This is a genomic window from Streptomyces sp. NPDC029164 (genome assembly GCF_055563995.1).
Window position 1 is genome coordinate 30,535 of the sequence record NZ_JBVHWW010000020.1, and the last position, 108,140, is coordinate 138,674.

Consider the following 108,140-nt stretch of genomic DNA (forward strand, 5'->3'; position numbering starts at 1 on the left):
AACCACCACAACCCCCCCCCCCCCCCCCCCCCCCCCCCCCCCCCTTTCGCACGCCCCCCCCCCCCCCCCCCCCCGGGGGGGGCGCCCCCCCCCCCCCCCCCCCCCCCCCTCCGGCGTTCGCCCCGCACCCCCGTGGCGGGGCAGCCGCCTTACAGGGTCGCGAGGAACGTCCCGACGGCGTCGTTGACGCCCCGGGGGTCCGTGAAGGGCACGAAGTGGTCGCCGTTCAGGGGGGTACAGGAGGTCTTGGGGCGGCGCGCGACCATCGCGTCGGCGGTGTCCTGGCGCAGGACCTGGCTGTGGACCGCGTGGATCAGCAGGGCCGGGCAGGTGCTCGCGAGCCAGGCGCCCCAGTGGTCGCCGCGGCAGGCCTCGATGGAGTCGAGCATGTCCTGAGGGTGGAACGGCAGCCGCCAGCCCTCGCCTGAGGGGAGCGGACGCAGGGCTTGCTCGACGAATGGGGATCCCACCGGCCCGGCGGCTGCGAGCAGTTCCTCGCGGGTGGGGGCGGTGTACCGCATGCCGTGCAGGAAGTCGAAGAGGGGGCCCTCGGTGGTGGGCCGGATCTCGACGGTGGCGTCGATGTTGACGAGTGCGGAGATCCGGTCGGGGTGGGCGGCGGCGAGGTGATAGGCGTTGACGCCGCCGAGGGAGTAGCCGAGGAGGGCCACGGGGGCGTCCAGGCCGAGGTGGTCGAGGAGGGCGACCGCGTCGCAGACGTAGCCCTCGCGGCGGTAGTCGGGCGCCCGGTCGGAGCTGCCGTGGCCGCGCTGGTCGGGGGCGATGACCCGCCAGCCGTCGCCGAGGGCGGCGGCGAGTCCCGTGAAGGCGAGGCCCTCGGACATGCCGCCGTGCAGGGCGAGCAGCGGGCGGCCGGGGCCGCCGAAGTCCAGGTAGGAGAGGGTCCGGTCGTCGATCTTCAGCTCGTGGCGCATGGCTCGTGCCTCCCGTGGGCCCGTGGATCTTCCGATGGCTTCACCCTGCCAGGACTTGGGCAGGTGCGCAATACGATTGTGTAGCGCACTTGCCCAAAGCCTTGCGCGGATACGATCCCGGCATGGGAAATCGTGAGGACCTGCTGGCCGGAGCGCGCCGCTGCCTGGAGGAGAAGGGGTATCTGCGCACGACCGTGCGCGACATCGCCTCGGCGGCGCAGGTGAGCATGGCCGCGATCGGCTACCACTTCGGATCCCGGGAGGCGCTGCTCAACCAGGCGCTCTTCGCCGCCATGGACGAATGGGCCGCGGGGTCCGGCCGGCTCGCCGGGCAGGGGGACACCGCCGCGGAGCGGTACGCCGACACCTGGGACCGCAAGATCCAGGACTTCGCCGACATGCGCTGGCTCTGGACCGCCAACGTCGAGGCCTTCGTGCACGCGCAGTCCTCGCCCGAGCTGCTCGCGATCCTGGCCGAGGAGCAGCGCAAGTCCCGGCCCATGGTGGCCGCCCAGCTGCGCGGGGTCCCTCAGGAGACGGTCGCCGAGGGGGACGTACGGGCCCTCGGGTCGGTGCACCTCGCGCTGCTGACCGGGGTGATGGTCCAGTGCCTGACCGATCCGGAGGGCGCGCCGAACGGCCGGGAGATCGTCCAGGGGCTGCGCACGATGGTGGAGTTGCTCGAAGGCTGAGGCCGGGGCGGACGTCGGGTCGGGGCCTGAGACCCGTCCTTACCGACGGGTACCCAATTTGAGGTGTCCACGCCATAATCCGTTGCCATCACCGGGTCGGCAAAGGGGCGGGCATGGGCGTGGACATCGGCGTGGGCAGCGGTGTGGGCAGCGGCGCGGGCGTGGGCAGACGGGCCTTCCTGGCCGGAGCGCTGGCCGCGGGCACGGCGCTGGGACTGGGCGCCGCGGCGACGGCTCCGGCCTCGGCCGCGACCCTCGGCACCCAGGACTGGATGGCCGGACTCGGGGACTCCACCGCCCTCCAGCGCATGACCATCCCCGGCACCCATGACTCCGGCGCCACCAAGGGCGGCCTCTACGTCGCCTGCCAGAACACCTCGATCGCCCAGCAGCTCGACTCCGGCATCCGCTTCCTCGACGTCCGCTGCCGGGTGACGGGCGGGTCCTTCGCGATCCACCACGCGGCCTTCTTCCAGGACCTGATGTTCGGCGACGTCCTCGCGGCCTGCTGGAACTTCCTCGCGGCGCACCCCTCCGAGACCGTCCTGATGCGCCTCAAGCAGGAATACTCCACCGACAGCGACGCCACCTTCCGCGCCGTCTTCGACGACTACCTGGACCACCGCGGCTGGCGGCCCCTGTTCCGGATCGCCGACACCCTGCCCACCCTCGGCCAGGCCCGCGGGAAGGTCGTGCTCCTCGCCGACAACGGCGGTCTGCCCGGCCTGCGCTACGGCGACGGCAACGTCTTCGACATCCAGGACGACTACAACACCGAGCCCTTCGCCAAGCGGGGCCGCATCGAGACCCACTTCCGCAAGGCCGTCCAGCAGCCCGGCAAGCTCTTCGTGAACTACGTCAGCACCGCCGCGTACATGCCGCCGCGCTGGAACTCCGACCGTCTCAACCCGCAGGTGCACGCGTTCGTCGACGGCGGTGAACTCGCCGGCCGGACCGGGCTCGGCATCGTCCCGATGGACTTCCCGAACACCCGCTCCGGCCTGGTCCCCTCACTGATCCGGCACAACTGACGGCTCGGAGGGCGGCGGGGCCGGCGCCCCCGGGATGCGGAGCACCGCCTCCGTGCCCGGGCCGCCGCCGGCCGCCGCCCGCAGCTCGGCGCTGCCGCCCGCGCGTGCCGCCGTACGGGCCACGATCGACAGGCCCAGCCCGCTGCCGGGCAGGGCGCGGGCCGACGGGGACCGCCAGAAGCGCTCGAAGACGTGCGGCAGGTCCTCGGCCGGGATGCCGGGCCCGTGGTCCCGTACGGTCAGCTCGCCGGCCCGCAGCGTCACCTCGACCGCGCCGCCCGGCGGGCTGAACTTCACCGCGTTGTCGAGGACGTTGACCACCGCCCGCTCCAGCGCGGCCGCCTCGCCCCGTACGTACCAGGGCGCCAGGTCCGAGTCGAAGCGGAGCTCCGGACCGCGCAGCCGGGCCCGGGACAGCGCGGCCCCGGTGATCTCGTGCAGGGCGACCACCTGGAGCGGGCCGGGAGAGGCCGCGTCCGGCCGGGACAGCTCCTGGAGGTCGCCGATCAGCGAGGCCAGTTCCGTCATCTGCGCCTTGACCGAGGCCAGCAGCTCCCGCCGGTCGTCGGGCGGGATGGCCCGGCCGGTCTCCTCACTGCGGGCGAGCAGCTCGATGTTGGTGCGCAGCGAGGTCAGCGGGGTGCGCAGCTCGTGCCCGGCGTCGGCGATCAGCTGGGCCTGCCGGTCCTGGGAGGAGGCGAGGGCCGCCGTCATCGAGTTGAAGGACCGCGACAGGCGGGCGATCTCGTCGTCGCCCTCGTCGGGGATCCGTACGGTGAGGTCCTCGGTGCGGGCGATGTGCTCGACGGCATCGGTCAGTTCGTCGACGGGCCGCAGTCCCGTACGGGCCACCCACAGACCGGCCGCGCCGGCGCCGACGACCCCGACGCCGCAGACCAGGAGCAGCACCCAGGCCAGGGTGTAGAGGGGCTTGTCGATGTCGGCGAGCGGCTTGGCGACGGACAGTGCGGCGGCCCGCCCGTCGAGGAGGGCGGGCTGGGTGTAGACGCGGACGGCCACCCCGTCCGAGGTGGTCGCGTCGTAGAGGACGGCCCCGCGCCGGCGCTGGGCGACTTCGAGGTCGGTGGCGCTGACCGGCAGGGTGCCCTTGCCGTCGACCCAGCAGTGGCCGCCGTCGGGCAGCACGATCTGCACCTGGGCGCTGAGGTTGTTCGCGGGCCGCTCCGGCAGGGCGTTGCCGGAGACGCAGTTGAGCGCCCGGAACACCTGGTTGGCCTGCGCCTCCGCGTTGGTGGCGCGCAGCGAGCTGTCCAGCTGGTCGCGCAGCTGGGCCCGTACCATCACCCACGACACGGCGGCCACGGCGGCGACGGCCAGGGCCACCGCGACCGTGACGAGCAGGGCCAGCCGGGAGCGCAGCGGGAGCGCGCGGAACCTGGCGGCCGGGCTCACTCGGGCCCGCTCTCGCCGGCGCGCAGGACGTAGCCCACCCCGCGCACGGTGTGGACGAGGCGGGGCTCGCCGCCCGCCTCGGTCTTGCGGCGCAGGTACATCACGTACACGTCCAGGGAGTTGGAGCTGGGCTCGAAGTCGAAGCCCCAGACGGTCTTGAGGATCTGCTCGCGGGTCAGGACCTGGCGCGGGTGCGCGAGGAACATCTCCAGCAGCGTGAACTCCGTACGGGTGAGTTCCACCGGTCGTCCGCCCCGGGTGACCTCGCGGGTCGCGAGGTCCATGCGCAGGTCGCCGAAGGTCAGGGCGTCCTCGTGGCCCTCGCCGCCGGCCTGCGGGGCCGCGTAGGAGCTGCGGCGCAGCAGGGCGCGGACGCGGGCGAAGAGCTCGTCGAGCTCGAAGGGCTTGACGAGGTAGTCGTCGGCGCCCGCGTCGAGGCCGGTGACGCGGTCGCCGACGGTGTCGCGGGCGGTGAGCATCAGCACCGGCGTGACGCTGCCGGCGGCGCGCAGCCGGCGGGCCGCGGTCAGCCCGTCCATCCGGGGCATCTGAATGTCCAGGACGATCAGGTCGGGGGAGTACGAGGCCGCCCGGTCGAGGGCGTCGAGCCCGTCGACGGCGGTCTGCACGGCGTACCCCTCGAAGGCGAGGCTGCGGCGCAGGGCCTCGCGTACGGCCGGTTCGTCGTCGACGACGAGGATCCGCGCTTCGCCTTCGGCGGGATTCATGGATGGGTCTCCCAGAGGTGGTGGTCGGCCGTGGAGTCCGGCGGGTGAGGGCGCCTCCAGCCTCGCACGGACGGGTCAGGGGGTGTCTCGGGGAGACACCCCTCTAGAACGAGGTGCCGAAGCCGTTGGCGGTGGAGCCGTTGCCGTTGCCGTCGGTGGTGGGGGAGCCCGAGCCGCCGGGGCCGCCCTTGCGGAGTGAGTCCAGGTCGGCCTTGACGGTGTTGACCGGGATGGCGAAGCCGAGGCCGACGCTGCCCGCGGCGGAGCCGCCGGAGGAGGGGGAGTAGATCGCGGAGGGCATCCCCACGATCTCGCCGCTCATGTTGACCAGGGCGCCGCCGGAGTTGCCGGGGTTGAGCGAGGCGTCGGTCTGGAGGGCCTTGTACGAGGTGGTGTCCGAGCCGGTGTCCCCGTTGAACTCGCGGCCGCCGAAGGAGAAGGGCCAGCTGCCGCCGTCCTGCTGCCGGCCCTGCGGGGACTGCTGCTCGGACTTCGGCACCTTCACCTCGCGGTTCAGGGCCGAGACGATGCCGCTGGTGACGGTGCCGGTCAGGCCGTCGGGGGAGCCGATGGCGACGACCTCGTCGCCGACCTTGACGTTGCCGGAGTCGCCGAGCTTGGCGGGCTTGAGGCCGCTCGCACCCTGGAGCTTGATGAGGGCGAGGTCCTTGTCGGGGTCGGTGCCGACGATCTCGGCCTTGTACTTCTTGCCGTCGCTCATCGTCACCTGGATCTCGGCGGCGCCGTCCACGACATGGTTGTTGGTGACGATCTCGCCGTCGGCGGTGATGACGATGCCGGAGCCGGTGCCCTGGCCGGACGCGGTGCGGGTGTCGATGCGGACGACCGAGGGGCTGACCTGTTCGGCGACGCCGGAGACGGTGCCCGTGCCGGTGCCCTGCGAGACGTTGGTGCCGTTGACGCCGCCGGAGCCGCCGCTCTGGTGGACCATCAGCTGCTGGACGGCGGCCGCGGTGCCGCCGCCGACGAGGGCCGCGGCGAGCGCGACGGCCGCCAGCAGGGCCACGGGCCGCTTCGCGCGGGGCGCGGGGGCGGCGGCGTGGGCGGGGCCGTCGTGGCGGGCGTCGGGGACGGTCTCGCCGCGGAGGACCGGGGGCTGGTGCGCCTCGTGCCAGCCGGGTGCGGCGGGCGGGTACGAGGGTGGCGGCGGGTACGCCCCGGCCGAGGTGTCCTGCGCCGGGTACTCGCCTTCGCGGCGGAAGCTGTCGGTCATGGCTCTGACTCTGGTGGCCGATGATGAGAGCTTCCTGAGTCTGACCTGAGAAGCCCGACAGAACCTTGTATGCCCCTTATAGGGACTGCTGTTGGCGGCGCAGGGCGGAGCCCCGGGAAGGCGGGCCGCAGGCGAAGGGCCGGGCCTGGCCCGGCGGGTGACACTGCGGACCGCCGGACGGCTAGCGGCAGCCGCAGGAGCGGCGGATCACCAGGGCCGACGGGAACTGCTTCAGGCGTTCGCGGCGGGAGCCGGCCACGCGGAGGCCGTCGTCCAGGACGAGGTCCACTGCGGCGCGGGCCATCGCCGGGCGGTCCGAGGCGATCGTGGTCAGCGGCGGGTCCGTGAGGGCCGCCTCCTTCACGTCGTCGAAGCCGGCCACGGCCAGTTCCCCGGGCACGTCGATGCGCAGCTCCCGCGCCGCGCGCAGCACACCGATCGCCTGGTCGTCCGTGGCGCAGAAGATGGCCGTCGGCCGGTCGGGTCGGGCCAGGACCTCCAGGGCGACCGTGTACGCGTCGTAGCGGTTGTACGGGGCCTCGATGAGCCGGCCCTCCACCGAGCGGCCGGACTCCTGCATGGCCCGCCGCCAGCCCTCGACGTGGTCGGCGACGGGGTCGCCGACGGACGGGGTGTTCTCGACGCCGCCGATGCAGGCGACGTACTCGTGCCCGTGTTCGAGCAGGTGGCGGGTGGCGAGCTGGGCGCCGCCGATGTCGTCCGTGACGACGGCGACGTCGTCGATCGCCTCCGGGCGCTCGTGCAGCAGCACGACCCGCGCGTCCCAGGCCTCGATCTCGCTGGCGGCCTGCTCGCTCATGCCCTGGCTGACCAGGATCAGGCCGGAGACCCGCATGCCGAGGAAGGCCCGCAGGTAGTGGACCTCGCGCTCGGTGCGGTAGTCGGAGTTGCCGACGAGCACCATCTTCCCGCGCTCGGCGGCGGCCTGCTCGACCGCGTGCGCCATCTCCGCGAAGAACGGCTGACGTGCATCGGGGACGATCATGCCTATGAGGTCGGTGCGCCGCGACGCCATCGCCTGGGCGACCCGGTCCGGGCGGTAGCCCAGATCCTTGATCGCGGCGAGGACACGCTCGCGCGTGGCCGGGGCGACCGGCCGGGGTCCGTTGTTGATGACGTAGCTCACGACGGCGGTAGACGTACCCGCAAGTCGTGCCACGTCATCCCGCGTCACCTTGGCCACGCGCGGCAGTCTACGCGGGGTGACCTACCTCTGGGCAGGCCGTCCTGCCGAGTGGACGATCGACGGCTCCTCCGCCGATCGGGTGACGGCCGCGGCCGGCTGCGCGGACGTCTGTGCGGTGGCCTGTGCGCTGGCCTGTGCGGCGGCCTTCGCCGCCGCCTGGGCCGCGGCCTCCGCCGCCGCCCGCTCGACCTTCTCGGGCGTGACGAAGCGGTAGCCGACGTTGCGGACCGTGCCGATCAGCGACTCGTGCTCGGGGCCGAGCTTGGCGCGCAGCCGCCGTACGTGCACGTCCACGGTCCGGGTGCCGCCGAAGTAGTCGTAGCCCCAGACCTCCTGCAGCAGCTGAGCGCGGGTGAAGACCCGGCCCGGGTGCTGCGCGAGGTACTTGAGCAGCTCGAACTCCTTGAAGGTGAGATCCAGCACCCGCCCCTTGAGCTTGGCGGAGTACGTCGCCTCGTCCACCGACAGGTCGCCGTTGCGGATCTCCATCGGGGAATCGTCGGAGCCCAGCTGCTGACGGCCCGTGGCCAGCCGCAGCCGCGCCTCCACCTCGGCCGGGCCCGCGGTGTCGAGGAGGACGTCGTCGATGCCCCAGTCGGCGGTGACGGCCGCGAGGCCGCCCTCGGTGACGACGAGGATCAGCGGACAGCCGGGTCCGGTGGAGCGGAGCAGCTGGCACAGCGACCGCACCTGCGGCAGGTCGCGGCGGCCGTCCACGAGGATGACGTCGGCACCCGGGGTGTCCACGAGGGCCGGGCCCTCGGCCGGGGCCACCCGGACGTTGTGCAGCAGCAGGCCGAGGGCGGGCAGCACCTCGGTGGAGGGCTGCAGTGCGTTGGTGAGCAGCAGGAGAGAGCTCATGACCGACCACCTGCCCGGGTCGGACGGTGCTCGGTTCGCTGGTCCATCACGTCGGTTCCTCCTCGGTCCCGTCGAGGACGTGCGCGGTACTGCTTCGTACGTCTTGCCTGGCACCCCTGCGGTCCCCGCGCCCTGGGGTCCGCATGGATACCACTGTTCTCGGTTCGTTCAACGCGCTGAAAGCACAAAAGGACCCGGGGGCAACGTTGCCCGGATCCTCTCGCCAAGCAGAATAGCCCACCGCCCCGTGCACGGCCGAGCACTCTTCGACATCCCCTGTTGTGGGTTCTGCCACGCCCACGCCCCGCGTATGCCCCGTTTTCACCGGATCGGCGGCCCGCCGGGCGGTGACGCGGGGCCGCCCCGGCGCACATGTGACGCGTTGGCGTACGCCGGGGCGGACGGCCGGAGGGGCCATCATGGAGGCCGACGGTAGAGAGCCGACGATAGGAGCAGCAGTGGCAACCGGAACCATCCGCTACTGGGCGGCGGCCAAGGCCGCGGCCAAGACGGCGGAGGAGCCGTACTCGGCGCGCACACTGGCCGAGGCGCTCGACGCCGTGCGGGAACGCCACCCCGGGGAGCTGACCCGGGTCCTGCTGCGCTGCTCCTTCCTCGTGAACGACGAACCTGTGGGCAAGCGCCCGCACGATGCCGTCCTGCTGACCGAGGGGGGCACCGTCGAGGTGCTCCCCCCGTTCGCGGGCGGGTGAGCGGGAGCCGATGAGCACGCCTGAGGAACACCAGCAGCAGCGGGAACAGCGCGAGCACCAGGAGCAGGAGGAGCTGCGGCGCCGGCAGTACGCGCAGCAGCAGGACCCGTACGGGACCCAGACCTGGCAGTCCGACACCTGGGACACCAGCCACCAGCCGGTGTACCCGGCGCTGGGCGCGGTGCCGGGGCAGCCGGTGGCGCCCGACGGCTGGTTCCGCGACGAGGCCCCGGCCGCCCAGCCGCAGGCGCAGCCCCCGGCCCCGGCCGGCGGCGCCGACGGGTCCTGGCCGGACGGTTCCGTGGCCGGCTCCGCCGATTCCTACGCGGCGTCGTACGAGTACCCGGCGGCCGGCGGGCCCGCGCAGCAGCCCGTGGCTCCGGAGGGCTGGTTCCGGGACGAGGTGCCGGCGCAGGCCCAGACGCCCGCTGCGGCTCCCGTTCAGGACTGGTCCCAGGGCGGCCAGGGCGCGGGGATGCCCGCCGCGGCCGCCGAGACGGCCTATCTGCCGCCGTACCCCGGTCCCGCGCAGGAGGCCGCCGAGCAGACGGCCTACCTGCCGCCGTACCCCGGCCAGGCGCAGCAGCCCGTGGCTCCGGAGGGCTGGTTCCGGGACGAGGTCCCGGCGCAGGCCCAGACGCCCGCTGCGGCTCCCGTCCAGGACTGGTCCCAGGGCGGCCAGGGCGCGGGCATGCCCGCCGCGGCCGCCGAGCAGACCGCGTATCTCCCGCCGTACCCCGGCCCCGCGGAGCAGTCGGCCCCGGCCGAGGAGACCGCCTACCTGCCGCCGGTGCCCGCCCCCGCCCCCGCGCAGGACGAGGCCGCCGCCGAGCAGACCGCCTACCTGCCGCCCCAGGCGGCCGCGGCCCCGGCCGAGGACGATGCCGAAGCCGTGGAGGTCACCGCCTGGTCCCCGCCCACCCTCGCCGGGAACACCCTGCGCGCCGTCGACCCGGCCCAGGCCCGCGCCGAAGGCCGGTCGCCGATCATCGACCCCGGTCCGCAGCCGGCGATACTGACCGCCGCCTTGGGCCTGCTGCTCGCCGTGGCCGCGGCCCTCGGGCAGTACGCCCTGCTCGTGCCGCTGATCGCCCTGCAGGCGCTCACCGCGGCCGGCTGGTTCCGCCTCAACGGGATGTGGCCGGCCCGCCAGGGCATCGCCCTCGCCTTCGCCGGCGCCGTGGTCGCCGACGTGGCCGTGCTCGCGGTGGACCGTACGTACGGCCCCGGCGCGATCGTCGGCACCCTCGGCGCCTGGGTGCTGCTCACCCTGGTCCTCCAGCTGCGCAGCCACGCGGATCCCGACGAGCGGGTGTACGGGCTGATGGCCTCGGTGGCCTCGGCCGCCCTCGCCATCATCTGCGCCGGCTACCTGGCGGCCGGTTCCGCCGCCGTCAGCGTCGGCGCGGCCGCCGTGGCGGTCGCCGTCTTCGCCCGTGCGCTGCCGCTGCCCACCGCTCCCTCGGTCGGCGTCTCGCTGGCCGCGGCCGCCGGTGCGGGCATCGCGGTCGGCGGACTGACCTCCGTCGGGGTCGGCGGGGCGCTGATCGGCCTGGTCTGCGGGGTGTGCGCGCTGATCGGGCTGCGCGTGGCGGCGTACGACTACCCGTCGAAGTTCGTGCACATGACGGCCGGTGTGGCGCTGCCGCTCGCGGCGGCCGCTCCCGCCGTGTACCTGATCGGCCGGGTGGTGGGCTGACGTTCCGCTGACGGGCGCACATGGTCCACTGGAGCGCTCGTACCGACTAGTAGGGGGAGGGGCACGTGCGTGCTCTGCGGATCGTTGTGATCATCGGAGTGGTGCTGGGGGCGATCTTCGCCGGTGTGGACCGCTGGGCCGCCGGCTACGTCGAGAACCAGCTGGCCGACAAGATCCAGGCCCGCCAGGGCCTGGCCGGCAGCTCGGAAGTGGAGATCCGCGGATTCCCCTTCCTGACCCAGGCGTTCAGTCACGAGCTGGACCAGGTCGACCTGAAGCTCAGAGGCGTCGAGGTGGTCGCCGAGGGCCGCAAGACGCGGCTCTCGGAGCTCGACGCGAGCTTCCGCGGCGTGAAGCTGAACAGTGACTACAGCGGCGGCACCGCCGCGCGGGCCGAGGGCACCGGGCGCATCACGTACGAGGACCTGACCGCGGCCTCGCAGACCGGCGCGACCCTCACCTACGGCGGGGCGCCCGGCAAGGTCAAGGTCACCGCGGCCGTGGACGTGCTCGGCAAGACCGTGACGCACAGCGTGGTGTCGACGATCTCCCTCGTGGACGCGCCGGACGGAAAGGGCGCCAAACTCGTCCGGGTGCGCGCCGACGAGGTGCCCGGCTCGGGCATACCCGGCGTCGAGAAGCTGATCCGCAAGAAGACCGACTTCGAGCGCAACCTGGAGGTCGGCATGCCGGCCGGGCTCCACCTCTCGGCCCTGACCTCGGACGAGGCCGGTGTGCACCTCACGCTGGGCGGCTCGAACGTGGTGATGGCCGGATCGTGAGACAGTGCGGTCCGATCCGCAGAAGGGCGGGCCGCACGGCGGCTCCCGGGGGCGGCGCGGCGGCCGCCCTGGGGGCTCTTATCCCACTATCCGGACGATCCTGTCTCGGAATATGACACACCGGTGACAGGGCGGCTGATTCGTCCCTACGATCCATGGCTATGAAGCATCAGCAGGCGGACCTCACGAAGCGACGGGCAGTAGACCTGTGTCGCGTCGCCGCCATGCTCTGTCGATCCATGTGACCTGTGAGCGCATCCGCTCCATCAGCCGGACGACGGCCCCAAGGCCCTTCCCGCGTGACCGCACCCGCCTCCTGATCACCTGACGCCTCCCCGCGCAGGGTCCGGAGCGCACCCGCAGGCACGCAGCACGCGTCACCCGCACCACCCCGCCGCACACTGCCCCGGAGGAGAACATCATGAGCCGCAGCGACGTCCTCGTAGACGCCGACTGGGTCGAGGCCCACCTGAACGACGCGAACGTCGTCATCGTCGAGGTGGACGAGGACACGTCCGCGTACGACAAGAACCACATCACCAACGCCGTCCGGATCGACTGGAAGCGCGACCTCCAGGACCCGGTCCGCCGTGACTTCGTGGACCAGGAGGGCTTCGAGAAGCTGCTCTCCGCCAAGGGCATCTCCAACGACGACACCGTCGTCCTCTACGGCGGCAACAACAACTGGTTCGCGTCCTACGCCTTCTGGTACTTCAAGCTCTACGGCCACCAGGACGTGAAGCTCCTCGACGGCGGCCGCAAGAAGTGGGAGCTCGACTCCCGCGACCTGGTCGACGGCAAGGACGTCCCCAGCCGCCCGGCCACCGCGTACAAGGCCAAGGCCCAGGACACCTCCATCCGCGCCTTCCGCGACGACGTCATCGCCGCGATCGGCGACCTGAACCTGGTCGACGTCCGCTCGCCCGACGAGTTCTCGGGCAAGCTGCTCGCCCCGGCGCACCTCCCGCAGGAGCAGTCGCAGCGCCCCGGCCACGTGCCGAGCGCCCGCAACATCCCGTGGTCGAAGAACGCCAACGACGACGGCACCTTCAAGTCCGACGAGGAGCTCAAGGCCCTCTACGAGGCCGAGGGCGTCGACCTGTCGAAGGACACCATCGCGTACTGCCGCATCGGTGAGCGCTCCGCGCTCACGTGGCTCGTACTGCACCAGATCCTGGGCCAGACGAACGTCAAGAACTACGACGGCTCCTGGACCGAGTACGGCTCGCTCGTCGGCGTGCCGATCGAGCTCGGCCCCAACAAGTAATCCCGGGCACGCGACGCCCCGTAGTACGACCTCTCTAGGACAGGACAGAGAACATGTGTGGAGCACAGATCGGCGGGCCCGACCTCGCGACGCTCAAGCCCGGTGAGACCGCGATCCAGGGCCAGGTGACCAAGGGCGGTGAGCCCATCAGCGGTTACGTGCGGCTGCTGGACGGCGGTGGCGAGTTCACCGCCGAGGTCCCGACCTCGGCGACCGGCCAGTTCCGCTTCTACGCCGCTCCCGGCACCTGGACGCTGCGGGCGCTCGTCCCGGGTGCCCAGGCGGACCGTGCCGTCGTGGTCGCCGAGGCCGGCGGTGTGACGGACGTGGCGATCGCGGTCTGAGCACCGCACGTGTGATCGCTCGACAGATCGGCCGGAGGGCCGCACCCCAGGGGGTTGGACGCCACTGGAACGGGGTGCGGCCCTTCGTGCCGTCCGCCTTGTGTTCGCGCCCGCCCGCTCTACGCTGGAGTCATGTACGCCCGGCGCCGGCGCGCCTACTTCCTGCTGATGGGCGGATGCCTGGTCCTCTTCGTCTCCGCCTGGACCTTCGTGCGCCTGCTGTCGGTCGAGGCCGCGGTCGCGCTGTGCGTGGTCGCCATGGTCATCCCGCCGGTGGCCGCGGTGATCGCCAACCGGCGCGGCCCGGACGACCGCTGGTGGGACGACCCCTCGGGCGATCCGAAGTCCGACGAGTGGTGGGACGAACTGGACGGAAAGCGGCGTCACGAGGACTGAGGCGGCCGTGAGATAAGAATGTAATAAGCATTCATACAACCGCTTTCCCCTTGCACGGGTCATGGGTGGGCACGGGTAATCCGCCCGCGTCTCCAGCCTTGCGGGGGGACCCCTTTGGAACACGAACAGACCACTCCTGAACAGCCGAAACAGGAGGAGAACGCGCCGGATCCGGGCACTGCGGACCCGCGTCGGCGCAGCCGCACGACCCTCCTGATCGCGGGCGCGGCCGTACTCGGCGTCCTCGCCGGGACGATCACCGGCTACGCGGTGCAGTACCACCGCGAGCCCACCCCGCTGCCGCCGCTCGCCCAGCAGGAGATGGCCGCGCCGAAGCCGGCGGCCGCGAACGACTCGACGAGCCGGCGCTCGATCAACGCCAACCGCTGGCACAAGGCGGACGAGGACCTGGCCAAGAAGCTGGTCGAGGTGCCCGGCGGCACGAAGGACAGCTTCTCGGGTCCGCTGTCCCCGGACGCGTTCTCCGCGAACTACTTCGTCGACCCCGCCGACGGGCTCGGGCCCGTCGGCCGCCATGCCAAGAGCATCGCCAGCGTGCGGTGGTCCAAGGACGACCGGGACTTCGTCGACATCCACCTGCTCCAGTACCGCGAGCGCAACGGCGCCGAGGACTTCTACGCGGGCATGGTGCAGTACATGCCCACCAAGAAGTACGCGGGCAACGACGGCAAGGAGTTCCCGGGCGTTCCGGCGGACTTCGGCCGTGTGTGGATCGACTCCGAGGCGAACGAGAAGCCGGGCTACCTCCCGGTGCGCCAGGGCCGTGCCCTGGTCCGCCGCGGCGACATCGTGATGGTCGTCGAGTGGACGAACAACCGCGGCGACGTCGACGAGAAGGCCCTCGTCGAGCTGGCCAAGCGACAGATGGAGCGGCTGTGAGCGAGCAGCAGAACGTGACCGCCGCCGACGCGGGGGTCCAGGGCGGGCAGGAGCCCGCGGTCACCGCCGCGCCCGTGCGCACGGCGAACCGCAGGACGCTGAAGCTGGTGGCGGCGGCCACGGGCGTCGTCGTACTGGCGGGTGCTGGCCTGTGGGGCGCGTCCGCGCTGTCGGGCGCCGACCGGACCGCGCCGACGCGGTATTGGGTGGCCGAGGACCACACGACGAAGGGCACGCAGCCCCCGGTGCCGTCCGTGCCGCCCAACGAGCTGACGGGCAAGCTGCTGCCGCTGCCCAAGGAGTACTGGCTCGGCCCCGATCTCGACCCCGAGGGCAACGACTACTACGTCCCGAGCGAGAAGGCGCTGCAGAGCTTCAAGGACGGCCGCACCGGGCTCTCCGGCAGCCAGCGCGCCGAGCGGGACAAGGCGCTGGCGGACCTGAAGCTCAAGGGCCTGGCGGGGCGCAGCTACGCCCGGCAGGAGGGCTACGGCTCCGCCGTCGCCGAGATCCGGCTCATGCAGGCCGATCCGCAGCAGCTCGCCACGTTCGGCGAGTTCTCCAAGAAGCTCATCGAGCTCACCGGGGCGGGCGGCGGGGCGCCGCAGGTGGAGGGCCATCCGCAGGCCAAGTGCGGGCTGGACCCGCTCACCGGAGGGGAGGACGACAAGAAGAAGATCGACGTCCTCGACTGCGTGGCCGTGGAGGGGGACGTCCTGGTCAGCTTCCGGATGTACGGGTCCACGGGCTTCGCGGTGAAGGACGCCGCCGGCCTGTTCAAGCAGCAACTCGACCACCTCAAGTCCCCCGGAGAGTCCGCGTGAGCGAGCAGACCGACACCGCCGCCGTGCCCGGGCCCGAGGCCGAGGCCGCTGCCGAGCCCGCGGTCGAGCCCGCGTCCGCGCCCGCCCCGGAGGCCGCCCCGGAGGCCGTGCCGGCCCCGCCCAAGGACCGGCGGGTGCTGTTCGCCGCCCTGCGCTGGACCGCCGCCGTCGCCGTCTTCGCCACCGTCGGCGCGGGGGTCGCGTACGGGATCACCCAGCCCGACCGCACCGACGTCCCCGGCCTGTCCACCGAGGAGGACGGCCGCTGGACGTTCCCGACGCTGTCCCGGCCCGCGCTGCCCGCCGGCGCCCCCGTGCCCCAGGGCCCGGACAACGAGGACGGCACGCACTACGCCCAGCTCACCGGCCTGCTGCTGTCCGCTCCCACGGGCTCCAAGGCCGACGACGCGGTCAAGGCGGACAAGGACGGGGCGGTGTCCCCCGACACCTTCCTGGAGGAGTACGCGCCCGACACCCGCGAGAAGCTGAAGCAGTCCCTCGAATGGGACGGGCTGCGCCAGATCGTCGGCCGGGGCTGGACGACGGCCGACGGCACGCGCACGCACGTGTACCTGCTGCGCTTCCACTCGGCGGGCTTCGTGGACGCCTTCAAGGGCTGCGACACCAACGCGCGGTTCGACGGCGTCTCGGCCCTCGACCTGGACGACGTGTGGAGCAAGGCCAAGAACACCCAGATGAACAGCACCACGCTGGACTTCCCCGGGGCGGCCAACTTCGACGGCAGCGAGCTCAGCGTGTACCAGGAGGTCAAGCCCTTCCTCGGCGAGGAGCAGAGCAAGATCGGGTGCCTCCGGACGGGTGACGTCCTCGGCATGGTCATCCAGACCCGCAAGGGCGAGGTGGCCCCCGTCCCCTTCCACCAGAGCGTGATCCTGCAGAGCCAGCTGCTGAGCTGACGGCCGGGCCGACCGCCGGGGCAGACCCGGTACGGCCCACCTCACAGCGTGCGCCGGTCCCCGGGCCAGTAGGCTTGGGGACCGGCCCCGTACAGCCCCGAAACGATTCCGAGGAGCACCCCGTGCTTGAGGCAGTCTTCACCTCCCTGCTGGTCCTGGTCTGCGTCGGCGTCATGGCCTTCACCGGCCTGGCCGTCAAGAAGCTGTACCAGGGTCAGCGCTGAGCGTCGGCTCGGCAGACCGCCCCGGAACCCCTCCCACAGATCGCCTGAGCAGCCATTCATGATCCAGATCCCGTCCGACCTGAACCCGGGCCTCGTCCCCCTCGCCTTCCTCCTCGGTACCTGGGAGGGCGCGGGTGTCTTCGACTTCCCCGGTGAGGAGAAGTGCAACTTCGGCCAGGAGGTCGTCTTCAGCCACGACGGCCGGGACTTCCTGGAGTACACGTCCCACAGCTGGGTCCTCGACGCCGAGGGCAGCAAGGTGCGGCCGCTGGAGTCCGAGTCCGGTTACTGGCGCATCGACAAGGACCGCAAGGTCGAGATCGTCATGGTCCGCGACCAGGGCGTCGTCGAGGTCTGGTACGGCGAGCTCGCCGACCAGAAGCCCCAGATCGACCTGGTCACGGACGCGGTCGCCCGTACCGCGGCCTCCGGCCCGTACAGCGGCGGCAAGCGGCTCTACGGCTACGTGAAGAGCGACCTCATGTGGGTCGGCGAGAAGGCCACCCCGGACGTGGAGCTGCGTCCGTACATGTCGGCCCAGCTGAAGAAGGTCGTCACGCCCGAGGAGGTCGCCGAGATGGCGCGCAACCTCCCGGACATGCCGGACGACGGCATCGCCTTCTTCCGCTGAGCGCGGCGTCCACAGGCTGTGCGCGAAAGGGGACCGCGGGCTCGACCGCGGTCCCCTTCGCACCCATACACTGGCGGAGTGGTGAGCACCGAGAGCACCGAAGGAACACCCGGCACCGACTGGAAGAGCGACCTGCGCCAGCGCGGATACCGGCTGACGCCGCAGCGCCAGCTCGTGCTGGAAGCGGTCGACGCGCTGGAGCACGCGACTCCCGACGAGATCCTCGTCGAGGTGCGCAAGACGGCCTCCGGAGTCAACATCTCCACGGTCTACCGCACCCTGGAGCTCCTGGAGGAGCTCAAGCTGGTCTCGCACGCCCACCTCGGGCACGGGGCCCCCACCTACCACCTCGCCGACCGGCACCACCACATCCACCTGGTCTGCCGCGACTGCGGCGACGTCATCGAGGCGGACGTGGACATCGCCGGCGAGTTCACGGCGAAGCTCCGCACCACCTTCGGTTTCGAGACCGACATGAAGCACTTCGCGATCTTCGGCCTGTGCAAGAAGTGCGCGGCCGAACAGCGTGCCGCCCAGGCGTAGCAGGGTCGTACGCTTGGTCCCATGACCAGCAGCCCCTTGCTCCATCTCCCCGGCGCCGTGCAGGCCGAAGGCCGCGACGAGGGCGTCGCCGCCCACTACGGCGAGCTGTACGGCGAACAGCGCGCCCTCGCGGACGGACGCGGCTTCGTCGACCTCTCGCACCGCGGGGTCGTCACCGTCACCGGGCCGGAGCGGCTGAGCTGGCTGCACCTGCTGCTCACCCAGCACGTGACCGAGCTGCCCGCCGGACAGGCCACCGAGGCGCTGATCCTCTCCGCGAACGGCCACATCGAGCACGCGCTCTACCTCGTCGACGACGGCGAGACCACGTGGGCGCACGTGGAGCCGGGCACCCAGGGCGACCTGATCGCCTACCTGGAGTCCATGAAGTTCTTCTACCGCGTCGAAGTGGCCGACCGCACCGAGGAGTTCGCGGTCGTGCACCTGCCGGCCGGCTCCATCGCCGAGGTCGCCAAGGAGCACGTCGTACGGGAGACCGCGCACGGCCGTGACGTCTTCCTGCCCCGCGCCGAGCTGGAGTCCTTCGCCGCCTCGCACGGCCCGGCCGCCGGCCTCCTCGCGTACGAGGCCCTGCGCGTCGAGGCGCACCGGCCGCGGCTCGGCCAGGAGACCGACCACCGGACCATCCCGCACGAGCTGGGCTGGATCGGCACCGCCGTGCACCTGCAGAAGGGCTGCTACCGCGGCCAGGAGACGGTGGCCCGCGTCCACAACCTGGGCAAGCCCCCGCGCCGCCTGGTCTTCCTTCACCTCGACGGCTCCGAGGTGGTCCTCCCGGCCCATGGCGCACCGGTCCGGCTCGCCGCCGACGGGGAGGAGGGCCGCCAGCTGGGCTTCGTGACCACCGCGGTCCGCCACCACGAGCTGGGCCCGATCGCCCTCGCGCTGGTCAAGCGGAACGTGCCCGTCGACGCCCCGCTGCTCGTCGGGAAGACCGCCGCCGCGCAGGAGGTCGTCGTGGCCCCCTGAGGGGCCCGGACCTCAGACGTCGATGACGATGGTGAACGGGCCGTGGTTGGTCAGCGAGACCCGCATGTCCGCGCCGAACCGGCCCGTCGCCACCGTCGCGCCCAGCGCGCGCAGCTGCGCCACGACCTCGTCGACCAGCGGCTCGGCCACCGGGCCGGGCGCCGCCGCGTTCCACGTGGGGCGGCGGCCCTTGCGGGCGTCGCCGTAGAGCGTGAACTGGGAGATCACCAGCAGCGGCGCGTTCACGTCGCTGCAGGACTTCTCCGCCTCCAGGATCCGTACCGACCACAGCTTGCGGGCCAGTACGGCCGCCTTCTCCGGCGTGTCGTCGTGGGTCACCCCCACCAGCACGCACAGTCCTTCGCCGACGATCTCGCCGACGGTCTCGCCGCCCACGACGACGCTCGCGCCGTCCACCCTCTGCACCACTGCTCGCATACCACCTGTGTACCAGCAGTGCACCCGTCCGGGGCCGATCGGGTGGAGTGGGACTGCATCGGGGCCACGGAGAGTGGCACGATGCACGCAGGCGGTGCGGGTGCGCCGCACCGGTCGAGGGGACGGACTCGTTCGTATGAATACTTCTGGTACCTCCGTACCTGCATCACCCGCTTCCATCGCAGCTGCCGCGGTACGACCGCCCGCGCAGCGCACGGCCGAGACGCAGGGCACGCCGGCCCAGACCACCGCGCTCGGGCTGCCGGAACTGCGCGCGCTGCGCCGCGAAGCGCAGCGCGACGAGGCCGATCTGAGCTATGTGCGCAGACTGCTCCAGGGCCGCATCGACATCCTGCGCGCCGAGCTCGCCCGCCGCAGCGACCCCGAGCTCGCCCGCCGGACCGACCCCGAGGCGCCGGTGGTGGACCGGCTCTCGGTGATCCTCGCCGACGCCCCCTCCAGCCGCAGCGCCTCGGCCCGGCACGTCACGCTCGGCACCCCGCACAGCGAGGAGTACCGGCTGCTGGCGGCGGAGATGCTGGCCGACGTGGAGCTCTCGGACCTGGGCGCCCGCACCGACGACGAGCTGCACGACGGGCTGGGGAAGCTGGTGCGGTACGAGCAGCAGGTCTCGCGGCGCCGGCAGCAGCTCCAGCGCACGGTGGACGACTGCACTGCGGAGATCACCCGGCGGTACCGGGAGGGAGAGGCGCAGGTGGACGACCTGCTGGCGTAGGAAAATTCGGGCGACTGGCGCCGGTCGGGCGATTAGCGTGGCCCGCTATGAGTGCTGACGTCCGGCCGATCGCCGCATCCGAACTCCCCGACTGGCTGCGAACCGTGAACACCGGGTTCCTGAACACGGCCCGGGTGACCGACTCGGACGTGGCCATGCGGGCCAAGCACAACGATCTCGACCGCACCCAGGGCGCGTTCGACCCCGACACCGGCCGTTGCGTGGCGGCCTTCCGCTCCTTCGCGCAGGAACTGACGGTGCCCGGCGGGGCCGCCGTCCCCTCCACCGCGATCTCCAACGTGGGCGTGCTGCCCACCCACCGCCGCCAGGGCCTGCTGACCCGGATGATGGCCGCCGAGTTCGCCGCGGCCGCGGCGCGCGGCGACGTGCTGTCGACGCTGATCGCCGCCGAGTACCCGATCTACGGGCGGTACGGCTTCGGGCCCGCCACCTCCCTCGCCGAATGGGAGATCGACGTACCGCGCACCGGACTGGACCGGCGGCTCTCGGCGCCCGGGGACGGGGGACGGATCGACCTCGTGGACGGGGCCGAGGTCCGGCAGGTCGGCCCGGAGCTGCACGAGCGGCTGCGGGCGCGCACCCCCGGCGTGACCGGCCGGAGTGAGCTCTGGTGGCGCATGTGCACCGGCCTGGAGCAGGTCTCGTACCGCCCGTACCAGGAGAAGTTCTTCGCGGTGTACCGCACGGCGGCCGGTGAAGTGGCGGGGCTGGTCACGTACCGGGCCGACGACCACTGGACGGACGCGAAGGTCCCGCAGAACACCGTGCAGGTCCACAACCTGCTGGCGCTCACCCCGCAGGCGGAGCGGGCGCTGTGGCGGTTCCTGTGCTCGATCGACTGGGTGCTGAAGGTCCGCACCGGCTACCGGGCCCCCGACGACCTCGTCCCGCAGCTGCTGCCCGACCCGCGGTCGGCCCGGATCGTCACCGCCGCCGACTTCCTGTGGGTGCGGGTGCTGGACGTCGTACGGGCGCTGAGCGCGCGGACGTACGAGGCGCCCGGGGTGCTCGTACTGGAGGTCACCGACGCGTCGGGTCCGGCGGCCGGCCGCTACCGGCTGGACGCGGGCACCGGCGCGTGCGAGCGGACCGAGGCGGCGGCGGACCTGCGGCTGGACGTGTCCGCACTGGGCTCGCTGTACCTCGGCGACGAGTCCGCGGTGGGGCTGGCCGCGCTCGGGCGGATCACGGAGGAGCGGCCGGGGGCGGTCGCGCTGGCGGACGCGGTGTTCCGGACGGCGCGCCGCCCGTGGTGCCCGGACATCTTCTGAGCCGTACCGTTCCCCGTGTCGGAAAACTGAGGACTGAGGTATTTGACGTCACTTGTGGAGTCCCTGCGCGCGGCCGGCTGCGTCTTCGCCGAGGAGGAGGCGGAGCTGCTGACCGGGGCCGCCCGGGACGAGGGGCACCTGGCGGAGCTGCTGGCCCGCCGGGTGGGCGGTGAACCGCTGGAACACGTGGTGGGCTGGGCGGAGTTCTGCGGTCTGCGCGTGGAGGTGGGCGCGGGGGCGTTCGTACCGCGCCGGCGCACCGAGTTCCTGGTCGGGGAGGCGGTGGAGCTGGCCCGGCCCGGTGCGGTGGTGCTCGACCTGTGCTGCGGGGTGGGCGCCCTGGGCGCGGCGGTGGCCTCGCGGCTGCCGGGCGGCGCGGAGCTGCACGCGGCGGACATCGACCCGGCGGCGCTGGCGTACGCGCGGCGCAACGTGGCCCCGTACGGCGGCCGGGTGTGGGAGGGCGACCTGTACGCCGCGCTCCCGGAGTCACTGAAGGGCCGGGTGGACGTGCTGGTGGTCAACGCCCCGTACGTGCCGACGGACGAGATCGGCCTGATGCCGTCGGAGGCGCGGGAGCACGAGCCGCTGGTCTCCCTGGACGGCGGCGCCGACGGGCTGGACGTGCACCGCCGGGTCGCGGCGGGCGCGGCGGCGTGGCTGGCCCCGGGGGGTCACCTGCTGATCGAGACGAGCGCCCGGCAGTCCCCGTCGACGGCTTCGGCCCTGGCGTCCGCGGGGCTCGCGGTCCGCGCGGTCACCTCGGAGGAGCTGTACGCCACGGTGGTGATCGGCACGGCCTGAGGGGTGGCGCGGGCCCCTCGGAAAGAATTCCCGAGGGCCTGTCACATCCGTGCGGGGCGGCGGGTCAGAGGAGTGAAGCAGGCGGGAAACCGACCGGAGCGAGTCCGCACCGGCGCCCGTCTGAGGGGAGTTCGGATGTCCACCACCGCCGTTGTTTTCGCCCTGGTCGGCGCGTTCATGGTCGCCTTCTCGGCCGGCTCGGTCTTCTTCAAGGCCACGTGGGTCGTGGAGCCGATGGTGGAGTACGGCGTCCCGCGCTCGTGGTGGAACCTGCTCGGTGCCGCCAAGGCGGCCGGGGCGGCCGGCCTGGTGGCCGGGGTGTTCGTACCGGCCATCGGCATCGCCGCCGCGATCGGCATCGCCCTGTACTTCACCGGGGCCGTGATCACGGTGCTGCGGGCGAAGTCGTACGCCCACGTCGCCTTCCCGGTGATCTACGCGGCCCCCGCGGTCGTCGCCCTGGCGCTCGGCTTCCACGGCTGAGCGGTCCCGCGACGGCGGCGGGCGGGAGGCGGGTGGGAGATGTTGCAAGCGGTGCGCTTGCAATAGTTAGCATGATGGGGCAGGATCGCAGCATGGCATCGCTCAACGTCGGAAACCTCGGCGAGTACCTCCGTGAGCAGCGTCGGCAGGCCCAGCTTTCGCTGCGGCAGCTGGCCGAGGCGGCGGGGGTGTCGAATCCGTACCTGAGCCAGATCGAGCGCGGGCTGCGCAAGCCGAGCGCGGACATCCTCCAGCAGCTGGCCAAGGCGCTGCGGATCTCCGCGGAGACGCTGTACGTGCAGGCCGGGATCCTGGATGAGCGGGACCCGGACGAGGTGGAGACGCGAGCCGTCATCCTCGCCGACCCGAGCATCAACGAGCGGCAGAAGCAGGTGCTGCTCCAGATCTACGAGTCGTTCCGCAAGGAGAACGCGCTCGACGTGCCTGCCGCACCCGCCGCACCCGCCGAACCCGCCGACGAGATGCCGTCGAAGACGAACTGAAGTTGATCCGGGAGGACCAGCACATGGCCATCGCCGATGACCTGAAGAAGACCCTCACCGACCCCACCCCCCTCTACTTCGCCGCCGGCACGGCCGACCTCGCCGTGCAGCAGGCCAAGAAGGTGCCCGAGCTGATCGAGCAGCTGCGCGCAGAGGCCCCCGCGCGCATCGAGGCCGTGAAGAACACGGACCCGAAGGCCGTGCAGGAGGCGCTCACCGCCAAGGTCGCCGAGGTGTTCGGCGCGATCGACCCGAAGAAGCTCGGGGAGACCGCCCAGGACCTGGCGCTGCGCGGTGTGGGCGTGGCCGCGGAGTACGCGGTGCGCGCCAAGGAGACGTACGACAAGGTCGCCGAGCACGGTGAGCAGGCCGTGCGGACCTGGCGGGGCGAGTTCTCCGAGGAGATCGTCGACATCGCCGTGGCCGTCGAGCCCCAGGCGGTGGCCGAGCCGGCCGCCGCGTCCGAGTCCGGGTCCGAGCCGGTGGCCGGGGCCGCCGACGAGGAGCCGGCCGCGAAGAAGCCCGCCACGCGCAGGGGCTCGGCCAAGAAGGCTGCCGTCACGGCGGACGACGCGAGCTGAACCGGGACCGCATGAGCGACAACGGGCCGGGCACCCTTCAGGGGCCCGGCCCGTTGGAGTTCATGAGGGCGCCCGTGCCGGTAGCGTGGAGTCGGGCGGCATCGGAAGTGCGAAGCGCAGGCATGAGAAGGCGGTCGAAGCGATGTTGATGGACGGGTTCGATCGGGGCGTGCTCCCGCTGTTCGGGTACGCCATGCTGCTGCTCGCCGTCGCGGCCTTCGTGATAGCGCTGCTGGCGCGCGAGGACGCGTACCGGGCGGCCGACAAGCAGACCAAGACCTTCTGGCTGGCCATCCTCGGCATCACCGTCCTGGTGGACGCCTTGCTGGGGATGCTCTTCCTGCAGATCGCCGGCCTGGTCGCGACCATCGTGTTCTTCGTCGACGTACGCCCCGCCCTCAAGCAGGTCTCGGGCGGCGGTCGCGGCGGCCGGCGCGGCGGCAGCAGCAGTGACGGGCCGTACGGGCCCTACAACGGCGGGCGCTAGCTCCTGTCGCCCGGGCAGGCCTGTCGCCGGGCAGGGCCTGCCCCCAGCCGTGCCCCTGGTTCCCGTGCCGTCGGCGGTCAGCCCTCGGCGCGGGAGAGCAGGACGACGGCCACGTCGTCGGTGAGCTCGCCGCCGTTGAGGCGACGGGCCTCGGTGACGGAGGCCTCCAGCAGGCCCTCACCGCTCAGCCCGCGCTCCAGGTGGCGGTTGATCATGTCGACCATGCCGTCCTGGCCCAGCCGCTCCTTGCCCTCGCCGATCCGGCCCTCGATGAGGCCGTCGGTGTAGAGCATCAGGCTCCAGGTGCCACCCAGCTCGACCTGGCGGCGCGGCCAGCGGGCCTTGGGCAGCAGACCGAGGGCCGGGCCGCTGTTCTCGTACGGGAGCAGTCGCGCGCTGCGGCCCGGCCGGGAGATCAGCGGGGCCGGGTGGCCGGCCAGGCACAGGCCCGCGCGGCGGCCGTCCGGGGCGATGTCGACGGTGCAGAGGGTCGCGAAGATCTCCTCGTTCGGGCGTTCCACCTCCAGGACCTCCTGGAGGGTGGCCAGCAGGTCGTCGCCGCACAGGCCGGCCAGCGTCAGGGCGCGCCAGGCGATGCGGAGCTCGACGCCGAGGGCGGCCTCGTCGGGGCCGTGGCCGCAGACGTCTCCGATCATGGCGTGGACGGTGCCGTCGGGGGTGCGGACGGTGTCGTAGAAGTCGCCGCCGAGGAGGGCGCGGCTGCGGCCGGGGCGGTAGCGGGCGGCGAAGCGGAGGTCGGAGCCCTCCAGGAGCGGGGTGGGGAGCAGGCCGCGTTCCAGGCGGGCGTTCTCCTGGGCGCGCAGTTTCGATTCTGCAAGTTTGTACTGGGCGATGTCGGCCCGTTTTCTCTCCACGGCGTAGCGGATGGCGCGGCTCAGCAGCCGGCCGTCCAGCTCGTCCCGGAAGAGGAAGTCCTGGGCGCCGACGCGGACGGCCTCGGCGGCGCGCTCGGCGTCGTCCTCCCCGGTGAGGACGAGGACGGCGTGCCGGGGCGCGATGCGCAGCACCTGGCGGAGCGCGGCCAGCTGGTCCACGGCGGTGGCCGTGCCGGCGCCGGCGCCCGCGGCTCCCGGCACCGCCGGTACTCCCGCCATGCGGGCGCCGGCGTCCGGGAGGGACAGGTCGAGGAGGATGCAGTGCACGTCGGGGGTGAGCAGCCGCTCGGCCTCGGTGAGGTTGCGGGCGGTGCGGAGCCGGATGCGGTGGCCGTCCGCGTCGAGGATCTCGGGGACGGTGAGACCGCCGGCCGGGTCGTCCTCGATGACCAGGAGGGTCAGCGGGATCGTGTGAGGGGCCGCCGGCGGAGTTGCCGGCGGGGTCGCCTGCGGAGTCGCTTGCGCGACGGCGGTGGCGGGGGCGGCGGGCGGTGCGGCGGTGTGCAGAACGGCCTGACCGCCCTCCGTGGCCGGGGTGTCCCTCTGCCGCGGTACGGGTACGGACATCGTCTCCGGTTCCTTCCCTCCCCCCGAGGGTGCGCTCGTCCGCAGACCCTAGCGGTCCCGGCCCGGCGAGCGGAATGCCGTTCTGCGTCGGGGCCTCCGGCATATGCCGTTATCGCGGGGGAAAAACGGCCTCACTGATGACAAAGGTCACGGTGGGGCCGCAGTCCGTCCCGCCTAGCGAGACGTCGAGCACGCCCGGGTGGTTGCCTCGCCGAGGCTGGAAGACGCCAGGGGCTATGCGTCGGGGCGGACCACGGCCTTGATCGGCATGGAGCCGGCGCCCGCCATCGTCACGTTGCGGCCGGGGCGCGGGGCGTGGACCATCGCGCCGTCGCCGACGTACATGCCGACGTGGCTCGCGTCGTCGAAGTAGATGATCAGGTCGCCCGGGCGCATGTCGTTGAGCGCGACCTTCGGCAGCAGCCGCAGCTGCTCCTGCGAGGTGCGCGGGATGCCCCGGCCCGCCGCCAGCCAGGCCTGCGAGGTCAGCCCGGAGCAGTCGAACGAGCCCGGACCCTCGGCGCCCCACTCGTACGGCTTGCCCATCTGCGCGGTGGCGAACTGCACGGCCCGCTTGCCGGCGTCCGTCGCCTTGCCGTTGACGTCCTTCATCGCGCCCGTCGACAGCCACGCCGTCTGCGCCTTGTACTGGGCTTCCTGCTCCAGCTGGATCAGCCGGGCCTTCTCCTCGGCCTCCAGCTTGCTCTCCAGCTCCTCTGCCGCCTTGATCTTCTCCTGGATCTGCTTCTTCGAGTCCTCCTGCTTGATCCGGTTGGCCTCCAGCGTCTTCCAGCGGTCACTCGCCTCCTGGGCGTACCGCTGCAACTCGCTCTGGGTCCGGCTCAGTTCGGAGAGGAGGTCCGAGGTGGCCTTCTCGCCCTGGCGCAGCCGGCCCGCCCCGTCGAGGAACTGGCTCGGGCTGTCGCTCAGCGCCAGCTGCGCGCCCGGCGGCAGGCCGCCCGAGCGGTACTGGGCGCGGGCGGCCGCGCCCGCACGGCTCTTGAGGGTGGTGATCCGCTCCTGGCCGGCGACGACGAGGTTGGCGATCTCGACGATCTTGTCCGACTGGGCCTTGGTCTCGGCCTCGGCGAGGTTGTAGGCGTCCGTGGCGGTGCCCGCCTGCCGGTAGAGCTCCTCGATGTCCTTGCGGACCTGTTCGAGGGACTTGCCGCCCGGTCCGGGCAACGGGGCGGCGGGGTCCCGGGGTGAGGCCGGTGTGGTGGGTGCGGCAGGCGCGGCGGGAGCGCTCGGCGCCGCGTACGCCATGCCCGTCGCGAGACCGGGCGCCGTCAGTATCGCCATCGCGCACAACAGCACGAGCGGGCTTGCGCCTCGTCGTCGCCTTACGGTCCCCATGGTCCCCCCAGGCACCCGTGTCAGACCTCGTATCAGATCTGACTATTCGTCAGTAACTTCCCACTGCCATCGGGATGGTGCCACGAGTCGATGAATTCCGACACCCTTGTGGATGTCTTTCCGATCTTGTCCGCCCCAACGGACGCCGTGCTCCTGCCCCGCACGGATCAACGGCCCGCCCACACCCCCGGTTCCCCGCCCACACCCCCGGTTCCCCGCCCACGCCCCCGGTTGTCCACCGGTGACGCTTTCACCCCACCGGGCGCAACGCCTCCCAGCGCACCGTCAGTTCCCCCTGCCGCCACCGTCCCGGCCCGTCCGCCAGCGGCCAGTCGACGGCCAGCGCCCGCGCCGTGCGGATCCAGCGGTGCCGCGCCCCGTAGGAGGCGTACGGGGCCGCCGCCGCCCACGCCCGGTCGAAGTCGCGCAGGAACGCGTGCACCGGCTCGCCCGGCACGTTCCGGTGGATCAGCGCCTTCGGCAGCCGCTCCGCCAGGTCCGAGGGGCGCTCCAGGGAGCCCAGCCGGGTCGCGAACGTCACCGTGCGCGCCCCCTCCGGACCCAGCGCCACCCACACGTGCCGCCGCCCGATCTCGTCGCAGGTCCCCTCCACCAGCAGCCCGTCCGGCGACAGCCGCGCGCACAGCCGCGCCCATACCTCCGCGACCTGCTCCTCGTCGTACTGGCGCAGCACGTTCGCCGCGCGGATCAGCGCGGGACGCGCCCCGCCGTCCAACGGCACCTCGAAGCCGCCGTGCCGGAAGCTCAGGCCCTCCCGCTCGTACGGCTTCGCCGCCGCCACCCGCGCCGGCTCGATCTCGATGCCGACCACCCGCACCCGCGGAGCCGCCTCCCGCAGCCGCGCCAGCAGCTCCACCGCCGTCCACGGCGCGGCCCCGTAGCCCAGATCCACCGCGACCGGGGCCTCCGCGCGGCGGAGCGCGGCCCCGTGCGTGGCCGCGATCCAGCGGTCCATCCGGCGCAACCGGTTCGGATTCGTCGTCCCGCGCGTCACCGAGCCCACGGGGCGGCCAGGGGCGCGACCGGGCGCGCGGCTGGTGGGCGGGGTGGTGCGGGAGGCCATGAGCCGAGGGTAAGCGGAGCGCCTGCGTCGCATGAAAATCCGGCGGTGCCCCGAGAAAAACGGGGAAACCGCAAGGAAAACCGGAGACCCCGGAATGCGGGGGACGGCCATCCGGGTTGCACTCCTTGCAGGGCGCCTCCCGCGCCCTCGCAGGCATGCCATCCAGTCATGCCGCCCCGCCGGGCCGTCACACCGCCCGTCGTGCCGTCCGAGCGTTTCGCGCACACCGACCGAGCCGTCCGAGCCGAGAGGAACTGCTCCCTTGAGCCAGTACGTGTCCCGCCTCGGCGGCAGCCTCAGCGGCCGCCTCGCCGCAGCCCGTGCCACCCGCCACGAGCCGCCGCGACTGCGCCTGCCCGCCGTGGGCCACCACCGCAAGCCGCGCCGCGTCGCCATGCTCAGCGTGCACACCTCACCGCTGCACCAGCCCGGCACGGGCGACGCCGGCGGGATGAACGTCTACATCGTGGAGCTGGCCAAGCGCCTGGCCGCGATCAACATCGAGGTCGAGATCTTCACCCGGGCCACCACCGGCGGGCTGCCGCCCGTGGTCGAGCTGGCCCCCGGGGTCCTCGTACGGCACGTGGACGCGGGCCCGTACGAAGGCCTTGCCAAGGAGGAGCTCCCGGCCCAGCTGTGCGCCTTCACCCACGGCGTGATGCAGGCCTGGGCAGGCCACCGCCCCGGCTACTACGACCTGGTCCACTCCCACTACTGGCTCTCCGGCCACGTGGGCTGGCTCGCCGCCGAACGCTGGGGCGTGCCCCTCGTCCACGCCATGCACACCATGGCCAAGGTCAAGAACGCGGCGCTGGCCGAGGGCGACACCCCCGAACCCGCCGCCCGCGTCATCGGCGAGACCCAGATCGTGGCCGCCGCCGACCGCCTCATCGCGAACACCGCCGAGGAGGCCGACGAACTCGTCCGGCACTACGAGGCCGACCCCGGCAAGGTGGCCGTCGTCCACCCCGGCGTGAACCTCGACCGCTTCACCGTCGGCGACGGCCGGGCCGCCGCCCGCGCCCGCCTCGGCCTGCCGCAGGACGCCGTCATCCCGCTCTTCGCCGGGCGGATCCAGCCGCTGAAGGCCCCCGACATCCTGCTGCGCGCCGTCGCCGTCCTCGTCGACCAGGACCCCTCGCTGCGCCGCCGCCTCTTCGTCCCCGTCGTCGGCGGCCCCAGCGGCAGCGGCCTCGCCAAGCCGGAGGGTCTGCAGAAGCTCGCCGCGAAGCTCGGCATCGCCGACCTCGTGCACTTCCACCCGCCGGTGGCGCAGGACGGCCTCGCGGACTGGTTCCGGGCGGCGTCCGTGCTGGTCATGCCCTCGTACAGCGAATCGTTCGGGCTCGTCGCGATAGAGGCTCAGGCCGCCGGTACGCCGGTGCTCGCGGCCGAGGTCGGCGGACTGCCCGTCGCCGTCAACGACGGGGTCACCGGCATCCTCGTACCCGGTCACGACCCGGCGGACTACGCGCGGGAGCTGCGGCGCTTCGTGGACGAGCCCGGGCTCGCGGACCGGATGGGCGCCGAGGCGGCGCGGCACGCGCAGTTCTTCGGCTGGGACACCGCGGCGAGCGGCACGGCCGACGTCTACACGGCGGCCATGCATGATCACCGCCGTCGCGTACGCTCCCACCATGGCTGACGCTGACACCGCCGGGATCATCGAAGCGACCCTGACCGGCGCGGAACTGAGCTGGGAGAGCCCCTCCCCGGGCACGTACGTGGTCCAGCTCCCCGGCTCCCGCAAGCTGAGCACCACCTGCTCGCTCCGGGTCGGGAAGCACTCCCTCTCGGTGAACGCCTTCGTGATCCGCCACCCCGACGAGAACGAGGCGGGCGTTCACCGCTGGCTGCTGGAGCGCAACCTCAAGCTGTTCGGGATGGCGTACGCGGTGGACCGCCTCGGCGACGTCTACCTGACGGCCCGGCTTCCGCTGTCGGTCGTCACCGCCGAGGAACTGGACCGCCTCCTCGGCACGGTCCTGGAGGCGGCGGACGGCTCCTTCAACACCCTGCTGGAGCTGGGCTTCGCGAGCGCGATCCGCCGCGAGTACGAGTGGCGCGTCTCCCGCGGCGAACCGACCTTCAACCTCGACGCCTTCAAACACCTGACGCAGCCGTCGTAACCGGGCCCCACCGGCGTTTGGGGTGCGGGGTCCGGGGCGGAGCCCCGGCAGCGGCGCAGCCGCGTCAGGCCTCGGCGGCAGCCGGAGCCGACTTGGACACCGGTGCGGGAGCACCACCGGCCACGGCCGCTCCCGTACCCGCGTCACCCTCGGAGAGGCCCCGCATCAGCAGCCAGTAACCGGCCGCCGCCACCGTCCCCAGCACACCCGTGGCCCCCCACAGCCACTCCGCCCCGTACCGGTCGATCACGAAGCCCGCCATCAGCGGCGCGACCAGCGAGGCCACCGCCCACGACAGGTTGTAGACCCCCTGGTAGCGGCCGCGCCCGTGCACCGGCGAGAGCCGCACGACCAGCCCCATCTGGGTCGGCGAGTTCACGATCTCCGCCAGCGTCCACACGCACACCGTCAGCGCGTACGCCCACAGGGGCCCGGCGAAGGCCGTCAGCGCGAACCCGTACCCGGCCAGCAGTGCCGAGATCACCAGCAGCTTCTGCGGGTCGTGCCGTTCGATGAAGGCCGTGACCGGGATCTGCAGCAGCACGATCAGCGCCCCGTTCACGGCGAGGACCAGCCCGTAGTCGCCGGGGGAGAACCCGGCGCCGCCCATCGCGACGGGCAGGCCGACCGAGCCCTGGGTGAAGATCAGCGAGATCAGGAACGACAGTCCGACCACACCCATGAACCGCCCGTCCCGCAGCACGCTCCCGAGCCCGATCGCCGGCTCCTCCCCGGTGGCCGCCTTGCCCGCGGTGGCGGGTGAGGACCCGCCTTCGGGGCGGGACTCGGGCAGCTTCACGTACACGAGCACCGCGCACGTCAGCGTGAGCGCCGCCTCGCCCAGGAAGCCGGCCAGGTAGCTGTACTCCGCGATCACGCCCGCCGCCGTCGCGCTGATGGCGAAGCCGAGGTTGATGGCCCAGTAGTTGAGCGCGAAGGCCCGTACGCGGTCCTCCGGGCGGACGATGTCCGCCATCATCGCCGCGACCGCCGGCCGGGACGCGTTCGAGGTCATGCCGACGAGCAGCGCCACCGCGCCGATCGCGGCCGGGTGCTCCATGAAGCCGAGCAGCGCCACCGAGAACGCGGTCGAGGTCTGGGCCGCCAGCAGTGTGGGGCGCCGCCCCAGCCGGTCGGTCATCATCCCCGCGACGAGCGAGGAGAGGACACCGCCGAGTCCGTGGAGGGCGACCACCAGTCCCGCGAAGGAGGCCGAATAGCCCCGGTCCAGGGTCAGGTACAAGGTCATGAAGGTGGCGACGAAGGCCCCGAGCCGGTTGATCAGCGTGCTCGTCCAGAGCCACCAGAACGCGCGGGGCAGACCGCGGACGCTCTCCCGGGCGGCCCGTCTCAGACTGGCAGCGGACATAAGGATTCCCCCCGGGACGTAAGTGTCACTTGACCAGAGTGAACATTACGATCGGCGGGCCTCCGGGCGCCACTCGATTGACGCGCGGGGTCAATCGGAGGACCCCGCCTCGCGCGCGAGCGCCCCCGCCCGTCCATTAGGCTCGTACGCATGGCCGACGCACCGTACAAGCTGATCCTCCTCCGCCACGGCGAGAGCGACTGGAACGCGAAGAACCTGTTCACCGGCTGGGTGGACGTCAACCTCACCGAGAAGGGCGAGAAGGAGGCGGTCCGCGGCGGTGAGCTGCTGAAGGACGCCGGCCTGCTGCCCGATGTCCTGCACACCTCCCTCCAGAAGCGCGCCATCCGCACCGCGCAGCTCGCGCTCGAGGCCGCGGACCGCCACTGGATCCCGGTGCACCGCTCCTGGCGCCTGAACGAGCGCCACTACGGTGCGCTCCAGGGCAAGGACAAGGCGCAGACCCTCGCCGAGTTCGGCGAGGAGCAGTTCATGCTGTGGCGCCGCTCGTACGACACCCCGCCGCCGGTCCTCGAGGACGGTACGGAGTTCTCGCAGTCCGAGGACCCGCGCTACGCGTCGATCCCGAACGAGCTGCGCCCGCGCACCGAGTGCCTCAAGGACGTCGTCGAGCGCATGCTGCCGTACTGGTACGACGGCATCGTCCCGGACCTGCTGGCCGGCCGCACGGTCCTGGTCGCCGCGCACGGCAACTCCCTGCGCGGTCTGGTCAAGCACCTCGACGGCATCTCCGACGCCGACATCACGGGCCTGAACATCCCGACCGGCATCCCGCTCGTCTACGAACTGGACGCCGACTTCAAGCCCCTCAAGCCGGGCGGCACCTACCTCGACCCGGACGCGGCCGCGGCCGCCATCGAGGCCGTCAAGAACCAGGGCAAGAAGAAGTAAGAGCAGCGATCAAGCCCCTGACCCGCACGCACGGTGCGGGTCGGGGGCTTTCGTCTACTCGCTCTCGTAGTACCCGAAGATGTCGACGACCAGGTCGGCGCGGTCCCAGCCCTGGTTCCAGAAGTCGACGATGCCGTACTCGCCGGCGCCCGCCTGAACCAGGTTGGCGACGGTCTTGCCCGCCGTCCAGTTCAGGGTGGAGGACACGGGACGCTCCGGGGAGACGGCGGTCCGGTCGGCGTAGTTGCCCGTGGTGTTGGGGTCCGGTGCGACCGAGAGGAAGCCCGCGCCGCGCGTGTTGGTGACCGTGGTGTTCAGCACCCAGGCCTCCTGCCCGATCGAGAAGGCCTGCCAGAGGTACCCGCGCGTGGGCCACGGCCCCTTGGACCAGCTCTCGCGCGTGTCGATCTGCCGGACGGGCGTGACCGGCACGTAGGCGCCGTTGCTCGCGGTGCTGTAGGTGCCGACCAGATCCACGATGACGTCGGACGCGGCCCAGGCGCCGTTGCGGACGGTGATCTCGCCGTCCTTGCTGACCGGCACGATCACCGAGTTGGCGACCGTCTGCCCGGCGGTGAAGTTCACGTTCGACGTGCTCGGCGCCGCCTGCCCGGCCGGGTGGACGGTCAGGTGGCCGGCCTCCTGCGGGTGGGTGGCGGTCACGTTCAGCGCGACGGCGGTGGTGCCCGGCTGGGCCACCTTGACGGTGAAGGACCCCTGGCCGGCGACCGGACCGCGCTGCGTGCCGGTCCCGTAGCGGGTGTCGACGACCCGGGCCGGCGCCTGCGGGGTGTACCCGCTTGCTTCCCGCCGGCCGAAGTGGCCGGTGACGTCCGCGACCAGATCGACGGGCTCCCAGCCGCCGTTGTACAGCTCGACGTAGCCGTCCGCGCCGACCTGCGCGATCACCAGGTTCGGGACGGTCTGGCCGGCCTCGAAGTTGATGTTCGATGCGGTCGGCCGGGTGTTGCCGGAGGCGAAGACGCTGACGTGCCCGCCACTGGTGGTGTTGGTGGCGGTCACGTTGAGCGCGACGGCGGTGACCCCGGCGGGGATGCCGCCGTTGCCCGCGACCTTCAGGCGGGTCGAGGAGTACGCCTGGACCTTGCCCTTGGGGGCGCCCGTGCCGCTGCGGGTGTCCAGCAGACGGGTGGGACCGTACGGGGTGAACTCCGAGCCCGCCGTCGTGACCCGGACCTCCTTGGTCTCCTCCGTCCCGAGCGCCGGATCGACGACCGTGGCCTTGATCGTGTACTCGCCGAGCTCCTTGTAGGCGTGGTTGGTCCGCGTTTCCCAGGCACCGGCGGACGTCACCGTTTCCGTGGTCCCGTCACCCCACTCGATGGTTGTCTCAAGCGGCGGTGCGGACCTGTTCAGATAGGTCGTCAACTCGAAGCCGTGGGCCGACGACATCCGGGCGCTCAGGGAGAGACCCAGCTGCGGGCCGGCGGTGGGGCCGCTGGTGAAGGTCCCGAACCCTGCCGTCGGACCCTTTGCCGGGTCGCCGGCGGGTGCCCCCGCCGGCTGCGCGGCGGGCTTGACCGGATCAGCGGCCTGAGCCGTTCCGGGTATGAAACCGATGCCGGCCGCCACGATGGCGGCAGCGGACATCACGAGTCGGCGATTGAGCACCGAACCCCCCCATTTTTCAGCTTTTGAACGTGCTCAGCGTGAGCCCGCACAGCCTACAGAGCAGCGCGCGGGCGATCACCCGGTCATCGGGCCGGTCATCGGGCCGGTCATCGGGCCGGTCAGGGCCGGTCAGGGCCGGCCGGGCCGGTGCGGCTGGTGGGGCCTACGTCCAATGGCGCATGGCGCGGGGGGCCCGGGGGTGGGGAGAGTGGCAGGCATGGAACCTCTCGACCCCGCCCGTACCGATGCCTACCTGCGCCGCCTGGGAGCGGCTCGGCCCGCCCGGGCCACGGCCGACTCGCTGCGCGAGCTGCACCTGGGCCACCTGCGTACCGTGCCGTTCGAGAACCTGTCGATCCACCTCGGCGAGAAGCTCGTGCTCACCCCGGACGCCGTCTTCGACAAGATCGTGACCGCGGGGCGCGGCGGGATCTGCTACGAACTGAACGCCGGCTTCGCCGCGTTGCTGGGCGCCCTCGGCCACCGGGTGGAGCTCCTCCAGGCCAGGGTGTACGGCAAGGACGGCGCGCTGGGCGTCCCGTACGACCACCTGGCGCTGCGCGTCGACGGGCGCTGGCTCGCGGACGTGGGTTTCGGCGACCACACCGCGCACCCGCTGGACCTGGACGAGCCGGGGGAGCAGAAGGATCCGGCCGGGGTGTTCCTGGTCCGGCCGGCCCCGGACGGGGAGTTCGAGGTGCTGCACGACGGCGTGCCCGTGTACCGGCTGGAGACCCGCCCGCGCGTGCTCGCCGACTTCCTGACCGGTGCCTGGTGGCACTGCACCAGCCCGGAGTCGGGCTTCACCAAGGGCCCGGTCTGCTCGCGGCTCACCGCGGACGGCGGCCGGATCACCCTGCGGGACCACACCCTCATCGCCACCTCGGCGGCCGGCGACCGCACGGAGGAGGAGCTGGCGACCGACGAGGAGGTACGGGCCGCCTACCGCGCCGAGTTCGCCATCGTGCTCGACCGGCTGCCCGTGCCGCTGCACCCGCGGCCCTGAGCCGATCGGCACCCGCGGGGCCGGGCGCACCGGCGGGCTCGGGCGGGCCTCAGGCGACCTCGGTCCACGGGCCGGAGCTCTCCTCCTTCGGGATCCAGAGCAGGGGCTGGCTCGTGCGGCAGTACTCGCCCGCCCCCTCCTCCCAGGGGAAGAGCCCCTCCTTGTCCGGCCAGAACAGCTGGGTGATGGGCAGCGGCGGGGTCTGGTAGAAGTCGATGCCCGCGCCGAAGAAGTCGTAGTACCAGCTGGGATGCACGGGGCGGACGATCACGTCGCAGCCGTCGAGAACGTCGTCCCGGCGCTGGTCCGGCCCGAGCGGGTTGCCGCTCCGGACCGCCGCCCCGGCCGCGTTCGCCACGCGCATCGCGGTCTGGGAGGGCAGGCCGAACACGCTCACCTCGGGGCTGCGCAGTGTGTGCCAGAGGCCGATGGAGTAGGCCCAGTCGCCGGGGGAGTCGCCGCCCGCCACGCCCATGACGTGCCAGCCGTAGTCCGCGACGTTCTTCGTGGTGCGGGCGTCCCGTTCCTCCGACGGGGGTCCGCCGAACTCGGTCGGGGCGCAGATCAGGCAGAAGCAGGGGAAGTCGTTCACCTGAGGAGCGTAGTCGCGCCCCGTGCCCGGGGCCCGGTCAGCCGCGTCCGGGCAGAACCCAGGTTCCCCGCGCGTAGGCGAAAGGGCCCCGGCCGAGTGAACTCGGACGGGGCCCCTCGCGTGCGTCGAGCCGGCGACGGCGGCGGTCAGCCGCCGCACTGGCAGGGGGCGCCGGACTGGCAGCCGCAGCCGCAGCCCGAGCCGCAGCCGCATGCTGCGAGCAGCGGGAGGCGCAGGGGCTCCGGCCTCGGCGGCTGCTCCTGCTCCGGGGTGATGGGGACGGGGGAATCGGGCATGGTTCCTCCTCGCAGGCGGTGTACAGGGAGTCGTACGGCCTTCGCCTCATTCATGCCCAGCGCCACCGGCGCGTCAACGGCGCATTGGGGCTCGCCGTGCCTGCGTGCCTGCCGTCCTTGCGCGTGCTCGCCGCGCTCGTCGGGCTCCGCGCGCCGGCCGTGCTCGCCGTGCCCCGGTGGCTCAGACGCCGTCGACCTGCGTCGGCTGCTGGAGGTCGTCCGCGTGCTCACCCGTCACCAGGTAGACGACGCGCTTGGCCACCGACACCGCGTGGTCGGCGAAGCGCTCGTAGTAGCGGCCCAGCAGCGTCACGTCGACCGCCGTCTCGATGCCGTGCTTCCAGCGGTCGTCCATCAGGTGCTGGAACAGCGTGCGGTGCAGCTGGTCCATCTCGTCGTCGTCCTGCTCCAGCTGGAGGGCGAGGTCGACGTCCTTCGTGATGATCACCTCGGCGGCCTTCGCCATCAGGCGCTGCGCCAGCTGCCCCATCTCCAGGATGGTGGCGTGCAGGTCCCGCGGGACCGCCGTGTCCGGGAAGCGCAGCCGGGCGAGCTTCGCCACGTGCTGGGCCAGGTCACCGCTGCGCTCCAGATCGGCGCTCATGCGCAGCGAGGTCACGACGATGCGCAGGTCGGTGGCGACCGGCTGCTGGCGGGCCAGCAGGGCGATGGCGCGGGCCTCCAGGTCGTGCTGGAGGTCGTCGACCTTCTGGTCGGCGGCGATGACGCTCTCGGCGAGCTTCAGGTCGGCGTCGAGCATGGACGTCGTGGCCCGCCCGATCGCGGAACCGACGAGCCGGGCCATCTCGACCAGGCCTTCTCCGATCGAGTCCAGTTCCTCGTGGTACGCGTCGCGCATGTCTCGTGTCCCTCTCTCGACCTACTACTGCGGTACTGCCCGGGGCGGGCCGGGGCGGCCTTTGGCCCCACGTTGACACGGTGAGCCGCAAACGCGTCCGACTCCGGCATCACAAGTGAATCAACCCCGTCGCCAGGGTGAACTCTGGGCGACGACTGTTCGAGCTGCCACCCGAACGGCTGTGGAAGTGTCGTCGGGCCTGCTTAACCTGGATCCATGGACGTGAACGCGGCGGTCGCCGCAGCTGCAGCGATCGCCGGTCTTTGCACCGGCGTCATCGCCATGCTGGCGTTCCGCTGGAGCGAGCGCGACCAAGCCCGCCCCACCCGGAGCTCCATGCGCCCCGACATCAATGCGGTGCTCCCGCCCGGCGTGGACACCGTCCTCTCCGTACTGCGCTCCTCCGCCGTCGTACTGGACGAGGGCGACGCGGTGGTCAAGGCCAGCTCGGCGGCGTACGCCCTCGGCCTGGTCCGCGGCGGCAAGCTCGCCGTCGAGCCCATGCTCCACATGGCCCGTGACACCCGGCGCGACGGGGAGATACGCCAGGTCGAGCTGGACCTGCCCCGGCGCGGCACCGGCCGCGGCGAGGCCCTCGCCGTCTCGGCGCGCGTGGCCCCGCTCGGCTCCCGCCTGGTGCTCCTCCTGGTCGAGGACCTCACCGAGGCCCGCCGCATCGAGGCCGTACGCCGCGACTTCGTGGCCAACGTGTCGCACGAGCTGAAGACCCCGGTCGGAGCGATCTCCCTGCTGTCCGAGGCCGTCATGGACGCCTCGGACGACCCCGAGGCGGTCAGCCGCTTCGCCGGCCGCATGCAGATCGAGGCCACCCGGCTGATCAACCTCGTGCAGGAGCTCATCGACCTCTCGCGGGTACAGAACGACGACCCGCTGGAGGACGCCGAGCCCGTACGCGTGGACACGCTCGTGGCCGAGGCCATCGACCGCTGCCGCCACACGGCGTCCTCCAAGCAGATCATCATGGCCGCGGGCGGCACCGCCGACCTGCGGGTTTGGGGCAACCGCGGACAGCTCGCGGCCGCCCTCGGAAATCTGGTCGAGAACGCCGTCAACTACAGCCCCGCCCGCACCCGCGTCGGCATAGCCGGCCGCAGGGTGGCGGCACCTGGGGGAGACTTGATCGAGATCGCCGTGACCGACCAGGGCATCGGCATCCCGGAAAAGGACCGCGAGCGCATCTTCGAGCGCTTCTACCGCGTGGACCCGGCCCGCTCCCGTGCCACGGGAGGAACCGGCCTCGGCCTTGCGATCGTGAAGCACGTGGCGGCCTCGCACGGCGGGGAGGTGTCGGTATGGAGCTCGGAGGGCCAGGGCTCCACGTTCACCCTGCGACTCCCCGAAGCGGCAGCGCCGGCCCCGGCGCCGGCCCCCCACACCCACTCCACCCCTGCCTGAACCAGAACCGCACCAGCCATTCCTGCCCCGGAGGTCCTTCCGTGACCCGAGTGCTCGTCGTCGAGGATGAGGAATCCTTCAGCGACGCCCTGTCGTACATGCTCCGCAAGGAGGGCTTCGAGGTCGCCATCGCCGCGACCGGGCCCGACGGGCTGGACGAGTTCGAGCGCAACGGCGCCGACCTCGTCCTCCTCGACCTGATGCTTCCCGGCCTGCCCGGCACGGAGGTCTGCCGGCAGCTTCGCGGCCGTTCCAACGTTCCCGTGATCATGGTGACCGCCAAGGACAGCGAGATCGACAAGGTCGTCGGGCTGGAGATAGGAGCAGACGACTACGTCACCAAGCCCTTCTCCTCGCGGGAGCTGGTCGCCCGCATCCGCGCGGTCCTGCGCCGCCGCGGCGAGCCGGAGGAGGTCACCCCGGCGGCCCTGGAGGCCGGGCCCGTACGGATGGACGTCGACCGCCACGTGGTCACCGTCGCCGGCGGCAAGGTGGACCTCCCGCTGAAGGAGTTCGACCTGCTGGAGATGCTCCTGCGCAACGCGGGCCGCGTACTGACCCGCATGCAGCTGATCGACCGCGTCTGGGGCGCCGACTACGTCGGTGACACCAAGACCCTCGACGTCCACGTCAAGCGGCTGCGTGCCAAGATCGAGCCGGACCCGGGCGCGCCGCGCTACCTGGTGACGGTCCGCGGCCTCGGCTACAAGTTCGAGCCGTAAGCCGGCGGCGTTCGCGCAGGCGGGGGCCGGTCGGAGGCAGGCAAGCCGCACCCCGCCGCGCGAGGTGGTGTGCGTACGGGAAGGGCCCCCAGCCGCTGGTGCGGATGGGGGCCCTTCCCGTACGCGTACGTGTACGGCGCTACGCCGCTCTCGGGATCAGTGGCCCGCGCTGTGCGAGGGAGAACCCGACGGCGTGCCGGCGGCGCTGCCCGAGGGGGAGCCGGACGGGCTGCCCGAGGCCGCACCGGTGGCCGCGCCCGACGGGGAGCCGGAGGGGCTGCCGGCCGGGGTGGCGCCGGCGGCCGGGCCGGCGGCCGGGGCCACCGTCGGACCGTAGGGCGCGTACATGCCGGTGGCCGGGACCACGAAGGCCTCCAGCTCGACACCGCCCGTGCTGCTCAGCTGGAAGACGACCTTCTGCACTTCGCCGTCCCGGACGGTCGCGGCACCGCCCTCGATCACGGCGGAGGCGTTGTTCTTGCCGCCGATCACCACGGAGCCGAGGGCCGGCACGGTGACCTTGCCGGAGCCTTCGGCCGGCTTCAGCGTGACCTTGCCCTTGCCACCCGGGAGGGTGATGGCGTCAAGGGTCTGCGCCTTGGTGCCGTTGTTGAAGAGCGTCGCCGAGACGACCGCGGGGCCCTTCTCGCCCTTCTGGCCCTGGGTGATCACCAGTGCGTTCTGGACCTCGATCTCGCCCTTGGTGGCGGCGGCGTTGTCCGGCTTGATCTGAAGGCTCTGCGCGTCCTGGCCCGCACCGCATGCGGCCAGCGAGGCGATCGAGAACACGACGGCGGTGGCGGCGAGGGCGCCGCGTCGAAGGCTGCGGCTCACGGCGGCGGCAACTCCTTGGACGAACGGAAGGGGCGGGTGGGCGCTCGGAACGGCCGAGGTAAAGCCGCTCTAAGGGTGTGTCAGCGCGCTTAGGTTACCGAGCCGCCGCCCTGCCCCCGCACCCGACCCTCCGCAGCGCAGCCGCCACCCTGCGGGCGCCCGGCGATCTTGCATTCCGCCCGCCCTTCCCGGTGCGCTTCGCCGCGCCGATCATGTGGCCCTCGCATATCGTGCGCCGGGTGCCCGGTGATCAATTTCCGGGATTCCCCGAACACCACTTCGTGATCAATTCGGGATTGGGCCGGAACCTGCTGCGCGGGGGCGGCCGCCAGTCGAACGGAGTAGTTCGGTTTCCCGACTCCGAAACCGGCAAAACGGGACGTACATCACACGGATGGGGGTGTGGGGCGGGTGTAGCGTGGCCCTTTCGCCTGGTCCGCGCAGCGCCCCCGACCTGCGAATACCCCCTTCCGCAAGCCCTTCGCAGCACGTTCCTGTTGCTGTTGTCAAGCCCCGAGATGTGCCCTGACCTGCGAAAACGCCATTCATAACAGTCAGTTCTCGTGTTACCCTGGATAGCCACGGAAGGGGTACCTGTCACATGACGTTCAAGGTTGGCGACACCGTGGTCTATCCCCATCACGGGGCCGCGCTGATCGAGGCCATTGAGACTCGTCAGATCAAAGGCGTGGACAAGACCTACTTGGTGCTCAAGGTCGCCCAGGGCGACCTGACGGTTCGTGTGCCTGCGGACAATGCGGAGTTCGTCGGCGTTCGCGACGTAGTCGGCCAGGACGGGCTGGACCGGGTCTTCGAGGTGCTCCGCGCACCGTATGCAGAAGAGCCGACGAACTGGTCCCGGCGCTACAAGGCAAATCTGGAGAAGCTCGCTTCTGGCGATGTCATCAAGGTCGCCGAAGTGGTGCGTGACCTGTGGCGTCGTGAGCGTGAGCGCGGGCTTTCCGCGGGTGAGAAGCGCATGCTCGCGAAGGCGCGCCAGATCCTGGTGAGCGAGCTCGCGCTCGCTGAGAACACGAACGAGGACAAGGCTGAGGCCCTCCTCGACGAGGTGCTCGCGTCCTGACGCGAGGCACCCCGTGCACAGCCTCTGTGCACAGTCTGCCGCGGTGCCCGATGACAACGTCTCTCCTCCACGAGAGACCTGTTGCCGGGCGCTGCGGCATGTCTGTATCCGTACATGTCCGTGCGGATACGTACTCTTCTGCACTACCTCACTGCCACCGACTCGATGGCGTACCGGGCCCGGGCAGCCTGCTCGACCGGTCGTCACGGAAGGGGCGAGGGGCGTCGCACCCGGCACCCTTCAGGCCATACCCATGTCGGCCGAAGTCACAAACCTGGCTCGGAGCTACTGATGTCTGACGTAACGCGCCCCCACCGCACCGCCGCGGTGATCCCGGCCGCCGGCCGCGGGGTACGCCTCGGCCCCGGTGCCCCCAAGGCCCTGCGGGCCCTCGGCGGCACCCCGATGCTCGTCCACGCCGTCCGCGCCATGGCCCGCTCCCGCGCGGTCTCCCTGGTCGTGGTCGTGGCCCCGCCCGCCGAGACCACCGAGGTGCGCCTCCTCCTGGGCGAGCACGCGCTGCCCGAGAGGACCGAGCTCCTCGTCGTCCCCGGCGGCGAGACGCGCCAGGAGTCGGTGCGCGCCGGCCTGGCCGCGCTGCCGCAGGGCATCACCTCCGTCCTCATCCACGACGCGGCCCGCCCGCTCGTCCCCGTGGACACCGTGGACGCCGTCGTCGAGGCCGTACGCGACGGAGCCCCCGCCGTGGTGCCCGCGCTGCCGCTGGCCGACACCGTCAAGGAGGTCGAGCCCGGCAAGCCCGGCGAGGCCGAGCCGGTGCTCGCCACGCCCGAGCGGGCCCGGCTGCGCGCCGTGCAGACCCCGCAGGGCTTCGACCTCGCCACCCTCCTGCGGGCGCACGCCGCGATCGCCGTCGACGGCGAGGGCGCCACCGACGACGCGGGCATGGTGGAACGGCTCGGCGTCACCGTCGTGGTGATCCCCGGCCACGAGGAGGCCTTCAAGGTCACCCGCCCGCTCGACCTGGTCCTCGCAGAGGCCGTACTCGCCCGCAGGAGGGCCACCGATGCTTTCTAGTCCGCAGAGCCCGCAGGCCCCGCTGATCCCGCTCGTCGGCATCGGCACCGACGTGCACGCCTTCGAGACCGGCCGCGAGCTGTGGTGCGCCGGCCTGCTCTGGGAGGGCGAGGACGGCCTCGCCGGCCACTCCGACGGCGACGTCGCCGCGCACGCCGCCTGCGACGCCCTCTTCTCCGCCGCCGGCGTCGGCGACCTCGGTGCCCACTTCGGCACCTCCCGCCCCGAGTGGTCCGGCGCCGCCGGCGTCACCCTCCTGGCTGAGGCCGCCCGCATCGTCCGCGCCGAGGGCTTCGAGATCGGCAACATCGCCATCCAGGTGATCGGCGTGCGCCCGAAGATCGGCAAGCGGCGCGAAGAGGCACAGAAGGCGCTCGCCGCGGCGGCCGGCGCCCCCGTCTCCGTATCCGGCACCACCACCGACGGACTGGGTCTCACCGGCCGGGCCGAAGGGCTCGCCGCGATCGCGACCGCCCTCGTGTACCGGACGAACCGGGCCTGAACACCCGTAGCAACGGCACTTCTTCCGCAACAAAGGTGCCCCGCGTCCCCAAAGGGCGCGGGGCACTGCTACAGGCGCACTACCCTGGATGCCGTGACTATTCGCCTGTACGACACCAGCGCCCGGCAGATCCGCGACTTCACCCCGCTCACCGCGGGCTGTGTCTCGATCTACCTCTGTGGTGCCACGGTGCAGGCCGCCCCGCACATCGGGCACATCCGGTCGGGCCTCAACTTCGACATGATGCGCCGCTGGTTCGAATACCGGGGCTACGAGGTCACCTTCATCCGCAACGTCACGGACATCGACGACAAGATCATCGCGAAGTCCGCCGAGCAGCGCCGCCCGTGGTGGTCCATCGGCTACGAGAACGAGCGCGCCTTCAACGACGGCTACAGCGCCCTCGGCTGCCTCCCGCCCACCTACGAGCCCCGCGCCACCGGCCACGTCACCGAGATGGTCGAGATGATGCGCGGCCTCATCGAGCGCGGTCACGCCTACGAGTCCGAGGGCAACGTCTACTTCGACGTGAAGTCGTACCCCGGCTACCTCGCGCTGTCCCGGCAGGAGCTCGACAACATCCGCCAGCCGGAGAGCACGGGCGAGACCGGCAAGCGCGACGCCCGCGACTTCGCCATGTGGAAGTCCGTCAAGCCCGGCGAGCCCTCCTGGGAGACCCCGTGGGGCCGCGGCCGCCCGGGCTGGCACCTGGAGTGCTCCGCCATGGCGCACAAGTACCTCGGCGAGGCCTTCGACATCCACGGCGGCGGGCTCGACCTGATCTTCCCGCACCACGAGAACGAGATTGCCCAGGCCAAGGCCTTCGGCGACGAGTTCGCGCACTACTGGGTCCACAACGCCTGGGTCACCATGTCCGGCGAGAAGATGTCCAAGTCCCTCGGGAACTCGGTCCTCGTCTCCGAGATGGTCAAGCAGTGGCGCCCGATCGTCCTGCGCTACTACCTCGGCACCCCGCACTACCGGTCGATGATCGAGTACAGCGAGGAGGCACTGCGCGAGGCCGAGTCGGCCTTCGCCCGGATCGAGGGCTTCTACCAGCGCGTCATCGAGAAGGCCGGCGGTCCCGTCGAGGCCGCGGGCGAGGTCCCGCCCGCCTTCGCCGAGGTCATGGACGACGACCTGGGCGTCCCGCAGGCGCTGGCCATCGTCCACACCACCGTCCGTCAGGGCAACAGCGCGCTCGCCGCCGACGACAAGGACGCGGCCATCGCGCGCCTGTCCGAGGTGCGGGCCATGCTGGGCGTCCTCGGTCTGGACCCGCTGGACCCGCACTGGGCCGGCGAGGCCGACCGCGGGGAAGACCTCCACGGCGCCGTCGACACCCTCGTGCGCCTCGTCCTCGAACAGCGCGAGTCCGCCCGGTCCCGCAAGGACTGGGCGACCGCCGACGCCATCCGCGACCAGCTCCAGCAGTCCGGCCTGGTCATCGAGGACAGCCCCACCGGCCCGCGCTGGACGCTCGGCCCCCGCTGAGCCGGGCCCGGGGCCGGCCGGCTGAGCTTGGTGTGCCGCCCGGCGCTCCGGGCGGCACACTCTTCATACGTACATACCGCAGCACCAACGAAAACAGGTAGAAGTCATGGCCGGGAACAGCCAGCGCAGGAACCGCCGCACGTCCAACAAGAAGGGCGCGACGGTCGGCAGCGGTGGCCAGCGGCGCAAGGGACTGGAAGGCAAGGGCCCCACGCCCAAGGCCGAGGACCGCAAGAAGCACAAGGCCAACCGCATCAGCAACGCGATGGCCCGCCAGGCCGCCAAGCGTCGCCCGGCCCCCCGCCGCGGCGGCCCCAAGGGCACCAGCGAGATGGTCGTCGGCCGCAACCCGGTCTTCGAGGCGCTGCGCGACGGCGTCCCCGCCACGACGCTCTACGTCCAGCAGTTCATCGACAACGACGAGCGCGTCCGCGAGGCCCTCCAGCTCGCGGCCGAGCGCGGCAACATCAACCTGATGGAAGCCCCGCGCCCCGAGCTCGACCGCATGACCAACGGGCTCAACCACCAGGGCATGGTGCTCCAGGTCCCGCCGTACGAGTACGCGCACCCCGAGGACCTCACCGCGGCCGCCTACGACGACGGCGACGACCCGCTGATCGTGGCCCTCGACGGCGTCACCGACCCGCGCAACCTCGGCGCGATCGTCCGCTCCGTCTCCGCCTTCGGCGGCCACGGCGTGGTCATCCCCGAGCGCCGCGCCGCCGGTATGACCGCCGGTGCCTGGAAGACCTCCGCCGGCACCGCCGCCCGCACCCCGGTCTCCCGCGTCACCAACCTGACCCGTGCCCTCCAGGACTACAAGAAGGCCGGCATCACCATCGTCGGCCTCGCGGCCGAGGGCGAGCACACGGTCACCGACCTGGAGGCGCTCGGCGGCCCGGTCGTCATCGTCGTCGGCTCCGAGGGCAAGGGCCTCGGCCGTCTCGTCGGCGAGAACTGCGACTACCTCGTGCGCATCCCGATGCCGGGCGGCGCCGAGTCCCTCAACGCCGGTGTCGCCGCGGGCGTCGTGCTCTACGAGGCGGCCCGCCGCCGCGCGGACCGCGGTCGCGTCTGATCCGCGGATCCCTTGATCCACTTGGCTCAGGGAAAGTGACCCGTGAGCGTGTCACCCCGCCCGTTTCGGGCGGGGTGGCTTGATCTTGACGGGTCTCGGACACATCCCTGCCGTCAAGGCAGTGTCCTAAACACTGATCACTCGGTTAGATGAGTGTGGACACCAGAACGTCAGGGTTCGACGACCAGCCCGCGCTGAGCATGGTCAAGGTGCCGTGCGATCCCGCACAGGTCATCGTCAACCACGCCAGCTTCCGCGTGCGGCTCGCACCGAGCCCGAGCGCGCGTTCCAAGCCCGCCAAGGCCCCCGGCCGCGCGCCCGTCCTGGGTGGTGCCGTGGTGGCGGCCGCCGGGGCCACCCGCCGCCGCGCCCCCGTGGTGTGGAGCGGCAAGTCCGACGCGGGCGACGCCGCGGCCATGGGCGGACTGCTCCAGGCCGTACGCGAGGCCGGGCGCGGCCACGACGGGTACGGCGGCGGCGAGTACGACGGCGGAGCCACCCAGGTCATCCCGCGCATCGACCTCGCCCACGACCTCGCCGAGGACACCCTCGTCACGCCGACCGTCATCGGCCAGCGCAGCTACGGGGATCCCGCCGAGACGCGCCCGCTGGCCGCCGTACGGGACCTGCCCCACCAGGAGCCGCCCGGCTCCGGGGCCGGGCCGGACTCCCGCCGGCAGGCCGCCGACAACCGGGGGCAGGCCTCGTACTACCCGGGCCGCCGGATGAACCTCGGCGTCGTGCTGCTCCCGCTGCGCGTCTTCCTCGGCTTCATCTCCATCTACGCCGGCATGGGCAAGCTGTGCGACCCCGTCTACTTCGACGGCGGCGAGCGCGGCTCCATGGTCACCTGGCTGCACACGCTCACCCCGTGGGCCCTCGCCGAGCCGCTGCGCGACTTCGCCCTCGCGCACCCGGTCGGCGCGGGCCTGAGCGTGGCCTTCCTCCAGGTCATCGTGGGCGTGCTGACGGTGTTCGGCCTGTGGCAGCGGTTCGCCGCCTGCTTCGGGGCGCTGCTGTCGGCCGCGCTGCTGATGACGGTGAGCTGGAAGACCGTCCCCGCCTACGACGCGCCCGACATCATCTACCTCGCCGCCTGGAGCCCGCTGATCATCGCGGGCGCCCCGGTCTACTCCCTCGACGGACGCCTCGCCGGCGAGGCCTGGCGCACCCTCGGGCCGCGCTCCGAGATCTGGCGGCTGCGGCGGCGGGTCCTGCGCCGCGGAACCATCATGGCCACGGTCGTCTGCGGACTCACCCTGCTCGTCGGCTCGCTCCTCGGCGGCGCCGTCCGCTCCACCACCGTCGTCACCGTCCCCGGCCCCGGGCAGGCCCCGACCAACTACCTGCCGGGCCGGCCGCTGCCGCAGACCCCGGCCAGGCAGCAGCCCGCCGCGCAGCCGACGTCCAAGGCGGCCACCCCCCCGGCGTCCGCCACTCCGACCGAGCCCGCCGCGAAGTCCGGCAAGAGCGGCTCGGGCGCTCCCAGCCGGGAGACGGCCGGGACGGGGTCCCAGTCGCCCACCGCGACGCGGGGCACCACCGGCAAGCAGCAGACCCCGCGCAGCACCCCCCGCCAGTCCACCTCGCCGCGGCAGCCGTCCTCCTCGGGCAGCTCGAACGGCGGGGGCGGGACTCCGACGAAGCAGCCCGGCCTGATCGGCGGTCTCATCGGCTGAGCCCCGCCGACGGGGATCGGTACGAGCACCGGGGCCCGGCACGCGCGAGCGTGCCGGGCCCTTCGCGTGCGCCGGGCGACGCGCGAGGCGCCGTACGGGGGTGCGGGCGGGCGCCGCGGGCCCTGAGGGGCCTCAGGAGCCCGTCTGCGCCGCCAACTCCCGTGCGGCCTCGGTCAGGTCCTTCGCGGTGTCGATGGCCCGCCAGTAGGCCCCCTGGGGCAGCGGGAAGCCGGCCAGCCGCCGCTCGCGCGCCAGGCGCGGGAAGGTGGTCCGCTCGTGGTCCCCGAAGTCCGGGAGCAGCGCGGCGAATTCGGGTCCGAAGACGTACACGCCGGCATTGACCGGGTACGGCGACGGCGGAGCCTCGATGAAGTCCAGTACGTGCCCGAACTCGTTGGTCTCCACCACCCCCCACGGGATCCGCGGCCGGGCCAGCGCCAGCGTCGCGACGGCGCCGCGTTCGGCGTGGAAGGCCGCCATCTCGCGCAGCGAGAACCGGGTCCAGATGTCGCCGTTCGTCGCGTACCAGGCCTGGTCCGGGTGCGGGAGGTGGCGCGCGGCGTACTTGAGGCCACCGCCCCGGCCCAGCGGCTCCTCCTCGACCACCGTGGTCACGCGCAGCGGCAGCCGCGCCCCGGCCAGCCACTCCTGGAGCACCCCGGCGAGGTGCCCGCAGGAGATCACCGCGTCCGTGACGCCCTCGGCGGCCAGCCAGGCCAGCTGGTGCCCGATGATCGGCACCCCCGTCCCCGGGATCTCGACCATCGGCTTGGGACGGTCGTCGGTGTACGGACGCAGCCGCGAACCCTGGCCGCCCGCCAGGACGACGGCCTGGGTGGGGGCGGCGGGGAACGCGGCTGCGGAGGAAGCGGAGGAAGCGGATGGAGCGGATGGAGCGGATCGGTGGTCGTCGGTCATGGCGGCCAGCGTAGGGACGCGAGGTGCGTCAGCCCATGGAGGCGACGCCGGTGGCGTACGAGGTGTCGCACACGGGTCGGGCGTAGGACTGGGCCTTCGTGGGGCCGTACGCGTCGACGGCGGCCCGTCCCAGTGCCCGGGCGATCCCCACGCAGTGCTCGGCGAGCGACGGCCGCCGGTTCACCTCCTGCTGGAGGTGCGTGAGGACGTCGTCCGGCGCCTGGCCCTGCTGCAGATCGCCGACGAGCCGCTCGCGCAGCACCTCGTGCGCGGCGCGCGGCTTCGCCGGGGCGGAGACGCCCTCGGCGGAGGCGGTCAGGATCTGGGAGGAGGACGTGTCCGCCCAGGGGACCATGGTGACCGCGAGGGTCCCGGACAGGACGAGGACGACGGGCAGGACCAGGGCGAGGGATCGGCCGATACGGCGGGCAGTGTGGGTCACGAGGGCGAGAGTAGCGCTCGGTGAAGATTTGGCGACATTTAGTCACCCTGTCGAGGGATGGTTCGACGTGGCTTTTCGAATTGCGGGTTGACGGAGGGGGCCGAATGGCCCGGTCTGCCGGAGTTGGGCAACGCACGGCGGAGGGGCGCCCCTTGACGGAACGCCCCTCGGTCAAGCCCTGTTGCGGAGTCAGCCGGAGAGCCGCTCGCCGGAGGAGGTCGAGAACACGTGGATCTCGCCGGCCCGCGGCACCACGTGCAGGCTGGAGCCCTTCTCGGGCACCTGGCGGCCGTTGACGCGGACCACGAGGTCCTGCCCGCCCTTCTCCTGCGCGCCCTTCTCCACCGGGGTGGAGCCGTACACGTAGCCATCGGCGCCGAGTTCCTCGACGACGTTCACGTCGATGGTCAGGCCGCCGGTCTCGGCGAGGTCGAAGTGCTCGGGGCGCACGCCGACCGTGACGGTGCGGTCGCCCGCGTCGGCCGCGGCGGACAGCGCCTCGCGCGACACCGGGACGACGCTGTCGCCGAACTTCACGCCGCCGTCGGTGATCGGGACCTCGACCAGGTTCATGGCGGGGGAGCCGATGAAGCCGGCCACGAAGAGGTTCGCGGGACGGTCGTACATGTTGCGCGGGGTGTCGACCTGCTGGAGCAGCCCGTCCTTCAGGACGGCCACGCGGTCGCCCATCGTCATCGCCTCGACCTGGTCGTGGGTGACGTAGACGGTGGTGATGCCGAGGCGGCGCTGGAGGCTCGCGATCTGCGTACGGGTGGACACGCGGAGCTTGGCGTCCAGGTTCGACAGCGGCTCGTCCATCAGGAACACCTGCGGCTGGCGCACGATCGCGCGGCCCATCGCGACGCGCTGGCGCTGACCGCCGGAGAGTGCCTTGGGCTTGCGGTCGAGGTAGGGGCGCAGGTCGAGGATGTCGGCCGCCTCCTCCACCTTCTTGCGGATGGTGGCCTTGTCCACGCCGGCGATCTTGAGCGCGAAGCCCATGTTGTCGGCGACGGACATGTGCGGGTAGAGCGCGTAGTTCTGGAACACCATCGCGATGTCCCGGTCCTTGGGCGGCAGGTGCGTGACGTCGCGGTCACCGATGCGGATGGAGCCGCCGTTGACGTCCTCCAGGCCGGCGAGCATGCGCAGCGAGGTGGACTTGCCGCAGCCGGAAGGACCGACGAGGACGAGGAACTCGCCGTCCTCGATCTCCAGCTCCAGCTGGTCGACGGCGGGCTTGTCGCCGCCGGGGTAGAGCCGGGTCGCCTTGTCGAAAGTGACAGAAGCCATGGTGATGAATCCCTTCTACCGGCAGGAACGTGCCGGACGATCCGAGTGGAAGGAAGAATGGGTCTAGTCCAGTAGCACCGGACTCCGCCCGACGCTACCTGCCGGAACGCCGTCTGTCAGCACCCGGGGGCGGGGGACCGGCGGACGGGTTCCGGGTCCGGCCCCGGGTCCCGGCTCAGGCGCCGGCGTCCGGGGGCGGTTCGGGTTTCGTGTGGAGGATCTCGCGGGCCTGGTCCGCGGCGCGGGCGATGCTCTCGGCGATGAAGTCGACGAAGCGGGCGATGTTCTCCAGGCGGGCGGCGGCCGGGGTGCCGGGGCCGAGGACGCCGACGCCCTGGCGGGCGGTCTCGGCGAGCAGGGCGTTGGCGCGGGCGCCGGCGATCGTCGACTGGTACATGACGTCGTCGTCGACGACGTAGCGCTCGCGGCGGCGTTCGTCGCGTTCCCGGCGGATGAGGCCCTGGCTTTCGAGGAACGCGATCGCCTTGGAGATGGACGCCGGGCTGACCTGGAGGCGCTGGACGAGTTCGGACGCGGTGAGGCTGCCCGCGTCGGTCGTGTAGAGCGACGCCAGCACCCGGGCCGTCATCGTGGGCAGGCCCTGCGCGGTGAAGAGGGTGGTGAACGTCTCCTCGTACTCGCGCACGGCCTCCGCGTCGCGGCCGTGGGCCTGCTCGGGCGCCTGCGAGCCGCGGGTGGCGGGCTGCCTGCGCCGGTGGGCGCGGCGTTCGGTGGCGCGGTGGGCCAGCTCCGCCCGGTAGGCGGCGGGGCCGCCGTTGCGCATCACCTCGCGGGTGACGGTCGAGGTGGGGCGGTCGAGGCGTCTGGCGATCTCCGCGTAGGCGAGGTCGTCGGCCAGTCCCAGCGCGATCTGCTGGCGTTCCTGCTGGGTGAGTCTGCCTCCCGGCATCGCGGTCTCCTTCGTGGTGCGGCGTCGCTCCAGCATAGCGTTCATTCTTCATTCATTGCAACGCGATAGGAGACGGTTGTTGCATTGAAATCAAAGCCATTGCAATGAAATGCACGCTGTGAGCTGGGTGAATGCCGATTCTGCGCAACGAACTTGTTGTCAGATCTGTGAATGCAACGTAGCTTTTCGTTCATCAGAAACGGCGGGCCGACAGCGTGCCCGCCACTGGAGAAAGAAGAAGAACGATGCAGAAGTTCGCCACCGCCGCCCCCGTCTCCGCCGTCCTGGACATTCCCGCGGGCCGCATCCGCTTCATCGCCGCCGACCGCGCCGACACCACCGTCGAGGTCCTCCCCGCCAACGCCTCCAAGGGCCGTGACGTGAAGGCGGCGGAGCAGACCACCGTCGAGTACGCCGACGGGGTCCTGCGGATCAACACCCCCGACGCGAAGAACCAGCTCCTCGGCCCTTCCGGGTCCGTCGAGGTCACCGTGCAGCTGCCGGCCGGCTCCCGCGTCGAGGCGAAGGCGGCCAGTGCCGAGTTCCGCGGCGTCGGACGCCTCGGCGACGTCGCCTTCGAAGGCGCCCAGGGCACGGTCAAGCTCGACGAGACCGCCGCCGCGCACCTCACCCTCATGGCCGGCGACGTCACCGTCGGCCGCCTCGGCGGCCCCGCCCGGATCAGCACCCAGAAGGGCGACATCACCATCACCGAGGCCGTCCACGGCACCGTCGACCTGCGCACCCAGGCCGGCGACCTCACCATCGGCGCCGCCCGCGGAGTCTGCGCCACCCTCGACGCCGGCACCGCCTACGGCCGCATCCACAACGCCCTGAACAACACCGACGGCGCCACCGCCGCTCTCGACATCCACGCCACCACCGCCTACGGCGACATCACCGCCCGCAGCATCTGACCCGCAGCCCCTGAGGAGCACCCATCATGACCAACCTGGCCATCGCGGCGAACGGGCTGCGCAAGTCGTACGGCGACAAGGTCGTGCTCGACGGAGTCGACCTGACCGTCCCCGAGGGAACGGTCTTCTCCCTGCTCGGCCCGAACGGCGCCGGCAAGACCACCGCCGTCAAGATCCTCTCCACGCTCGTCCGCGCCGACGCCGGTGACCTGTACGTCGGCGGCCACGACCTGGCCGCCGCCCCGCAGGCGGTGCGGGCCGCGATCGGTGTCACCGGGCAGTTCTCCGCCGTGGACGGGCTGATCACCGGCGAGGAGAACATGCTCCTGATGGCGGACCTGCACCACCTGTCCAGGCGCGAGGGCCGGCGGGTCACCGCCGAGCTGCTGGAACGCTTCGACCTCGTCGAGGCCGCGGCCAAGCCCGCCTCCACCTACTCGGGCGGCATGAAGCGCCGCCTGGACATCGCGATGACGCTGGTCGGCAGCCCCCGGATCATCTTCCTCGACGAGCCGACCACCGGCCTCGACCCGCGCTCCCGGCACACCATGTGGCGGATCATCCGCGAACTGGTCACCGGCGGCGTCACCGTCTTCCTCACCACCCAGTACCTGGAAGAGGCCGACGAACTCGCCGACCGCATCGCCGTCCTCGACAACGGCAGGATCGCCGCCGAAGGCACAGCCGAAGAACTGAAACGGCTCGTCCCCGGCGGACACGTGCGCTTGCGCTTCGCCGGCCCGGCCGCCTACCGCTCCGCCGCCCTCACCCTCGCCGATGCCACCAAGGACGACGAGGCCCTGTCCCTCCAGATCCCCAGCGACGGCAGCCAGCGCGAACTGCGCTCCGTACTCGACCGCCTGGACTCCGCCGGCATCGAAGCCGACGAACTCACCGTCCACACCCCCGACCTCGACGACGTCTTCTTCGCCCTGACCGGCGGCGCGAGCACCATCCCCAACCAGCCCAAGGAGGCCCTCCGATGAGCTCCCTCTCCCTCGCCGTCCGCGACTCGACGACGATGCTGCGCCGCAACCTCCTGCACGCCCGGCGCTATCCGTCGCTCACGCTGAACCTGCTGCTGACGCCGATCATGCTGCTGCTCCTCTTCGTCTACATCTTCGGCGACGTGATGAGCGCCGGCCTCGGCGGCGCGGACCGGTCCGCGTACATCGCGTACGTCGTCCCGGGCATCCTGCTGATGACCGTCGGCGGCACCGTCGTCGGGACCGCGGTGTCCGTCTCCAACGACATGACCGAGGGCATCATCGCCCGCTTCCGCACCATGGCGATCCACCGCGGGTCGGTGCTCATCGGGCACGTCGTGGGCAGCGTGCTCCAGTGCGTGATGAGCGTGATCCTCGTCGGCGCCGTCGCCGTGGCGATCGGTTTCCGCTCCACGGGCGCGAGCGCCCTGGAGTGGCTGGCGGCGCTCGGCCTGCTCGTGCTCTTCGCCACGGCGCTCACCTGGATCGCCGTCGGCATGGGCCTGATCAGCCCGAACGCCGAGGCCGCCAGCAACAACGCGATGCCGATGATCCTGCTGCCGCTCCTGTCCAGCGCCTTCGTCCCGGTGGACGCGATGCCGGGCTGGTTCCAGCCAATCGCCGAGTACCAGCCCTTCACGCCCGTCATCGAGACCCTGCGCGGCCTGCTGCTCGGCAGCGAGATCGGGCACAACGGATGGCTCGCGGTGCTCTGGTGCCTGGGGCTCGCGGTGCTCGGCTACCTCTGGTCGGCCGCCACGTTCAACCGCGACCCGGAGTAACCGGTCGGGTGACGTCCGCGGCTTTCAATCTGATGGCCCGGGGAAGAGCGGTCTGTGTAGAGTGATGGCGGCTTGCCTCCTTAGCTCAGCTGGCCAGAGCACCGCTCTTGTAAAGCGGGGGTCGTCGGTTCGAACCCGACAGGGGGCTCCGTACCCGAAGGCCCCGGACCAACTTGGTCCGGGGCCTTCGGCATGCGCGTCAGTGGCGGCCGGAGATGCGGTCCGCCAGGCGGGCCAGGGGGGTTGTCGTGGGGCGGTGGGTGGCCGTCTCGCGGCGGTCGGCCTCGCGGTAGGCGGCGTAGAGGGCCTGGACGCCGAGCCAGCGGAAGGGCTCCGGCTCCCAGCGGCGGACCTTGTGGCCCACCCAGGGCAGGGCGGTGAGGTCGGTGGACTCGCCGAGGACCAGGTCGCGCAAGGTGCGGGCGGCGAGGTTGGCGGTGGCGACGCCCGAGCCGACGTAACCGCCGGCCCACCCCAGGCCCGTGGTGCGGTCCAGGGTGACGGTGGCGCACCAGTCGCGGGGGACGCCGAGGACGCCGGACCAGGCGTGCGTGATCTCCGTACCCGTGAGCTGCGGGAAGAAGGAGAAGAGGAGGGCGCTCAGGGCCTCGATCGTGGCGGGCTGGGTGCGGCCGTCATGGTCCGTGCGGGAGCCGAAGCGGTACGGGACCCCGCGGCCGCCGATCGCGATGCGGTCGTCGGCGGTGCGCTGGGCGTACATGTACGCGTGGGCCATGTCGCCGAGGACCGGGAAGTCGGACCAGCCCAGTTGGGCCCAGGTCCCGGCGGGGAGCGGGGCGGTGACGATCATCGAGGAGTTCATCGGGAGCCACGAGCGCTTCTGGCCCTTGAGGGCGGCGGTGAAGCCCTCGGTGCAGCGCAGGACGTACGGGGCGCTGACGGTGCCGTACGGGGTGACGGCGCGGCGGGGGGCGATCTCGGTGACGGGGGTCGACTCGTGGATGACGACACCGAGGCGTTCGCAGGCGGCGGCGAGGCCCTTGACCAGCTTGAGGGGGTGGATCCGGGCGCCGTGCGGGCTCCAGCTGGAGCCGACGGCGTCGGCGATGTTGATGCGGCGATGGGTCTCGGTGGCGTCGAACAGTTCGCGGTCGCTCTCGCCGAAGGAGAGTTCGGCGGCGTGGAAGGCCTTGAGCCGGCCGAGCTGGGCGGGGGTGCGGGCGACTTCGAGGACGCCGCCGCGGTGGATGTCGGCGTCGATGCCCTCCTTGGCGGTGACGTCGATGACCTCGGTGACCGTCTCGTTCATGGCGTTCTGGAGGCGGCGGGCGGCCTCGTGGCCGTGGAGGGCGGCGTAGCGGTCGCGGCCGGCGATGCCGTTGTAGAGCCAGCCGCCGTTGCGGCCGGAGGCGCCGTAGCCGCAGAACTTCTGCTCCAGGACGGTGATGTGGAGGTCGGGGGCGGCCTGCTTGAGGTAGTAGGCGGTCCACAGGCCGGTGTAGCCGCCGCCGACGATGACGACGTCGGCGGTGGTGTCGGCGGTGAGGGGCGCGCGGGGTGGGGTGGCCGCGGTGCCGGGGTCGGTCGCGTACCAGAAGGAAATACCGCCGTTGATCGTCATGGGGGAGTTGGTACACCCGGTTCCGGTGGGGCGTCCAGGGGCTGGTTGTCGTGCGTTGGGGCGGGTTTCCAGGCTGGATGGCCGATGTGGGAGGGGTGGCGGGGGCCGTAGGGTGGTGGAAGTTTTGTCATGTTTTCAGTCGATGTTCGACGCGGAGGCCTTCGCGCGGACGCTGAACGGCGCGGGGATCGGCTGGGTCCTGCTCGGACAGGTCCTTGGCCGTCACGTTCGGAGCGCGTCGGGCTACCTTCGGATCATGGTGGACTTCGGGGAGATTCCGGACGGCCTGGTCGAGGCGCAGCTCAGGTTCAACGGCGACGCGGGACGGGAGTTCATCGCGGCCCTGCCGGGGCGGGCCGCGCGGTTCCTGGAGCGGTGGCGGCTGCGGTGCACCGGGCCGGCCATGCACGGGGTGACGGCGTTGGTGCTGCCGGTGGAGCGGTCCGACGGGAGTGCGGCCGTACTGAAGCTGGTCGCGCTGGACGAGGAGAGCGCGGGGGAGCCGGTCGCGCTGCGCGCGTGGGGCGGGCGGGGCTGCGTACGGCTCCTGGAACACGACGCGGAAACGGGCACCCTGCTGCTGGAGCGGCTTGACGAGCGGCGGCACCTGTCGGCGCTCGCGCGGCGGGACGCACGGCGGGCGGTGGGGGTGGTCGGGGAGCTGCTGGCGCAGCTGACGGCGGTACCCGCGCCGGCCGGGCTGCGCGGGCTGGGCGAGATCGCGGCGCGGATGCTGGAGGACGTACCGCGGGCGGTGGGCATGCTCGCGGAGGAGCGGGAGCGGAGGCTGCTGCGGGACTGCGCGGCGGCGGTGGCGGAGGTCGCGGGCGAGCCGGGGGACCGGCTGCTGCACTGGGACCTGCACTACGACAACGTCCTGGCGGGCGGCCGCGAGCCGTGGCTGGCGATCGACCCGAAGCCGCTGGCGGGGGATCCGGGCTTCGACCTGCTCCCGGCGATCGTCAACAACTTCCGCGCGCAGGAGGTGCGGTGGCGGTTCGACCTGCTGACGGAGGCGGTGGGGCTGGACCGGCAGCGGGCCCGGGCGTGGACGCTGGGGCGGGTGCTGCAGAACTCCCTGTGGGACCTGGAGGACGGCGAAGAGCACCTGGACGAGCAGCAGTTGGCCGTGGTCGAGGCCCTGCGGGAGCGGTGACGCACGGGCGCCGGCCGACAGGACCGGCCGCCCCTAGGCTGCGTGCATGATCCGTCACGCTGACATCACCGATGTGCCCGCCATCCACGCGATGATCCGCGAGCTCGCGGAGTACGAGAAGGTGCCGCACGAGGCGCGGGCGACCGAGGAGCAGCTGCGGGAGGCGCTGTTCGGGGACCGCCCGGCGGTGTTCGCGCACATCGCGGAGACGGATGACGGCGAGGCGGTCGGCTTCGCGGTGTGGTTCCTGTCCTTCTCCACCTGGCGCGGGGTGCACGGGATCTACCTGGAGGACCTGTACGTGCGGCCGGGCGTGCGCGGCGGCGGCCACGGCAAGGCGCTGCTGGCGGAACTGGCGCGCACGTGCGTGGAGCGCGGCTACGAGCGGCTGGAGTGGTCGGTCCTGAAGTGGAACGCCCCGACGATCGCCTTCTACGAGGCCTTGGGCGCGCGCCCGCAGGAGGAGTGGTCGGTATACCGCCTGACGGACGCGCCCCTGAAGGCCCTGGGCGGAGCGCGATAGCCCCCGGCCCCGGTTCCAGGATGACCTTCAAGGGCGGGCGTTGGCGGCTGTTGTCAGTGGGCTGGGTCACGATGGGGGGATGGTGCGCAAAGGGCAGGGGCAGACGGTGAAGGCGGCGCGACGGCCGGAGCTGCGGTTGCCGGAGCTGGTGGCGTGGGGAGGGGGCGGGCTGGAGCCGGACGGGGACTACGACGGGCTGGAGTTCGCGGACCTGGACCTGGCGGGGCAGGAGGGGATCGGGGCCCGGTTCATGGACTGCGCGGTGCGGCGCTGCGCGCTGGACGAGGCGGGGCTGGCGAAGGCGCGGTTCCTGGACTCGGTGCTGGAGGGGGTCCGGGGGGTGGGGACGGACCTGTCCGGGGCCTCGTTGCGGGACGTGGAGCTGGTGGACGCCCGGCTGGGCGGGGTGCAGATGCACGGGGCGGTGCTGGAGCGGGTGGTGGTCCGCGGGGGGAAGATCGACTACCTGAACCTGCGGAAGGCGCGGCTCAAGGACGTGGTCTTCGAGGGGTGCGTGCTGGTGGAGCCGGACTTCGCGGGCGCGGTGCTGGAGCGGGTGGAGTTCCGGGACTGCGCGCTGCGCGGGGTGGACTTCAGCGGCGTGCGGCTGCACGACGTGGACCTGCGGGAGGCCGCGGAGCTGGCGATCGCGCGGGGCGTGGACGCCTTGGCCGGCGCCGTGATCAGCCCGGCGCAGCTGTTCGACCTGGCCCCGGCGCTTGCTTCCCAGCTGGGGCTGCGGGTGGAGGCGTAGCCGCTGCTTGGATGCGGCGGCGGACGACCTGCCAGTGCGGGTCCGCCCCGCGGACGGGGCCGGGGAGCCCGAGCAGGCGTGCGTCTTCGAGCAGCTCCTCGGAGGCGCCGTAGGCGCGCAGCCGTGCGGGGGCATGGCGCGCGAACCAGGAGGCGAGCTCGTCGTGGACGGCCTCGTCCTCCTCCCAGGTGCTGCTCCCGGAGAACCACGGCAGGAAGCCCACCAACAGCTCGGTCGTCCAGGTGTCGAAGGTCTCGGTCAGGTGGCGGTCGGCGACGGGGCCTTCCGTCGCCTCCCAGACCGCCAGCCACGGGCGCAGCGCGCCGGAGGCCGCCCTGCACAGCGGGAGGAGGTCGTGCGCGGGGACGGCCGGGTCCGGGGCGCGGAGGGTGTGGGCCCACCAGGCGTGCAGGAATTCCCGTACGGCCGCGCTCTGCTCGGCGGGCCACTGCTGCCAGTCGCCGCGCTCGAACGAGATGCCGACGTCGTCGATGGCGTACGCGTGGGCGCCGAGGCCGACGGTCAGCTCACGCGCGAACTGGGGCAGGACGCGGCGCAGCACGGCGCCGTGGTCGCGCCAGTCGGGTGCGCTCCAGGCGCGGTGCAGCAGGTCGGGATCGAGTTCCGTGTCGGGGACCTTCAACAGGGCGAGCTCCTCGGCGCTGCCCCAGTGGCAGTCGCACTGGACCTCGTCGGGCCGGGCCGTCATTCCGCGGAAGGTGACGGCCAGCCGGTCCAGGGCCCGGTCGAGCCGCGCGCGGGCGGCGTCTGCGTCGAAGCCGACCGCTTCGGCGTCCGGCGCGTCGGCGTCCGTCGCGCCGGGATCCGTCACGCCGGGATCGGTGACGCTCACGCAGGGACGCGGGGGAACTTGGCCTGGAGGGTCCAGATGACGGGGTTGTCGGCGAGGCCGTCGTGCATGTCGATGAGGTCCGCGACCAGGTCGTGCAGGAAGTCGCGGGCCTCGCGGCGCAGCAGGCGGTGGCTGAAGGTCAGCGGGGCTTCCTCGGCCGGCATCCAGTCGGCCTCGACGTCGACCCAGCCGAAGCGGCGTTCGAAGAGCATCCGGTCCGTGGACTCGGTGAAGTCGAGCTCGGCGTGCTGGCGGTGGGCCGAGCGGTTGCCGCGGGGGTCCTGGTCGAGCTGTTCGACGATGTCGCACAGCGCCCAGGCGAAGTCCAGTACGGGCACCCATCCCCAGGCTGTGGACACTTCCCGGTCCGCGTTGGTGTCGGCGAGGTAGACGTCCCCGCAGAACAGGTCGTGGCGCAGCGAGTGGACGTCCGCCGAGCGGTAGTCGGTCTGCGGGGGGTCCGGGAAGCGCCGGGAGAGGGAGTAGCCGATGTCGAGCACGTACCCGATGGTGTCACGGGTCCCGGGGCGTCCCCACCCCGGACGGAGCCGGCGTCACGAGGGGAGGAGGCGTTGTTCCTTCGCGACCGAGACCGCGCCCGCGCGGGTGTCGACGCCGAGCTTGTCGTAGATGCGGCCCAGGTGGGTCTTGACCGTGGCTTCGCTGATGAACAGCGCGCGGGCGATGTCGCGGTTGCCGAGGCCGCGGGCGAGCTGGCCGAGGATGTCCAGTTCGCGGTCGGTCAGGGTGGGGCGGGTGCCGCGCATGTGGGCCATCACCCGGCTGGCCACCGGCGCGGACAGGGTGGTGCGGCCCTGGGCGGCCGAGTGGATGGCGGCGAAGAGCTCCTCCGGGCGTTCGGCCTTGAGGAGGTAGCCGGTGGCGCCCGCGCCGATCGCCCGGGTGATGTCCGCGTCCGTGTCGTACGTGGTGAGGACGAGGACGTGCGGGGGATTGGGGGCGGCGGTGATGCGGCGGGTGGCCTCGACCCCGTCGATGCCCTCGCCGAGCTGGAGGTCCATGAGGACCACGTCGGGTCGGAGTTTGGCGGCCAGGGCGACGGCTTCCTCGCCGCTGCCCGCCTCGCCGAGGACCTCGATGTCCGGCTCGCTGCCGAGGAGGGCGAGCAGGCCGGCGCGGACCACCACGTGGTCGTCGCAGAGCAGGATCGTCGTCATGGGGCCGGCTCCAGGGGGATGGCCGCGGAGAGGACGGTGCCCTCGCCCGGCGTGGATTCGATCGTGAGGGTGCCGCCGAGCTGGCGGACGCGGGCCCGCATCGCGGGGAGCCCGTGGCCGCGCTCGGCGGCGTCGGTACGGGGCTCGGCGAATCCGTGGCCGTCGTCGGCGATGTCCAGGACCACCTGGTCCCCGAGGAAGCTGAGCGTGAGTGCGGCCGTACGGGCGCCGGAGTGCTCGCGGACGTTGGCCAGCGCGCCCTGGGCTATCCGCAGCAGGGCGGACTGGACGCGGTCCGGGAGCGGGGCGGGGGTGCCTTCGAGGTGGAAGCGGACCTCGGTGTCCGGGCCGGCGTCCAGGGCGCGCAGCGCCTCGGCGAGTCCGGCGCCGTCGGCGAGCTCGGACGGGGCCAGGTCGTGGACGAGCCGGCGGGCCTCGGCGAGTCCGTGCGCGGCGATGCCGGTGGCGGTACGGACGTGCGCGCGGGCGGTGGCCGGGTCGGTGTCCCAGGTGCGGTCGGCGGCCTGGAGCAGCATCTGCTGACTGGACAGGTTCTGGGCGAGGGTGTCGTGGATCTCCATGGACAGCCGCTGCCGTTCGGCGAGGGTGCCTTCGCGGCGTTCGGTGGCGGCCAGTTCCCGGCGGGTGCGGATCAGGTCGTCGATCAGCGCCCGCTGTGCCTGGGCCTGGCGTTCCATGTGGACGAAGACGGCGGTCGCGAGGGCGGCGACGGCGGGCGGGGCCAGGAGCAGGGTGGGGTCGAAGGACTTGGACAGCTTCATCTGGGCGATCACCACGAAGCCGGTGAGGAGGGCGACCAGGACGACGGCGGCGCGGGGCGGGAGGGTGCGCAGGGCGGTGAAGAAGAGCGGTACGGCGCACCAGGCGAAGCTCGGCGCGAGGACGACCAGGACCACCCAGGTGGTGACGACCAGGCCGAGCCAGAGGAGCCGGCGGGTGGTGGGGGCGGCGCCGAGGGCGGGGCCGAGTACGTAGAGCAGGGCCAGGGTGATGCTGAGGGCGATGATCCACGGGGTGCGGGGTTCGCCGGGGTGGCGCAGGAGGAAGCGGAGCAGGGAGGCGCCGAGGAGGAGGAAGAAGGCGGTGTGGGCGACGGTGGCCAGCGTACGGGTGTCTGGATTGCGGGTGGGGTGGCTCACCGGGGCTCCTGGTTCGCGGGTGTGTCCATTGTCGCCGGTGGCGGTGTTCGGGGCGGGTGCGCTCCGCTGCCGGGGGCGTTGCCCCCGGACCCCCGCGCCTCAAACGCCGACGGGGCTGGAGGGTGCCGGGCGGGGCTGGATGCGCGAGGTTCTGACCAGGAAATACCGCGCCGGAGGCGGGTCGCATCGACCGATTGGATGACCCTGGGGTCAACCGGTGCGGTGGGCGGGGGGAGCCGGTACGGGGACGGGGTGGCGGGGGGTTCGGGGACAGGCTTGGAGCAGTGAAGGAGCCGGTCCGACCGGCCCGGACCGAACCCGATGCCGTCACCGTGTCACCGTTCTCAGGAGCAGAGATGAACACCCGCACCCGCGTTCTCACCGGTACCGCCCTCGCCGTCGCCCTGGGCGCCGGTGCCTTCGGCGCGGTGAGCGCCAGCGCCACCCCTGCCGCCGACGCCGCCCCGGCCGCCGCCTCCGCCGCCGCCGTCGCCGGCAAGAACGACGGCCCGAGCGACAAGAACTTCACCACGACCACGCACCTCACCGTCGACGCCGCCACCCGCGCCGCCCAGGCCGCGCTGCAGGCCGCGCAGGCCGAGAACCAGAAGGTGACGGTCGCGGTGGTGGACCGCAACGGCAACACCATCGTCACCCTGCGCGGCGACGGCGCCGGCCCGCAGTCCTACGAGTCGGCGCAGCGCAAGGCCTTCACCGCCGTGTCCTGGAACGCCCCGACCTCGGTGCTCGTGGGCCGCCTCGCCCAGACCCCGAACCTGAAGGACATCCCCGGCACCCTCTTCCTCGGCGGCGGCACCCCGGTCCAGGCGAACGGCGCGCCCGTCGCGGGCATCGGTGTGGCCGGCGCCCCGAGCGGTGACCTGGACGAGAAGTTCGCCAAGGCCGGTGTCGACGCCCTGGGCAAGTAGTCCGCACGGGCCGCCCGCCTAGGATCGAGTGCGTGGAACACCGCGCACTCCTCCGTCTCGCCGTCCCTGCCGTCGCCTCCCTCCTCGCCCTCACCACGGCGTGTACGGGAGGCACGGTGCAGGGGCGGCCGGGCGCGTCGGGCCTGCGCGACCCGTACTTCCCCAAGGCCGGCAACGGCGGCTACCAGGTCGACCACTACGCGCTCGACCTGGACTACGACCCCGCCGACGGGGAGCTGCACGGTACGGCCGTCATCACCGCCCGCGCCGAGCAGGGCCTCAGCTCCTTCAACCTCGACCTCAGCGGTCTGAAGGTCGAGGGAGTGACCGTGCAGGGCGTCGGCGCCCGGCACAACCGGACCGGCAACGAGCTGACCGTGCGCCCGGCCGAGGACCTGAAGAAGGGCGAGGTCTTCCGTACGGAGGTCGAGTACGGCGGCAAGCCGAAGTCCCTCACGGACGCGGACGGTTCCAAGGAGGGGTGGATCACCACCGAGGACGGCGGGGACGGACAGGGCAGCGCGCGGGCGGGGGCCGGTGCGGTCGGCGTCGGTGAGCCGGTCGGGTCGATGACCTGGTTCCCGGGCAACCACCACCCCAGTGACAAGGCCACCTACGACATCATGCTCACCGTCCCGCGCGGCTACGAGGCCGTGTCCAACGGGGAGCTGCGCTCCCGCACCGAGGACGCGGACGGGCGGACCGGGTTCGCGTGGCACAGCCCGGAGCCGATGGCGAGCTATCTGGCCACCGCCGTCGTCGGCCCGTACAAGGTGACGACGGGGCGGACGGCGTCGGGGACCGGCCTCTACAACGCCGTGGCGCCCGGGGAGGCGGCCGCGAGCGAGGGTGCGCTCGCGCGGCTGCCGGAGATGGTGGAGTGGGGCAGCGGCCGGTTCGGCCCGTACCCCTTCGGCACGGCGGGCGCGGTCGTGCTGCCGGCCGGCACCCTCGGGTACGCGCTGGAGACCCAGACGAAGCCCGTCTTCTCCGGTGCGCCCGAGAACGAGGACCTTCTCCTGCACGAGCTCGCCCACCAGTGGTTCGGCAACTCGGTGTCGCCGAAGTCCTGGAAGGACATGTGGCTCAACGAGGGCTTCGCGACCTACGCCGAGTGGCTGTGGGCCGAGGAGCACGGCGGGCCCACCGCCCAGAAGCGCTTCGAGGCGTTCCTGGCGGGCGACACGGCCGTCGACGAGGCGGCCGACTCCGCCTGGGACGCCTTCCCGCCGGCCTCCCCGCCCGGGCCTGATCACATCTCGGACGAGCCGGTGTACTACCGCGGCGCGATGGTCCTGCACCGGATCCGTCAGGAGGTGGGCGACGAGAAGTTCTTCGCCCTGGTGCGCGGCTGGGCCGCGGACCACCGGCACGGGAACGCGAGTACGGCCGACTTCACCGCCTACGCGCAGGAGAAGACGGGGCACGACCTGAAGAAGGTCTGGGACGTCTGGCTGTACGGCGAGGGCCGCCCCAAGTAGCCGGCCGCTCCCGAACCGCCGCTCCCGAACCGCCGCTCCCGAACCGCCGCTCCCGAACCGCCGCTCCCGAACCGCGGCTGCCGACGGCCGGTCCGCTACGGGGCTTCGAGCGGCTTGCGCAGCACCGTGCAGTCGCGGCCGCGCTCGCGGTCCTTGGCCCGGCGCAGTTCCGCGTACCCCTGGGACTGCCAGAAGGCGAGGGCCTTGGGATTGTTGTCCAGTACGGCGATCTGCACGCCGGTGCGTCCGGCGGCGCGGAAGCGGTCCTCGACCAGGGCGGCGACGGCGCGGCCGTACCCCTCGCGGTGCGCGGTGGCGTCGATGAGCAGCAGGCCGATCCACGGGTCGGTGCCGGCGGAGGCCGGGTCCGGGTGGTGGGCCAGCGTGGCGGCCAGGCCGACGAGGCGGCCGGCGGAACGGGCGAGGAGGACCTCGGCGCCGTCATGGGCGAGTTCGTCGGCGAGGGCGGCCGCGACCTGTTCGACGGTGATGCGGTCCGGGTCGGGGAAGTCGCCGCTGAGTTCGAAGAACGCGTGGTTCGTCGAGTAGAGGGCGGCGATCTCGGTGAGGACCGGGCCGGGGAGGGCGCCGTCGACGGGGACGAGCGGTTGGAGGATCACCCGTCGAACGGTAGCGAAGCCCCCTCCCCGGACGGCCGGGAGGGGGCTTCACCAGCGCTGGAGCCGTACTTAGACGTTGACGCCGAAGTCCTGCGCGATGCCGGTGAGGCCGGAGGCGTAGCCCTGGCCGACCGCGCGGAACTTCCACTCGGCGCCGCTGCGGTAGAGCTCGCCGAAGACCATGGCGGTCTCGGTCGCCGCGTCCTCGGAGAGGTCGTAGCGGGCGATCTCGGCGCCGCCGGCCTGGTTCACGACGCGGATGTACGCGTTGCGGACCTGGCCGAAGTTCTGGCTGCGGGCCTCGGCGTCGTAGATGGAGACCGGGAAGACGATCTTGTCCACGTCGGCCGGCAGGCCGGCGAGGTTGACGTTGATGGCCTCGTCGTCGCCCGCGCCCTCGCCGGTGCGGTTGTCACCGGTGTGGACGATGGTCTGGTCCGGGGTGGACTTGTTGTTGAAGAAGACGAAATGGCCGTCGGAGACGACCTTGCCGGTCGGGTTGACCGCGATGGCCGAGGCGTCGAGGTCGAAGTCGACACCGGTCGTCGTACGGACGTCCCAGCCGAGGCCGACCGTGACGGCAGCGAGGCCGGGGGCCTCCTTCGTGAGCGAGACGTTGCCGCCCTTGGACAGGCTGACAGCCATGGGAATGTCCCTTTCCTCATCCAACATGCACGTACAGGCGGTCAAACTACCGCTGCTCCCTATAACGCGACGAGAGGCCTCTCGGGTTCCCGCCGTGAAATCTGAGTGACGCAGGCGGGGGCGGGCACGGATCATAGGGGGCATGCCTGGTCCTTATGTCATCCGCGGTTCGGTCGTGCTCCCCGAGGGCGAGCTCGCCTGGCGCTTCTCGCGCTCCTCCGGGCCCGGCGGGCAGCACGTGAACACCTCCGACTCGCGGGTGGAGCTGATGTTCGACCTGGCGGCGACGAAGGCGCTGCCGGACGTGTGGAAGGAGCGGGCGCTGGAACGGCTGGCGTCCCGCCTGGTGGGCGGGGTGGTGACCGTACGGGCCTCCGAGCACCGCTCGCAGTTCCGCAACCGGGAGATGGCGCTGGTGCGGATGGCTTCGCTGCTGGCGGAGGCGACGGCTCCGCCGCCGAGGCAGCGGCGGGCGACGAAGATCCCGCGGGGGATCAACGAGCGCCGGCTGCGGGAGAAGAAGGCGCGGGCCGAGACCAAGCGGGGGCGGACCGGGCGGGACTGGTAGCCGGCGGTCCGGCCCGCCTGCGGCTCAGCCTGAAGAGCGGATGGTGCGGCCGGGCTATTGGCCGTTCAGGTGCCGGTAGCGGCCGCGGAAGTACGTCAGGGGCTGCTGGTCCGGGGACGGGAGGGCCGCCGTCAGGACGCGGCCGATGACCAGGGTGTGGTCACCCGCCTCGACGCGGTTCTCGGTGCGGCACTCCAGGGTGGCCAGGGCGCCGGTCAGCAGCGGGGCGCCGGAGGCCTCGCCGCGTACGTACGGCAGGTCCGCGAAGAGCAGACGGTCGCTGATGCGGCCCTTCATCGCGAAGCGGCCCGCGACCTGGAGCTGGTGGTCGGCGAGGACCGAGACGGCCCAGAGGGGCTGTTCCGCGAGCAGGTCGTCCATCCGGGAGCCCTCGCGCAGGCTCACCAGGACCAGCGGCGGGTCCAGGGACACCGACATGAAGGCGGTCGCCGTCATGCCGGCGTCCTCGCCGCGCGGGCCGTCCGCCGTCAGGGGGGTCTCGTGCGCGGTGATCAGGCACACGCCCGCCGCCAGCCGGGACATCGCGGCTCGGAACTCGTCATTGCTCACTCCCTCAGCATGCGGGTTTCCGTGGGACGGGCGGGGCGCGGGGGTCGTCTTCAGCACGCTGAAACGCTAATCTCGCCCTCCGCGCCACACATCGGGCCCTGGTCCGAGTCGCGCCCCCGCCCCTTGGCCTAGGCCCCGGCGTATCGTTTGCTCTCGGGAATGTGGGGGAGCGCTCCCAGTCGGCACGAGCCTCTCCACGCACCGTTATTCATCTCATGTGACTTGAGTCACAGAGAGCAAGATTTGTTGACCCTGTGTACCTGCCGCACAGCTCACTGTGATTCAGTGGACGGGACACCGCAACGAAACGCCGATGACAAACCTGGAGTTGCTGTCGAGGTCTCGGGGAGAGCGAGCAATGGAGACCGAGTCGGAGCCGTACGTCCGTCTTGCGACCCTGCGGCAGCTGCACCGGGTGGTGGCCGATCTCAATACGGCCAGGAGCCTGGCGGACACTCTGCAGACCGTCGTGGACGGCATCGTCGTGGGCCTCGGTTACGAACTCGCCTGTGTCAACCTCGTACGCCCTGACGGCGATCTGGTCGTCGCCGCCTTCGCCGGAGACCCCGCCGCCGAGGCGCTCATCACCGGCCGCGTCGGCTCCCGCCCCTCCTGGGAACGCCGCCTGACGATGGGTGAGAACTGGGACGGACTCCGGTTCATCCCGCACACCGAGGGCTGGATCCTCATGGAGGACGACGTCCCCCAGTGGCACACGGACGGCCCCGATCCGCGCTTCGAGGACGAGTGGCACCCCGAGGACCGGCTCTACGCCCCCATGTACGCGTCCGGCGGGGAACTTCTGGGTGTCATTTCGGTGGACAGACCGCGCAACGGGCGCCGCCCCGGCGCCTGGGGGCGCGAAGCGCTCCAGATGTACGCCTTTCAGGCCGCGATTGCGATCAGCAACGCGAGGCTCCGGGCGAACATGCAGCGGGCCCTGGTCCGGCTGGAGCGTGAACAGCAGGCGCTGCGCGCCAGCGAGGAGTCCTTCCGGCAGGCCTTCGAGTATGCCCCCAGCGGCATGGCCATCGCCGAGATGGGCGGGGACCAGCACGGCCGGCTGCTGCGGACCAACGACGCGCTGTGCCGGCTGCTCGGCCGGCCGGCCTCCGTACTGCGCCGCTACTCCTTCTCCGACCTGGTCCACCCCGAGGACATCGGCACCCTCCTGCGGACCTCCGCCGAGGGCGGGCGCGCCGAGCTGCGCCTGGGCCGGCGCGACGGCACGTATGTATGGGTCTCGCTGCGCAACTCCGTCGTCGCCGACGCCGCCGACGGGCCGCGGTTCCTGCTGACGCACGTCGAGGACATCGAGGAGCGCAAGCGGCACGAGCTCCAGCTCGCCCACCGCGCCAGCCACGACTCGCTGACCGGCCTGCCCAACAGCGCCGAGCTGCGCTCCCGGCTCGGCGCGCGGCTGTGCCGCAGGCCACAGTCCGTGCGCGCCACCGCGATCGAGGCCCTGGACGCGGCCTTCGAGGGGCGTGACGGACACGACGGGCGCCCGGTGCACGACGGCCACGAGGTGCGCGCGGAGGCGGGTGGTGCCGGTGAGCACGGCTTTCAGGCCGACGGACCCGACCGGTACACCGGGTCCGACCCCTTCGAGTTCCCCGGGGCGCCGGCCGCGGCGCCGGCGGACGGTCCGTACGACCACCACGTGCACACGGTGGCGCCCGCGACCGACATCGACGACGGGACGAAGGGGCTCGCGGTCCTCTTCTGCGACCTCGACGGCTTCAAGTCGATCAACGACAGATTCGGGCACCACACGGGCGACGCGGTCCTGATCGAGGTCGCCCGGCGGCTCACGACGGGCGTCAGGGACGGTGACACCGTCGCTCGGCTGGGTGGTGACGAATTCGTCGTCCTCGCCGACGGCCTGGGGGCGGCGGACGCCGCCGATCTCGCCGTCCGGCTGCGCAACGCGATCATCCCGCCGATCCGGGTCGACGGGCGTGCGGTCCGTGTGGGAGCCAGTTTCGGCATCGGCTGGGCGAGCTGCGGGATGTCCGCGGACGAGGTGCTGCGCTCCGCCGACCAGCGGATGTACATCGAGAAGCGGTCGCGTTCCAAGGCGCACCGCAGGGCCGGCTGAGGCGGTCTGTCGCCCCTGGGTGCACGTGTTCGGGGTAGGCTCCCGGGGGTCGAAAGGAGTGACCTGCGATGACGACGCCCGCGAACAACGGCCCGCACGGTGGGGCGAACAAGCCCGAGGACGACGATCCGTTCGGCTACCTCTACGAGGACGGCCAGGCGGCCGGAGCCACCCCGCCCACGTCGGGCGGTGGATACGGCTATCCCGGGGCGTCGGCCGGCGGTCACCACGGAACGCAGCCGGGCGTCCCCCGCACCTCCCACCACCAGGTGCGGACGGTCGGCGAGCGCCGCAACGGCGGCCAGCGCGGTCAGGTTCCCGCGCAGCAGCCGCCCTACCAGGCCCAGTACCAGGCTCCGGAGGCGCTCCAGGCGGGCGGCTACGGCGTTCCGCAGCAGCCGCAGGCCCCGCAGCACCAGACCCAGGCGATCGCGCACTCCGGCGGTCACGGCGGCAGTGGCGGCGGTTCCAGCCGTCGCGGTCTGCTGATCGCCGCCGTCGCGGTGGTCGGCGCGGTCGTGATCGGCATCGGCGCGGCCCTGGCCTTCGGTGACAAGGGCAAGGACAAGAAGGACCAGGACCAGGCGAACGGCGGCCAGCAGTCGGCGGCCCCGCAGAACCCCTCGGCGGCGCCCCCGAGCGGCTCTCCCGCGCCCTCCCAGGCCCCGCTGCCCAAGGGTGAGGCGGCGGGCGCCGGCATGTCCATCACGGGCGGTGCGGCCCTGGACACCACGATTCCGGGAGCGAAGAGCTCGGGCGGCCAGTACGTCGGCGGGTTCAACCGGCCCGGCGCGGCCGTGACGTGGACCCTGGACGTCCCCAAGGCGGGGAAGTACAAGTTCTACGTGCGCTTCGGCATCCCGGGTGAGGACGCCAACGGCACCCTCACCGTCAACGGCAAGCCGAACGAGTCGCCGATCAGCATGCGCAACTTCGCCAAGTCGCCCAAGGGCGACTGGGAGAAGGGCTGGCAGACGACCTGGGGCCAGGTGAACCTCGACAAGGGCACCAACACGATCAAGCTGTCGTGCGAGGCCGGCAACAGCTGCAACGTCAACATCGACCAGCTGTGGCTGGAGAACTTCTAGGACACCTCCTGGGCCTCAGCCGGCCGTCGTGACCTTCACCGACCCCCGTACCTCCTCGTAGGTGCGGGGGTCGAACTCTCCCGCCACCGGGGCGAGGACGGTGGCCGCCGACAGGGCGACCGCCCGGGTGAGCCGCTCCTGCCAGTCCGCCCCCTCCACCAGGGCCGACAGGAGGCCGGCGACCGCGGAGTCGCCCGCTCCGGTCGGGTTGCCGGCCAGGGCGCGCGGCGGGGTGGCCTGCCAGGTGCCTTCGGCGGTGGTGGCCAGCAGGCCGTCCGGGCCCAGCGAGGTGACCACGGCGTGGGCGCCCCGGCGGCGGGCGTCGCGGGTGGCGGGCAGCGGGTCGCGGGATCCGGTGAGCTCGGCCAGCTCGGCGGCGTTCGGCTTGATGATCTCGGGCCGGGCGGCGACCCCGCGGCGCAGGGCCTCGCCGCTGGTGTCGAGGAGGACGGGGACCCCGGCCGCGCGGGCCGCCCGTACGAGGACCGCGTACGCGCCGACGGGCACGCCCGGCGGGAGGCTGCCGCACAGGGCCACGGCGCGGGCGCCGCGGACCAGGTCCCCGTACTGCGCGAGGAAGCGGGACCATTCGGCGGACGTGATCAGCGGCCCCGGTTCGTTGAACTGGGTGGTGTCGCCGGAGGACTCGTCGACGACGGCCAGGGTGCGGCGGCTGCCGTCCGCGCAGGGCACGAGGGCGTCCACCACCTGCGGGGTGCGCGCGAGCAGTTCGCGGACGACGGAGCCGACGGGGCCGCCGGTGAAGCCGGTCGCCGTCACCTCGTGGCCGAGCGCGGCCAGGACGCGGGCGACGTTGATGCCCTTGCCGCCGGGGCGTTCGGTGACGGCGGCGACCCGGTGCGAGGCGTGCGGAAGCAGCCTCGGCACGCGGTACGTGACGTCGAGTGCGGTGTTGAGCGTCACGGTCAGGATCATGGGCACCCCCGGGTCTGTTGCTGCCGGGATCATGCCAAACCCGAGGCGGTCGGCCCAGTCCTCGGGCCGGCCGCCTCGGTCCTTACAGCCGCTTGGCCGTCAGATCGCCGCCGCCGCGAGGGGGCTGACGACCCATTCGCCGCGCCGCATGACGCCCTTGACGTCGAAGGCGGCGTCCAGGACGACGAGGTCCGCGTACTTGCCGGGCTCCAGCGAGCCGATCTCGTCGTACAGGCCGAGGAGCCTGGCCGGGTTGGCGGAGATCGCCTGGACCACGGACTCCACCGGCAGCTTGTCGAGGGTCACCGAGCGCTTGAAGGCGGTGTCCAGGGTCAGGGTGGAGCCGGCGATGGAGCCGCCCTCCACGAGCCGGGCCACGCCCTCCTTGACCTCGACCTCCAGCGGGCCGAGGTGGTAGGTCCCGTCGCCGAAGCCGGCGGCGTCCATCGCGTCGGTGATCAGCGCCACGCGGTGCGCGCCCGCGTGGTGGAAGGCCAGTTCCAGGGCCGCCGGGTGCAGGTGCGTGCCGTCGTTGATGAGCTCGACGGTGATCCGCTCGTCCTCCAGCAGCGCGGCGATCGGGCCGGGCTCGCGGTGCGCGAGGGGCGGCATCGCGTTGAAGAGGTGGGTGGCCACGGTCGCGCCCGCGTCGATGGCGGCGCGCGTCTGCTCGTACGTGGCGTCCGTGTGCCCGATCGCGGCGATCACCCCGTGCTCGGCGAGCAGCCGTACGGATTCCAGGCCGCCCGGGAGTTCGGTGGCGAGGGTGAACATGCGGGCCGTGCCGTGCGCGGCGTCGATCAGCTTGCGGATCTCGGCCGGGTCGGGGTCGCGGAGCAGGTCCTCCTTGTGCGCGCCCTTGCGGCAGGGGTTGATGAACGGCCCCTCGAAGTGGATGCCGGCGATCTCGCCCTGCCGGGTGAGCTCGGCGAGCAGTCCGGCGCGGCGGGCCAGTTCGTCCAGGTCGCCGGTGACGGTGGAGGCGACCAGGGTGGTGGTGCCGTGCTCGCGGTGCGTGCGGACGCCCTTCAGGACGTCCTCGGCGGTGCCGGAGGTGAAGGAGGCGCCGCCGCCGCCGTGGTTGTGCATGTCGACGAAGCCGGGGACGATCCAGTGCCCGGACAGGTCCACGGTCCGCGAGCCCTCGTGGGCGCTGCCGGCGATGCGGTCGCCGTCGACGATGACCCGGCCGTTGGCCACGGTTCCGGTGGGCAGCACCACCCTGGCGCCGGAGAGAACAGTGCTGCGCGCGCTTCCGGACATCAGGCAGGTACCTCCGTGGCGAGTAGATCCCAGGCGAGCAGCCCTGCGCCCAGGCATCCGGCGGTGTCCCCGAGGGCCGCCGGGACGATGTGGGGGAGCCGCTGGAACGTCACGCGCTCCTCCACGGCCGTCCGTAGTGGTGTGAACAAGGTTTCCCCCGCCTCGGCGAGCCCGCCACCGATGATCAGCGTGCGCGGGTCCAGCAGGGTGATCGCGGTGACCAGCCCGTCGGCGAGCGCGCCGACGGCGGCCAGCCAGACCTCCCGGGCGCGCGCGTCGCCGGCTTCGACGGCTTTGGCGCAGTCCGCGGCGTCGGCCCCGGGGTCGCCGGAGGCGGCCGCCCAGGCGCGGCTGACGGCCGAGGCCGAGGCGAGGGTCTCCAGACAGCCGTGCTGGCCGCAGCCGCAGGCGGGGCCGCCGGGGCGCACCACGATGTGCCCGATCTCGCCCGCGTAGCCGTGGGCGCCGGCCTCGATGCGGCCGGCGATGCCGATGGCTCCGGCGATGCCGGTGCCGAGGGGGACGAAGAGGAAGCGGTCGGCGCCGCGGCCGGCGCCGATGCGGCCCTCGGCGAGTCCGCCCGTGCGCACGTCGTGGCCGAGGGCCACCGGGATGCCGCCGAGTCCGGCGCTGAGCAGGGCGCGCATCGGTACGTCGCGCCAGCCCAGGTTCGCCGCGTAGACGGCGATCCCGTGGTCGGCGTCGACGATGCCGGGGACGGCGACCCCGGCGGCGGAGGCGGTCCGTCCGAAGCGTTCACGGCCGGTGTCGAGCAGCTCGGCGGCGAAGTCCTGGATCGTCTCGACGACGGCGTCGGGGCCCCGCTCGCGGCCGGTGGCGCGGCGCGCTTCGTGGAGCAGGGTGCCGTCGGCGGCGACGAGGGCGGCCTTCATCCCGGTGCCGCCCACATCGAGGGCGATGACGTGTTTCACGGGTTTCACAGAGACAGTCTCGCGTGCTCGGCGTGGAAAGGTCTAGTCCATTGGGAGGGATTGTTGAGTGGCCATACAAAATCCGGACCCCGGCCGGGATCCCGATGTGGACGAGCCGCCAAAGTGGTGTAGACCTTACGTGGATCGTACGTACAACAAGGGGTGGATCGAGAACTGTGAAGGGCCGTTACCTGAGCCTGGCCGCGTCGGGCGCCGTGCTGTGCCTGACTGCCGTGACGCTGACGGGCTGCGGAGCCGTCGACGGGCTCACCGGAGACAACGAGGTGACCCTGCGGGTCGTGGCGGCCGACTACGGGGACAATCCGCAGAACTCCTCGGCCGGGTACTGGAAGGGCCTCGCCGACGGCTTCGAGAAGACCAACCCCGGCGTCAAGGTCGAGGTCTCCGTCTACTCGTGGTCCGAGGTCGACGCCAAGGTCGCCGACATGGTCAAGGCCGGCAAGGCCCCCGACATCGCCCAGATCGGCGCCTATGCCGACTACGCGGCCGCCGGAAAGCTCTACTCGGCGGCGGAACTGCTCTCGGTGAAGACCGAGGCCGACTTCCTCGGCTCCCTCGCGGACGCGGGCAAGGTCAAGCAGGTCCAGTACGGCCTGCCCTTCGTCTCCAGCACCCGGCTGCTCTTCTACAACGAGAAGCTGCTGGCCGACGCGGGCGTGATCGGCAAGGACGCCAAGGGCGGCTGGCAGCCGAAGAGCTGGGCGGACCTGGAGGCGGCGGCCAAGAAGCTCAAGGGCGCGGGCGTGCCCACCCCCTTCGCGCTGCCGCTGGGCCGCGAGGAGGCGCAGGCCGAGACGATGATGTGGATGCTCTCGGGCGGCGGCGGCTACACCGACAACGAGGAGTCCTACTCGATCGACTCCGCCGAGAACGTCAAGGCGCTGGAGTTCCTGCGGGACAAGATGGTCGGCCAGGGGCTGACCGGCCCCGTCGAGCCGGGGAAGCTGGACCGGCAGGCCGCCTTCGACGCCTTCACCAAGGGCGAGGTCGGCATGCTCAACGGACACCCGTCGCTGATGAAGCAGGCCGAGGCCAAGGGCGTGAAGTTCGGCATGGTCCCGCTGCCGACGGCCACCGGGTCCCCGGAGCCGGCCATGGGCGTCGCGGACTGGGTCATGGCCTTCAAGAACGGCCACCGCGCGCAGTCCGGGAAGTTCCTGGACTACCTGTACGAGCCGAAGAACGTGACGACCTTCACGGACATGTACGACCTGCTCCCGGCCACCACCAGCGGCTACCAGGCCAAGCAGGGCGCCACGGGTGGCTCGGCGCCGCAGCTGAGGCCCTTCCTGACGGCGCTGCCCGGCTCGCGGTTGTACCCGGTCGGCAAGAAGTCCTGGGCGGGCGTCAGCGAGGACATCAAGCAGAACATCGGCAAGACCGTCCAGCCCGGCGGGCAGCCGGCGAAGGTGCTGGAGGAGATCGCCACGGCGGCGCGGGCGTCGGACCCGCGCTGAGCGGTGGCGACGGGCCGGGTGTCAGACGGCGGCGTTAATCTGGCGGTATGACGGACGAGGGGCAGCTGACGGCCACGGAGGCCGCGGTGCTCGCGTACGAGGGACGCACCTGGCCCGGGCCCGGAGCCAAGGAACGGGCCATACGGGAAGGGCTGGGGATTACCCCCGTCCGCTACTACCAGCTGCTCAACGCGCTGATGGACGACCCGCGGGCCCTGGCCCACGCGCCGGGCACGGTCAACCGGCTCCGCCGGATCCGCGAGGCCCAGCGGGCCCGGCGCTAGGCCGCCGCCAGGCCGGGCGATGGGCCGCGCGACAGGCCGGGCGATGGCCCCGCGCAGGCCTGGAGAAGGCCCCCGCGACAGCCCGGGCGATGGCCCCGCGCCAGGCCCGGCGATGGCCCCCGCGACAGGCCGGGCGATGGGCCGCGCCCGTGCCGTAGCCGTCGCCGCGCTGGGCCGTTAGGGTCGTGCGTATGGGGAGCCATCCGCACGACCTGCCGATGCCCGTCACCGCAGCGGGACGCGAGGGACTCGAAGCCCTGCTGCGCGCACCCCGCCGGTCCGTGGTCGCCCTCGACTTCGACGGCACCCTCGCCGACATCGTCCCGGACCCGGACCAGGCCAGAGCCCACCCCGGAGCCGTCCCGGCCCTCTCCGCGCTCGCCCCCGAGGTCGCCTCGGTGGCCGTGATCACCGGCCGGCCGGCGGGCGTCGCCGTCCGCTACGGGGGCTTCGCGGGGGTCCCCGGACTGGAACACCTCGTCGTCCTCGGCCACTACGGCGCGGAGCGCTGGGACGCGGTCACCGGGATCGTGCACGCCCCGGCCGAGCACCCCGGGGTGGCGGCGGTACGGGCCGAGCTCCCGGGGTTCCTGGACTCGATCGGGGCCTGGCAGGGCACCTGGATCGAGGAGAAGGGCCGGGCGCTGGCCGTGCACACCCGGCGGGCCGCGGATCCGGCGGCGGCCTTCGCGGCCCTGCGCGAACCCCTGGCCGAGCTGGCCGCGCGGCACGGGCTGATGGTGGAGCCGGGCCGCGCGGTCCTGGAGCTCCGCCCCCCGGGCATGGACAAGGGCGTCGCCCTGACGGAGTTCCTCGCGGAGCGGGACGCGGAGGCGGTCCTGTACGCGGGCGACGACCTGGGTGACCTGGCGGCGTACTCGGCCGTCGAAAAACGCCGCGCCGACGGCCTCCCGGGCCTGCTGGTGTGCAGCGGCTCGGCCGAGGTCCCCGAGCTCGCCGCACGGGCCGACGTGGTCCTGGCCGGACCGGGCGAGGTCGTAGCCTTCCTGACCACCCTGGCCGAGGCCGCGCGAGCCTGAAAAGACCGGGGCTCCGCCCCGCACCCCGGACGGAGTCCGGGGGAGGGTCTGGGGCGGAGCCACAGCAGCGGCGCGGGCGCCGAACCGCCGGGGGCCAGCCGCCGGACCCCCGCGCCTCAAACGCCGGCGGGGCTGAACGTCACGGCAGCAGGTCTGACAGTTGGGCCGTGAACCAGGCGGCCGGGGGGAGGGCCGTGGCGGCGGCGGCCAAGCGCTGCGTGCGCTCCGCACGCTCGGCGTCCGGCATGGCCAGCGCCGCGTGCAACGCCTCCGCCGTCGCCGAGACGTCGTACGGGTTCACCGTCAGCGCGTCCGCCCGGAGCTCCTCGTACGCCCCCGCCCCGGTGGACAGCACCAGCGCGCACCCCGCCTCCGACACCACGGGGATCTCCTTCGCCACGAGGTTCATCCCGTCCCGCACCGGGTTCACCAGTGCCACGTCCGCCATCCGGTACACCGCCAGCGACCGCGCGAAGTCGTCCTGCACCGACACCAGCACCGGCTGCCAGTCCGCCGTTCCGAACTCCTCGTTGATCTCCGCCGCCAGCTCCCGCACCGACTCCGTGTACGCCCGGTACACCGCCAGGTCCTGCCGTGACGGGTACGCCGAGGCCAGGTGGACGACCCGGCCCCGCCACTCGGGGTGGACCGTCAGCAGCTCCCGGTACGCCAGCAGCCCCCGCAGGATGTTCTTCGACAGCTCGGTCCGGTCCACCCGGGCGATCGTCTTGCGGTCGCCGACCTCCGCCCGCAGCTGCGCCAGCTTCTCGTCCACCTCCGGCCGGTGCGCCAGCGCCCGCAGTTCGTCCGCGTCCACCCCGAGGGGGTACGCGGTCACCTCGGTGAACTGCCGCTTCGCGTAGCCGCGCCCGTCCGGGGCCGCCCGGCGGTGCCACACCCCGCGCTCCGGGGTCCCGGCCGGGAAGTACGCTTCCGCGATGCCGTCCAGGTCGTCCCTGCTCGCGCCACTGGCGAAGTTGCCCGCCCACCTCGCCGTGTGGAAGCCCAGCCGGTCCGCGCCGAGCATCCCCCACACCAGCTGGCTCCGGATGTCGTCCGGGATCATGTCCATGAACTCCCGTGAGGCCCACGGGGTGTGCGTGAAGTGCCCGATCCGCAGGTCCGGCCGCAGCTGCCGCAACTGCCCGGGGACCAGCGCCAGGTGGTAGTCCTGCACCAGGACGCGGGCCCCTTCCGCCGCCTCCTGGGCGAGGGCGCGCGCGAAGGCCTCGTTGTACGCGACGTACGCATCCCACCGCCGCCGGAACTCCGCGTCGAAGACCGGCTCGCGCGGGACGTCGTACAGGTGGTGGTGCGTGAACCACAGCACAGAGTTGGCGATGCCGTTGTAGGCCGCGTCGTACACCGTGGGATCGATGTCCAGCATCCGGACGCCCGGCTCGGCCACCCCCCGGCGGACCGCCTCCCGGTCCGCCTCCGAGAGGGCCGCGCAGATCCACAGCGCTCCCGGCTGCTCCGCGAGGGCGGCGGAGAGCCCGGAGACGAGTCCGCCCCCGCCGCGCCGGGCGCTGAGGCCGCCTTCGGCGTCGATCGCGTACGAGAGGGGGCCGCGGTTGGCGGCTACGAGTACCTGAGAAGCCATGCGGCGAACCTAGCCCGGCCCGCGCTCGCTCAAACTTTCCAGGCCGACGTCACGCCACGCGGCGCAGCGCGTACTCCTTGATGCCGAGCATCGGCGGCCGCTCCTCGGTGTCCACCGCGTACGTCCGCGGCACGAACCCTTCCGGCCCCCGCTCGAACTGCGTCAGCTCCGGCCGGAGCAGGTGCCCGCGCGACAGGCGCAGCAGGGCGGTGCGGTAGATCGCGGCGGCCATCCGGCCCAGCGCCTGCCCGTCCTGGTGGCGGTGGACGCGGACGCCCACGTCCACCTGGGCGAGCGCGTCCAGCCCGACCGTGTGCAGCGCGTCGACCAGCAGGCCCAGCTCGACGCCGTACCCGACGGGGAACGGCAGCCGTTCCAGCAGGGAGCGGCGTACGGCGTACTCGCCGCCCAGCGGCTGGACGAAGCCGGCCAGCTGCGGCCAGTGCAGGTTGAGGAGGGGGCGGGCCACCAGTTCCGTGACCCGGCCGCCCTGCCCGGGGGCGTCACCGAGCGGGCGGTCGTACATGGCCTTGACGAACTGCACGTCCGGTTCGGTCAGCAGCGGTCCGACGATCCCCGAGACGAAGGCGGAGGAGAAGTCCCGCAGGTCGGCGTCGACGAAGCAGACGATGTCCCCGCTGGTGGCCAGCAGCGAGCGCCACAGCACCTCGCCCTTGCCGGGCAGTGCCGGGAGCCTCGGCAGGATCTCGTCGCGGTGCACCACCCGGGCGCCGGCCTTCGCCGCGACCTCCGCCGTACGATCGGTCGAGCCCGAGTCGATGACGATCAGCTCGTCCACCAGAGGGAACGGCAGCCCCTCGATCAGCTCGCGCCGGATGACCTCGACGATCGCGCCGACCGTCGCCTCCTCGTCCAGCGCGGGCAGCACCACGCTGACCGTGGTCCCGGCCGCCCGCTTCCGGTCGAGCAGCTGGTCGAGCGGTCGGTCGGCGGCTGACCAGGAGCGGTCCGCCAGCCAGCGCTCCACCTCTTCCAGCACCCTCAGCACTCCCTGGTTGTCGGCGTTATCGGCCGTTATGTGATCCATCTCGCGGTTCGGACGGCTGTCTCAACCGCCCGGCCCTTCGGTTACAGTCTTGAACAACGCGAAGGGCCACCGCATGCCGGGGGTCCCCGCGTACAAACGCACCGGCGCGCCACAGAGCGCGTGTGCCGGTGCCATACCGCTCATCCAGAGGGGCAGAGGGACACGGCCCGTTGAAGCCCCGGCAACCCTCCAGTCGGTTCTCGCGATCGCACGTCAGCGACGTCAGCGAGGTCCCCGGCTAGGGAAGGTGCCAATTCCGTCTCATGGCGAAGTGCGCCATGGGGAAGATGAGGAGAAAGGGCCTCGCCATCATGGCTGCACAGACTGTCGCCACCTCTGTCGATCTCGGACCTGCCAACGGTCTTTCCTGTCGCGAGTGCGGCACCCGCTTCGAGCTCGGCCCCATCTTCGCGTGCGCCGAGTGCTTCGGACCTCTGGAAGTCGCCTACGACCTCCCGACCGGCGACCCCGAGGCCCTGCGCGCCGCGATCGAGGCCGGCCCCACCAACATCTGGCGTTACGCGCCGCTGCTGCCCGTCCCCGCGGACGTGGCCTCCAAGCCGAGCCTGAACCCGGGATTCACGAAGCTCGTGGACGCCGCCAACCTGGCCAAGGAGCTCGGCGTCACCGGCAAGCTCTACGTCAAGGACGACTCCGGCAACCCGACGCACTCCTTCAAGGACCGCGTCGTGGCCATCGCCGTCGAGGCCGCCCGCGCCTTCGGCTTCACCACCCTCTCCTGCTCCTCCACCGGCAACCTGGCCGGCGCCGTCGGCGCCGCGGCCGCCCGCGCCGGCTTCCGCTCCTGCGTGTTCATCCCGCACGACCTGGAGCAGGGCAAGGTCGTCATGGCCGGTGTGTACGGCGGCGACCTGGTCGGCATCGAGGGCAACTACGACGACGTCAACCGCTTCTGCTCCGAGCTCATCGGCGACCCGCTGGGCGAGGGCTGGGGCTTCGTCAACGTCAACCTGCGCCCGTACTACGGAGAGGGCTCCAAGACCCTCGCCTACGAGATCTGCGAGCAGCTCGGCTGGCAGCTGCCCGACCAGCTCGTGATCCCGATCGCGTCCGGCTCGCAGCTGACGAAGATCGACAAGGGGTTGCAGGAGCTGATCAAGCTCGGCCTCGTCGAGGACAAGCCGTACAAGATCTTCGGCGCCCAGGCCGAGGGCTGCTCCCCGGTGTCGACCGCCTTCAAGGCCGGTCACGACGTGGTCCGCCCGCAGAAGCCGAACACCATCGCCAAGTCCCTCGCGATCGGCAACCCGGCGGACGGCCCGTACGTCCTGGACATCGCGCGGCGCACCGGCGGTTACGTCGAGGACGTGAACGACGAGCAGGTCGTCGAGGCCATCAAGATCCTCGCGCAGACCGAGGGCATCTTCGCCGAGACCGCGGGCGGCGTGACCGTCGGCGTGACGAAGAAGCTCATCGAGAACGGGCAGCTCGACCCGACGCTGACCACCGTCGTCCTCAACACCGGCGACGGCCTGAAGACCCTGGAAGCGGTGGCCGCGGAGAGCGGGCAGACCGCCACCATCCGCCCGAGCCTGGACGCGTTCCGCGCCGCCGGCCTGGCCTGACCATCTCCTCCTGCTCTACCGGAAAGGCAGTAGCGCCATGAGCGTCAACGTCCGCATCCCCACCATCCTGCGCACCTACACCGGCGGTCAGGCCGAGGTGCCCGCAGAGGGCGCGACCCTCGCCGAGGTCATCCAGTCCCTGGAGGCGAGCCACCCGGGCATCGCCGCGCGCGTCCTGGACGACCAGGGCAAGCTGCGCCGTTTCGTGAACGTCTACGTCAACGACGACGACGTGCGCTTCGAGGGCGGGCTGGAGGCGAAGACGCCGGACGGCGCCGGCGTCTCGATCATTCCGGCCGTCGCGGGCGGATGCTGATCCTCTCGGCCCCTTTGTCGCCTGACAGGTGACACGCGCAAACCGAAATTGCCCCCTCCGCTAAAAGCGGAGGGGGCAATTCTGCTTGATTGGGCGGGGTAGAGTTGGGGAAGTCCCCTCCGCCGGACTTGCCCGCTGCATATGAACGGGTCGCGTGAGGGTCGACATCGGGTCAATGTGCAAGCGCGGTATGGGGCTTTGGCGAGATATGTCAGGCCCGAGTTGCCCTGGAGTATGGCAAATTTTCACTCTATTTCAATGTTTCCCCGTGTCCAGAATTCTCGTCGGATTGACCTGTTGCAGACAGCACTCGCGCAGATACATTCAGCCTCGGTCGACGCGTTCCGACGCAAGTTCTGACCCGGGAACGCGAAGTGCGTTCCCGCGCAAGGGCCAGTAATAGGGGAGTTAGGCATGGCTCAGGGCACCGTCAAGTGGTTCAACGCGGAGAAGGGCTACGGCTTCATCGCGGTCGACGGTGGTGCGGATGTGTTCGTCCACTACAGCGCCATCCAGATGGACGGGTACCGCACCCTTGAAGAGGGTCAGCGGGTCGAGTTCGAGATCTCGCAGGGCCAGAAGGGTCCGCAGGCGGACATGGTCAAGCTCGCGCTCGGCTAGTCCTGGAGCGATCGACCACCGACGCACAGTGTTCAACGAAGACCTGCACGACCTGCACGACCTTACGAGGGGCCCACATCCGGACACGGGATGCGGGCCCCTCGTACGTGCGCCCGCTCCACGTCCGGTACTGGGCGGGGGTTGGCCCGAGCCGCTCGCGCCCGCCCGTCGCCCGACCGCCACCCCTCAGCGGGGCTTCTTCGAAGCCGCTTGCACTCTCGGGGGTCGAGTGCTAATCATTGGCATTAGCACTCTCCCGGTGAGAGTGCTACTGAACGAGGACCGGGTCGGTGAGGCCCGCAGGGTCCGGTGGGAAGGAACCGCCGGGCACGCAGGCCGTCCGTCGCGGGCGCGGGCGCGGTCCTGGGAGCAATCCACCGCTGTCCGGGAGGACCACTTCAGATGGCCAAGATCATTGCGTTCGACGAGGAGGCCCGTCGCGGCCTCGAGCGTGGGATGAACCAGCTCGCCGACGCCGTCAAGGTCACCCTTGGCCCCAAGGGTCGCAACGTCGTCCTTGAGAAGAAGTGGGGCGCCCCCACGATCACCAACGATGGTGTCTCCATCGCCAAGGAGATCGAGCTCGAGGACCCGTACGAGAAGATCGGCGCCGAGCTGGTCAAGGAAGTCGCCAAGAAGACGGACGACGTCGCGGGCGACGGTACGACCACCGCCACCGTGCTGGCCCAGGCGCTCGTCCGCGAGGGCCTGCGCAACGTCGCCGCCGGCGCCAACCCGATGGCCCTCAAGCGTGGTATCGAGAAGGCCGTCGAGGCCGTCTCCGCCGCCCTGCTCGCCCAGGCGAAGGATGTCGAGACCAAGGAGCAGATCGCTTCGACGGCCTCCATCTCCGCCGCCGACACCCAGATCGGCGAGCTCATCGCCGAGGCCATGGACAAGGTCGGCAAGGAAGGCGTCATCACCGTCGAGGAGTCGCAGACCTTCGGTCTGGAGCTTGAGCTCACCGAGGGCATGCGCTTCGACAAGGGCTACATCTCGGCGTACTTCGCCACCGACATGGAGCGCATGGAGTCGTCCCTCGACGACCCGTACATCCTGATCGTCAACTCCAAGATCGGCTCGGTCAAGGACCTGCTGCCGCTCCTGGAGAAGGTCATGCAGTCGGGCAAGCCGCTGCTGATCATCGCCGAGGACGTCGAGGGCGAGGCGCTCTCCACCCTCGTCGTCAACAAGATCCGCGGCACCTTCAAGTCGGTCGCCGTCAAGGCCCCGGGCTTCGGCGACCGCCGCAAGGCCATGCTCGGTGACATCGCCATCCTCACGGGCGGCACGGTCATCTCCGAGGAGGTCGGCCTCAAGCTGGAGAACGCCGGTCTCGACCTGCTCGGCCGCGCCCGCAAGGTCGTCATCACCAAGGACGAGACCACCATCGTCGACGGTGCCGGTGACAGCGACCAGGTCGCCGGTCGCGTGAACCAGATCCGCGCCGAGATCGAGAACTCCGACTCGGACTACGACCGCGAGAAGCTCCAGGAGCGCCTCGCGAAGCTGGCCGGCGGCGTGGCCGTCATCAAGGCCGGTGCCGCGACCGAGGTCGAGCTCAAGGAGCGCAAGCACCGCATCGAGGACGCCGTTCGCAACGCGAAGGCGGCCGTCGAGGAGGGCATCGTCGCCGGTGGTGGCGTGGCCCTGCTCCAGGCCTCCGCGGTCTTCGAGAAGCTGGAGCTCGAGGGGGACGAGGCGACCGGCGCCAACGCCGTGAAGCTCGCCCTGGAGGCCCCGCTGAAGCAGATCGCCGTCAACGGTGGTCTCGAGGGTGGCGTCGTCGTCGAGAAGGTGCGCAACCTTCCGATCGGTCACGGCCTGAACGCCGCGACCGGCGAGTACGTCGACATGATCGCCGAGGGCATCATCGACCCGGCGAAGGTCACGCGCTCTGCCCTGCAGAACGCCGCGTCCATCGCCGCGCTGTTCCTGACGACCGAGGCCGTCATCGCCGACAAGCCCGAGAAGGCCGGCGCCGGCGCCCCGGGCGGCATGCCGGGCGGTGACATGGACTTCTGATCGACCCCTGGCTCCGGCCCGAAGGTTGATCGGCTGTTCTCGAACGAGGGCGGCACCCCCCCACGGGGGGTGCCGCCCTCGGGCGTTGTCCCGGCCTTCTAGAAGCCCGCGGTGTCGAGCGCGAAGCCGAAGGGCTCCGGGATCTGCAGGGCCTCGCCGAAGGACACCGTCGTACGGGAGCGGTATCCGTGCGGGGAGGGGTCCCAGAAGCAGGTGATCTCCGAGTCCTGCATGTCGACGACGAGGTAGACGGGGACCAGGCGCCCGTACACGTCGAGCTTCTCGTTCCAGTCGGCATCCCTGGTGGAGACGGACGTGAACTCGCCGACGAGCGACAGGGCCGCCCCGTCCGCATGCAGTCCCTCCTCGTCGAAGGCTTCCTCCTCCGCGACGTACAGGTCCGGTGCGTAGCCGCGCTCCGCCGCCGGGAATCGGAAGAGGAAGGGTGAGGTATCCGCGAAGTGCCCCTTGGGGACGTGTGCCTGGAGCTGCTCGCGCAGGAGACGCATGCGACGGGAGTAGCGCAGCTTTGAAAACGGCGACACGATGATCTTCCCCCGGATGAGCTCGGCCTTGAAGCCGTCTGGCGTGTTCATCTCCGCGACCGTGCGCAGGAGCGTCTCGAAGGCCGGCGGAGCCGCCTGTTCTATCGGTGTGGCCCGTTCGATCATGATCGTCACCGTTGTCCTCCGCGTGGCGTGCCGTGCACTGGGCGTGAGCCTCGTTCCAGGCTAGCGGCGAGGGGAGAGGCGTGCCCGGCCCGCGCGGTGTTCTCCGCCGAGCGGGGGTAAAACCGCTGGCCGGGGTGGGTGGGGGCGTGTGACCGTACGGCCATGGGGAATTCCGTCGCGTATCCGGTCCACCGCACCACCGACCCCGGCGAGGCGCATGCCAAGGCGCGGCTGCTGTGCGGGGTGCCGGCCCGCCGGTACGAGGAGGTGCGGGTGGGGGCCGAGCTGAGCACGGTCGCCGACCTGCGGCGGCGGCGGATGGTGGCGCTGCTGCCGGACGCCGTCTACGCGTACACGGAGATGTGCATCCACCCGGAGACCGGCGAGTCCCTCTCCTTCGAGCGGGACGTGCGGACGGCCACCGACGCGGAGCTCGCCGTCGAGGTCCCGCTCGACTTCACCTCCACGGAACTGCCGGCCGCGGTGGCCGAGGAGGACTTCGTACGCGCCGTGGGTACGGGACCCGCGTCCATCAGCTGGGAGGGCTGCCGGCCCGACGAGCCCGAGCCGGGCTCGTACGCCTCGCCCACGGAGCGGGGCTGCTGAAGCGATGGGAAGTTCGCGTGCCTACCCCGTGTTCCGGACCGACGACCTCGCCGAGGCCTATCGGCGGGCCCGTGTGCTGTGTACGCGGATGAAGCCGCTCGACGCGGAGCTGTGGCTCGTGGCGCAGGCGCTCACCGTCGAGGAGGCCCGGGGGCTGGCGGCGCTCCTTCCGACGGGCCTGTTCGAGCCGTCGTACGACTGGGACCGGGACGTCTGGTTCACGGGCGCCGAACTGCCCCGCGACGACCGGGAGCTGGCGGCCGAACTGCCGCTGACGGTGGACGCGGACGTGGCTCCGGGTCCCGTCGAACAGGCCTTCCTGCGCGCGCTGGGCGACGGGGCGGCCAGGATGCGCTGGCGCGGAGAATGGCACCCCGAGATCCCCTCCTGGTCGCAGGACTCGACGAACCAGCGGGTGGAACTCGACATCAACGGCGAGCATCCCGACGGCCGGCACACCGTCCACGTGCACTTCCGGTACGCCGACGAGGTGGGCGCGGCCCGTCTCGCGGCCGCGATCGGCGGGTCGGTGCTGGGCCCCGTGCAGGTGGGCCGCTGAGGCCGTCGCCCCGGTCGGCATAGGCTGGGCGCATGGCTGATCTCTTCGTCAAGATCTGCGGTCTGAAGACCGCGCGGGACGTCGACGCCGCCGTGGCGGCCGGGGCCGATGCCGTGGGGTTCGTGTTCGCGCCCGGCAGCCCGCGTACGGTCGACGCCGCCACCGTGCGGGAGCTCGCCGCGCGGGTGCCGGACGGCGTGCTCACCGTCGGCGTGTTCCGCGGGCAGGCGGCCGCGGAGGTGCGCCGCTTCGCCGAGGAGAGCGGCGTACGGGGGGTGCAGCTGCACGGCGAGGAGGGCCCGGAGGACTTCGCGGCGCTGCGCGCCGAGGGCCGGACGCTGCTGCGGGCCACCGCCGAGCACGTGAAGCGCTGCGGCGAGTACGGCGAGGACCTGCTCCTGCTCGACGCCCCCGACCCCGGCTCCGGCAAGCCGTGGAACTGGGGCTCGGCGGACTTCACCGCGCCCGAGGGGCACTGGCTGCTGGCCGGCGGGCTGAACCCGGGCAACGTGGGGGAGGCGGCCCGGGTGACCGGCGCCTGGGGCGTGGACGTGTCCAGCGGCGTGGAGCGCGAACGCGGGGTGAAGTCGCCGGAGTTGATCCGCGCCTTCATCGAGGCGGCCCGGGGCTAGTTCGATTTACATAGCTGCCGTTACGGAAATCGTGTTACGGTCTTTCTGTAGTGATCGTTACTGAATCGGGGGGACCCATGCGGATGCGGAACAAGAACGCGCTGGTCACGGGCGGCAGCAGGGGCATCGGCCGGGCCATCGCCGAGCGGCTCGCCGCCGACGGGGCCACCGTCGTGCTGACGTACGCGAACGACGAGGCGGCCGCCCGCGCGACCGTCGAGCGGATCACCGAGAACGGCGGCCGGGCCCACGCGCTCCACGCGGAGCTCGGGCGGCACGGCGACGCCGCCGCGCTCTGGGCGGCGTACGACACGCTGGGCCTCGACGGGGTCGACATCATCGTCAACAACGCCGGCATAGGACTGCCTGTTCCGCTCGGCCAGGTCGCCGAAGAGGACTTCGACCGGGTCTTCGCCGTGAACGTACGGGCACCGTTCTTCGTCGTGCAGGAGGCCCTCGGGCGGCTGCGCGACGGAGGTCGGATCATCAACATCTCCAGCGGCGCCGCGAGCATCGCGATGCCCGAGATCCTCGCCTACGGGGCGACCAAGGGCGCGCTCGACACCCTGACCCTGAACCTGGCGAAGGCGCTCGGCCCGCGCGGGATCACCGTGAACTCGGTCGCCCCCGGCATCGTCGACACCGACGTCAACGCGGGCTGGCTGCGCGGCAACGCCGAGGCCGAGGCGCACGCCGCCTCGATCGCCGCGCTCGGCCGGGTCGGCCGCCCCAAGGACATCGCGGACGTCGTCGGCTTCCTCGCCTCCGACGACGCTCGCTGGGTAACGGGCCGTGTCGTCGACGCGACGGGCGGCGCGGGCCTCTGACCTCCCGGTCCGGGTGGCGGTAGAGGGCTGGTTGTGCCGGGGCCCAGCCGGGTACGGGGGCCGGTTGTGCGGGTTGGCTGCGCCGCTTGGGCGGGGTGGGGTGGGGGCCGGTTGGGACGGGGGCGGGCGCGCGCCGGGGCGTCTCCTCGGGCGCCAAACGTGTCGGGGCGTCGGAGAGCTGGGCGGAAGTGCGTTTGGCGCCCTGCGGGGATCACCCCGACACACACCCACCCCCGCCCCAACCGGCCCGGCTGCCCCCATCCATCAGCCCTGCCTCACTATCCGGCGCTGCCTCACTATCCGGCGCTGACCCACCATCCGGTGCTGACGCACAATCCGCCTCGCCGCACCTATTCAGCCCCGCCGGCGTTTGAGGCGCGGGGTCCGGGGCGGAGCCCCGATCCTGGAGCCGCACCATCCAGCCGTGCCGCACCACAGCTTCCGCCGCACTACTCAGCCCCTCCGGCGTTTGAGGAGCGGGGTGCGGGGCGGAGCCCCGGCGGCGGCGACGCACCGGGGAAGCGGCGGCATCCCGAGGCGGGAGCCAAACGGTCAGGAGGCGGGCATCGCCTGTCGCCACAAGGTCATGTCCGCGGTGATCCACTTGGCCAGCCCCCGCACTTCCACGGTCGACTTGATCTGGATCACGAGCAGTGCGACGTCACCCGCCTTGTTCACGATGCAGAACTCGCTGCCCTGCGCGGCCCCGGCCAGCGTCCAGCTGCGCGTATCCGTGTGCTCCAGTATCCTCCGGCAGGCGTCGAGGGAGCCGTGCGGTTCGCCGTACAGCATGATGATCCTGCTGGTGTCGCTCTCCAGCTTGCACGTGACCTCGGTACAGCTCAGACGTATGTCGCCGTTGCGGTCCTTGCGCGTGCCCCGGTCCCCCAGGGTGATCGAGCTCTGTTCGTCGTCCAGGCGCATCATGGGGTACGGGATGGCCTTGGGCGGCTGGGACGGGCTCGGCGAGGGGGTGGCCGCCTTGCCGCCGGTGGCCGAGCCGGGCGCTCCCGAGCGGGACGCGGCCGGGCCGGGGGATTTGGCGGCGGCGGCTGCCGCGGCGGCCTCTTCCCGGCGGACCTTCCGCGCCGCGTCGACCACGAGCCAGACCAGGCTGCCGACCATCAGCGTCCCGATCACCGTGAGCGTGGTGATGATCACCGCCGCGCGGCGGCCGCGCTTGCGCCGTTCCTCCGGGGTGACCGGCTTCGGCCCCCAGGCGATCGGCGTCACGTGCGCCGAGGTGGGGTACGGGGCCGGGCCCGCGGCCGGGGTCGGGGCCGGGGTCGGGGTCGGATCCGGGACCACCACCTCCGGGCCCAGCACGTCCCGCCAGATCGCCGGGCCGCCGCCGCTCGTGTCGTCGGCGTCCTCGCCCAGCTGCTTGCGGCACCACTCCACGATCTCCGTCGGGGTGGCCCGGTCCTGCGGCTCCGCGGCCAGGCACCGCGCGAGCAGCGGCTGCAGCTCTTCCGGCAGCCGCGAAAGGTCGGGGCTGGAGTGCACGATCCGGAACAGCACGGTCATGGAGGGACCGGTGCCGTACAGGGGCTCGCCCAGCGCCGCGAACGCCGCCGTCTGCCCCAGCGCGAAGACGTCGGTGGCGGCGGTGGTCTCGCCCGCCAGCGCCTGTTCGGGGGCCATGTACTGGGGGGTGCCGATGGTGCTGCCCGTGGCCGTGGGCGCGGTGGTGTCGGACGCCGTCGATATGCCGAAGTCGATGACGCGGGGCCCGTCGGAGGCGAGCAGTACGTTCGCCGGCTTGAGGTCCCGGTGCACGATGCCCTCGGCGTGGATGGCCTGCAGGGCCTCGGCCACGCCCGCCATCAGCCACAGCACCGCGGGCACGGGCAGCGGTCCGCGCTGGGCGACGGCCTCAGACAGCGAGGGGCCGGGTACGTAGAGGGTCGCCAGCCACGGCGGTACCGCGTCGGCGTCGGCGTCGATCACCTCCGCGGTGTAGGCCCCCCGGACGCGTCGGGCCGCCACCACCTCCCGGCGGAACCGCCGCCGGAACGCCGGGTCTTCGGCCAGCTCCGGGCGGACCACCTTGATCGCCACCGGGCGGCCGCCCGGGGTGTGCGAAAGGTAGACCCGGCCCATGCCGCCCGCGCCGAGCCGGGCCGCGAGGCGGTACCCGGCCACGGTCTGCGGATCCTCCGCGTGCAGCGGCTCGAACACCTCGGTCGCGCTGTTCATCGGCCTCCCCGATCCCCCCGGCCCCCGATCAACCGATGAGTTGATCCGCCTTACTTTAAGCGGCGCGTAAAGACGGGGGTTGCCGGGGGAGCCCGCCGAGGTCAGATGCCGGGGCCGGACGAGGTCGCGGTCGCGCCGCCGTCCTTCTCGACCGACTCCACGATCGCGGCCGCCCGCAGGTCCTCGACCTGCTCGGGGGAGAGGCGGGCGGCGAAGCCGTTGAGCGCCCTGCGGTAGACGTGGATCGGGGTGATCCCGTAGGCGTCCGCGACGGCGGCCGGGTCGAGGCCCGGGTGCACGGTGACGATGTACGTGGCGTGGTCGGCGGGAGCTGCGTGGGATACGGGTACGGGCTCGGCGGCGGTGGCTGCGGACGCGGGCAGGGCGACGGTGACGGCGGCCAGGACGGCGACGGCCACGGGCAGGGCTCGGCTCAGACGGTTGCGCATGGGGCGAGGCCATCACGTGCTGCGGCGCAGGTCAACGAGGCTCGGGGTGAGGCGGGGGCACGGGCGGTGCACCGGCCGTGCGCTCCCTGGTGTGGGGGCGGGCCGTACGGGTGATCTTGCTGCGGCGGTGTCGGGTGCGCGGGCCGGAGCACGGCCGTGACGGCGCAGCAGGACAACCCTTTCTGCACGGTGTGCGACCGCCCCTGCCGGCGCGCGCGCCGGTCGGGCAAGCAGGTGAGGGGGTGGTTCAACCCGGTGGGGGGTGGCACCGATGGAGCTGAGGGCCGCCCCCGCAGGAGCACCTACCTGGTGCCGTGAGGGCGGCTCACCCATGTTTGTCTTCGACCCCGTCAGGGAGTTCCTTCCATGCGCCTGCTCGCACGTCTGGCCGCCGCGACCCTCCTCACCGTCACTCCGGTCGCCGCCGGTACCGCCTCCGCCGCGGCCCCGCAGCCGGAACCGGCTCCGCTGGTCAAGGCCGCCAATCCGGTGCCCGGCAAGTACATCGTGACCCTGGAGAAGGGGCAGGACGCGGCGAAGCTCGCGAAGAAGCTGGGCCTGAAGCCGTCGTTCGTCTACACGTCGGCGATGAGCGGCTTCGCGGTACCGCTGACCTCGCTGGAGCTGACGCTCGTCCGCAACAGCCTGGGGGTGAAGTCGGTGGAGGAGGACGCCTCGGTCCGGTCCGTGCCGACACCGACCGTGCCGGGAGCGATGCGCGCCCCGTCGAACTCCTGGGGCCAGGACCGGATCGACCAGAAGCAGCTGCCGCTCGACAACAGCTTCACCACCGAGGGCAACGGCGCCGGCGTGACCGCGTACATCCTCGACACCGGCATCGACTACCGGCACACCGAGTTCCTCACGCCGGAGGGCACCAGCCGGGCCGGCTACGGCTACGACGCGATCGGCGACGGCCGCGACGGCCAGGACTGCCAGGGCCACGGCACCCACGTCGCGGGCACGGTCGCGGGGAAGACGTACGGGGTGGCGCGCAAGGCGAACCTGGTCAGCGTCCGCGTCCTCGGCTGCGACGGCAAGGGCACCTGGTCCGGGATCATCGCCGGCATGGACTGGGTGGCCAAGAACGCCAAGCAGCCGGCCGTGCTGAACGGTTCCCTGGGCGGGGACAGGTCGGAAGCGGTCAACAACGCCGCGACCGCGCTCTCCGACGCGGGTGTCCTGCCGGTCATCGCGGCGGGCAACTCCGCGAAGGACGCGTGCACGGTCTCGCCCGCGTCCGCCCCACGCGTTCTGACGGTCGCCGCGTCCAACCAGTGGGATGAGGAGACCGACTTCTCCAACTACGGCACGTGTGTCACGCTCTACGCCCCCGGCCAGGCCATCGTCTCCGCGAAGCTCGGCGGCGGCAGCGTGGCCCTCGACGGCACGTCGATGGCCGCCCCGCACGTCGCGGGTGTCGTCGCCCTCTACAAGCAGGCGCACCCGAGCGCGGGCCCGGCGGAGATCAACGAGTTCATCGACGACGAGTCCACCAAGGACGTCCTGAAGAGCGTCAGTAAGGGCAGCCCGAACCAGCTGTTGTTCTCCGCCGGTCTCTGACCCCATCCGAGGACGAGCGCCCGGGTACCGGAGGGGCCTGACTACCTCGGCCTGGGCCGCCCGTACGGGTGAACTTCACGCGGCCGTCCGTTCGGGGCCTCATCCCGCACGACAGCCCGGAATGACCCTTTCTGCAGCGTCCGCGACACGCGTCCCACGCCGGCTACCGAAGGTCCGCCAGGCGGAGTCGGGCGGCTCAAGTCCTCCCCGGGACGCAACCGATGGAGGTGAGGGCCGCCCTCCAGGAACCCTTTGCCGGTGCCGGGCGCGGCTCATCCACGCCGATCCACACGCACTTCAGGGAGTTCCCTTCATGCGTCAGCTTGCCGCGCGCCTGACCGCCGCCGCCGTCCTCGCCATGACCCCCGTGGCGGCCGGTGCGGCCTCCGCCGACACGCCGGAGCCGACTCCGGCACCGCTGATCACCTCGGCCAACGCCATCCCCGGCAGCTACATCGTCACCCTCGACAAGTCGGTCAAGGCGGCGAGGTTCGCCGCGGCCGTCGGGGTGAAGCCGAAGTTCACGTACTCCGCGGGGTTCAACGGCTTCGCCGCCTCCCTCACCGCGGAGCAGCTGAAGGTCGCCCGGACGACGCCCGGCGTGCTGAGGGTGGAGGAGGACGCGCAGGTCAGCGCCCCGCCGATGCCGGCCAATGGAGTCCAATCCAAGGCGCCCGCCCATTCCTGGGGCCTGGACCGGATCGACCAGCGGTTCCTGCCGCTCGACAACGACTTCAGCGCCCACGGCAGCGGCCAGGGGGTGACCGCCTACATCGTCGACAGCGGCATCGACTTCACCCACCCCGATTTCGGCGGCCGCGCGGTGCGGGGCTTCGACGCCATCGGTGACGGCCGCAACGGCGCGGACTGCAACGGTCACGGCACGCACGTGGCGGGCACGGTCGGCGGGACGACGTTCGGCGTGGCACGCAAGGTCAACCTGGTGAGCATCCGTGTCCTCGGCTGCGACGGCCGCGGCGCCTGGTCGGGCATCATCGCGGGCTTCGACTGGGTCGCCACGAACGCCCACCAGCCGGCCGTCCTGAACGCCTCCCTGGGCGGCGACCGCTTCGAGTCGGTCAACGCGGCAGCCACCGCCGTGTCGGATCGCGGCGTGCTGCCGGTGATCGCGGCGGGCAACGAGAACCGGGACGCCTGTCGCGTCTCGCCCGCCTCGGCCGCCCGGGTGGAGACGGTCGGCGCGACGGACCGCTTCGACCAGGAGGCCGACTTCTCGAACTGGGGCGAGTGCCTCGACATCTACGCCCCGGGCAGGGACATCGTCTCCGCGAGGCTGGGCGGCGGCAGCGTGGCCCTGAACGGTACGTCCATGGCCGCGCCGCACGTCGCCGGTGTGGCCGCGCTCTACAAGGCCGAGCACCCCAACGCGCTGCCCGCCGAGATCCACAACTTCCTGTCGGACAAGTCCACGAAGGACGTCATCGAGAACCTGAGCGACAACGGCCCCAACCAGCTGCTGTTCACCAACGGTCTCTGAGCGACCCGACGAACCGGGCCCAGGCCCGCGCGTGGAACACCACGTGCGGGCCTTCGGGCTGCTTGGAGTCCCTTACGGGGACGAGGTCGGGGTGGCCGTCGGCGACTTCGAGGCAGTCGCCGCCAGTGCCGTCGCTGTACGTGGACTTCCGCCAGGTGGCCACCTCCAGGCAGTTACCGCCGTCGCCTGCGCTGTAGCTGGATTTGTGCCAGGTGGCTGCCGTCAGGTCGTACTCATGCATGCTGGTCATGCTCGTAATCCTCCGCCGCGGACTCGATCACGGCCAGCGATTGAGCCGGTGACAGCGCGCTGGCCGTGAGGAGATCGTAGGTCAGCGAGTGACGGGCAACAGTGGCCGGATCGTCCAGCAGTACGCCCATCGCGTTCCCTTGGACATAGGCGAGTGGAGGCGCGTCCTCGAAGGTCATCAGCTTCAGGGTGCCTCCCATCGACGAATGCGCTCCTGAGCTGAACGGCAGCACCTGCACGAAGATCCGGCGGGTACGGATCAGGGTCGCGATGTGCCGCAACGCCTCTGCCATCACTTTTCTGCTGCCAACGACCCTCCGGATGACTGCCTCGTCAAGCACACACCACAACATGGGGGTTGTTGGATTGGCCAGCAGCTTGGCACGCTCCAGCCGGTTCGCGACCAGCTCTGCGATGACCTCGTCCGTGGCCGTCGGCTGGTACGCAATGAAGACCTCTCGTGCGTACGCCTCCGTCTGGAGCATCCCGGGCAGCGCCAGCGGTGCGTACTCGCGGATCGTCTTGGCCTCCGCCTCTGCTTCGGCCGCCTCGGCGAAGTGATTCGGGTACTTCGACTTGGCAAGGGCACCGCAGTTGCGGACGAAGAAGCCGTTCGTGTCGAGGATGTCGTCTATCTGGCGCGCGAATTCGATGTGCATGCGGCGCGTGCCGGCTTCGAGCTGGCCGATGAACGAGCCGCTGACGAAGAGCGGTTCGCCCAACTCGGCCTGGCTGAGGCCGGCTCGCTCGCGCGCCACGCGCAGTTCGGCGCCGAGCAGCGCGCGGGGTGAGGAGGAGGGGTCGAGGTTCTTACCTGCCATGGCAACTCCCGGGCCAACAGGTGGGGTTGTTCTCGGTGCTTCCTTGAAGGCTAGCGAGCCCGTCGCCACTCTGTGTGTCGAAGGCGAACACTCAGAGTAGAAAGGTGACATGTCATGGTGCTCACTCCACAGGAGCGCATGCAGGCGGCCGAGGAGGCGGTGCGGCAGCTCAAGGAGTCCCTGGCCGGGGTGGGGGTGCTGTTCCCCTCGCTCGACGTGGAGCGGGTCTCCGCGGCGGGCTCGTACGGGCTGCCGCTCGTGGATCTCGGCCGCTGCAACCTGGATACCGCCCTGCGGCTGGCCGCCGTACTGCACGAGCGGGCGGCGGGTCAGTGAGCGAGGCGGTGGACGCGGCGCAGTTCGCCTTCGAACTGGGCTGGAAACTGCGCGGCCTGGAGACGGCCCTGGCGCCGCGCGGGGGCCGCGGGCCGACGGAGGGGCCTCCGCAGCCGCCTCCGCCGGCCGGATGGCAGCGGTTCACGCTGGTGCACTGTCCGGTGGAGGGGTATCCCGGGTTCGACGATGCGCGGTACGCGGGGCTCAGGGCGGGCCCGCCGCAGGGGTGCGTGGCCGAGGACTTCGGGGGATGCCTGGGGCTGCGATGCGAGCGGCCCGGCGGGCGGCTGCTCGACGCGGTCGCGGAGCTGTGCGCGGAGATCCGTACGGCGCACGGGCTGCTGATGACCGGCCTCGGCATCGACAAGCTGTGGGAGTGGTCCGAGGACGGTACGGACGGCTGGGGAGCCGAGATCGTGGGGCAGCTGCTGCTGATGGCGGCCGAGCGCGGTCCGCGGCTCGGCTACGGCGTGGACGACCTGGCGTGCTTCCTGCGGACGGCTGCCGCGCCCGTTCCGTCGTAGACGGGGCCCGGCGGGTCCACGCCCCGGCGGCGCCCGGGCCTGCCGGACCCGGATCCTGTACCCGTCGTCCCTCGGCGACGGCAGCCCCGTCACCGGACGTGAGGCCGTCAAGTGATCGTCTGCTGACTCCCGTCAGGCAACGTGCAGGTGGAGGCCCTGTACGGGTTCTCCCTGACCTGTCCGCCCGCGGCCGCGCACTCTTCAGCGGTGATGGTCGGAGACGCGGCCGCCTGAGCGCTGACCGCCCCGACGGCGCTCGCGCCGGCCAGGGTGGCTGCGGCCAGGGCGAGGCCCAGCATTCTTCGCATACGCATGACGTGCTCCTCTCAGGCGCCCCGCTCGGCCCCTTCGAGGACAGGCCGCAAGCCGACGGCGCCCTACCACCCAGCATGGGCGTTGCACGGCAGGCCCGCGAGGCGAGCCGCGCGCTGACGGCGGCTACCTCGGGTCGGTGCGCAGGCGGGCGTGAAGGTGCTCGTCGTGCCAGCCGTCCGTGTGCAGGAGGGCGCCGCGCATGGTGCCTTCCAGCGGGAACCCGGCCTTCGTCGCGACGGCGCAGGAGGCCGGGTTGGCCACGGAGTGGGTGATGCGGACGCGGTGCAGGCCGAGGTCGTCGAAGGCCCAGCGGGTGACGGCCTCCGTAGCCGGCACCATGAGACCGCTGCCGCGGCCGGCGGGCAGCAGCCAGTACAGGATCTCGCCGCTGCCGCCGGTGAGGTCGAGGTCGGCCAGCCCGATCAGGCCGACGGCCGGGCCGCCGGTGGCGGGGGCGACGGCCCAGATCGCGGACTTCTCGGCCTCCCAGTTGCGGCGGTAGCGCGTGATGCGCTTCTCGGCCCGGCCCTCGGTGAACCGGCCCGTGCGGTTCCAGTGCTGGATGTCGGGGTCGAGGCCGGAAGCGATCAGGGCGGGGGCGTCGGACGGCTCCCAGGGGCGCAGCAGCCACCCGTCGGGCAGGTCGAGCACGGGCTGGGGCAGGCCCCGCATCCGGCCGGCCGGTACGACCCGGGGGATCTCCTCGGCGGCGCGGAGGAGGGCGAGGAGTGCCTTGGCCGCCTTGCTCTTGCCGTCGAAGGCGTGGCCGCGGTCCAGGTGCTCGGGGACGGCCGGGCCGGTGAGCAGGACGATGTTGCAGGTGAAGCAGGGGATGACGTCGTAGAGGTGGTTCAGCTCCGCGTCGTGGGCGCGCAGGCCCCAGGTGGGGGTGAAGCACCGGGCCCGGTGGCCCGGGGGCAGGGCCTCCAGGAGGGCGAGGGTTTCGGCGGCCTGGGGTCCGGTCCACAGGGTGACGGTGGTGCCGCCGGATATCGGCCCCCAGGGGTGGCCCCGGCGCGGGTCGAGGCGGACGACTTCGAGGGCTGCCGCGCCGGTGGGTATCTCCATGACGGCCAGCCTATGTTGGTGTTGGTCCCTCCTCGCGGAACCGCAGCCTGAGGTACTGGGCGTAGGGCGAGGCGGAGTCGAAGGTCTGGCGGTGCAGCGCCTCGGGGACCAGGGTCCCCAGACCCGGACTTGGTCGCAGTCGTAGCAGAACGCGGCTTCGTAGAGCGGCGGTCGTCCGGGCCCGCGTACCCCCGGATGTCCCAGCCGGGGGCTACACCGCACAGGGTGACCTGCGCGGTGGGCATCTTCCCCGCCACGGCGAGCATCTCCGCGACGGCGGGGAGCAGCATGGGGACAGTCTCTCCCCCGCTCTTTCACGGCTTGCCGCCGGCGCCCCAGTGGCTTCAGGGCGAGGCCCGTGAGTCCCGCGGCGCAGACGCCCGCCGCGCAGAGCGCCGTGGCGACCGTGGCTCCGCGGGCGTCGGCGAGTGCGCCGAGCGCGTTGTTGCCCACCACCAGCGCCAGGCTCTGAACGAACGTCAGGGACGCCTGCGTCCTGGCCAGGTGCGTGCCCGGGGCGCCGGCCAGCACCAGCGGACCGACGTGGCAGGCGAACATCCCGGAACCCGCACCGGTGACGATTGCCCCGGCGACGGCAATGGCCACGCCGGCCTGCCCGGCCAGCGCCACCGCGGCGATTCCCGGCGCCGCGACACACAGCCCCAGCGCCGCACCCCGGCCGATCCGGCGCATGGTGCCCCGCCGCGAGACCACCAGCGCCACGGCGACCACCCCCAGGCTCTGCCCGCCCGCGATCAGACCGGCCGCCCCGGCACTCCAGCCGTGCTCCCGGGCCAGGAGCGGGTTCAGCAGGGACACCACCGGCAGGAGGAAGCAGGCGGCGGCGGCCGTCAGAACCAGCGCGGACCGCAGGACCGGATCCGCCACGGCGACCCGCACCCCGTCCGCCGCCCCTGCCAGGAGGCCCTGCGCGCGAGGGGACCGTTCGACCTCGAAGGCCGGCCGGACGAGGACGAGTACGACGAGGACGATCGCGAAGGTGCCCGCGTCGGCGAGCGCCGCGCCGGTCAGGCCGGCGGCCGCGACGAGTACGGCGCCCAGCGGAGCCCCGAGCAACGAGGCGATCTGTCCGGCCGCCTGCTGCACGGCCAGCGCCCGGGGGAGCTGCGCCTCGCCCACCAGACTGCGGGGCATGGACCCGGCCGCCGGCAGATAGAACGCGTCGACCGTGCCGACCGCGGCCGCGACCGACACGAGGAGCCAGGGAGAGGGGTCCGGGCGCGAGCCCGCGAGCGCCAGCGCGAGCGTGGCCGTGAGCATCACGGCGTCCCCGACGACCATCACCCTGCGCGCGCCGAACCGGTCGCCGACGGCGCCGCCCGGCAACAGCAGCAGGGTCCGCGGAAGGGTGATGGCGGTCAGGACCAGCGCGCCCGTCCCGCCACCGTGGGCACTGGCCGCCCAGCCGAGGGCGAAGTAGAGGACGGCATCACCGAGCAGCGAGGCGCGGGTGCCGGCGAGCCAGACGAGGTACGCGCGGGGGAGGGCCGGGCGCGCCGAGGCCTGCCGGACGGTGTCGAGGGAGGTCATGGCCGCCGACGCTAGGGCCCTCGACCAACTGGAGGGCAAGCTCCCGCGGCCCGGTCACGGCGAGGGCGGGCGTCAGGTCAGGGCCGGTTCCCTGGAGGGCTGGGCGGCCGCGGCGGTTCCGTCCGGGTCGGTGTTGAGGTCGGTCAGCATCTGGCGGGTGAAGCCGAAGAAGTAGGTGGCGGCGAAGCCGACCAGGTAGCCGACGGCGAGGCCGCCCGCGTAGATGGCGAGGGTGATGCCGGCGCTCGACCTGCCGTCGAGCAGGGGGAACAGGGCCCAGCCAGAGGGGCCGATGGCGGTGGAGCCGAAGGCAACACCGAGCTGGTTGAAGAGGCCGACGAAGGCGCCGCCGGCCGCGCCGCCGACGCAGGCGGTGACGAAGGGGCGGCCGAGGGGGAGGGAGACGCCGTAGATGAGCGGCTCGCCCACGCCCAGGAAGCCGGCCGGGAGGGCGGACTTGATGGTGGTGCGCAGCGACCCGTTGTGCGGGAGCCGGTAGTAGACGGCGATGGCCGCGCCGACCTGGCCCGCGCCCGCCATGGCGAGGATGGGCAGCAGGACGGTGTAGCCGGACTGTTCGATGAGCGTGGTGTGGATGGGGATCAGGGCCTGGTGCAGGCCCAGCATCACGAGGGGCAGGAAGAGGCCGCCGAGGACCAGGCCCGCGAAGGCGCCGCCGGTCGCGAGCAGCCAGTCGGCGAAGGTGCCGATGGCCGCCGAGGCCTCACCGGCGAGGAACATCAGCCCGAACAGGGTGACCAGGCCCGAGAGCAGGACGGTGAGGGTCGGGGTGACCAGGACGTCCACGGCCTCGGGGACCCACGTGCGGCACCACTTCTCGACGTACACGGCGAGCAGGGCCGCGGCGAGCGCGCCGAGGACGCCGCCCTGGCCGGGGGAGAGCTGCTGGCCGAAGGCGTCGATCTTGGCGACGCCCGGGAAGACGATGATCGCGGCGACGGCGCCGCCCAGGATCGGCGTACCCCCGAACTCCTTGGCGGTGTTGTAGCCGACGAACACGGCGATCAGCGACATGAAGCCGGAGGCGATGGCGGCGAGCGCCGGGACGACGGCGGGCAGCCAGCCCAGGTTCGTCAGCAGGCCGTTGAGGCCCGCGATGATGCCGCAGCCGATCAGTGCCGGGATCAGCGGGACGAAGATGTTCGCGATCCGGCGCAGGAGGAGCTTGAACGGGGTGGCGTTGCGGGCCTTCTGGACCTCCTTCAGCGCCGCGCCCTGGGCCTGCAGGTCCTCGGCGGTGACGGCGTGTGGGGTGGGTGGTGCGGCGGGGGTGGCCGGGGTCGCCGCGCGGGCCTGCTCGACCGCGCGGGCCTGCTCGACCAGTGCCTCGAACTCCGGGGTGACGCGGGCGACGGTGCCCGGGCCCAGCACGATCTGGTAAGTGCCGTCCTCGACCACGCCGAGGACGGCGGGGAGGGCCCGCAGGGCCTCGTCCTGGACCAGGGAACGGTCGCGCAGCGTGATGCGCAGCCGGGTCATGCAGTGCGCGATGGAGGTGACGTTGTCCGGGCCGCCGACCAGAGGAAGGATCGCGGCGGCTGTGGCGCGGTTCTTGTCAGTGGACATGTGGGGGTCGCCTTGCGTCGGGTGGTGGAAGGGGATGCGGGCTTTGGTCAGCGGTGCCAGCGGTGTGGTGTCAGTGGTGGTCAGCGGCTTCGGTGAGGGCCGCGCGGAGGTGGCCCTGCGAGGCGGCGAGCAGTTCGGCGGCCTTCGGGCCGTCGACGCCGCCGAGGATCACGAGGACGGCGTCCTTGACCTCGCCGTCGGTGGCGGTGAGGGCGGCCTCGATCTCGGTGTCGGGCGCGCCGGTGGCCAGGGCCACGATGCGGCGGGCGCGGGCGCGCAGCTTCTCGTTGGAGGAGCGCATGTCGACCATCAGGTTTCCGTAGGTCTTGCCCAGGCGGATCATGGTGATCGTCGAGATGAGGTTGAGGACCAGCTTCTGGGCCGTACCCGCCTTCAGGCGGGTGGAGCCGGTGAGGAGTTCGGGTCCGACGACGACCTCGATGGCGTGCTCGGCGGCCGCGGCGAGGGCGGAGCCGGCGTTGCAGGAGAGCCCGACGGTGAGCGCGCCGCGCGTACGGGCGAAGGCGACGGCGCCGATCGCGTACGGGGTGCGGCCGGAGGCGGAGATGCCGATGACCGTGTCGTCCGGGCCGATGCCCAGCGCGGTGAGGTCCGCGGCGGCCAGCTCCGGGGAGTCCTCGGCGCCCTCGACGGACTTGACCATGGCGGAGGGGCCGCCCGCGATGAGGCCGACGACGTCGGCGGGGTCGGTGTTGAAGGTGGGCGGGCACTCGCTGGCGTCCAGGACGCCCATCCGGCCGGCCGTGCCGGCGCCCGCGTAGACGAGGCGGCCGCCGCGGGCCATGCGTTCGGCGATCGCGTCGATCGCGGCGGCGATGTGCGGGAGCTGGGCGGCGACGGCGGCCGGGACGGTGGCGTCCTCGGCGTTCATGGTGCGGGCGATGTCGAGGGTGGACAGCCGGTCGATCTCGGCGAGGTCCTGGCGGAAGGCCTCGGTGGTGAGGATGTCCAGCTGGGCGCGGAGGTCTGCGTGGGCCGTCATCGGGGGCGGGCTCCTTGGCTGGTGGCGGGTGGTGGTGGGGCTGAGCTTCACGATCGGGGCTCCGCCCGGGCAGGCGGGGCTGGGTGGTGCGGCGGGGTCGGGTGGGTCAGTGGCGGTGGGCCAGGGCTTCGTAGGAGGCGGCCAGGGCGGGGGCGGCGGTTTCGTACGTGCGCTGGGCGACGCCGACGAAGAGGCAGTCGACGACGAGCAGCTGGCTGGTCCGGCTGGACATGGCGGCCGGGCGCAGCTGGGTCTCGCGGGCGGCGGAGGTGGCCAGGACGAGGTCGGCGTAGTGGGCGACGGGGGCGTTCGGGCGGCCCGTGAGGGCGAGGGTGGTGGCGCCCCGCTCGAAGGCGACGCGGAGCGGCTCGATCACGTCGCCCGTGGAGCCGGAGTGGGTGATCGCGACGGCGACGTCGCCGGGGCCCAGCTGGACCGCGCCCGTGACGGCCAGGTGGGGGTCGCTGTGGGCGTGCGCGACGAGTCCTATGCGCAGCAGCTTCTGGGCGAGGTCCTGGCCGACGAGGGCGGAGGCGCCGACGCCGTAGACGTCGATGCGGCGGGCGGTGGCGAGGGCGGTGACGGCGGCGGCCAACTGGGTCAGGTCGAGTCCGGCGGCGGTGTCGGTGAGGGTCTGCGCCTCCTCGTGGGCCAGCTTGGCGACGACGTCGGCGAGCGGGTCGTCGACGGCTATGTCGACGGTGACGGCGGGGGCGGCGCCGGACTCCTGCTGGGCGGCGAGGGCGGCGAGCGCGAGGCGCAGGTCGCGGTAGCCGGGGTAGCCGAGGAGGCGGGCGGCGCGGACGACGGTGGCCTCGCTGGTGCCGGTGTGCGCGGCGAGACCGGAGACGGTGAGCCGTGCGCATCCGGCCGGATCGGAGGCGACGGCCTCGGCGACGGCCTGCACGGAGCGCGTCATGGACGGAGCGAGGCTCCGGACCCGGGCCCGGAGGGCGGAGGGCGCCGGGGCGGGCGGCGCGGTCTGCGTACGGCGGCTGAAAGTTTCTTTCGTGTTCTCGCTCACACCTGAAACCTATTTTCGGGGGTGGTGGGCGTCAATACGCCATGCGGCCCCCGGAAAGAGGGCCTTCGTCACCGGGCCTCCTCAGGTCCACAATGGGCGCATGGACCACGCGACCCCCTTGGAACAGGCGCTGCACGTCGCCCGTGCACTTGTTCTCGCCGATCTCGCCGCCGGCGAGGTCGCCGACGCCGATGTCGTCTCCCTCGTTGAGGACTCGGTCACGCACCGCCGGTGGTGGGTGGAGCAGTGGCCGGAGGGCGTCGACTACCTCCCCGGACTCGTCGCCCAGGACGTGCAGGACGCGCTGCTGGAGAAGTACGGCCGCTGGCCGCTGTGCCCGGTCTGCACCCACGGCGATCCGCACGCGCTGGACGTGGAACCGGAACTGGGACCCGACCCGCACTGGGTGTGCTCGGAGGCGGGCGTGAAAGTGGCCGCGGTCGGCGGCCTGGGCCCGGTCTTCGGTCTCAGGTGAGCCGCCCGTGACCGTCTACATCGACCCGCCGACCTGGCCGGGCCACGGCCGCATGTGGTCCCACCTCGTCAGCGACGTCTCGTACGAGGAACTGCACGCCTTCGCGGCCGGCATCGGCTGTCCGCCGCGGGCCTTCGAGCGGGACCACTACGACGTGCCCTCGTACCGGTACGCGGACGCGGTCGGCGCGGGCGCCGTGGAGATCGGCAGCAAGGAACTCGTCCGCCGGCTCACCGAGGCCGGCCTGCGCCGCCCGAAGGGCCGCCCGGCGCAGTCGTAGCGGCCGCCGTCTTCGCGGGGCTGTCGGTGGGCCGCTGGCCTGCGGGAATGTTCAGCACGACCGGCGACGGCGATCGCCGCTTCCCGCCTGTCCTGACCGAGGTGTCCCGGATCGAGTTCGACTACGGCGGCGAGGGCGTGGGCGAGGGCGTCGAATTCTCCCCGTACGAGGCCTCCGGGTCCGCCGTGGACACCACCGACCGGCTGCGCCACTGGACGGCGAACCACGAGCTCGACGGCGACGGCCTGCGGATCTTCGGCCAGGACGGCTCCGGCGGCCTCGCCGCGATCTGGTACGCGCGCCAGGGGCGGCCGCTCGCCGAGCAACCCGTGGTGTTCCTGGACTCGGAGGGTGAGGTCGGCGTGGCCGCCGGGAACGTGTCCGACTTGCTGTGGGTGCCGGCCGACACCTTCGAGGACGACATCTTCGAGCTCTGCCGCTGAGTCCCCCCGCCGCGGGCGGGCCCGGCCATCGGCCGGCCTAGACCTTCTCGGGTGTGCCCGCCAGGGCCGGGGTGGAGGAGGCCACGACGCGGGCCGGGGCGCTCCGGCGGCGGTCGAGGCGGAGGGCGGCCACGGCGAGGGCGATCGCGGTGACCGTCATCGCGCCGCCGGCCCAGGCGGTGGCGGCGAAGCCGAGGCCCGCGTCGATGACGGTGCCGCCGAGCCAGGGGCCGCCGGTGTTGCCGAGGTTGAACGCGGCGGTCGTGGTGGCGCCGGCCAGGGTCGGGGCGGCGCCGGCCACGTTGAACATGCGGGCGTTGAGCGCCGGCGCGGTGAAGAAGGCCGAGAAGCCGATCAGGAACGCGAGGGCGACCACCGCGACCTGGAACGAGGCCAGCAGGGCGAGCGCGCCGAGGAAGACGGTCGACGCGGTGACGCCCCCGATCATCACGCCGAACAGGTGCGCGTCGGCGACCCGGCCGCCGACGGTGGTGCCGGCCAGCGCGCCGGCGCCGAAGAGGGCGAGGATCCACGGGACCCACCGCGAGTCCAGCCCGGCCACGTCCGTGAGCAGCGGTGACAGGTAGCTGAAGGCGCAGAAGACGCCGCCCGCGGCCAGCGCCGTGACGGCGATGGAGAGCCACACCTGGCGGTCGCGGTAGATGCGCAGCTCGCGCCCGAGCGAGGGCTTCTCGGCAGGGAGCGGGATCTTCGGGATCAGCGCCAGGATGCCGGCGAGGGCGATCGCGGAGGCCGCGCCGACCGACCAGAACGCGGAGCGCCAGCCCAGGTGCTCACCGAGGAAGGCGCCGGCGGGGACGCCGAGGACGTTGGCGATCGACAGCCCGCCGATCATGACGGCCATCGCGCGGGCCCGCTGGTCGCGGTCGACCATGGCGATGGCGACGGCCGCGCCCACGGCCCAGAAGCCGGCGCAGGCGAACGCCGAGACCACGCGGGAGGCGAAGAGGAGCTCGTACGTCGGGGCCAGCGCGCCCGCGACCTGCCCGAGGCCGAAGAGGCTGATGAGGGCGATCAGCGTGGTGCGGCGCGGCAGCCGCAGGGTGGCCACGGCCAGCAGCGGCGCGCCGACGACCATGCCGATGGCGAAGGCGGATATGAGCAGGCCCGCCTGCGGGATGGTGACGCCCATGTCCTCCGCGAGGGGCGGCAGCAGCCCGGAGAGCATGAATTCGCTGGTGCCGAGCGCGAAGACGGACAGTCCGAGGATGTAGACGGCGACGGGCATGCGGGGGCGTAGGGCATCTGCGGGCATGACAGTCACCAACCAGCGTGAACGCGATCAAATTCCCCCGGCGGCTTCGGGAGCGTCCAGCGCGGCGAGCTCGGCGGCGAGGTTGGCGCGGGCCGGGGCCTCCCAGTGCGCGGCGCCGTAGGGCGTGCGGAAGAGGCGGGGCAGGTCGAGCAGCTGGCGCAGCACGGCGGCGCGGCCGGTGCGGAAGGCCTCGTCCGGGACGAACCCGTACTCGGCGCGCACGGCGGCCACGTAGGCGGCGTAGGCCTCCGGGGCGCCGGCCAGGACGGCCAGGTCGGCGTCGCAGAGGGCCTCGCCGTCGGTGTCGCCTGGGGCGGGGTCGTGGGTGACGGTGAGGCGGACCAGCCGGGCCACCTCGGCGGTGCGGGCGGCGTCTATGCCGAGCTCGGGGAGGGCGCGCTCGGCCAGGGCGGCGCTGCGTTCCTCGTTCTCGGAGCGGTCGGGGCGGTAGACGGCGTCGTGGAACCAGGCGGCGAGCTGCACGGCGGCGAGGTCGGCGGCGTGCGGAGCCAGTACGTCGATCCGCGCGAGTACGTCGGCCAGGTGCGCGGTGGTGTGGTAGCGGCGCTGCGGCTCCGCCCAGGCGGCGAGCAGGCGCTCGGCGTAGGGGGCGGGATCGCGGTCGGCGGCGGCGCCGGCGGCGGTGACGGTGGCCCGCCAACGGGCCTGGAGGGCCGTGGTGTCGGGGCCGGTGCCGGGGTGCTGGGTGCCTGTGTCCATGGGCACATTGTGGGGGTGGCGTGATTGTGCTGGTGGAGCGCGGGTGGAGGCCCGTACCCTGGATATTGGACTAGACCTATTTTTCATACCGGACGAAGGACGGCAACGAATGAGCAACCGTGCGCTCCTGGAGGTGATCGCCCTCGACGCGGAGGACGCGATCGCGGCCCAGGCCGGTGGGGCGGACCGACTCGAACTGGTCACCGACATGGCCGCCGACGGGCTCACCCCGGCGCGCGAGACCTTCGCGGCGATCAGGGCGGCCGTCGACATCCCGCTGCGCGTGATGCTCCGCAAGACGGACGGCTTCGCGGCCGGGGACGTCTCCGTCCTGGTCCGCGCGGCGCGTGAGCTGCGGGCGGAGGGCGCGCAGGAGTTCGTCCTCGGCTTCCTGAACCCGGACGGCACCCCCGACCTGGCCGCCGTCGAGGCGGTCGTCGCGGAGCTCGACGGCTGCCGCTGGACCTTCCACCGGGCGATCGACCGCGCCGCGGACCGCGACCAGCTGCGCAAGGCGCTGGCCGACCTTCCCGGACTGGACACCTACCTGACGGCCGGCTCGGCCGCCGGGGTCGAGGAGGGGCTGCCGGTGCTCGTCGCCGAGGCGGCGCGGCGGGGGGAGCCGGGCTACGGGGCGCGGATGCTGGTGGGGGGCGGGCTGACCCTCGCGCACCTGCCGGTGCTGCGCTCCGCCGGCATCGACGCGTTCCACATCGGCGGCGCGGCCCGCCCCTCGGGATGGGGCCGCCCCGTCTCGGCGGCCGCCGTCGCGAACTGGCGAGCCGCCCTGTCCTGACGGGGGCGACCCGCAGGTCACGTCACCTCAGGCGAGAGTCACAGGCAGGGCGGCCGTGTGCAACACGTTCAGGCCTGAGACGGCGCGGGTGAGGCAGACGTACAGGCGGCGGAGGCCCGTGCGTTCGTCGGGCTCGCCGTCGACGATCGCGGCGGGCTCGTCCAGAACCACGTAGTCGTACTCCAGACCCTTCGCCAGCGAGGCGGGGACGAGGGTCAGGCGGGACTCGGCCGTGGTCTCCTCACCCGGCGAGAGGTACGGCAGGCCCTCCGCCAGCAGGGCCTCCGCCAGGGCGGGGATGCGCGCGTCCGCCGCGATCAGGCCGATCGACCCCTCGTGCGCGAGCGACGCGCGGCAGGCCGCCACCACGTCCGCCGTCAGGTCCGAGCTCTCCGAGATCAGCAGCGAGCCCGGGGTCTCGCGGACCGAGGAGACCGGGGCCAGGCCCGGGGAGATCGACGGCAGCAGCCGGGAGGCGTACGCGATCACCTCGCGCGGCACGCGGAAGCCCGCCGTCAGCTCCTCCAGCACCGCCTGCGGCTTGCCCATGTGCGTCAGGGCCTCGTCCCAGCTGCGCGTGGCCCACGGGGTGGTGCCCTGCGCGAGGTCGCCGAGGACCGTCGCCGAGCCCGTCGTGCAGCGCCGGCCCACGGCCCGGTACTGCATCGGCGACAGGTCCTGGGCCTCGTCGACCACGACGTGGCCCAGCGAGTGCGTGCGTTCCACCAGGTCCGCGGCCTCGTCGATCAGGACCAGGTCCGCCGCCGACCACTTCGCCGACTTCACGCTCCGGAACGGCTTCGGCCACAGGAGGAGCTTCTGCTCGTCCGCCGTGAGGACGTCCGCCGCGTGCAGCGCGAGGAAGTCGGGGTCCGACAGCAGGCGCAGCACCAGCTTCGCCGGCTCGACGGGCGGCCAGACCGCCTTCACCGCGGCCTTCACCGCCGCGTTGCGGGCCACCGCGTCCTGCACGCGGTCGTCCGGCGCCTCGCCCGCCTGCTCCATCCGTACGAGCACCGCGTGCGCGATGCGCTGCGGCAGGGCGTCCCGGGCCGCGCCGTAGCGGATGTCGCGCTTCTGCAGCTCCTCGACCATCTCGGCGATCTCGTACGCGGGCACCCGCCAGCGGCGCGAACCGCGCACCACCATCAGCGGCTCGGTCGGCGCGGTGACGTGCGAGCCGAGCGCGCGGCGCAGCACCTCCGCCATCCGGGCGTCGCCCTTGACCACGGCGGTCTCGGCGGCGTCCGTGCCGCGTACCTCCAGGCCCTCGCGGGCGACCAGGTCGTCGACGGTGGCCTGCTTGACCTCCAGCTCGCCCAGCGCGGGGAGGACCTGCTCGATGTAGTGAAGGAAGGAACGGTTCGGCCCGATGACGAGCGTGCCCGTGCGGGCGAGGCGGTCGCGGTGCGCGTAGAGGAGGTACGCGACACGGTGCAGGCCGACGGCCGTCTTCCCGGTGCCGGGGCCGCCCTGCACGCAGACGGAACCGGACAGGCCGGAGCGGACGATTTCGTCCTGCTCTGGCTGGATCGTGGCCACAATGTCCCGCATGGGGCCGACGCGCGGGCGCTCGATCTCCTGCTGGAGCAGCTTGCTGACGGCGGCGGCCTCGGCCGGGTCGGACAGGTGCTCGTCCTCGTACGCGGTCAGCTCGCCGCCGGTGTAGCCGAAGCGGCGGCGCAGCGCGATGTCCTGCGGGTCCTTCTTGGAGGCCCGGTAGAACGGCTGGGAGACGGGCGCGCGCCAGTCGATGACCATCGGATCGCCGTCGGCGTCGTGGACGTGGCGGCGGCCGATGTAGAACTGCTCGCCCTCCGCGCCCTCGGCGAGCTCGGCGCCGGGGGCGTGCAGGTAGTTGAGGCGGCCGAAGAAGAGGGGGGTGTGCGAGAGGTCGGCGAGGGCCTTGATGCGGTCGTCGATCTGGGCCTGGAGGACGATCGCGTTGACCCAGTTCGCGGTGACGTCGCGGATGTCGAGGGCCTCGACGTCCTCGCGCATCGCGCGCAGGGCGGAGCGCGAGCGGGAGAGGTGGGCCCGTTCACGGGCGAGCGGGCCGGACTCGGACTCGGGGGCGTGCGCGGGCACGGGACTGCCTCCAGCTGCTGGTGCGGAACAGAAGCCCGCCGGTTTCCAACCGGGGGGCGGCTCTCCCCGATGAGGCGGTGGGAGGCGGCAAGAGCGGAGATTCTAACCATCGGGGCGCAGCGGCGCGAATGATTTTGTCCGTCCCGTACGGGACCGCCGTACGGGTGTCATACGGGGGAGTGTCATACCTCAGGGAGGGCCCCAGGGGTCGGCATGGGCCGCGAGGAGGATGCCGCGGGGCCCGAGCTTCAGCCCCCAGGGCGATGTGACGCGCGGCGCGGAAAAGCACCATGGACACATGAGCACCGCAACCTTCACCCCGGTCCAGGGTGGCCGCCCGCGCGGCGCCACCGCCCTCTCCGACGCCCGCCCGCGCCGCCCCCTCGGCCGCGCGCTGCAGGCGGCCAAGATCTTCGCCGCGGCGGCCGTGAGCGTCGTCGTCCTGGGCGAATACGCCGAGGACGCCGGCGTCATACGCCGCTGACCACCACCCCGCCGCCCCCGCGCCCGCAGCGCTGTTCCCGGGTGCCGGCGGTGGGGTGACGAGGGGTGGATCCGGCGCGTGATGTGGCGCGTTGGGTGATCCACTAGGGTCGCGCGCTCGTGACGGGGTCGCTGCTCGTGCTGGGCGTCCCGGCGCCTCGCGGGACTGGCGGCCAGCCCGCGCTGGCCGCCCTCGCCGCTACCGCGCTGCTGGTCCTCCCGCAGGACTCGGCCGCCTTCTGGACCCGGCACCTGCCGGCCGCAGCCCGCACCACCCCGCTACCGGACTGGCCGGCCCTGTGGGTCCGTCAGCCCTCGGGCAGCAGGATGTCCGCGTCGTCGAAGACCCGCAGGACCACGAGCAGCAGGCGCCCGCGCGACACCACGTACTCGGCCACGATCTGTGAGGTGAGCCGGATCTCGCGGTCCTGCTCGCCCGCTCCTATCGGCCGCGAGAGCTCCGTGTAGGGATCGCGGGCCAGGATCTCGAGCGCCTTGTCGAAGGACGCGCGGCGCACGGGCTCCAGCTGGTCACGGTCGCAGCCCGCCGACTCCGTGAAGAGGACCTCGTAGATTTCCTGGTGCGTCATACGGCCAGCGTAGTGCTCGGCCACAGTCCCCGTCAGTCGGCCGCCAGCAGCTCGTCGGCGTCCATGATCCGGTAGGCGTAGCCCTGTTCGGCGAGGAAGCGCTGGCGGTGCGCCGCGAAGTCCTGGTCGATGGTGTCGCGCGCGACCACCGAGTAGAACCGGGCCTCGTGGCCGTCCGCCTTCGGCCGCAGGACGCGGCCCAGGCGCTGCGCCTCCTCCTGGCGGGAGCCGAAGGTGCCCGACACCTGGATGGCGACCGTGGCCTCCGGCAGGTCGATGGAGAAGTTCGCGACCTTCGACACGACCAGCACGCTGATCTCGCCCTCGCGGAACGCGTTGAAGAGCTTCTCGCGCTGCGCGTTGGAGGTCTCGCCCTTGATGACGGGGGCGTCCAGGTGCTCGCCGAGCTCGTCGAGCTGGTCGATGTACTGGCCGATGACGAGGGTCTGTTCGCCCTGGTGCTTGCGCACCAGCGCCTCCGTGACCTTCCGTTTCGTCGCGGTCGTCGCGCAGAAGCGGTACTTCTCCTCCGTCTCGGCGGTCGCGTACGCGAGCCGCTCCGACTCCGTCAGATTGACGCGGACCTCGACGCAGTCCGCCGGCGCGATGTAGCCCTGCGCCTCGATCTCCTTCCACGGCGCGTCGAACCGCTTCGGCCCGATCAGCGAGAAGACGTCCGACTCGCGCCCGTCCTCGCGCACGAGCGTGGCCGTCAGACCGAGGCGGCGGCGGGCCTGCAGGTCGGCGGTGAACTTGAAGACCGGCGCGGGCAGCAGGTGCACCTCGTCGTAGACGATCAGGCCCCAGTCCCGGGAGTCGAAGAGCTCCAGGTGCGGGTAGACGCCCTTCCGCTTCGTCGTCAGGACCTGGTACGTGGCGATCGTGACGGGCCGGATCTCCTTGCGGGTGCCGGAGTACTCGCCGATCTCCTCCTCCGTCAGCGAGGTCCGCTTGACCAGCTCGTGCTTCCACTGGCGGGCCGAGACGGTGTTCGTGACGAGGATCAGCGTCGTCGCCTTGGCCATCGCCATGGCCCCGGCGCCCACCAGCGTCTTGCCGGCGCCGCAGGGCAGCACGACCACGCCGGAGCCGCCGTGCCAGAAGCCCTCGACGGCCTGCTGCTGGTACGGGCGCAGCGCCCAGCCGTCCTCGGCCAGCTCGATCGCGTGCGCCTCGCCGTCGACGTAACCGGCGAGGTCCTCGGCCGGCCAGCCCAGCTTGAGCAGCGTCTGCTTGATCTGCCCGCGCTCGGAGGGGTGCACGGCCACGGTGTCGGCGTCGAGCCGCGCGCCGACGAGCGGGGTGATCCGCTTGGACCGCAGGATCTCCTCCAGCACGGGCCGGTCGGTGCTGGTCAGCACCAGGCCGTGCACGGGGTGCTTGGAGAGGGTGAGGCGGCCGTAGCGCGCCATCGTCTCGGCCACGTCGACGAGCAGCGCGTGCGGGACGGGGTAGCGGGAGTACTCGACGAGCGCGTCGACGACCTGCTCGGCGTCGTGCCCGGCGGCCCGGGCGTTCCACAGGCCGAGGGGGGTGATCCGATAGGTGTGGATGTGCTCGGGCGCCCGCTCCAGCTCCGCGAACGGAGCGATGGCGCGGCGCGCGGCCCCGGCGAGCTCGTGGTCGACCTCGAGCAGGAGGGTCTTGTCGCTCTGGACGATGAGGGGTCCGTTCACGCGCGTCCCTTTCCGGCGGTGAGACGGCTGCCCGGGCGCGGGCGGCCAAACCTCCAGTCTGCCGTATCCCCGAGCCCTTTGGCTCCCGCCCGGGGATGCCGCCCCTCCCGGGGCTCCGCCCCGCACCCCGCGCCTCAAACGCCGGCGAGGCTGAAAGACCGGGGCTCCGCCCCGCACCCCGCGCCTCAAACGCCGGCGAGGCTGAAAGACCGGGGCTCCGCCCCGAACCCCGCGCCTCAAACGCCGGCGAGGCTGAATTCGGGCTGGGGTAGCAGGCGGGCCGGTTGGGACGGGGTCGGGTGTGTGTCGGGGTGTCCCCGCAGGGCGCCGAACGCAACAGGGCCGATCTCTCCGACCCCTCGTCACGTTCGGCGCCCGAGGAGACGCCCCGGCGCGCGCCCGACCCCGGCACAACCGGCCCCCACCCCACCCCACCCCACCCCGGCCCCCGCCCGAGCGGCGCAGCCAACCCGCACCCTCGTGGCGAGACCGTGCGGGCGCGGCTGCGCGAGGTGTGGCCCTTCGACACCGGGCTGGCTGGTCGACTCCGCGGCCAGGTGAGCCGGGCCGGTGGCGGGCCTGCGGCCGAACGGGTCGTCGACGGGGGCCGGCGACGTTGCGGCCGGATCATCGCGGACCGGCGTCATACGGTGGCCGTCGCTCACAGGCGACGTAAGAACGGACGCTCATGACGCAAGATCGACGGGACCAGGCGCTCTTCCGAGCCGCCTCGGCCCCCGCCACCGTCAACACCGCCACCCACGACATCGGCCTGCTCGTGCTCCGGCTCGTCGTCGGCCTCAGCATGGTCGGCCACGGCACCATGAAGCTCTTCGGCTGGTTCGGCGGCCCGGGCCTCAAGGCGACCGGCAAGGGCTTCACGATGGCCGGCTATCCCGCCGGGGATGCCATGGCCGTCATCGCCGGCCTGTCCGAGACGCTGGGCGGCCTCGGTCTCGCCCTCGGCCTGCTCACCCCGCTCGCCGGCGCCGCCCTGACCGGCATCTTCATCAACGTCCTCGACGTCCGGGGACTGAGCGCCT

112 protein-coding genes, 1 tRNA gene, 2 pseudogenes and 1 riboswitch (1 of these 116 running past the window's edge) are annotated in these 108,140 nt (G+C 72.3%); of the genes and pseudogenes, 67 read left to right on the plus strand and 48 right to left on the minus strand.

The genetic code is table 11. From position 1 onward, the window contains the following. Window positions 1-149: 149 nt before the first annotated feature. Window positions 150-935 (minus strand): alpha/beta fold hydrolase, encoded by a 786-nt coding sequence (locus tag ACZ4VT_RS20215; RefSeq protein ID WP_467951403.1) that lies wholly within the window; start codon window positions 933-935, stop codon window positions 150-152. Window positions 936-1,057: 122 nt separating this feature from the next. On the opposite strand from ACZ4VT_RS20215, the gene ACZ4VT_RS20220 reads away from it, so the two are divergent. Continuing rightward, window positions 1,058-1,627 (plus strand): TetR/AcrR family transcriptional regulator, encoded by a 570-nt coding sequence (locus ACZ4VT_RS20220; RefSeq protein WP_467951405.1) that lies wholly within the window; start codon window positions 1,058-1,060, stop codon window positions 1,625-1,627. Window positions 1,628-1,740: 113 nt separating this feature from the next. Next, window positions 1,741-2,658: a phosphatidylinositol-specific phospholipase C gene (locus tag ACZ4VT_RS20225; protein ID WP_467951406.1), complete on the plus strand. Its 918-nt coding sequence runs from the start codon at window positions 1,741-1,743 to the stop codon at window positions 2,656-2,658. On the opposite strand, the gene ACZ4VT_RS20230 is transcribed toward ACZ4VT_RS20225, so the two are convergent. From ACZ4VT_RS20230 to ACZ4VT_RS20250, 5 genes are all read right to left on the minus strand, one after another. Further along, a complete protein-coding gene (locus ACZ4VT_RS20230) occupies window positions 2,638-4,071 on the minus strand; it encodes a sensor histidine kinase (RefSeq protein ID WP_467951408.1) in 1,434 nt (477 codons plus the stop codon). The genes ACZ4VT_RS20225 and ACZ4VT_RS20230 overlap by 21 nt on opposite strands. Then, a complete protein-coding gene (locus ACZ4VT_RS20235) occupies window positions 4,068-4,799 on the minus strand; it encodes a response regulator transcription factor (RefSeq protein WP_362808232.1) in 732 nt (243 codons plus the stop codon). Before ACZ4VT_RS20235 ends, ACZ4VT_RS20230 begins: the two co-directional genes overlap by 4 nt. Window positions 4,800-4,902: 103 nt before the next feature. Next, window positions 4,903-6,033 carry a S1C family serine protease gene (locus ACZ4VT_RS20240; RefSeq protein WP_467951410.1) on the minus strand — a complete coding sequence of 377 codons (1,131 nt, stop codon included), beginning with the start codon at window positions 6,031-6,033 and terminating at the stop codon, window positions 4,903-4,905. Window positions 6,034-6,214: 181 nt separating this feature from the next. Next, window positions 6,215-7,237: a LacI family DNA-binding transcriptional regulator gene (locus ACZ4VT_RS20245; RefSeq protein WP_327263186.1), complete on the minus strand. Its 1,023-nt coding sequence runs from the start codon at window positions 7,235-7,237 to the stop codon at window positions 6,215-6,217. A gap of 24 nt (window positions 7,238-7,261) precedes the next feature. After that, the gene (locus ACZ4VT_RS20250; RefSeq protein ID WP_467951412.1) at window positions 7,262-8,101 is read right to left on the minus strand and encodes a response regulator transcription factor; all 840 of its coding nucleotides are present in this window, start codon (window positions 8,099-8,101) and stop codon (window positions 7,262-7,264) included. Between the two features lie 458 nt (window positions 8,102-8,559). Between ACZ4VT_RS20250 and ACZ4VT_RS20255 the strand changes: the two genes are divergently transcribed. The 13 genes from ACZ4VT_RS20255 to ygfZ all read left to right on the plus strand — a co-directional run bounded on the left by ACZ4VT_RS20255 (window position 8,560) and on the right by ygfZ (window position 18,331). Next, a complete protein-coding gene (locus ACZ4VT_RS20255) occupies window positions 8,560-8,814 on the plus strand; it encodes a MoaD/ThiS family protein (RefSeq protein WP_030718384.1) in 255 nt (84 codons plus the stop codon). Window positions 8,815-9,289: 475 nt separating this feature from the next. After that, window positions 9,290-10,513: a hypothetical protein gene (locus ACZ4VT_RS20260; RefSeq protein WP_467951575.1), complete on the plus strand. Its 1,224-nt coding sequence runs from the start codon at window positions 9,290-9,292 to the stop codon at window positions 10,511-10,513. 65 nt (window positions 10,514-10,578) lie between these two features. Further along, window positions 10,579-11,295 (plus strand): LmeA family phospholipid-binding protein, encoded by a 717-nt coding sequence (locus ACZ4VT_RS20265; protein WP_467951413.1) that lies wholly within the window; start codon window positions 10,579-10,581, stop codon window positions 11,293-11,295. A gap of 161 nt (window positions 11,296-11,456) precedes the next feature. Then, a complete protein-coding gene (locus ACZ4VT_RS20270; RefSeq protein WP_350206375.1) occupies window positions 11,457-11,540 on the plus strand; it encodes a putative leader peptide in 84 nt (27 codons plus the stop codon). Between the two features lie 176 nt (window positions 11,541-11,716). Further along, window positions 11,717-12,562: a sulfurtransferase gene (locus tag ACZ4VT_RS20275; protein ID WP_467951415.1), complete on the plus strand. Its 846-nt coding sequence runs from the start codon at window positions 11,717-11,719 to the stop codon at window positions 12,560-12,562. 53 nt (window positions 12,563-12,615) lie between these two features. Continuing rightward, window positions 12,616-12,906, plus strand: a complete 291-nt coding sequence (locus ACZ4VT_RS20280; protein ID WP_030718391.1) for a DUF1416 domain-containing protein — start codon at window positions 12,616-12,618, stop codon at window positions 12,904-12,906. Between the two features lie 132 nt (window positions 12,907-13,038). Then, entirely contained in the window at window positions 13,039-13,302 is a 264-nt protein-coding gene (locus ACZ4VT_RS20285) for a DUF3099 domain-containing protein (RefSeq protein ID WP_319724912.1), read from the plus strand. Window positions 13,303-13,416: 114 nt separating this feature from the next. Continuing rightward, window positions 13,417-14,202: a hypothetical protein gene (locus ACZ4VT_RS20290; protein ID WP_467951417.1), complete on the plus strand. Its 786-nt coding sequence runs from the start codon at window positions 13,417-13,419 to the stop codon at window positions 14,200-14,202. Next, window positions 14,199-15,026 carry a hypothetical protein gene (locus ACZ4VT_RS20295; RefSeq protein WP_467951418.1) on the plus strand — a complete coding sequence of 276 codons (828 nt, stop codon included), beginning with the start codon at window positions 14,199-14,201 and terminating at the stop codon, window positions 15,024-15,026. Before ACZ4VT_RS20290 ends, ACZ4VT_RS20295 begins: the two co-directional genes overlap by 4 nt. Then, window positions 15,023-15,943 (plus strand): hypothetical protein, encoded by a 921-nt coding sequence (locus ACZ4VT_RS20300; RefSeq protein WP_467951419.1) that lies wholly within the window; start codon window positions 15,023-15,025, stop codon window positions 15,941-15,943. Before ACZ4VT_RS20295 ends, ACZ4VT_RS20300 begins: the two co-directional genes overlap by 4 nt. A gap of 282 nt (window positions 15,944-16,225) precedes the next feature. Beyond that, window positions 16,226-16,798 (plus strand): heme-binding beta-barrel domain-containing protein, encoded by a 573-nt coding sequence (locus ACZ4VT_RS20305; RefSeq protein ID WP_467951421.1) that lies wholly within the window; start codon window positions 16,226-16,228, stop codon window positions 16,796-16,798. 81 nt (window positions 16,799-16,879) lie between these two features. Then, window positions 16,880-17,341 carry a Fur family transcriptional regulator gene (locus tag ACZ4VT_RS20310; RefSeq protein WP_467951423.1) on the plus strand — a complete coding sequence of 154 codons (462 nt, stop codon included), beginning with the start codon at window positions 16,880-16,882 and terminating at the stop codon, window positions 17,339-17,341. Window positions 17,342-17,362: 21 nt separating this feature from the next. Then, complete coding sequence (gene ygfZ / locus ACZ4VT_RS20315) at window positions 17,363-18,331, plus strand: CAF17-like 4Fe-4S cluster assembly/insertion protein YgfZ (RefSeq protein ID WP_467951425.1); 969 nt, start codon at window positions 17,363-17,365, stop codon at window positions 18,329-18,331. A gap of 12 nt (window positions 18,332-18,343) precedes the next feature. Here the strand turns inward: ygfZ and dtd are convergent, their stop codons facing one another. Continuing rightward, window positions 18,344-18,769, minus strand: coding sequence for a D-aminoacyl-tRNA deacylase (gene dtd, locus ACZ4VT_RS20320; protein WP_351296765.1), 426 nt, complete (start codon window positions 18,767-18,769; stop codon window positions 18,344-18,346). A gap of 136 nt (window positions 18,770-18,905) precedes the next feature. Here dtd and ACZ4VT_RS20325 point away from each other — a divergent pair, with 136 nt between their 5' ends. The 7 genes from ACZ4VT_RS20325 to ACZ4VT_RS20355 all read left to right on the plus strand — a co-directional run bounded on the left by ACZ4VT_RS20325 (window position 18,906) and on the right by ACZ4VT_RS20355 (window position 23,655). Beyond that, entirely contained in the window at window positions 18,906-19,505 is a 600-nt protein-coding gene (locus ACZ4VT_RS20325; protein ID WP_467951427.1) for an RsiG family protein, read from the plus strand. 47 nt (window positions 19,506-19,552) lie between these two features. After that, the gene (locus ACZ4VT_RS20330; RefSeq protein WP_467951429.1) at window positions 19,553-20,797 is read left to right on the plus strand and encodes a GNAT family N-acetyltransferase; all 1,245 of its coding nucleotides are present in this window, start codon (window positions 19,553-19,555) and stop codon (window positions 20,795-20,797) included. A 33-nt stretch (window positions 20,798-20,830) separates the two neighbouring features. Next, complete coding sequence (locus tag ACZ4VT_RS20335) at window positions 20,831-21,601, plus strand: putative protein N(5)-glutamine methyltransferase (protein WP_467951577.1); 771 nt, start codon at window positions 20,831-20,833, stop codon at window positions 21,599-21,601. A 135-nt stretch (window positions 21,602-21,736) separates the two neighbouring features. Continuing rightward, window positions 21,737-22,084, plus strand: a complete 348-nt coding sequence (locus ACZ4VT_RS20340) for a DoxX family protein (protein ID WP_467951431.1) — start codon at window positions 21,737-21,739, stop codon at window positions 22,082-22,084. Between the two features lie 92 nt (window positions 22,085-22,176). After that, window positions 22,177-22,587, plus strand: coding sequence for a helix-turn-helix domain-containing protein (locus tag ACZ4VT_RS20345; RefSeq protein WP_467951433.1), 411 nt, complete (start codon window positions 22,177-22,179; stop codon window positions 22,585-22,587). Between the two features lie 23 nt (window positions 22,588-22,610). Beyond that, window positions 22,611-23,168, plus strand: coding sequence for a hypothetical protein (locus ACZ4VT_RS20350; RefSeq protein ID WP_467951435.1), 558 nt, complete (start codon window positions 22,611-22,613; stop codon window positions 23,166-23,168). A gap of 142 nt (window positions 23,169-23,310) precedes the next feature. Continuing rightward, window positions 23,311-23,655, plus strand: coding sequence for a DUF2516 family protein (locus ACZ4VT_RS20355; protein WP_467951437.1), 345 nt, complete (start codon window positions 23,311-23,313; stop codon window positions 23,653-23,655). Between the two features lie 77 nt (window positions 23,656-23,732). Here the strand turns inward: ACZ4VT_RS20355 and ACZ4VT_RS20360 are convergent, their stop codons facing one another. The 3 genes from ACZ4VT_RS20360 to ACZ4VT_RS20370 all read right to left on the minus strand — a co-directional run bounded on the left by ACZ4VT_RS20360 (window position 23,733) and on the right by ACZ4VT_RS20370 (window position 27,558). Then, on the minus strand, window positions 23,733-25,118 hold the full coding sequence (locus ACZ4VT_RS20360) for a PP2C family protein-serine/threonine phosphatase (protein WP_467951439.1): 1,386 nt from the start codon (window positions 25,116-25,118) through the stop codon (window positions 23,733-23,735). 234 nt (window positions 25,119-25,352) lie between these two features. Next, the gene (locus ACZ4VT_RS20365; protein ID WP_467951441.1) at window positions 25,353-26,474 is read right to left on the minus strand and encodes a C40 family peptidase; all 1,122 of its coding nucleotides are present in this window, start codon (window positions 26,472-26,474) and stop codon (window positions 25,353-25,355) included. 250 nt (window positions 26,475-26,724) lie between these two features. Next, window positions 26,725-27,558, minus strand: a complete 834-nt coding sequence (locus tag ACZ4VT_RS20370; RefSeq protein WP_467951443.1) for a class I SAM-dependent methyltransferase — start codon at window positions 27,556-27,558, stop codon at window positions 26,725-26,727. A 262-nt stretch (window positions 27,559-27,820) separates the two neighbouring features. Between ACZ4VT_RS20370 and mshA the strand changes: the two genes are divergently transcribed. Next, window positions 27,821-29,203, plus strand: coding sequence for a D-inositol-3-phosphate glycosyltransferase (gene mshA / locus ACZ4VT_RS20375; RefSeq protein WP_467951445.1), 1,383 nt, complete (start codon window positions 27,821-27,823; stop codon window positions 29,201-29,203). Continuing rightward, a complete protein-coding gene (locus ACZ4VT_RS20380) occupies window positions 29,196-29,687 on the plus strand; it encodes a type III secretion system chaperone family protein (RefSeq protein ID WP_467951447.1) in 492 nt (163 codons plus the stop codon). The genes mshA and ACZ4VT_RS20380 overlap by 8 nt, the downstream gene beginning before the upstream one ends. 64 nt (window positions 29,688-29,751) lie before the next feature. On the opposite strand, the gene ACZ4VT_RS20385 is transcribed toward ACZ4VT_RS20380, so the two are convergent. Then, window positions 29,752-31,056 (minus strand): MDR family MFS transporter, encoded by a 1,305-nt coding sequence (locus ACZ4VT_RS20385; RefSeq protein ID WP_467951449.1) that lies wholly within the window; start codon window positions 31,054-31,056, stop codon window positions 29,752-29,754. A 150-nt stretch (window positions 31,057-31,206) separates the two neighbouring features. Here ACZ4VT_RS20385 and ACZ4VT_RS20390 point away from each other — a divergent pair, with 150 nt between their 5' ends. Then, window positions 31,207-31,968, plus strand: a complete 762-nt coding sequence (locus tag ACZ4VT_RS20390) for a phosphoglyceromutase (protein WP_319724882.1) — start codon at window positions 31,207-31,209, stop codon at window positions 31,966-31,968. A gap of 54 nt (window positions 31,969-32,022) precedes the next feature. Here ACZ4VT_RS20390 and ACZ4VT_RS20395 read toward each other — a convergent pair whose 3' ends face one another. Next, entirely contained in the window at window positions 32,023-33,600 is a 1,578-nt protein-coding gene (locus ACZ4VT_RS20395; protein ID WP_467951451.1) for a hypothetical protein, read from the minus strand. A gap of 217 nt (window positions 33,601-33,817) precedes the next feature. Here ACZ4VT_RS20395 and ACZ4VT_RS20400 point away from each other — a divergent pair, with 217 nt between their 5' ends. After that, window positions 33,818-34,606 carry an arylamine N-acetyltransferase family protein gene (locus tag ACZ4VT_RS20400; protein WP_467951453.1) on the plus strand — a complete coding sequence of 263 codons (789 nt, stop codon included), beginning with the start codon at window positions 33,818-33,820 and terminating at the stop codon, window positions 34,604-34,606. A 49-nt stretch (window positions 34,607-34,655) separates the two neighbouring features. Here ACZ4VT_RS20400 and ACZ4VT_RS20405 read toward each other — a convergent pair whose 3' ends face one another. From ACZ4VT_RS20405 to phoU, 3 genes are all read right to left on the minus strand, one after another. Further along, window positions 34,656-35,198, minus strand: coding sequence for a DUF4262 domain-containing protein (locus ACZ4VT_RS20405; RefSeq protein WP_467951455.1), 543 nt, complete (start codon window positions 35,196-35,198; stop codon window positions 34,656-34,658). Between the two features lie 146 nt (window positions 35,199-35,344). Next, entirely contained in the window at window positions 35,345-35,494 is a 150-nt protein-coding gene (locus tag ACZ4VT_RS20410) for a hypothetical protein (RefSeq protein ID WP_167344738.1), read from the minus strand. A 181-nt stretch (window positions 35,495-35,675) separates the two neighbouring features. Next, complete coding sequence (gene phoU, locus ACZ4VT_RS20415) at window positions 35,676-36,353, minus strand: phosphate signaling complex protein PhoU (protein ID WP_030387284.1); 678 nt, start codon at window positions 36,351-36,353, stop codon at window positions 35,676-35,678. Window positions 36,354-36,569: 216 nt separating this feature from the next. Here phoU and phoR point away from each other — a divergent pair. Both phoR and phoP read left to right on the plus strand, forming a co-directional pair. Then, window positions 36,570-37,727, plus strand: a pseudogene (phoR, locus tag ACZ4VT_RS20420) (two-component system sensor histidine kinase PhoR); the annotation flags it as partial. 92 nt (window positions 37,728-37,819) lie between these two features. Continuing rightward, complete coding sequence (gene phoP, locus ACZ4VT_RS20425; protein WP_465270294.1) at window positions 37,820-38,491, plus strand: two-component system response regulator PhoP; 672 nt, start codon at window positions 37,820-37,822, stop codon at window positions 38,489-38,491. A 156-nt stretch (window positions 38,492-38,647) separates the two neighbouring features. On the opposite strand, the gene ACZ4VT_RS20430 is transcribed toward phoP, so the two are convergent. Further along, window positions 38,648-39,325 (minus strand): DUF461 domain-containing protein, encoded by a 678-nt coding sequence (locus ACZ4VT_RS20430; RefSeq protein ID WP_467951457.1) that lies wholly within the window; start codon window positions 39,323-39,325, stop codon window positions 38,648-38,650. 601 nt (window positions 39,326-39,926) lie between these two features. Between ACZ4VT_RS20430 and ACZ4VT_RS20435 the strand changes: the two genes are divergently transcribed. From ACZ4VT_RS20435 to ACZ4VT_RS20460, 6 genes are all read left to right on the plus strand, one after another. Further along, window positions 39,927-40,409: a CarD family transcriptional regulator gene (locus ACZ4VT_RS20435; protein ID WP_003953493.1), complete on the plus strand. Its 483-nt coding sequence runs from the start codon at window positions 39,927-39,929 to the stop codon at window positions 40,407-40,409. Window positions 40,410-40,700: 291 nt separating this feature from the next. Further along, the gene (gene ispD, locus ACZ4VT_RS20440; protein ID WP_467951459.1) at window positions 40,701-41,447 is read left to right on the plus strand and encodes a 2-C-methyl-D-erythritol 4-phosphate cytidylyltransferase; all 747 of its coding nucleotides are present in this window, start codon (window positions 40,701-40,703) and stop codon (window positions 41,445-41,447) included. Next, complete coding sequence (gene ispF, locus ACZ4VT_RS20445; protein WP_351587203.1) at window positions 41,437-41,949, plus strand: 2-C-methyl-D-erythritol 2,4-cyclodiphosphate synthase; 513 nt, start codon at window positions 41,437-41,439, stop codon at window positions 41,947-41,949. Before ispD ends, ispF begins: the two co-directional genes overlap by 11 nt. A 93-nt stretch (window positions 41,950-42,042) precedes the next feature. After that, window positions 42,043-43,443: a cysteine--tRNA ligase gene (gene cysS / locus ACZ4VT_RS20450; protein WP_467951461.1), complete on the plus strand. Its 1,401-nt coding sequence runs from the start codon at window positions 42,043-42,045 to the stop codon at window positions 43,441-43,443. Between the two features lie 106 nt (window positions 43,444-43,549). Further along, complete coding sequence (gene rlmB / locus ACZ4VT_RS20455; protein ID WP_351300016.1) at window positions 43,550-44,521, plus strand: 23S rRNA (guanosine(2251)-2'-O)-methyltransferase RlmB; 972 nt, start codon at window positions 43,550-43,552, stop codon at window positions 44,519-44,521. Window positions 44,522-44,670: 149 nt separating this feature from the next. After that, entirely contained in the window at window positions 44,671-46,200 is a 1,530-nt protein-coding gene (locus tag ACZ4VT_RS20460; protein WP_467951463.1) for a DoxX family membrane protein, read from the plus strand. Between the two features lie 132 nt (window positions 46,201-46,332). On the opposite strand, the gene ACZ4VT_RS20465 is transcribed toward ACZ4VT_RS20460, so the two are convergent. From ACZ4VT_RS20465 to ACZ4VT_RS20480, 4 genes are all read right to left on the minus strand, one after another. Beyond that, the gene (locus ACZ4VT_RS20465; RefSeq protein WP_467951465.1) at window positions 46,333-47,118 is read right to left on the minus strand and encodes a nucleotidyltransferase family protein; all 786 of its coding nucleotides are present in this window, start codon (window positions 47,116-47,118) and stop codon (window positions 46,333-46,335) included. A 28-nt stretch (window positions 47,119-47,146) separates the two neighbouring features. Beyond that, the gene (locus ACZ4VT_RS20470) at window positions 47,147-47,560 is read right to left on the minus strand and encodes a hypothetical protein (RefSeq protein ID WP_467951467.1); all 414 of its coding nucleotides are present in this window, start codon (window positions 47,558-47,560) and stop codon (window positions 47,147-47,149) included. Between the two features lie 189 nt (window positions 47,561-47,749). After that, on the minus strand, window positions 47,750-48,853 hold the full coding sequence (locus ACZ4VT_RS20475) for an ABC transporter ATP-binding protein (protein ID WP_467951469.1): 1,104 nt from the start codon (window positions 48,851-48,853) through the stop codon (window positions 47,750-47,752). A 175-nt stretch (window positions 48,854-49,028) separates the two neighbouring features. Then, window positions 49,029-49,763 carry a GbsR/MarR family transcriptional regulator gene (locus ACZ4VT_RS20480; RefSeq protein WP_467951578.1) on the minus strand — a complete coding sequence of 245 codons (735 nt, stop codon included), beginning with the start codon at window positions 49,761-49,763 and terminating at the stop codon, window positions 49,029-49,031. 245 nt (window positions 49,764-50,008) lie between these two features. On the opposite strand from ACZ4VT_RS20480, the gene ACZ4VT_RS20485 reads away from it, so the two are divergent. The 4 genes from ACZ4VT_RS20485 to ACZ4VT_RS20500 all read left to right on the plus strand — a co-directional run bounded on the left by ACZ4VT_RS20485 (window position 50,009) and on the right by ACZ4VT_RS20500 (window position 52,596). Then, entirely contained in the window at window positions 50,009-50,680 is a 672-nt protein-coding gene (locus ACZ4VT_RS20485) for a DUF4097 family beta strand repeat-containing protein (protein ID WP_467951471.1), read from the plus strand. 26 nt (window positions 50,681-50,706) lie between these two features. Then, entirely contained in the window at window positions 50,707-51,666 is a 960-nt protein-coding gene (locus ACZ4VT_RS20490; RefSeq protein ID WP_467951472.1) for an ATP-binding cassette domain-containing protein, read from the plus strand. Beyond that, entirely contained in the window at window positions 51,663-52,448 is a 786-nt protein-coding gene (locus ACZ4VT_RS20495) for an ABC transporter permease (RefSeq protein ID WP_467951474.1), read from the plus strand. Before ACZ4VT_RS20490 ends, ACZ4VT_RS20495 begins: the two co-directional genes overlap by 4 nt. Window positions 52,449-52,522: 74 nt before the next feature. Then, window positions 52,523-52,596, plus strand: a tRNA-Thr gene (locus tag ACZ4VT_RS20500). 51 nt (window positions 52,597-52,647) lie between these two features. Here the strand turns inward: ACZ4VT_RS20500 and ACZ4VT_RS20505 are convergent. Continuing rightward, window positions 52,648-54,030: an NAD(P)/FAD-dependent oxidoreductase gene (locus ACZ4VT_RS20505; protein ID WP_467951475.1), complete on the minus strand. Its 1,383-nt coding sequence runs from the start codon at window positions 54,028-54,030 to the stop codon at window positions 52,648-52,650. A gap of 256 nt (window positions 54,031-54,286) precedes the next feature. On the opposite strand from ACZ4VT_RS20505, the gene ACZ4VT_RS20510 reads away from it, so the two are divergent. From ACZ4VT_RS20510 to ACZ4VT_RS20520, 3 genes are all read left to right on the plus strand, one after another. After that, window positions 54,287-55,186 carry an aminoglycoside phosphotransferase family protein gene (locus ACZ4VT_RS20510; protein ID WP_467951580.1) on the plus strand — a complete coding sequence of 300 codons (900 nt, stop codon included), beginning with the start codon at window positions 54,287-54,289 and terminating at the stop codon, window positions 55,184-55,186. 46 nt (window positions 55,187-55,232) lie between these two features. Further along, the gene (locus ACZ4VT_RS20515) at window positions 55,233-55,709 is read left to right on the plus strand and encodes a GNAT family N-acetyltransferase (protein WP_467951477.1); all 477 of its coding nucleotides are present in this window, start codon (window positions 55,233-55,235) and stop codon (window positions 55,707-55,709) included. A 79-nt stretch (window positions 55,710-55,788) separates the two neighbouring features. Then, window positions 55,789-56,463 (plus strand): pentapeptide repeat-containing protein, encoded by a 675-nt coding sequence (locus tag ACZ4VT_RS20520; protein WP_467951478.1) that lies wholly within the window; start codon window positions 55,789-55,791, stop codon window positions 56,461-56,463. On the opposite strand, the gene ACZ4VT_RS20525 is transcribed toward ACZ4VT_RS20520, so the two are convergent. From ACZ4VT_RS20525 to ACZ4VT_RS20540, 4 genes are read right to left on the minus strand one after another with little or no spacing between them, the layout of a single operon-like run. Continuing rightward, a complete protein-coding gene (locus ACZ4VT_RS20525) occupies window positions 56,393-57,316 on the minus strand; it encodes a hypothetical protein (protein WP_467951479.1) in 924 nt (307 codons plus the stop codon). The two genes, ACZ4VT_RS20520 and ACZ4VT_RS20525, sit on opposite strands and share 71 nt — an antisense overlap. After that, complete coding sequence (locus ACZ4VT_RS20530) at window positions 57,313-57,816, minus strand: hypothetical protein (protein ID WP_362807527.1); 504 nt, start codon at window positions 57,814-57,816, stop codon at window positions 57,313-57,315. The genes ACZ4VT_RS20525 and ACZ4VT_RS20530 overlap by 4 nt, the downstream gene beginning before the upstream one ends. Before the next feature lie 54 nt (window positions 57,817-57,870). Beyond that, on the minus strand, window positions 57,871-58,494 hold the full coding sequence (locus tag ACZ4VT_RS20535; RefSeq protein WP_361759020.1) for a response regulator transcription factor: 624 nt from the start codon (window positions 58,492-58,494) through the stop codon (window positions 57,871-57,873). Beyond that, window positions 58,491-59,654, minus strand: a complete 1,164-nt coding sequence (locus ACZ4VT_RS20540) for a sensor histidine kinase (RefSeq protein ID WP_467951481.1) — start codon at window positions 59,652-59,654, stop codon at window positions 58,491-58,493. The genes ACZ4VT_RS20535 and ACZ4VT_RS20540 overlap by 4 nt, the downstream gene beginning before the upstream one ends. 356 nt (window positions 59,655-60,010) lie before the next feature. On the opposite strand from ACZ4VT_RS20540, the gene ACZ4VT_RS20545 reads away from it, so the two are divergent. Together ACZ4VT_RS20545 and ACZ4VT_RS20550 are read left to right on the plus strand one after the other, a co-directional pair. Further along, window positions 60,011-60,583 (plus strand): GlcG/HbpS family heme-binding protein, encoded by a 573-nt coding sequence (locus tag ACZ4VT_RS20545; protein WP_467951482.1) that lies wholly within the window; start codon window positions 60,011-60,013, stop codon window positions 60,581-60,583. Between the two features lie 32 nt (window positions 60,584-60,615). After that, complete coding sequence (locus tag ACZ4VT_RS20550; RefSeq protein WP_467951483.1) at window positions 60,616-62,064, plus strand: M1 family metallopeptidase; 1,449 nt, start codon at window positions 60,616-60,618, stop codon at window positions 62,062-62,064. A 95-nt stretch (window positions 62,065-62,159) separates the two neighbouring features. On the opposite strand, the gene ACZ4VT_RS20555 is transcribed toward ACZ4VT_RS20550, so the two are convergent. Continuing rightward, window positions 62,160-62,684, minus strand: coding sequence for a GNAT family N-acetyltransferase (locus ACZ4VT_RS20555; RefSeq protein ID WP_467951484.1), 525 nt, complete (start codon window positions 62,682-62,684; stop codon window positions 62,160-62,162). Between the two features lie 69 nt (window positions 62,685-62,753). Then, entirely contained in the window at window positions 62,754-63,329 is a 576-nt protein-coding gene (locus tag ACZ4VT_RS20560; protein ID WP_030387311.1) for a TerD family protein, read from the minus strand. 142 nt (window positions 63,330-63,471) lie between these two features. Between ACZ4VT_RS20560 and arfB the strand changes: the two genes are divergently transcribed. After that, a complete protein-coding gene (gene arfB / locus ACZ4VT_RS20565) occupies window positions 63,472-63,897 on the plus strand; it encodes an alternative ribosome rescue aminoacyl-tRNA hydrolase ArfB (RefSeq protein ID WP_030718838.1) in 426 nt (141 codons plus the stop codon). A gap of 54 nt (window positions 63,898-63,951) precedes the next feature. Here the strand turns inward: arfB and ACZ4VT_RS20570 are convergent, their stop codons facing one another. Continuing rightward, window positions 63,952-64,524: a flavin reductase family protein gene (locus tag ACZ4VT_RS20570; RefSeq protein ID WP_467951486.1), complete on the minus strand. Its 573-nt coding sequence runs from the start codon at window positions 64,522-64,524 to the stop codon at window positions 63,952-63,954. A gap of 301 nt (window positions 64,525-64,825) precedes the next feature. Here ACZ4VT_RS20570 and cdgB point away from each other — a divergent pair, with 301 nt between their 5' ends. Further along, on the plus strand, window positions 64,826-66,568 hold the full coding sequence (cdgB, locus tag ACZ4VT_RS20575) for a diguanylate cyclase CdgB (protein ID WP_467951488.1): 1,743 nt from the start codon (window positions 64,826-64,828) through the stop codon (window positions 66,566-66,568). A gap of 68 nt (window positions 66,569-66,636) precedes the next feature. Then, entirely contained in the window at window positions 66,637-67,656 is a 1,020-nt protein-coding gene (locus ACZ4VT_RS20580; protein ID WP_467951489.1) for a CBM35 domain-containing protein, read from the plus strand. Window positions 67,657-67,671: 15 nt separating this feature from the next. Here the strand turns inward: ACZ4VT_RS20580 and ACZ4VT_RS20585 are convergent, their stop codons facing one another. From ACZ4VT_RS20585 to ACZ4VT_RS20595, 3 genes are all read right to left on the minus strand, one after another. Continuing rightward, entirely contained in the window at window positions 67,672-68,592 is a 921-nt protein-coding gene (locus ACZ4VT_RS20585; protein WP_467951491.1) for a 1-phosphofructokinase family hexose kinase, read from the minus strand. Window positions 68,593-68,691: 99 nt separating this feature from the next. Further along, window positions 68,692-69,855 (minus strand): N-acetylglucosamine-6-phosphate deacetylase, encoded by a 1,164-nt coding sequence (nagA, locus tag ACZ4VT_RS20590; protein WP_467951492.1) that lies wholly within the window; start codon window positions 69,853-69,855, stop codon window positions 68,692-68,694. Continuing rightward, on the minus strand, window positions 69,855-70,787 hold the full coding sequence (locus tag ACZ4VT_RS20595; RefSeq protein ID WP_467951582.1) for an ROK family protein: 933 nt from the start codon (window positions 70,785-70,787) through the stop codon (window positions 69,855-69,857). The genes nagA and ACZ4VT_RS20595 overlap by 1 nt, the downstream gene beginning before the upstream one ends. Window positions 70,788-70,963: 176 nt before the next feature. On the opposite strand from ACZ4VT_RS20595, the gene ACZ4VT_RS20600 reads away from it, so the two are divergent. The 3 genes from ACZ4VT_RS20600 (at window position 70,964) to otsB (ending at window position 73,589) form a co-directional block, all read left to right on the plus strand. Continuing rightward, complete coding sequence (locus ACZ4VT_RS20600) at window positions 70,964-72,265, plus strand: ABC transporter substrate-binding protein (protein ID WP_467951493.1); 1,302 nt, start codon at window positions 70,964-70,966, stop codon at window positions 72,263-72,265. Between the two features lie 47 nt (window positions 72,266-72,312). Further along, complete coding sequence (locus ACZ4VT_RS20605) at window positions 72,313-72,549, plus strand: DUF3263 domain-containing protein (RefSeq protein ID WP_467951494.1); 237 nt, start codon at window positions 72,313-72,315, stop codon at window positions 72,547-72,549. Between the two features lie 191 nt (window positions 72,550-72,740). Beyond that, a complete protein-coding gene (gene otsB, locus ACZ4VT_RS20610; RefSeq protein WP_467951496.1) occupies window positions 72,741-73,589 on the plus strand; it encodes a trehalose-phosphatase in 849 nt (282 codons plus the stop codon). 139 nt (window positions 73,590-73,728) lie between these two features. Here the strand turns inward: otsB and ACZ4VT_RS20615 are convergent, their stop codons facing one another. Together ACZ4VT_RS20615 and ACZ4VT_RS20620 are read right to left on the minus strand one after the other, a co-directional pair. Next, window positions 73,729-75,192 (minus strand): alpha,alpha-trehalose-phosphate synthase (UDP-forming), encoded by a 1,464-nt coding sequence (locus ACZ4VT_RS20615; protein ID WP_467951497.1) that lies wholly within the window; start codon window positions 75,190-75,192, stop codon window positions 73,729-73,731. Window positions 75,193-75,241: 49 nt separating this feature from the next. Beyond that, window positions 75,242-76,192, minus strand: a complete 951-nt coding sequence (locus tag ACZ4VT_RS20620) for a glucosyl-3-phosphoglycerate synthase (RefSeq protein WP_467951584.1) — start codon at window positions 76,190-76,192, stop codon at window positions 75,242-75,244. A 185-nt stretch (window positions 76,193-76,377) separates the two neighbouring features. Further along, a riboswitch (SAM riboswitch) is annotated at window positions 76,378-76,534 on the plus strand. Between the two features lie 17 nt (window positions 76,535-76,551). Here ACZ4VT_RS20620 and thrC point away from each other — a divergent pair. The 4 genes from thrC (at window position 76,552) to groL (ending at window position 80,788) form a co-directional block, all read left to right on the plus strand. Beyond that, window positions 76,552-77,826 (plus strand): threonine synthase, encoded by a 1,275-nt coding sequence (thrC, locus tag ACZ4VT_RS20625; protein WP_467951499.1) that lies wholly within the window; start codon window positions 76,552-76,554, stop codon window positions 77,824-77,826. Between the two features lie 37 nt (window positions 77,827-77,863). After that, a complete protein-coding gene (locus tag ACZ4VT_RS20630) occupies window positions 77,864-78,142 on the plus strand; it encodes a MoaD/ThiS family protein (protein WP_030718872.1) in 279 nt (92 codons plus the stop codon). Between the two features lie 414 nt (window positions 78,143-78,556). Beyond that, window positions 78,557-78,763: a cold-shock protein gene (locus ACZ4VT_RS20635; protein ID WP_030009783.1), complete on the plus strand. Its 207-nt coding sequence runs from the start codon at window positions 78,557-78,559 to the stop codon at window positions 78,761-78,763. A gap of 402 nt (window positions 78,764-79,165) precedes the next feature. Beyond that, the gene (groL, locus tag ACZ4VT_RS20640) at window positions 79,166-80,788 is read left to right on the plus strand and encodes a chaperonin GroEL (protein ID WP_319724454.1); all 1,623 of its coding nucleotides are present in this window, start codon (window positions 79,166-79,168) and stop codon (window positions 80,786-80,788) included. Window positions 80,789-80,886: 98 nt separating this feature from the next. Here the strand turns inward: groL and ACZ4VT_RS20645 are convergent, their stop codons facing one another. Next, window positions 80,887-81,459, minus strand: coding sequence for a Uma2 family endonuclease (locus ACZ4VT_RS20645; protein WP_467951586.1), 573 nt, complete (start codon window positions 81,457-81,459; stop codon window positions 80,887-80,889). A 162-nt stretch (window positions 81,460-81,621) separates the two neighbouring features. Here ACZ4VT_RS20645 and ACZ4VT_RS20650 point away from each other — a divergent pair, with 162 nt between their 5' ends. From ACZ4VT_RS20650 to ACZ4VT_RS20665, 4 genes are all read left to right on the plus strand, one after another. Further along, complete coding sequence (locus tag ACZ4VT_RS20650; RefSeq protein WP_467951501.1) at window positions 81,622-82,065, plus strand: hypothetical protein; 444 nt, start codon at window positions 81,622-81,624, stop codon at window positions 82,063-82,065. Between the two features lie 4 nt (window positions 82,066-82,069). Beyond that, window positions 82,070-82,624 carry a hypothetical protein gene (locus ACZ4VT_RS20655; protein ID WP_467951502.1) on the plus strand — a complete coding sequence of 185 codons (555 nt, stop codon included), beginning with the start codon at window positions 82,070-82,072 and terminating at the stop codon, window positions 82,622-82,624. A gap of 32 nt (window positions 82,625-82,656) precedes the next feature. Continuing rightward, the gene (locus tag ACZ4VT_RS20660) at window positions 82,657-83,256 is read left to right on the plus strand and encodes a phosphoribosylanthranilate isomerase (RefSeq protein WP_467951504.1); all 600 of its coding nucleotides are present in this window, start codon (window positions 82,657-82,659) and stop codon (window positions 83,254-83,256) included. Window positions 83,257-83,333: 77 nt separating this feature from the next. Further along, window positions 83,334-84,083, plus strand: a complete 750-nt coding sequence (locus ACZ4VT_RS20665) for an SDR family oxidoreductase (RefSeq protein WP_467951506.1) — start codon at window positions 83,334-83,336, stop codon at window positions 84,081-84,083. A 552-nt stretch (window positions 84,084-84,635) separates the two neighbouring features. On the opposite strand, the gene ACZ4VT_RS20670 is transcribed toward ACZ4VT_RS20665, so the two are convergent. Together ACZ4VT_RS20670 and ACZ4VT_RS20675 are read right to left on the minus strand one after the other, a co-directional pair. After that, window positions 84,636-86,282, minus strand: a complete 1,647-nt coding sequence (locus ACZ4VT_RS20670; protein WP_467951508.1) for a serine/threonine-protein kinase — start codon at window positions 86,280-86,282, stop codon at window positions 84,636-84,638. Between the two features lie 101 nt (window positions 86,283-86,383). After that, a complete protein-coding gene (locus tag ACZ4VT_RS20675) occupies window positions 86,384-86,731 on the minus strand; it encodes a protease inhibitor I9 family protein (protein WP_467951509.1) in 348 nt (115 codons plus the stop codon). A gap of 366 nt (window positions 86,732-87,097) precedes the next feature. On the opposite strand from ACZ4VT_RS20675, the gene ACZ4VT_RS20680 reads away from it, so the two are divergent. Beyond that, entirely contained in the window at window positions 87,098-88,294 is a 1,197-nt protein-coding gene (locus tag ACZ4VT_RS20680) for a S8 family peptidase (RefSeq protein WP_467951511.1), read from the plus strand. A gap of 313 nt (window positions 88,295-88,607) precedes the next feature. Next, window positions 88,608-89,792 (plus strand): S8 family peptidase, encoded by a 1,185-nt coding sequence (locus tag ACZ4VT_RS20685; protein WP_467951513.1) that lies wholly within the window; start codon window positions 88,608-88,610, stop codon window positions 89,790-89,792. Here the strand turns inward: ACZ4VT_RS20685 and ACZ4VT_RS20690 are convergent. Beyond that, window positions 89,776-90,042, minus strand: a complete 267-nt coding sequence (locus tag ACZ4VT_RS20690; protein ID WP_467951514.1) for a DUF397 domain-containing protein — start codon at window positions 90,040-90,042, stop codon at window positions 89,776-89,778. The two genes, ACZ4VT_RS20685 and ACZ4VT_RS20690, sit on opposite strands and share 17 nt — an antisense overlap. Next, entirely contained in the window at window positions 90,026-90,862 is an 837-nt protein-coding gene (locus ACZ4VT_RS20695) for a helix-turn-helix domain-containing protein (protein ID WP_467951516.1), read from the minus strand. The genes ACZ4VT_RS20690 and ACZ4VT_RS20695 overlap by 17 nt, the downstream gene beginning before the upstream one ends. Window positions 90,863-90,976: 114 nt before the next feature. Here ACZ4VT_RS20695 and ACZ4VT_RS20700 point away from each other — a divergent pair, with 114 nt between their 5' ends. Both ACZ4VT_RS20700 and ACZ4VT_RS20705 read left to right on the plus strand, forming a co-directional pair. Further along, window positions 90,977-91,198 carry a hypothetical protein gene (locus ACZ4VT_RS20700; RefSeq protein WP_467951518.1) on the plus strand — a complete coding sequence of 74 codons (222 nt, stop codon included), beginning with the start codon at window positions 90,977-90,979 and terminating at the stop codon, window positions 91,196-91,198. Next, complete coding sequence (locus ACZ4VT_RS20705; protein WP_467951520.1) at window positions 91,195-91,722, plus strand: amidase; 528 nt, start codon at window positions 91,195-91,197, stop codon at window positions 91,720-91,722. The genes ACZ4VT_RS20700 and ACZ4VT_RS20705 overlap by 4 nt, the downstream gene beginning before the upstream one ends. Before the next feature lie 107 nt (window positions 91,723-91,829). Here ACZ4VT_RS20705 and ACZ4VT_RS20710 read toward each other — a convergent pair whose 3' ends face one another. The 5 genes from ACZ4VT_RS20710 to ACZ4VT_RS20730 form a co-directional block, all read right to left on the minus strand. Continuing rightward, window positions 91,830-92,036, minus strand: a complete 207-nt coding sequence (locus ACZ4VT_RS20710; protein WP_467951522.1) for a hypothetical protein — start codon at window positions 92,034-92,036, stop codon at window positions 91,830-91,832. A gap of 124 nt (window positions 92,037-92,160) precedes the next feature. After that, window positions 92,161-94,656: an MFS transporter gene (locus ACZ4VT_RS20715; protein WP_467951524.1), complete on the minus strand. Its 2,496-nt coding sequence runs from the start codon at window positions 94,654-94,656 to the stop codon at window positions 92,161-92,163. 72 nt (window positions 94,657-94,728) lie between these two features. Then, window positions 94,729-96,243, minus strand: a complete 1,515-nt coding sequence (locus ACZ4VT_RS20720; protein ID WP_467951526.1) for a PTS transporter subunit EIIC — start codon at window positions 96,241-96,243, stop codon at window positions 94,729-94,731. Between the two features lie 70 nt (window positions 96,244-96,313). Continuing rightward, window positions 96,314-97,246 carry an N-acetylmuramic acid 6-phosphate etherase gene (gene murQ / locus ACZ4VT_RS20725; RefSeq protein WP_467951528.1) on the minus strand — a complete coding sequence of 311 codons (933 nt, stop codon included), beginning with the start codon at window positions 97,244-97,246 and terminating at the stop codon, window positions 96,314-96,316. A gap of 106 nt (window positions 97,247-97,352) precedes the next feature. Then, window positions 97,353-98,270, minus strand: coding sequence for a MurR/RpiR family transcriptional regulator (locus ACZ4VT_RS20730; protein ID WP_467951530.1), 918 nt, complete (start codon window positions 98,268-98,270; stop codon window positions 97,353-97,355). A 100-nt stretch (window positions 98,271-98,370) separates the two neighbouring features. On the opposite strand from ACZ4VT_RS20730, the gene ACZ4VT_RS20735 reads away from it, so the two are divergent. The 3 genes and pseudogenes from ACZ4VT_RS20735 to ACZ4VT_RS20745 form a co-directional block, all read left to right on the plus strand. Beyond that, complete coding sequence (locus tag ACZ4VT_RS20735; protein ID WP_030718971.1) at window positions 98,371-98,745, plus strand: hypothetical protein; 375 nt, start codon at window positions 98,371-98,373, stop codon at window positions 98,743-98,745. Between the two features lie 7 nt (window positions 98,746-98,752). Beyond that, complete coding sequence (locus ACZ4VT_RS20740; RefSeq protein WP_467951532.1) at window positions 98,753-99,025, plus strand: DUF4031 domain-containing protein; 273 nt, start codon at window positions 98,753-98,755, stop codon at window positions 99,023-99,025. Between the two features lie 47 nt (window positions 99,026-99,072). Continuing rightward, window positions 99,073-99,432: pseudogene (locus tag ACZ4VT_RS20745) on the plus strand (SMI1/KNR4 family protein); the annotation flags it as partial. A gap of 73 nt (window positions 99,433-99,505) precedes the next feature. Here ACZ4VT_RS20745 and ACZ4VT_RS20750 read toward each other — a convergent pair. Then, entirely contained in the window at window positions 99,506-100,717 is a 1,212-nt protein-coding gene (locus ACZ4VT_RS20750; RefSeq protein ID WP_467951587.1) for a Cmx/CmrA family chloramphenicol efflux MFS transporter, read from the minus strand. A 54-nt stretch (window positions 100,718-100,771) separates the two neighbouring features. Beyond that, complete coding sequence (locus ACZ4VT_RS20755) at window positions 100,772-101,464, minus strand: HD domain-containing protein (protein ID WP_467951534.1); 693 nt, start codon at window positions 101,462-101,464, stop codon at window positions 100,772-100,774. Window positions 101,465-101,573: 109 nt separating this feature from the next. Here ACZ4VT_RS20755 and ACZ4VT_RS20760 point away from each other — a divergent pair, with 109 nt between their 5' ends. Further along, entirely contained in the window at window positions 101,574-102,260 is a 687-nt protein-coding gene (locus ACZ4VT_RS20760; protein WP_467951536.1) for a copper homeostasis protein CutC, read from the plus strand. A 27-nt stretch (window positions 102,261-102,287) separates the two neighbouring features. Here ACZ4VT_RS20760 and ACZ4VT_RS20765 read toward each other — a convergent pair whose 3' ends face one another. Further along, a complete protein-coding gene (locus tag ACZ4VT_RS20765; RefSeq protein WP_467951538.1) occupies window positions 102,288-104,348 on the minus strand; it encodes a HelD family protein in 2,061 nt (686 codons plus the stop codon). A gap of 298 nt (window positions 104,349-104,646) precedes the next feature. Between ACZ4VT_RS20765 and ACZ4VT_RS20770 the strand changes: the two genes are divergently transcribed. Next, window positions 104,647-104,832 carry a hypothetical protein gene (locus ACZ4VT_RS20770; RefSeq protein ID WP_351296420.1) on the plus strand — a complete coding sequence of 62 codons (186 nt, stop codon included), beginning with the start codon at window positions 104,647-104,649 and terminating at the stop codon, window positions 104,830-104,832. Between the two features lie 307 nt (window positions 104,833-105,139). Here the strand turns inward: ACZ4VT_RS20770 and ACZ4VT_RS20775 are convergent, their stop codons facing one another. Both ACZ4VT_RS20775 and ACZ4VT_RS20780 read right to left on the minus strand, forming a co-directional pair. Next, window positions 105,140-105,421, minus strand: a complete 282-nt coding sequence (locus ACZ4VT_RS20775) for a hypothetical protein (protein WP_467951540.1) — start codon at window positions 105,419-105,421, stop codon at window positions 105,140-105,142. Between the two features lie 32 nt (window positions 105,422-105,453). Further along, window positions 105,454-107,097, minus strand: a complete 1,644-nt coding sequence (locus tag ACZ4VT_RS20780; protein WP_467951542.1) for a DNA repair helicase XPB — start codon at window positions 107,095-107,097, stop codon at window positions 105,454-105,456. Between the two features lie 688 nt (window positions 107,098-107,785). Between ACZ4VT_RS20780 and ACZ4VT_RS20785 the strand changes: the two genes are divergently transcribed. Continuing rightward, window positions 107,786-108,140, plus strand: the 5' portion of a protein-coding gene (locus ACZ4VT_RS20785) for a DoxX family protein (RefSeq protein ID WP_467951543.1). Its footprint extends 194 nt past the window's final position; the window shows 355 of its 549 coding nt (coding positions 1-355); it begins with the start codon at window positions 107,786-107,788; the stop codon falls past the right edge of the window.

Excerpts from the sequence above, each read along its gene's own strand:
- phoU (WP_030387284.1), bottom strand. The coding sequence starts at position 36,353 with ATGCGCGACGCGTACCACGAGGAACTGGACTCGATCGGAGAAGGCCTG.
- ACZ4VT_RS20630 (WP_030718872.1), top strand. The coding sequence starts at position 77,864 with ATGAGCGTCAACGTCCGCATCCCCACCATCCTGCGCACCTACACCGGC.
- nagA (WP_467951492.1), bottom strand. The coding sequence starts at position 69,855 with ATGTCCGGAAGCGCGCGCAGCACTGTTCTCTCCGGCGCCAGGGTGGTG.
- ACZ4VT_RS20505 (WP_467951475.1), bottom strand. The coding sequence starts at position 54,030 with ATGACGATCAACGGCGGTATTTCCTTCTGGTACGCGACCGACCCCGGC.
- arfB (WP_030718838.1), top strand. The coding sequence starts at position 63,472 with ATGCCTGGTCCTTATGTCATCCGCGGTTCGGTCGTGCTCCCCGAGGGC.
- ACZ4VT_RS20345 (WP_467951433.1), top strand. The coding sequence starts at position 22,177 with ATGGCATCGCTCAACGTCGGAAACCTCGGCGAGTACCTCCGTGAGCAG.
- ACZ4VT_RS20465 (WP_467951465.1), bottom strand. The coding sequence starts at position 47,118 with ATGACCGACGACCACCGATCCGCTCCATCCGCTCCATCCGCTTCCTCC.
- ACZ4VT_RS20325 (WP_467951427.1), top strand. The coding sequence starts at position 18,906 with ATGAATACTTCTGGTACCTCCGTACCTGCATCACCCGCTTCCATCGCA.
- ACZ4VT_RS20380 (WP_467951447.1), top strand. The coding sequence starts at position 29,196 with ATGGCTGACGCTGACACCGCCGGGATCATCGAAGCGACCCTGACCGGC.
- cdgB (WP_467951488.1), top strand. The coding sequence starts at position 64,826 with ATGGAGACCGAGTCGGAGCCGTACGTCCGTCTTGCGACCCTGCGGCAG.
- ACZ4VT_RS20400 (WP_467951453.1), top strand. The coding sequence starts at position 33,818 with ATGGAACCTCTCGACCCCGCCCGTACCGATGCCTACCTGCGCCGCCTG.
- ACZ4VT_RS20260 (WP_467951575.1), top strand. The coding sequence starts at position 9,290 with ATGCCCGCCGCGGCCGCCGAGACGGCCTATCTGCCGCCGTACCCCGGT.
- ACZ4VT_RS20670 (WP_467951508.1), bottom strand. The coding sequence starts at position 86,282 with ATGAACAGCGCGACCGAGGTGTTCGAGCCGCTGCACGCGGAGGATCCG.
- ACZ4VT_RS20580 (WP_467951489.1), top strand. The coding sequence starts at position 66,637 with ATGACGACGCCCGCGAACAACGGCCCGCACGGTGGGGCGAACAAGCCC.
- rlmB (WP_351300016.1), top strand. The coding sequence starts at position 43,550 with ATGGCCGGGAACAGCCAGCGCAGGAACCGCCGCACGTCCAACAAGAAG.
- ACZ4VT_RS20330 (WP_467951429.1), top strand. The coding sequence starts at position 19,553 with ATGAGTGCTGACGTCCGGCCGATCGCCGCATCCGAACTCCCCGACTGG.
- groL (WP_319724454.1), top strand. The coding sequence starts at position 79,166 with ATGGCCAAGATCATTGCGTTCGACGAGGAGGCCCGTCGCGGCCTCGAG.
- ACZ4VT_RS20535 (WP_361759020.1), bottom strand. The coding sequence starts at position 58,494 with ATGACGACGATCCTGCTCTGCGACGACCACGTGGTGGTCCGCGCCGGC.
- ACZ4VT_RS20520 (WP_467951478.1), top strand. The coding sequence starts at position 55,789 with ATGGTGCGCAAAGGGCAGGGGCAGACGGTGAAGGCGGCGCGACGGCCG.
- ACZ4VT_RS20760 (WP_467951536.1), top strand. The coding sequence starts at position 101,574 with ATGAGCAACCGTGCGCTCCTGGAGGTGATCGCCCTCGACGCGGAGGAC.
- ACZ4VT_RS20410 (WP_167344738.1), bottom strand. The coding sequence starts at position 35,494 with ATGCCCGATTCCCCCGTCCCCATCACCCCGGAGCAGGAGCAGCCGCCG.
- ACZ4VT_RS20770 (WP_351296420.1), top strand. The coding sequence starts at position 104,647 with ATGAGCACCGCAACCTTCACCCCGGTCCAGGGTGGCCGCCCGCGCGGC.
- ACZ4VT_RS20755 (WP_467951534.1), bottom strand. The coding sequence starts at position 101,464 with ATGGACACAGGCACCCAGCACCCCGGCACCGGCCCCGACACCACGGCC.
- ACZ4VT_RS20280 (WP_030718391.1), top strand. The coding sequence starts at position 12,616 with ATGTGTGGAGCACAGATCGGCGGGCCCGACCTCGCGACGCTCAAGCCC.
- ACZ4VT_RS20750 (WP_467951587.1), bottom strand. The coding sequence starts at position 100,717 with ATGCCCGTCGCCGTCTACATCCTCGGACTGTCCGTCTTCGCGCTCGGC.
- ACZ4VT_RS20735 (WP_030718971.1), top strand. The coding sequence starts at position 98,371 with ATGGACCACGCGACCCCCTTGGAACAGGCGCTGCACGTCGCCCGTGCA.
- ACZ4VT_RS20515 (WP_467951477.1), top strand. The coding sequence starts at position 55,233 with ATGATCCGTCACGCTGACATCACCGATGTGCCCGCCATCCACGCGATG.
- otsB (WP_467951496.1), top strand. The coding sequence starts at position 72,741 with ATGGGGAGCCATCCGCACGACCTGCCGATGCCCGTCACCGCAGCGGGA.
- ACZ4VT_RS20655 (WP_467951502.1), top strand. The coding sequence starts at position 82,070 with ATGGGAAGTTCGCGTGCCTACCCCGTGTTCCGGACCGACGACCTCGCC.
- dtd (WP_351296765.1), bottom strand. The coding sequence starts at position 18,769 with ATGCGAGCAGTGGTGCAGAGGGTGGACGGCGCGAGCGTCGTCGTGGGC.
- ACZ4VT_RS20605 (WP_467951494.1), top strand. The coding sequence starts at position 72,313 with ATGACGGACGAGGGGCAGCTGACGGCCACGGAGGCCGCGGTGCTCGCG.
- ACZ4VT_RS20475 (WP_467951469.1), bottom strand. The coding sequence starts at position 48,853 with ATGGCTTCTGTCACTTTCGACAAGGCGACCCGGCTCTACCCCGGCGGC.
- ACZ4VT_RS20365 (WP_467951441.1), bottom strand. The coding sequence starts at position 26,474 with ATGGGGACCGTAAGGCGACGACGAGGCGCAAGCCCGCTCGTGCTGTTG.
- ACZ4VT_RS20250 (WP_467951412.1), bottom strand. The coding sequence starts at position 8,101 with ATGAGCTCTCTCCTGCTGCTCACCAACGCACTGCAGCCCTCCACCGAG.
- ACZ4VT_RS20350 (WP_467951435.1), top strand. The coding sequence starts at position 22,611 with ATGGCCATCGCCGATGACCTGAAGAAGACCCTCACCGACCCCACCCCC.
- ACZ4VT_RS20660 (WP_467951504.1), top strand. The coding sequence starts at position 82,657 with ATGGCTGATCTCTTCGTCAAGATCTGCGGTCTGAAGACCGCGCGGGAC.
- ACZ4VT_RS20675 (WP_467951509.1), bottom strand. The coding sequence starts at position 86,731 with ATGCGCAACCGTCTGAGCCGAGCCCTGCCCGTGGCCGTCGCCGTCCTG.
- ACZ4VT_RS20220 (WP_467951405.1), top strand. The coding sequence starts at position 1,058 with ATGGGAAATCGTGAGGACCTGCTGGCCGGAGCGCGCCGCTGCCTGGAG.
- ACZ4VT_RS20645 (WP_467951586.1), bottom strand. The coding sequence starts at position 81,459 with ATGATCGAACGGGCCACACCGATAGAACAGGCGGCTCCGCCGGCCTTC.
- ACZ4VT_RS20710 (WP_467951522.1), bottom strand. The coding sequence starts at position 92,036 with ATGCGTATGCGAAGAATGCTGGGCCTCGCCCTGGCCGCAGCCACCCTG.
- ACZ4VT_RS20510 (WP_467951580.1), top strand. The coding sequence starts at position 54,287 with ATGGTGGACTTCGGGGAGATTCCGGACGGCCTGGTCGAGGCGCAGCTC.
- ACZ4VT_RS20615 (WP_467951497.1), bottom strand. The coding sequence starts at position 75,192 with ATGGCTTCTCAGGTACTCGTAGCCGCCAACCGCGGCCCCCTCTCGTAC.
- ACZ4VT_RS20305 (WP_467951421.1), top strand. The coding sequence starts at position 16,226 with ATGATCCAGATCCCGTCCGACCTGAACCCGGGCCTCGTCCCCCTCGCC.
- ispD (WP_467951459.1), top strand. The coding sequence starts at position 40,701 with ATGTCTGACGTAACGCGCCCCCACCGCACCGCCGCGGTGATCCCGGCC.
- ACZ4VT_RS20270 (WP_350206375.1), top strand. The coding sequence starts at position 11,457 with ATGAAGCATCAGCAGGCGGACCTCACGAAGCGACGGGCAGTAGACCTG.
- ACZ4VT_RS20485 (WP_467951471.1), top strand. The coding sequence starts at position 50,009 with ATGCAGAAGTTCGCCACCGCCGCCCCCGTCTCCGCCGTCCTGGACATT.
- ACZ4VT_RS20235 (WP_362808232.1), bottom strand. The coding sequence starts at position 4,799 with ATGAATCCCGCCGAAGGCGAAGCGCGGATCCTCGTCGTCGACGACGAA.
- ACZ4VT_RS20460 (WP_467951463.1), top strand. The coding sequence starts at position 44,671 with ATGAGTGTGGACACCAGAACGTCAGGGTTCGACGACCAGCCCGCGCTG.
- ACZ4VT_RS20720 (WP_467951526.1), bottom strand. The coding sequence starts at position 96,243 with ATGTCCACTGACAAGAACCGCGCCACAGCCGCCGCGATCCTTCCTCTG.
- ACZ4VT_RS20370 (WP_467951443.1), bottom strand. The coding sequence starts at position 27,558 with ATGGCCTCCCGCACCACCCCGCCCACCAGCCGCGCGCCCGGTCGCGCC.
- murQ (WP_467951528.1), bottom strand. The coding sequence starts at position 97,246 with ATGACGGCCCACGCAGACCTCCGCGCCCAGCTGGACATCCTCACCACC.
- ygfZ (WP_467951425.1), top strand. The coding sequence starts at position 17,363 with ATGACCAGCAGCCCCTTGCTCCATCTCCCCGGCGCCGTGCAGGCCGAA.
- ACZ4VT_RS20695 (WP_467951516.1), bottom strand. The coding sequence starts at position 90,862 with ATGGCAGGTAAGAACCTCGACCCCTCCTCCTCACCCCGCGCGCTGCTC.
- ispF (WP_351587203.1), top strand. The coding sequence starts at position 41,437 with ATGCTTTCTAGTCCGCAGAGCCCGCAGGCCCCGCTGATCCCGCTCGTC.
- ACZ4VT_RS20495 (WP_467951474.1), top strand. The coding sequence starts at position 51,663 with ATGAGCTCCCTCTCCCTCGCCGTCCGCGACTCGACGACGATGCTGCGC.
- ACZ4VT_RS20340 (WP_467951431.1), top strand. The coding sequence starts at position 21,737 with ATGTCCACCACCGCCGTTGTTTTCGCCCTGGTCGGCGCGTTCATGGTC.
- ACZ4VT_RS20215 (WP_467951403.1), bottom strand. The coding sequence starts at position 935 with ATGCGCCACGAGCTGAAGATCGACGACCGGACCCTCTCCTACCTGGAC.
- ACZ4VT_RS20665 (WP_467951506.1), top strand. The coding sequence starts at position 83,334 with ATGCGGATGCGGAACAAGAACGCGCTGGTCACGGGCGGCAGCAGGGGC.
- ACZ4VT_RS20635 (WP_030009783.1), top strand. The coding sequence starts at position 78,557 with ATGGCTCAGGGCACCGTCAAGTGGTTCAACGCGGAGAAGGGCTACGGC.
- ACZ4VT_RS20560 (WP_030387311.1), bottom strand. The coding sequence starts at position 63,329 with ATGGCTGTCAGCCTGTCCAAGGGCGGCAACGTCTCGCTCACGAAGGAG.
- ACZ4VT_RS20285 (WP_319724912.1), top strand. The coding sequence starts at position 13,039 with ATGTACGCCCGGCGCCGGCGCGCCTACTTCCTGCTGATGGGCGGATGC.
- thrC (WP_467951499.1), top strand. The coding sequence starts at position 76,552 with ATGGCTGCACAGACTGTCGCCACCTCTGTCGATCTCGGACCTGCCAAC.
- ACZ4VT_RS20390 (WP_319724882.1), top strand. The coding sequence starts at position 31,207 with ATGGCCGACGCACCGTACAAGCTGATCCTCCTCCGCCACGGCGAGAGC.
- ACZ4VT_RS20435 (WP_003953493.1), top strand. The coding sequence starts at position 39,927 with ATGACGTTCAAGGTTGGCGACACCGTGGTCTATCCCCATCACGGGGCC.
- ACZ4VT_RS20480 (WP_467951578.1), bottom strand. The coding sequence starts at position 49,763 with ATGCCGGGAGGCAGACTCACCCAGCAGGAACGCCAGCAGATCGCGCTG.
- ACZ4VT_RS20775 (WP_467951540.1), bottom strand. The coding sequence starts at position 105,421 with ATGACGCACCAGGAAATCTACGAGGTCCTCTTCACGGAGTCGGCGGGC.
- ACZ4VT_RS20385 (WP_467951449.1), bottom strand. The coding sequence starts at position 31,056 with ATGTCCGCTGCCAGTCTGAGACGGGCCGCCCGGGAGAGCGTCCGCGGT.
- ACZ4VT_RS20355 (WP_467951437.1), top strand. The coding sequence starts at position 23,311 with ATGTTGATGGACGGGTTCGATCGGGGCGTGCTCCCGCTGTTCGGGTAC.
- ACZ4VT_RS20700 (WP_467951518.1), top strand. The coding sequence starts at position 90,977 with ATGGTGCTCACTCCACAGGAGCGCATGCAGGCGGCCGAGGAGGCGGTG.
- ACZ4VT_RS20715 (WP_467951524.1), bottom strand. The coding sequence starts at position 94,656 with ATGACCTCCCTCGACACCGTCCGGCAGGCCTCGGCGCGCCCGGCCCTC.
- ACZ4VT_RS20240 (WP_467951410.1), bottom strand. The coding sequence starts at position 6,033 with ATGACCGACAGCTTCCGCCGCGAAGGCGAGTACCCGGCGCAGGACACC.
- ACZ4VT_RS20650 (WP_467951501.1), top strand. The coding sequence starts at position 81,622 with ATGGGGAATTCCGTCGCGTATCCGGTCCACCGCACCACCGACCCCGGC.
- ACZ4VT_RS20360 (WP_467951439.1), bottom strand. The coding sequence starts at position 25,118 with ATGTCCGTACCCGTACCGCGGCAGAGGGACACCCCGGCCACGGAGGGC.
- ACZ4VT_RS20545 (WP_467951482.1), top strand. The coding sequence starts at position 60,011 with ATGAACACCCGCACCCGCGTTCTCACCGGTACCGCCCTCGCCGTCGCC.
- ACZ4VT_RS20680 (WP_467951511.1), top strand. The coding sequence starts at position 87,098 with ATGCGCCTGCTCGCACGTCTGGCCGCCGCGACCCTCCTCACCGTCACT.
- ACZ4VT_RS20685 (WP_467951513.1), top strand. The coding sequence starts at position 88,608 with ATGCGTCAGCTTGCCGCGCGCCTGACCGCCGCCGCCGTCCTCGCCATG.
- ACZ4VT_RS20275 (WP_467951415.1), top strand. The coding sequence starts at position 11,717 with ATGAGCCGCAGCGACGTCCTCGTAGACGCCGACTGGGTCGAGGCCCAC.
- ACZ4VT_RS20585 (WP_467951491.1), bottom strand. The coding sequence starts at position 68,592 with ATGATCCTGACCGTGACGCTCAACACCGCACTCGACGTCACGTACCGC.
- ACZ4VT_RS20225 (WP_467951406.1), top strand. The coding sequence starts at position 1,741 with ATGGGCGTGGACATCGGCGTGGGCAGCGGTGTGGGCAGCGGCGCGGGC.
- ACZ4VT_RS20690 (WP_467951514.1), bottom strand. The coding sequence starts at position 90,042 with ATGACCAGCATGCATGAGTACGACCTGACGGCAGCCACCTGGCACAAA.
- ACZ4VT_RS20490 (WP_467951472.1), top strand. The coding sequence starts at position 50,707 with ATGACCAACCTGGCCATCGCGGCGAACGGGCTGCGCAAGTCGTACGGC.